This window comes from Massilia pinisoli (genome assembly GCF_024753285.1).
Classification (GTDB): domain Bacteria; phylum Pseudomonadota; class Gammaproteobacteria; order Burkholderiales; family Burkholderiaceae_D; genus Telluria; species Telluria pinisoli.
Genome location: NZ_JANUGW010000011.1, coordinates 1 through 115,343 on the forward strand (window position 1 = coordinate 1; position 115,343 = coordinate 115,343).

General features: G+C 68.0%; 86 protein-coding genes and 1 pseudogene. 37 read left to right on the forward strand and 50 right to left on the reverse strand.

The window, feature by feature from the left end; all coding sequences use genetic code 11:
• Positions 1-119: 119 nt before the first annotated feature.
• The 4 genes from NX784_RS15855 to NX784_RS15870 are packed head-to-tail and all read right to left on the reverse strand — an operon-like array spanning position 120 to position 4,854.
• Positions 120-1,370, reverse strand: a complete 1,251-nt coding sequence (locus tag NX784_RS15855) for a M20 family metallopeptidase (RefSeq protein WP_258817654.1) — start codon at positions 1,368-1,370, stop codon at positions 120-122.
• Position 1,371: 1 nt separating this feature from the next.
• Positions 1,372-3,144 carry a 2-oxo-4-hydroxy-4-carboxy-5-ureidoimidazoline decarboxylase gene (gene uraD / locus NX784_RS15860; RefSeq protein WP_258817655.1) on the reverse strand — a complete coding sequence of 591 codons (1,773 nt, stop codon included), beginning with the start codon at positions 3,142-3,144 and terminating at the stop codon, positions 1,372-1,374.
• A gap of 7 nt (positions 3,145-3,151) precedes the next feature.
• Positions 3,152-4,096: an allantoinase PuuE gene (puuE, locus tag NX784_RS15865; RefSeq protein WP_258817801.1), complete on the reverse strand. Its 945-nt coding sequence runs from the start codon at positions 4,094-4,096 to the stop codon at positions 3,152-3,154.
• Between the two features lie 17 nt (positions 4,097-4,113).
• Complete coding sequence (locus tag NX784_RS15870; RefSeq protein WP_258817656.1) at positions 4,114-4,854, reverse strand: GntR family transcriptional regulator; 741 nt, start codon at positions 4,852-4,854, stop codon at positions 4,114-4,116.
• A gap of 108 nt (positions 4,855-4,962) precedes the next feature.
• Between NX784_RS15870 and uraH the strand changes: the two genes are divergently transcribed.
• The 9 genes from uraH to NX784_RS15915 all read left to right on the forward strand — a co-directional run bounded on the left by uraH (position 4,963) and on the right by NX784_RS15915 (position 15,071).
• The gene (gene uraH, locus NX784_RS15875; RefSeq protein ID WP_258817657.1) at positions 4,963-5,322 is read left to right on the forward strand and encodes a hydroxyisourate hydrolase; all 360 of its coding nucleotides are present in this window, start codon (positions 4,963-4,965) and stop codon (positions 5,320-5,322) included.
• Positions 5,323-5,527: 205 nt separating this feature from the next.
• Positions 5,528-6,790, forward strand: coding sequence for a urate hydroxylase PuuD (locus NX784_RS15880; RefSeq protein ID WP_258817658.1), 1,263 nt, complete (start codon positions 5,528-5,530; stop codon positions 6,788-6,790).
• Between the two features lie 155 nt (positions 6,791-6,945).
• Positions 6,946-8,475, forward strand: coding sequence for a nucleobase:cation symporter-2 family protein (locus NX784_RS15885; RefSeq protein WP_258817659.1), 1,530 nt, complete (start codon positions 6,946-6,948; stop codon positions 8,473-8,475).
• Positions 8,472-9,314 carry an outer envelope protein gene (locus NX784_RS15890; protein ID WP_258817660.1) on the forward strand — a complete coding sequence of 281 codons (843 nt, stop codon included), beginning with the start codon at positions 8,472-8,474 and terminating at the stop codon, positions 9,312-9,314. The genes NX784_RS15885 and NX784_RS15890 overlap by 4 nt, the downstream gene beginning before the upstream one ends.
• Before the next feature lie 237 nt (positions 9,315-9,551).
• Positions 9,552-9,938, forward strand: a complete 387-nt coding sequence (locus NX784_RS15895; protein WP_258817661.1) for a hypothetical protein — start codon at positions 9,552-9,554, stop codon at positions 9,936-9,938.
• Positions 9,939-9,987: 49 nt separating this feature from the next.
• On the forward strand, positions 9,988-10,710 hold the full coding sequence (locus tag NX784_RS15900) for a hypothetical protein (RefSeq protein WP_258817662.1): 723 nt from the start codon (positions 9,988-9,990) through the stop codon (positions 10,708-10,710).
• A gap of 49 nt (positions 10,711-10,759) precedes the next feature.
• Positions 10,760-12,205 (forward strand): FAD-dependent monooxygenase, encoded by a 1,446-nt coding sequence (locus NX784_RS15905; protein WP_258817663.1) that lies wholly within the window; start codon positions 10,760-10,762, stop codon positions 12,203-12,205.
• A 291-nt stretch (positions 12,206-12,496) separates the two neighbouring features.
• A complete protein-coding gene (locus NX784_RS15910; protein ID WP_258817664.1) occupies positions 12,497-13,309 on the forward strand; it encodes a formate/nitrite transporter family protein in 813 nt (270 codons plus the stop codon).
• Positions 13,310-13,337: 28 nt separating this feature from the next.
• A complete protein-coding gene (locus NX784_RS15915; RefSeq protein WP_258817665.1) occupies positions 13,338-15,071 on the forward strand; it encodes a bifunctional protein-serine/threonine kinase/phosphatase in 1,734 nt (577 codons plus the stop codon).
• Here NX784_RS15915 and NX784_RS15920 read toward each other — a convergent pair.
• Positions 15,068-15,529, reverse strand: coding sequence for a MerR family transcriptional regulator (locus NX784_RS15920; protein WP_258817666.1), 462 nt, complete (start codon positions 15,527-15,529; stop codon positions 15,068-15,070). The two genes, NX784_RS15915 and NX784_RS15920, sit on opposite strands and share 4 nt — an antisense overlap.
• A gap of 115 nt (positions 15,530-15,644) precedes the next feature.
• On the opposite strand from NX784_RS15920, the gene NX784_RS15925 reads away from it, so the two are divergent.
• Complete coding sequence (locus NX784_RS15925) at positions 15,645-16,877, forward strand: NADH:flavin oxidoreductase/NADH oxidase family protein (protein ID WP_258817667.1); 1,233 nt, start codon at positions 15,645-15,647, stop codon at positions 16,875-16,877.
• Between the two features lie 10 nt (positions 16,878-16,887).
• Here NX784_RS15925 and NX784_RS15930 read toward each other — a convergent pair whose 3' ends face one another.
• Positions 16,888-17,514, reverse strand: a complete 627-nt coding sequence (locus tag NX784_RS15930; protein WP_258817668.1) for a M17 family peptidase N-terminal domain-containing protein — start codon at positions 17,512-17,514, stop codon at positions 16,888-16,890.
• A 105-nt stretch (positions 17,515-17,619) separates the two neighbouring features.
• On the opposite strand from NX784_RS15930, the gene NX784_RS15935 reads away from it, so the two are divergent.
• Positions 17,620-18,546 carry a bile acid:sodium symporter family protein gene (locus NX784_RS15935; RefSeq protein ID WP_258817669.1) on the forward strand — a complete coding sequence of 309 codons (927 nt, stop codon included), beginning with the start codon at positions 17,620-17,622 and terminating at the stop codon, positions 18,544-18,546.
• Positions 18,547-18,569: 23 nt separating this feature from the next.
• Here NX784_RS15935 and NX784_RS15940 read toward each other — a convergent pair whose 3' ends face one another.
• The 9 genes from NX784_RS15940 to NX784_RS15980 form a co-directional block, all read right to left on the reverse strand.
• On the reverse strand, positions 18,570-19,571 hold the full coding sequence (locus NX784_RS15940; protein WP_258817670.1) for an aldo/keto reductase: 1,002 nt from the start codon (positions 19,569-19,571) through the stop codon (positions 18,570-18,572).
• Positions 19,568-20,731: a galactokinase gene (gene galK / locus NX784_RS15945; RefSeq protein ID WP_258817671.1), complete on the reverse strand. Its 1,164-nt coding sequence runs from the start codon at positions 20,729-20,731 to the stop codon at positions 19,568-19,570. The genes NX784_RS15940 and galK overlap by 4 nt, the downstream gene beginning before the upstream one ends.
• Before the next feature lies 1 nt (position 20,732).
• On the reverse strand, positions 20,733-21,791 hold the full coding sequence (locus NX784_RS15950; RefSeq protein WP_258817672.1) for a UDP-glucose--hexose-1-phosphate uridylyltransferase: 1,059 nt from the start codon (positions 21,789-21,791) through the stop codon (positions 20,733-20,735).
• A 293-nt stretch (positions 21,792-22,084) separates the two neighbouring features.
• Positions 22,085-24,022, reverse strand: a complete 1,938-nt coding sequence (locus NX784_RS15955) for a glycoside hydrolase family 28 protein (protein WP_370662944.1) — start codon at positions 24,020-24,022, stop codon at positions 22,085-22,087.
• Positions 23,961-26,585 (reverse strand): pectinesterase family protein, encoded by a 2,625-nt coding sequence (locus NX784_RS15960; protein ID WP_258817674.1) that lies wholly within the window; start codon positions 26,583-26,585, stop codon positions 23,961-23,963. Before NX784_RS15960 ends, NX784_RS15955 begins: the two co-directional genes overlap by 62 nt.
• Entirely contained in the window at positions 26,582-27,358 is a 777-nt protein-coding gene (locus NX784_RS15965) for a rhamnogalacturonan acetylesterase (protein ID WP_258817675.1), read from the reverse strand. The genes NX784_RS15960 and NX784_RS15965 overlap by 4 nt, the downstream gene beginning before the upstream one ends.
• A gap of 25 nt (positions 27,359-27,383) precedes the next feature.
• Positions 27,384-30,110 (reverse strand): TonB-dependent receptor plug domain-containing protein, encoded by a 2,727-nt coding sequence (locus NX784_RS15970; RefSeq protein ID WP_258817676.1) that lies wholly within the window; start codon positions 30,108-30,110, stop codon positions 27,384-27,386.
• Positions 30,111-30,343: 233 nt separating this feature from the next.
• Positions 30,344-31,561, reverse strand: coding sequence for a DUF4861 family protein (locus tag NX784_RS15975; protein ID WP_258817677.1), 1,218 nt, complete (start codon positions 31,559-31,561; stop codon positions 30,344-30,346).
• Between the two features lie 23 nt (positions 31,562-31,584).
• Positions 31,585-32,991: a glycoside hydrolase family 88/105 protein gene (locus NX784_RS15980; protein WP_258817678.1), complete on the reverse strand. Its 1,407-nt coding sequence runs from the start codon at positions 32,989-32,991 to the stop codon at positions 31,585-31,587.
• 172 nt (positions 32,992-33,163) lie between these two features.
• Between NX784_RS15980 and NX784_RS15985 the strand changes: the two genes are divergently transcribed.
• Complete coding sequence (locus NX784_RS15985; RefSeq protein WP_258817679.1) at positions 33,164-34,192, forward strand: alpha/beta hydrolase; 1,029 nt, start codon at positions 33,164-33,166, stop codon at positions 34,190-34,192.
• Here NX784_RS15985 and NX784_RS15990 read toward each other — a convergent pair.
• From NX784_RS15990 to NX784_RS16010, 5 genes are read right to left on the reverse strand one after another with little or no spacing between them, the layout of a single operon-like run.
• On the reverse strand, positions 34,146-35,366 hold the full coding sequence (locus NX784_RS15990) for a M24 family metallopeptidase (protein ID WP_258817680.1): 1,221 nt from the start codon (positions 35,364-35,366) through the stop codon (positions 34,146-34,148). The two genes, NX784_RS15985 and NX784_RS15990, sit on opposite strands and share 47 nt — an antisense overlap.
• A 13-nt stretch (positions 35,367-35,379) precedes the next feature.
• Positions 35,380-36,633 (reverse strand): FAD-dependent oxidoreductase, encoded by a 1,254-nt coding sequence (locus NX784_RS15995; RefSeq protein ID WP_258817681.1) that lies wholly within the window; start codon positions 36,631-36,633, stop codon positions 35,380-35,382.
• On the reverse strand, positions 36,630-36,893 hold the full coding sequence (locus NX784_RS16000) for a 2Fe-2S iron-sulfur cluster-binding protein (protein WP_258817682.1): 264 nt from the start codon (positions 36,891-36,893) through the stop codon (positions 36,630-36,632). Before NX784_RS16000 ends, NX784_RS15995 begins: the two co-directional genes overlap by 4 nt.
• Entirely contained in the window at positions 36,880-37,995 is a 1,116-nt protein-coding gene (locus NX784_RS16005; RefSeq protein WP_258817802.1) for an NAD(P)/FAD-dependent oxidoreductase, read from the reverse strand. Before NX784_RS16005 ends, NX784_RS16000 begins: the two co-directional genes overlap by 14 nt.
• A complete protein-coding gene (locus NX784_RS16010; RefSeq protein ID WP_258817683.1) occupies positions 37,995-38,900 on the reverse strand; it encodes a dihydrodipicolinate synthase family protein in 906 nt (301 codons plus the stop codon). Before NX784_RS16010 ends, NX784_RS16005 begins: the two co-directional genes overlap by 1 nt.
• Before the next feature lie 164 nt (positions 38,901-39,064).
• Between NX784_RS16010 and NX784_RS16015 the strand changes: the two genes are divergently transcribed.
• Positions 39,065-39,814, forward strand: a complete 750-nt coding sequence (locus tag NX784_RS16015) for an AraC family transcriptional regulator (RefSeq protein WP_258817684.1) — start codon at positions 39,065-39,067, stop codon at positions 39,812-39,814.
• On the opposite strand, the gene NX784_RS16020 is transcribed toward NX784_RS16015, so the two are convergent.
• The 3 genes from NX784_RS16020 to NX784_RS16030 all read right to left on the reverse strand — a co-directional run bounded on the left by NX784_RS16020 (position 39,811) and on the right by NX784_RS16030 (position 42,289).
• Positions 39,811-40,749 carry a 4-hydroxyproline epimerase gene (locus tag NX784_RS16020; RefSeq protein ID WP_307736008.1) on the reverse strand — a complete coding sequence of 313 codons (939 nt, stop codon included), beginning with the start codon at positions 40,747-40,749 and terminating at the stop codon, positions 39,811-39,813. The two genes, NX784_RS16015 and NX784_RS16020, sit on opposite strands and share 4 nt — an antisense overlap.
• A gap of 99 nt (positions 40,750-40,848) precedes the next feature.
• Positions 40,849-41,550 (reverse strand): DUF6683 family protein, encoded by a 702-nt coding sequence (locus tag NX784_RS16025; protein ID WP_258817685.1) that lies wholly within the window; start codon positions 41,548-41,550, stop codon positions 40,849-40,851.
• 109 nt (positions 41,551-41,659) lie between these two features.
• Positions 41,660-42,289 carry a hypothetical protein gene (locus NX784_RS16030; RefSeq protein WP_258817686.1) on the reverse strand — a complete coding sequence of 210 codons (630 nt, stop codon included), beginning with the start codon at positions 42,287-42,289 and terminating at the stop codon, positions 41,660-41,662.
• 347 nt (positions 42,290-42,636) lie between these two features.
• Between NX784_RS16030 and NX784_RS16035 the strand changes: the two genes are divergently transcribed.
• A complete protein-coding gene (locus NX784_RS16035; protein WP_258817687.1) occupies positions 42,637-43,002 on the forward strand; it encodes a hypothetical protein in 366 nt (121 codons plus the stop codon).
• 89 nt (positions 43,003-43,091) lie between these two features.
• Here NX784_RS16035 and NX784_RS16040 read toward each other — a convergent pair whose 3' ends face one another.
• The 3 genes from NX784_RS16040 to NX784_RS16050 all read right to left on the reverse strand — a co-directional run bounded on the left by NX784_RS16040 (position 43,092) and on the right by NX784_RS16050 (position 47,313).
• Complete coding sequence (locus NX784_RS16040; protein ID WP_258817688.1) at positions 43,092-45,956, reverse strand: TonB-dependent receptor; 2,865 nt, start codon at positions 45,954-45,956, stop codon at positions 43,092-43,094.
• 185 nt (positions 45,957-46,141) lie between these two features.
• Positions 46,142-46,603, reverse strand: coding sequence for a YaiI/YqxD family protein (locus NX784_RS16045; RefSeq protein WP_258817689.1), 462 nt, complete (start codon positions 46,601-46,603; stop codon positions 46,142-46,144).
• An 11-nt stretch (positions 46,604-46,614) separates the two neighbouring features.
• Positions 46,615-47,313 carry a FadR/GntR family transcriptional regulator gene (locus NX784_RS16050; RefSeq protein ID WP_258817690.1) on the reverse strand — a complete coding sequence of 233 codons (699 nt, stop codon included), beginning with the start codon at positions 47,311-47,313 and terminating at the stop codon, positions 46,615-46,617.
• 206 nt (positions 47,314-47,519) lie between these two features.
• Between NX784_RS16050 and NX784_RS16055 the strand changes: the two genes are divergently transcribed.
• The 5 genes from NX784_RS16055 (at position 47,520) to NX784_RS16075 (ending at position 53,709) form a co-directional block, all read left to right on the forward strand.
• Positions 47,520-48,836 (forward strand): DUF3422 family protein, encoded by a 1,317-nt coding sequence (locus tag NX784_RS16055; protein ID WP_258817804.1) that lies wholly within the window; start codon positions 47,520-47,522, stop codon positions 48,834-48,836.
• Between the two features lie 2 nt (positions 48,837-48,838).
• The gene (locus tag NX784_RS16060; protein WP_258817691.1) at positions 48,839-49,720 is read left to right on the forward strand and encodes a CPBP family intramembrane glutamic endopeptidase; all 882 of its coding nucleotides are present in this window, start codon (positions 48,839-48,841) and stop codon (positions 49,718-49,720) included.
• 92 nt (positions 49,721-49,812) lie between these two features.
• Positions 49,813-52,500 (forward strand): DUF6600 domain-containing protein, encoded by a 2,688-nt coding sequence (locus tag NX784_RS16065; RefSeq protein WP_258817692.1) that lies wholly within the window; start codon positions 49,813-49,815, stop codon positions 52,498-52,500.
• Between the two features lie 179 nt (positions 52,501-52,679).
• The gene (locus tag NX784_RS16070) at positions 52,680-53,420 is read left to right on the forward strand and encodes a sulfite exporter TauE/SafE family protein (RefSeq protein ID WP_258817805.1); all 741 of its coding nucleotides are present in this window, start codon (positions 52,680-52,682) and stop codon (positions 53,418-53,420) included.
• Between the two features lie 100 nt (positions 53,421-53,520).
• Positions 53,521-53,709 carry a hypothetical protein gene (locus NX784_RS16075; RefSeq protein ID WP_258817693.1) on the forward strand — a complete coding sequence of 63 codons (189 nt, stop codon included), beginning with the start codon at positions 53,521-53,523 and terminating at the stop codon, positions 53,707-53,709.
• A gap of 27 nt (positions 53,710-53,736) precedes the next feature.
• On the opposite strand, the gene NX784_RS16080 is transcribed toward NX784_RS16075, so the two are convergent.
• The 8 genes and pseudogenes from NX784_RS16080 to NX784_RS16115 all read right to left on the reverse strand — a co-directional run bounded on the left by NX784_RS16080 (position 53,737) and on the right by NX784_RS16115 (position 61,802).
• Complete coding sequence (locus NX784_RS16080; RefSeq protein WP_258817694.1) at positions 53,737-53,883, reverse strand: hypothetical protein; 147 nt, start codon at positions 53,881-53,883, stop codon at positions 53,737-53,739.
• Positions 53,884-53,931: 48 nt separating this feature from the next.
• A complete protein-coding gene (locus tag NX784_RS16085) occupies positions 53,932-54,393 on the reverse strand; it encodes a SixA phosphatase family protein (RefSeq protein ID WP_258817695.1) in 462 nt (153 codons plus the stop codon).
• A gap of 91 nt (positions 54,394-54,484) precedes the next feature.
• Positions 54,485-55,176, reverse strand: a pseudogene (locus NX784_RS16090) (type 1 glutamine amidotransferase domain-containing protein).
• Between the two features lie 98 nt (positions 55,177-55,274).
• The gene (locus NX784_RS16095) at positions 55,275-55,880 is read right to left on the reverse strand and encodes a TetR/AcrR family transcriptional regulator (RefSeq protein ID WP_258817696.1); all 606 of its coding nucleotides are present in this window, start codon (positions 55,878-55,880) and stop codon (positions 55,275-55,277) included.
• A 43-nt stretch (positions 55,881-55,923) separates the two neighbouring features.
• The gene (locus NX784_RS16100; RefSeq protein WP_258817697.1) at positions 55,924-57,030 is read right to left on the reverse strand and encodes an alpha/beta fold hydrolase; all 1,107 of its coding nucleotides are present in this window, start codon (positions 57,028-57,030) and stop codon (positions 55,924-55,926) included.
• A gap of 168 nt (positions 57,031-57,198) precedes the next feature.
• Positions 57,199-58,665 carry a glucose-6-phosphate dehydrogenase gene (zwf, locus tag NX784_RS16105; RefSeq protein WP_258817698.1) on the reverse strand — a complete coding sequence of 489 codons (1,467 nt, stop codon included), beginning with the start codon at positions 58,663-58,665 and terminating at the stop codon, positions 57,199-57,201.
• 368 nt (positions 58,666-59,033) lie between these two features.
• On the reverse strand, positions 59,034-60,653 hold the full coding sequence (locus NX784_RS16110) for an alpha-amylase family glycosyl hydrolase (protein ID WP_258817699.1): 1,620 nt from the start codon (positions 60,651-60,653) through the stop codon (positions 59,034-59,036).
• A 105-nt stretch (positions 60,654-60,758) separates the two neighbouring features.
• Positions 60,759-61,802, reverse strand: coding sequence for a LacI family DNA-binding transcriptional regulator (locus NX784_RS16115; protein ID WP_258817700.1), 1,044 nt, complete (start codon positions 61,800-61,802; stop codon positions 60,759-60,761).
• 940 nt (positions 61,803-62,742) lie between these two features.
• Between NX784_RS16115 and NX784_RS16120 the strand changes: the two genes are divergently transcribed.
• Positions 62,743-65,694 (forward strand): TonB-dependent receptor, encoded by a 2,952-nt coding sequence (locus NX784_RS16120; RefSeq protein ID WP_258817701.1) that lies wholly within the window; start codon positions 62,743-62,745, stop codon positions 65,692-65,694.
• Positions 65,695-65,887: 193 nt separating this feature from the next.
• Here NX784_RS16120 and NX784_RS16125 read toward each other — a convergent pair whose 3' ends face one another.
• From NX784_RS16125 to NX784_RS16135, 3 genes are read right to left on the reverse strand one after another with little or no spacing between them, the layout of a single operon-like run.
• Positions 65,888-66,931: a DUF4380 domain-containing protein gene (locus tag NX784_RS16125; RefSeq protein WP_258817702.1), complete on the reverse strand. Its 1,044-nt coding sequence runs from the start codon at positions 66,929-66,931 to the stop codon at positions 65,888-65,890.
• 51 nt (positions 66,932-66,982) lie between these two features.
• Complete coding sequence (locus NX784_RS16130) at positions 66,983-67,711, reverse strand: ABC transporter substrate-binding protein (RefSeq protein ID WP_258817703.1); 729 nt, start codon at positions 67,709-67,711, stop codon at positions 66,983-66,985.
• A 54-nt stretch (positions 67,712-67,765) separates the two neighbouring features.
• The gene (locus NX784_RS16135; RefSeq protein WP_258817704.1) at positions 67,766-69,967 is read right to left on the reverse strand and encodes an NADP-dependent malic enzyme; all 2,202 of its coding nucleotides are present in this window, start codon (positions 69,965-69,967) and stop codon (positions 67,766-67,768) included.
• A 406-nt stretch (positions 69,968-70,373) separates the two neighbouring features.
• On the opposite strand from NX784_RS16135, the gene NX784_RS16140 reads away from it, so the two are divergent.
• A complete protein-coding gene (locus NX784_RS16140) occupies positions 70,374-71,327 on the forward strand; it encodes an IS1595 family transposase (protein WP_258817705.1) in 954 nt (317 codons plus the stop codon).
• Between the two features lie 80 nt (positions 71,328-71,407).
• Here the strand turns inward: NX784_RS16140 and NX784_RS16145 are convergent, their stop codons facing one another.
• The 4 genes from NX784_RS16145 to kdgD all read right to left on the reverse strand — a co-directional run bounded on the left by NX784_RS16145 (position 71,408) and on the right by kdgD (position 76,324).
• Positions 71,408-72,295, reverse strand: a complete 888-nt coding sequence (locus tag NX784_RS16145) for an SMP-30/gluconolactonase/LRE family protein (RefSeq protein WP_258817706.1) — start codon at positions 72,293-72,295, stop codon at positions 71,408-71,410.
• On the reverse strand, positions 72,288-73,697 hold the full coding sequence (locus NX784_RS16150) for an MFS transporter (protein ID WP_258817707.1): 1,410 nt from the start codon (positions 73,695-73,697) through the stop codon (positions 72,288-72,290). The genes NX784_RS16145 and NX784_RS16150 overlap by 8 nt, the downstream gene beginning before the upstream one ends.
• 114 nt (positions 73,698-73,811) lie before the next feature.
• Positions 73,812-75,392, reverse strand: a complete 1,581-nt coding sequence (locus NX784_RS16155; protein WP_258817708.1) for an aldehyde dehydrogenase (NADP(+)) — start codon at positions 75,390-75,392, stop codon at positions 73,812-73,814.
• A gap of 20 nt (positions 75,393-75,412) precedes the next feature.
• A complete protein-coding gene (gene kdgD, locus NX784_RS16160; RefSeq protein WP_258817709.1) occupies positions 75,413-76,324 on the reverse strand; it encodes a 5-dehydro-4-deoxyglucarate dehydratase in 912 nt (303 codons plus the stop codon).
• 355 nt (positions 76,325-76,679) lie between these two features.
• Here kdgD and NX784_RS16165 point away from each other — a divergent pair, with 355 nt between their 5' ends.
• Together NX784_RS16165 and NX784_RS16170 are read left to right on the forward strand one after the other, a co-directional pair.
• On the forward strand, positions 76,680-79,619 hold the full coding sequence (locus NX784_RS16165; protein WP_258817710.1) for a TonB-dependent receptor plug domain-containing protein: 2,940 nt from the start codon (positions 76,680-76,682) through the stop codon (positions 79,617-79,619).
• Positions 79,620-79,756: 137 nt separating this feature from the next.
• On the forward strand, positions 79,757-81,496 hold the full coding sequence (locus NX784_RS16170; RefSeq protein ID WP_258817711.1) for a methyl-accepting chemotaxis protein: 1,740 nt from the start codon (positions 79,757-79,759) through the stop codon (positions 81,494-81,496).
• A gap of 27 nt (positions 81,497-81,523) precedes the next feature.
• Here NX784_RS16170 and NX784_RS16175 read toward each other — a convergent pair whose 3' ends face one another.
• Together NX784_RS16175 and NX784_RS16180 are read right to left on the reverse strand one after the other, a co-directional pair.
• Entirely contained in the window at positions 81,524-82,273 is a 750-nt protein-coding gene (locus NX784_RS16175) for a FadR/GntR family transcriptional regulator (protein ID WP_258817712.1), read from the reverse strand.
• 143 nt (positions 82,274-82,416) lie between these two features.
• Positions 82,417-83,226, reverse strand: a complete 810-nt coding sequence (locus NX784_RS16180) for an NAD-dependent epimerase/dehydratase family protein (RefSeq protein ID WP_258817713.1) — start codon at positions 83,224-83,226, stop codon at positions 82,417-82,419.
• A gap of 176 nt (positions 83,227-83,402) precedes the next feature.
• Here NX784_RS16180 and NX784_RS16185 point away from each other — a divergent pair, with 176 nt between their 5' ends.
• The gene (locus NX784_RS16185) at positions 83,403-86,327 is read left to right on the forward strand and encodes a glycoside hydrolase family 2 protein (RefSeq protein ID WP_258817714.1); all 2,925 of its coding nucleotides are present in this window, start codon (positions 83,403-83,405) and stop codon (positions 86,325-86,327) included.
• 4 nt (positions 86,328-86,331) lie between these two features.
• Here the strand turns inward: NX784_RS16185 and NX784_RS16190 are convergent, their stop codons facing one another.
• Positions 86,332-87,795, reverse strand: a complete 1,464-nt coding sequence (locus NX784_RS16190; protein WP_258817715.1) for a tetratricopeptide repeat protein — start codon at positions 87,793-87,795, stop codon at positions 86,332-86,334.
• Here NX784_RS16190 and NX784_RS16195 point away from each other — a divergent pair.
• The 6 genes from NX784_RS16195 to NX784_RS16220 all read left to right on the forward strand — a co-directional run bounded on the left by NX784_RS16195 (position 87,786) and on the right by NX784_RS16220 (position 97,908).
• A complete protein-coding gene (locus NX784_RS16195; protein ID WP_258817716.1) occupies positions 87,786-88,049 on the forward strand; it encodes a hypothetical protein in 264 nt (87 codons plus the stop codon). The two genes, NX784_RS16190 and NX784_RS16195, sit on opposite strands and share 10 nt — an antisense overlap.
• A gap of 129 nt (positions 88,050-88,178) precedes the next feature.
• Positions 88,179-91,898: a TonB-dependent receptor gene (locus NX784_RS16200; RefSeq protein ID WP_258817717.1), complete on the forward strand. Its 3,720-nt coding sequence runs from the start codon at positions 88,179-88,181 to the stop codon at positions 91,896-91,898.
• 2 nt (positions 91,899-91,900) lie between these two features.
• Positions 91,901-95,209: a DUF8487 domain-containing protein gene (locus tag NX784_RS16205; protein WP_258817718.1), complete on the forward strand. Its 3,309-nt coding sequence runs from the start codon at positions 91,901-91,903 to the stop codon at positions 95,207-95,209.
• 101 nt (positions 95,210-95,310) lie between these two features.
• A complete protein-coding gene (locus NX784_RS16210) occupies positions 95,311-96,348 on the forward strand; it encodes a family 43 glycosylhydrolase (protein ID WP_258817719.1) in 1,038 nt (345 codons plus the stop codon).
• A 15-nt stretch (positions 96,349-96,363) separates the two neighbouring features.
• Positions 96,364-97,386: a glycoside hydrolase family 43 protein gene (locus tag NX784_RS16215; protein WP_258817720.1), complete on the forward strand. Its 1,023-nt coding sequence runs from the start codon at positions 96,364-96,366 to the stop codon at positions 97,384-97,386.
• Positions 97,387-97,479: 93 nt separating this feature from the next.
• Positions 97,480-97,908, forward strand: coding sequence for a hypothetical protein (locus NX784_RS16220; RefSeq protein ID WP_258817721.1), 429 nt, complete (start codon positions 97,480-97,482; stop codon positions 97,906-97,908).
• Here the strand turns inward: NX784_RS16220 and NX784_RS16225 are convergent, their stop codons facing one another.
• Positions 97,909-98,400: a phage regulatory CII family protein gene (locus tag NX784_RS16225; RefSeq protein ID WP_258817722.1), complete on the reverse strand. Its 492-nt coding sequence runs from the start codon at positions 98,398-98,400 to the stop codon at positions 97,909-97,911.
• A gap of 82 nt (positions 98,401-98,482) precedes the next feature.
• On the opposite strand from NX784_RS16225, the gene NX784_RS16230 reads away from it, so the two are divergent.
• From NX784_RS16230 to NX784_RS16240, 3 genes are read left to right on the forward strand one after another with little or no spacing between them, the layout of a single operon-like run.
• The gene (locus NX784_RS16230; protein ID WP_258817723.1) at positions 98,483-99,226 is read left to right on the forward strand and encodes a hypothetical protein; all 744 of its coding nucleotides are present in this window, start codon (positions 98,483-98,485) and stop codon (positions 99,224-99,226) included.
• A gap of 5 nt (positions 99,227-99,231) precedes the next feature.
• Positions 99,232-100,017 carry a hypothetical protein gene (locus NX784_RS16235; RefSeq protein ID WP_258817724.1) on the forward strand — a complete coding sequence of 262 codons (786 nt, stop codon included), beginning with the start codon at positions 99,232-99,234 and terminating at the stop codon, positions 100,015-100,017.
• Positions 100,018-100,063: 46 nt separating this feature from the next.
• Positions 100,064-100,828 (forward strand): hypothetical protein, encoded by a 765-nt coding sequence (locus NX784_RS16240; RefSeq protein WP_258817725.1) that lies wholly within the window; start codon positions 100,064-100,066, stop codon positions 100,826-100,828.
• Positions 100,829-100,840: 12 nt separating this feature from the next.
• Here the strand turns inward: NX784_RS16240 and NX784_RS16245 are convergent, their stop codons facing one another.
• Both NX784_RS16245 and NX784_RS16250 read right to left on the reverse strand, forming a co-directional pair.
• On the reverse strand, positions 100,841-101,191 hold the full coding sequence (locus tag NX784_RS16245) for a TfoX/Sxy family protein (protein WP_258817726.1): 351 nt from the start codon (positions 101,189-101,191) through the stop codon (positions 100,841-100,843).
• A gap of 66 nt (positions 101,192-101,257) precedes the next feature.
• Positions 101,258-102,136: a PhzF family phenazine biosynthesis protein gene (locus tag NX784_RS16250; RefSeq protein WP_258817727.1), complete on the reverse strand. Its 879-nt coding sequence runs from the start codon at positions 102,134-102,136 to the stop codon at positions 101,258-101,260.
• A 222-nt stretch (positions 102,137-102,358) separates the two neighbouring features.
• Between NX784_RS16250 and NX784_RS16255 the strand changes: the two genes are divergently transcribed.
• Entirely contained in the window at positions 102,359-103,570 is a 1,212-nt protein-coding gene (locus NX784_RS16255; protein ID WP_258817728.1) for a glycosyltransferase family 9 protein, read from the forward strand.
• On the opposite strand, the gene NX784_RS16260 is transcribed toward NX784_RS16255, so the two are convergent.
• A complete protein-coding gene (locus NX784_RS16260) occupies positions 103,567-103,947 on the reverse strand; it encodes a glyoxalase superfamily protein (RefSeq protein ID WP_258817729.1) in 381 nt (126 codons plus the stop codon). The two genes, NX784_RS16255 and NX784_RS16260, sit on opposite strands and share 4 nt — an antisense overlap.
• A 101-nt stretch (positions 103,948-104,048) precedes the next feature.
• Positions 104,049-107,036: a TonB-dependent receptor gene (locus tag NX784_RS16265; RefSeq protein ID WP_258817730.1), complete on the reverse strand. Its 2,988-nt coding sequence runs from the start codon at positions 107,034-107,036 to the stop codon at positions 104,049-104,051.
• A gap of 210 nt (positions 107,037-107,246) precedes the next feature.
• On the opposite strand from NX784_RS16265, the gene NX784_RS16270 reads away from it, so the two are divergent.
• From NX784_RS16270 to NX784_RS16280, 3 genes are all read left to right on the forward strand, one after another.
• The gene (locus tag NX784_RS16270; RefSeq protein WP_258817731.1) at positions 107,247-108,671 is read left to right on the forward strand and encodes a glycoside hydrolase family 28 protein; all 1,425 of its coding nucleotides are present in this window, start codon (positions 107,247-107,249) and stop codon (positions 108,669-108,671) included.
• The gene (locus tag NX784_RS16275) at positions 108,668-112,399 is read left to right on the forward strand and encodes a beta-galactosidase (RefSeq protein ID WP_258817732.1); all 3,732 of its coding nucleotides are present in this window, start codon (positions 108,668-108,670) and stop codon (positions 112,397-112,399) included. The genes NX784_RS16270 and NX784_RS16275 overlap by 4 nt, the downstream gene beginning before the upstream one ends.
• A 133-nt stretch (positions 112,400-112,532) precedes the next feature.
• Positions 112,533-114,815, forward strand: coding sequence for a putative bifunctional diguanylate cyclase/phosphodiesterase (locus NX784_RS16280; protein ID WP_258817733.1), 2,283 nt, complete (start codon positions 112,533-112,535; stop codon positions 114,813-114,815).
• Positions 114,816-114,867: 52 nt separating this feature from the next.
• On the opposite strand, the gene NX784_RS16285 is transcribed toward NX784_RS16280, so the two are convergent.
• Positions 114,868-115,323, reverse strand: coding sequence for a YbaK/EbsC family protein (locus NX784_RS16285; RefSeq protein ID WP_258817734.1), 456 nt, complete (start codon positions 115,321-115,323; stop codon positions 114,868-114,870).
• Positions 115,324-115,343 lie beyond the last annotated feature (20 nt).

The following is a 115,343-nucleotide window of genomic DNA, read 5'->3' on the forward strand; positions in this document are numbered from 1 at the left end:
CACCCCGTGCCCACGCGAACGCCAGCAAACCGCAGACGTCACGCGTGGGCACGTTTCATTTGAGGCCCCCGGCCTCAACTGCCCACCCTACGATAGTGCGTACCGACCGGATGAAAAGGTCAATCGAGCAGATCGAACAGGGCGCGTGCAACGACCTTCGTCGCGCGGCGCAGGTCTTCCAGGTCGATGTGCTCGTCCGCGCGCTTGGCGTTGCTTTCGCCGACCGTGCGCGGGCCACAGCCGTACAGCACGGCCGGGACACCAGCTTCGCCGAACAGGCGCGCGTCCGTGTACAGCGGCGTGCCGGCCGCGCCGATCTCTTCACCGAACACGCTGGTCGCGTGACGAGACAGCGCATCGACCAGCGGCCGGTTGCCGTCCAGCGGTTGCAGCGCGTTCGCCAGCAGCATGCGCTTGATCTCGACGGTGATGCCTGGCTGGCCGGCGGCGGCGTCCTGGATCACCTTGCGGATCGTCGCCTCCACTTCCGCCGGATTCTCTTCCGGGATCATGCGGCGGTCGAGCTTCAGCACGACCTTGCCCGGCACGACGTTCGTGTTCGTGCCACCTTCGATCAGACCGACGTTCAGGTACGGGTGGTTGATGCCCTTCACCTGGCTCTTGACCTGCTTGTACTGCGTGTTCTGGTCGTACAGCGCGACGAGGATGCGGGTCGCGGCCTGCAGCGCGTCGACACCGGTCTCCGGCACGGCCGCGTGGCCCATCTTGCCGTTGACCGTCACTTCCATCTGCAGGCAGCCGTTGTGCGCCGTGATGACCTGGTAGCTGAAGCCCGCCGCGATCAAGAGGTCCGGCTTGACGAGGCCTTGCTGCAGCAGCCAGCCCGGACCGAGCTCGCCGCCGAATTCCTCGTCGTACGTGAAGTACAGTTCGACGCCGCCCTTCAGCGGGGCGCCCAGCGCTTCCAGCGCGCGCGTGGCGAACGTGAACGTGGCGAAGTCGCATTTGCTGACGGCGGCCGCGCGGCCGAACAACTTGCCGTCTTCGACCTCGCCGCCGTACGGATCGTGCGTCCAGCCTTCGCCCGGGGGCACGACGTCGCCGTGGGCGTTCAGTGCCACGGTGCGGCCCGGGCCGTACTTGCGGCGCACGACGAGGTTCGTGATCGTCTCCAGACCTGCAGCGTGCACGGTCGGCGCGGGCACCGCGTGCTTCTCGGCTTCGAAGCCGAATGCCTGCAGCAGGTCGGCGGCGCGCTCCGCGTGCGGCGCGTTGTTGCCCGGCGGGGTGTCGGTCGGCACGCGCACGAGCTCCTGCAGGAAGCGCACTTCCTCGTCGAAATGGGTGTCGATCCAGGCGTCGAGCGCCTCGTAAGGAGCGGCGGTATTGTTGTGAGAGGTCGTGGTCATGTCAGGATTCCGTGGCGAGTTGGTCGAGAAGAGTCTGGAAAGCGCGGACGCACAGGTCGGCGTCATCATTGGTGATGGATTCGAGCGGGTTGTGGCTGATGCCCGCGTTCAGCCCGCGCAGGAACAGCATCGCCTGCGGCAGGATGTCGTGGATCTTCATGGCGTCGTGGCCGGCGCCGCTGGGCATGCGGAACACCGGAAGACCCAGCGTTTCCACGGCGCGTTCCCAGCGCTGGCGCCATTCGGTCGCGCAGGGTGCGGCGGCGGCGCGCATCGTCTCTTCGAGCGAGAACTGAAGGCCGCGGCGCGCGCAGATCGCCGCGAGCTCGGCCTGGATGTCGGCGGCCGCCGCGTCGCGCACTTCGTTCGCCGTGGCACGGACGTCCAGCGAAAAGCGGCAGCGGCCCGGCACGACGTTGATGGAACCGTTCGGCACCTCCAGCATGCCGACGGTGGCGACGAGGTCGGGCACGGCGCCGCCGCGCCGTTCCGCGAACAGCACGAGTTCCGCGGCCGCTGCCGCGGCGTCGCGGCGCATCGTCATCGGCGTCGTACCTGCGTGGCTCGCGACGCCGACGATCTCGCCGACGAAACGCACGCTGCCGTTGATCGACGTGACGACACCCAGCGGCAGGTCGAGGTCGTTCAGCACGGGGCCCTGCTCGATGTGCGTCTCGACGAAGCCGAGGTATTTCGATGGGTCGCGCTTCAGCGCCGCGATGTCGTCCACGTTCAGGCCGGCGTTCGCCATCGCGGCGCGCATCGTGATGCCGTCCGCGTCCTTCTGGTCGAGCCAGGTCGTGTCGAATCCGCCGCACAGGGCGCCCGATCCGAGGAACACCGCTTTGTAGCGCTGGCCTTCCTCTTCCGCGAAGCCGACGACTTCGATGCCGTAGGCGAGGCGCTTGCCCTGGCGGTGCAGTTCGCGCACGCAGGCCATCGGCACGAGGATGCCCAGGCGGCCGTCGTACTTGCCGCCGTTGCGCACGGTGTCGTAGTGTGAGCCGGTCAGCAGGCGTTTCGCGGAAGGGTCGGCGCCGTGATAGATGCCGACCACGTTGCCGACGGCGTCGATGGTGACGTCGTCGAAGCCGCAGTCCTCGCGCATCCATCGTGCGAGCCGCGCGGCCGCCGCGCGGTGCGCGTCCGTCAGGTACGTGACGCACAGTTCGCCGCGCTCGGCGTACGCCCCTTCGCTGTGGACAGCCAGCTGCTCGTGCCAATCCCACACGAGGTTGCCGAGCACGGGCTCCTGGCCGAACTTGTCGTCCAGGCGGATCTCGGCGATGCGGTGGATGTTGCGCAGGGCTTCCGCGAATTCGAAGTCCGGGCCGTTCGCGAGGCGGCGCGCGAACGTGGCGATGATCTCCGCCTTCGGCAGGCCCAGGCCGCGCGGGCCGCGCACGGCGAGGATGAACGGGAAGCCGAACGTCGCGTTGTAGTCGGCGTTCAGCTTCTGGATGGTCGCGAATTCGTCCGGGGTGCAATTCGTCAGGCCGGCCTTGTTCTGTTCATTCGTCGATTCCGCCGTCAGCGATTTCGCGACCATCGCCTTGCCCGCGAGCTCCGGGTGGGCAAGGATCAGGCCCAGTTGTTCGTCGCGCGATGCGGCGCGCACGGCTTCCACGAGGCCGCGTTTCAGTTGCGCCAAGGTGGCGAACGGGCGCTTGGCCCACGCACGGGTTGCGATCCACGGCGAGTGTTCGTACACGCCGTCCAGAAGGGCGGTGAAGCCCGCCTCGTCGGCGGCGTTGAGTGTCTCCAAAGTCAGCATGTCTTGTTTACTCCCACGCGAATGCGGTGTCGGGGTTGTAGGGATGCACGGTCTTCCAGTGCCGCGCGATGTCGACGCGGCGCGCGACCCACACGCGGTCGTGCTGTTCGATATAGTCCAGGAAGCGCTGCAGTGCGCGGAAGCGCCCCGGGCGGCCCAGCAGGCGGCAGTGCATGCCGATGCTCATGATCGATGGACGGTCGCCGCCTTCCTGGTAGTGCACGTCGAACGCGTCGCGCAGGTACGCGAGGAACGGGTCGCCGTGCGAGAAGCCCTGCGGCAGGGCGAACCGCATGTCGTTCGCGTCCAGGGTGTACGGCACGACCAGTTGCGGCGCCTGCGTGCCGTCCGTCTTGCGCACCTTGAGCCAGAACGGCAGGTCGTCGCCGTAGTAGTCGCTGTCGTATTCGAAGCCGCCGTAGTCGGCCACGAGACGGCGCGTGTTCGGGCTGTCGCGGCCCGTGTACCAGCCCAGCGCCCGTTCGCCCGTCATGCGTTCGATCGCTTCCATGCCGCGCGCCATGTCGGCGCGCTCGGTCGCCTCGTCGACGTTCTGGTAGCTGATCCACCGGTGGCCGTGACAGGCGATCTCGTGGCCCAGTTCCTTGAATGCCGCCGTCACGTCGGGCGAGCGTTCCAGCGCCATGCCGACGCCGAAGATCGTCAGCGGCAGGCCACGCTTCTCGAATTCGCGCAGGATGCGCCACACGCCCACGCGCGAGCCGTATTCGTAGATGCTTTCCATCGATAGGTGGCGCGTCGGGAAAGCGGGTGGGCTGAACATCTCGGACAGGAATTGCTCGCTGCCGGCGTCGCCGTGCAGCACGCTGTTCTCGCCGCCTTCTTCATAGTTCAGGACGAACTGCACGGCGACGCGGGCGCGGCCCGGCCAGTCGGCGTACGGTTGCTCCCGGCCATAGCCGGCGAGATCGCGTGGATAGTGCTGGGTCATGATGGCTTTGTCTTTGTTCACGGGTGGAGGATGTCGGCCAGGTCGACGCGCTGCGGATCGAGGTGCAGGTTGTGCTGCACGTTGGCCAGGTGTTTCGAGACGAGGCGCACGGCTGTCTTGACGTCGCGCTTTTCGAAGGCGTCGACGATGGCCACGTGCTCGTCCAGCGATTCTTCGGCCGACTGCGACGACTGGCGCATCAGCGCGATCAGCGAGGAGCGCGTCAGGAGCTCCGACAGCATCTGCACGAGTACCTGATTGCCGAGCATCTGCGCCAGCACGAGGTGGAAGTCGCCCAGCAAACGGGTGCGCCCCGGCACTTCGGCGTTGTTGACGGCGGCGCGTTCCAGCTCGAGGTGGTCGCGTAACTGCCTGACTTGCGCGTCGGTGATCGTCGCGCACAACTGTTTCGTCACGGCCGTCTCCAGGATCGCCCGCACTTCGAACACGTCGTTCGCTTCCTCGGCCGTGGGCGTGGCGACGAACGCGCCTCGCGCCGGTTCCAGCACGACGAGGCGGTCGCGCGACAGCTGGTTGAACGCCTGCCGTACGACGGTGCGCGACACCTTGAAGATGTCGCCGATCTTCTGCTCGGACAGTTTCGTGCCTGGCATCAGGCGGCGTTCCGCGATCGCGGTCGTGATGGCGTCGACGATGCGCTGCGTGGCGCTGCCGGCCGGCGCGGCGCCGGGCGTATCATGGTTCTTGGCAGCGCTGGTCAGCGGGACGATCTGCAGGGGAGTACGGGCTCGGCTCATGGGGCGTTCACACAATAAGTGATTGACATCGTGCTTGGAGTGTATACACTTTTCCAAAAAAAGAAAACACAAAGTGTATGCAATTTCTCAACCGTGAAAGGAAAACAGATGGGACACCTCAGCACCCACGTGCTCGATACGATGAACGGCTGCCCGGCGGCCGGCATGCGCGTGACGCTCGAAGCGCTCGACGGCAACGGCGGCGCGCGCACGATCAAGACGCTCACCTTGAATAGCGACGGCCGCAACGACGGCGGCCCGCTGCTGAATGCGGAAACGATGGCCTCCGGCCGCTATCGTTTGACGTTCGCCGTGGCCGCCTACTTCCGCGAGAAGGGCGTCACCTTGCCGGAGCCCGCGTTCCTCGACGACGTGCCGCTCGAGTTCGGTATTGCCGATGCGAACGGCCACTACCACGTGCCGCTGCTCGTCAGCCCGTGGGCATATTCGACCTACCGTGGCTCGTAAGCACCAGTTCTTGTTCTTGTCATAAAAATCTTTCCCATTTTCGGAAAGATCGTATACAGTTGTAGATGTCGCCGCGGAGCACATCGGTATCGGGGTCGAACCCGGCGCTGGTGGTTGCGATGATTTGCCCCTCACAGAGCCCGCTGTGGTGATGGGACAGTATGGAGTGCCGTTCGCGCCATGCTTCCTTTGTCTTAGAGGCTCTATGGAATCCTATCTGCTCGACTGGGCCAACCTGCTGTTGCGCTGGACCCACGTCATCACGGCGATCGCCTGGATCGGCGCTTCGTTCTACTTCGTCTTCCTCGACAATTCGCTGACCAAGCCCACGTCTCCCGATCTCGTGGAGAAGGGCGTCGACGGCGAACTGTGGGCCGTCCACGGCGGCGGCTTCTACCACCCGCAAAAATACCTCGTGGCGCCGAAGTCCATGCCCGAAGGCCTGCACTGGTTCTATTGGGAGAGCTACGCCACGTGGCTGTCTGGCTTCGGCCTGTTCACCGTGCTATACCTGTTCAATGCCGGCACCTTCATGGTCGACAAGCAGGTGCACGACTGGACACCGGGCGCCGCCGTCGGCACGGCGCTCGGCTTCCTCGTCGCGTTCTGGCTCGTGTACGACACCATCTGCCGCACGTTCGGCCGCAAGAAGAACGGTGACGCCATCGTCGGCGGCATCATCTTCGTGTTCGTCGTCTTCGCCGCCTGGCTCGCGTGCCAGCTGTACGCAGGCCGCGCCGCCTTCCTGCTGGTGGGCGCGATGCTCGCGACGTCGATGAGCGCCAACGTGTTCTTCTGGATCATCCCGGGCCAGCGCAAGGTGGTCGCCCAGCTGAAGGCCGGCCAGCCGGTCGACCCGATCTACGGCTGGCGCGCCAAGCAGCGCAGCGTCCACAACACCTACTTCACGTTGCCCGTGCTGTTCGCCATGCTGTCGAACCACTACGGCTGGCTGTACTCCGGCGACAATAACTGGGTCGTGCTGGTCCTCATGATGCTGACGGGCGCCCTGATCCGCCAGAGCTTCGTCGCGCGCCACAAGGCCATGGTGCATGGCAAGCGAGTGCCGTGGGAATATGCGGGGTTCGGCGTCGCCGCCCTGATGGGTCTCATCGTGTACCTCGTCCCGAAACCCGAGATCGAGGCGCCGGCGATCGCGTCCGCCGCCCCCGCCCCCGCCAGCGCGCCCGCCAACAGTGCGGCCGCGGCCGGCGCCACCGCGCAGAACGTCAGCTTCGACCAGGTGAAAGGCGTCGTGGCCCAGCGCTGCTCGATGTGCCACTCGGCCGCGATGGCGAGCAAGGGCATCTCGTTCGATTCGCCCGAGTCGATCAAGCGCCACGCCCAGCAGATGTACCAGCAGGCCGTCGTGCTCAAGCTGATGCCGCTGAATAACGCCACGCAGATCACGCCCGACGAGCGCAACCTCATCAAGCGCTGGTACGAAGAGGGCGCCCCGACCAACTGACCCGTTGTACCCTGTCCGGCGGCCCGCACGGTGGCCGTCGGACACGCTCGCGCCCCGGCCCACGCGGCCGGCATGTGGCGGGCGGCATGCTTCTTTTGTTTCGAACGCAGTACCGCAGTACACGCAGTTCATAAAAACATATCAGGAGACTCAGCATGAACCAGCCGTCCCGCCACCCGGTGGACGAACGGTTGCCCCTCGCACGCCTCGGCGCGCTCGGGCTGCAACACGTCCTCGTCATGTACGCCGGCGCCATCGCCGTCCCGCTCATCGTGGGACGCGCCCTCAAACTGCCCCCTGAACAGGTCAGCATGCTGATCTCGGCCGACCTGTTCTGCTGCGGCATCGTGACACTGATCCAATCCCTTGGCCTCACCTCCTGGTTCGGCATCCGCCTGCCCGTGATGATGGGCGTGACGTTCGCGGCCGTCGGCCCGATGGTCGCCATCGCGAACGCCGTGCCCGGCGTGGACGGAGCACGCGCGATCTTCGGCGCCGGCATCGGCGCGGGCGCCGTCGCGCTGCTGATCGCACCTTTGATGAGCCGCCTGCTGCGCTATTTTCCGCCCGTCGTCACGGGCACCATCATCCTGATCATCGGCGTGACGTTGATGCGCGTGGGCGTGGGCTGGGCCATGGGCGGTCCGGACAACACGGCGCAGAGCGTCGACACGGTCAAGCTGGCCGCGATGGTCGACGCGGCGCGCGCCAGCGCAGCCCAGGCCGCGGCCGCGCTGCCGCCGGGAGCAGCAGCACCGGCACTGAAGCTGGCCGGCCCCGTGCCGATGACGCCGAACCCGAACTACGGCGCGCTCGATCACCTCGGCATCGCCGCGTTCGTGCTCGTCGTCGTGCTGTGCCTCGTGCGATTCTGTCGCGGCTTCCTCGCGAACATCTCCGTCCTGCTGGGCATCGTGGCCGGCTGCGTAGTCACGTTCGCGTTCGGTGAAATGAACTTCGACAAGGTCGGCAAGGCCGCATGGTTCCAGCTCGTGACGCCGCTGGCGTTCGGCGCGCCCACGTTCGACCTCGTCATGATCGTCACGTTCGCCGTCGTCATGATCGTCGTGATGATCGAGTCGGCCGGCATGTTCCTCGCGCTGTCCGAGCTGACGGGCAAGGACCTCGACCGCAAGCAGCTCGCGGCGGGCTTGCGCACGGACGGCCTGGGCACGCTGCTTGGCGGCCTGTTGAACACCTTCCCGCACACGAGTTTTTCGCAGAACGTCGGCCTCGTCGCCGTGACGGGCGTGAAGAGCCGCTGGGTGTGCGTGGCCGGGGGCTGCATCATGATCGTGCTGGGCATGCTGCCGAAGATGGCGGCGCTCGTGGAGGCGATTCCTCAATTCGTGCTGGGCGGCGCCGGCCTCGTGATGTTCGGTATGGTTGCCGCGGCAGGCATCCGCATCCTGACGCGTGTGGACTTCCGAAACAACCGCTACAACCTGTATATTGTCGCCCTGTCGATCGGCTTCGGCCTGATCCCGCTGGTGGCGCCGCGCTGGGCGCAGCAGATGACCCACAGCCTGCATGCGTTGCTGGAGTCGGGCATCCTGCTGACCGCCGTGGCGGCCGTCGCATTGAATCTCTTCTTCAACGGTACCCGCGACATCCCGGTAGAAAGCCATGGGGACGCAGGCGCCACCAGCAACCACCCAACTATCGTCCAAGGGAGCAAAGCATGAAAAAAACCGTCCTGACCATGGCGCTGTGCGCGTGCGCGGCAACGTCCGTCCAGGCCGCGGAATGGAGCGACACGTCGATCGGCTACCGCACCGGCAGCCGCTTCCGCGAGCCGTTCAACACCGACGAGATCCATAAAGACATCATCGACATCAACCACGTGAGCGGTTATGCCTACGGCACGAACTTCTTCAACCTGGACGTCCTGCTGTCGAACAAATCCGACCCGTCGGCCCCCGGCGCCAGCTCGGGTGCGCAGGAGTTCTACCTCGTGTACCGCAACACGGTCTCGCTGGGCAAGGTGAGCGGCAAGGAATTCGCGTACGGCCCCGTGAGCGACGTCGGCATGACCTTCGGCTTCGACGTCAATACGAAGGACGACGCGGGCTACAACTCGAAGAAGCGCATGCTGGTCGTCGGCCCGACGCTCGCCTTCAAGGTGCCGGGCCTGTTGAACGTGGGCGTGTACGGCCTGTGGGAAAGCAACGCGCCGACGAACCAGTTCACGGGCGTCTCCACGCCGCGCTACCGCTACGACACGCACCCGATGCTGGGCGCCGTGTGGGCGTTCCCGATCGGGACGACGGGCCTGTCGTGGGAAGGCTTCGCGAACTGGATCGCATCGAAGGGCAAGGACGAATTCGGCAACCAGACGGCGCCGGAGACGAACATCGACATGCAGCTGATGTACGACCTGGGCCCGCTGATGGGCGCCAAGGCCAAGACCTTCCGTGCCGGCGTCGCTTACCAGTACTGGCACAACAAGTTCGGCAACGACAGCAAGCACGTGCCGGGCGCCTCGGCCAGCACGCCGATGGTGAAGGCCGAATACCACTTCTGATCCACTTCCGATTTTCCGGACGGGGCAAGGCGGCACGGCGGTGTCGTCCTGCCGCTGCCAACGGCGCGCTTGCCCTCGGGCGGCGCGCCGTTTTTTTCGGTGTATCCTGACGGCCGACGCAGACAGCAGGAGTACACCGATGGCGACATACATCCTGGTGCCGGGCGGCTGGCACGGCGGCTGGGCGTTCGATGCGGTCGCGCGTCCGTTGACGGAGGCGGGCCACGACGTGCGCGCGTGGCCGCGCTCGCGTTCGTGGACGCATTCGTGCCGGCCGACGGCGATTCCGTATGGTCGCTCGCGAACCAGCGCTACCGCGACGTGTTCCTCGCCGGCGCGGCGGGCGATGGGCTCACCTGCCCACCACCGTCCCACCTCGACCCGCGCTGCCGCCCGCATCCGGTCGGCACGTTCCTGCAGGCGATCCGGCTGACAGGCGCGTGGCGCGCCGTGCGCACGAAGGCCCACGTCGCCGCGACCGGCTGGGAAGGCAGCCCGTTCATTGCGGCACACGAGCGCCTGCGCGCCGATCCCGCGTGGCGCACCCACCTCGTCGACTGCGCGCACGACGTGCCGCGTTTGGCGCCGGCGGCCCTTGCGGACATCTTGCTCGGTCTGGCATGATCGTCGCGGGCCACGCGCCCAACCAAACCGTCCGAAGGAGACTCGCGCCATGCGCAAGCGCCATGCCGCCGTGATCGGTGTACTGATGTTCGTGCTGCACGGCGGCGCGTCGGCCCGGCCCGGACGCTGGCAGGTCGACAGCACCGACGTGCCGAACGACCCCGCCTGCACCCGCTTGCGGAAGGTCGTCGAAGACTATTTCCGCCGTCACCCGGCTATGCCCGACGCGTGTGTCGAGGCTGCGCTGGGCGGTGCGTTCGAGATGCCGCCGTTACAGCGGCTCGCCAATCCCAGCGCCGATTTCATCGCACATATCGAAAAATATCTGCAGGTCGGTGCACAGTCGTACTTCGCCGACGTGGACCGGGGCGCCGCGCTCGAAGACATGTACGTCTACCGGGCGGAGATGTTCGTCAAGGGCAAAGACCAGTTGTTCGTGTGGCGCGGTAAGATGGCCGACCAGTTCTCGCCGTATGGAACGGTGCCGGGGGTAGTCAAGACGATCCTCCAACATCGCAGGCCAAAGTCCGGCGGCGGATGCGACGGCAAGCCCGACGAGGAAGACGTCGAGGCCCACATCCTGATGAAGGAGGATTTGTCGGGACCGCTGCGGTTGGAGCACGCCGTGATCGACAACCTGCTGGCGAACGCACGCCTGCGCCTCGACCATGGCACGCCCGTCTTCATCAGCGGGGGCAAGGTCTTCAAACAGGATCGGTATGGCCTGTCGCTGACGTGTTCGATCAAGCGCGAGCCGCCCCGCTCGCGCTAGGGATGCGATGGGATGTGTGCAGGATGTCGAGGCCGAACAGGAGGCGTCAATGCGGACATTGGAACATGAAGTGCTGATTGCCGGCGCCGGCCCCACGGGCCTGATGCTGGCCGCCGAACTGGCCCTCGCGGGCGTGGACGCCGCCATCGTCGAGCGCAAGCCGGCGCAGGCGCGCGTGGGCGGCCGCGCGGGCGGCCTGCACGCGCGCACGCTCGAAGTGCTTGACCAGCGCGGCATCGTCGACCGCTTCCTCGCCGCGGGCAAGACCCATCCCCGCGTCAGCTTCCACGTCCCGCTCGACATCGGCGATTTCCCGACCCGGCACAACTACCTGCTCGCGCTGGCGCAGGAAAAGACCGAACGGCTGCTGGTCGCATGGGCCGACGAACTGGACGTGCGCATCTATCGCGACCGCGAAGTCGCCGGCATCGCGTGCGGCGCGGACGGTGTCGACGTCACGACGACGCAGGGCGACACGTTGCGCGCCGCCTGGCTCGTCGGCTGCGACGGTGGCCGCAGCACCGTGCGCAAGCTGGCCGGCATCGGCTTCCCCGGCTGGGATGCGTCCACGAGCTGGATCATCGCGGAGGTCAGGATGACGGAGAAGCCCGTGCTCGGCTTCCACGAGGACGCATCCGGCCGCCACGCGATGTCGCTGATGGAGGATGGCGAAACGGTCGGCGTCGTGCTGGCGGGACGCGATCCGCGCGCGGCCGGCGAGCCGACCCTGGGCGAACTCGCGGCGGCCTTGACGTCCATCTACGGCACCGATTTCGGGGTCCACGCGCCCACGTGGCTGTCGCGCTTCTCCGACGCGACGCGCCAGGCGGACGCTTATCGCAAGGGGCGCGTCCTGCTGGCCGGCGACGCCGCGCACATCCACCCGCCGCTGGGCGGGCAGGGCTTGAACCTCGGCGTGCAGGATGCCGTCAATCTGGGCTGGAAGCTGGCGCAGGTCGTCAAGGGCGTCTCGCCCGTAGCGCTGCTCGATACTTACCAGTCCGAGCGTCATCCCGCCGCGGCGCGCGTGCTGCGCAATACCATCGCGCAGGGCGTCCTGCGCCGCCCGGACGATCGCACACCGGTGCTGGGCGAATTCGTCGCGGAGATGCTCGAGATGGACGAACCGCGCAAGCGCTTCGGCGCCATGATCGCGGGCCTCGATATCGCCTACGCCCCCGGCGCGGACCATCCGCTCGTCGGCAGGCGCATGCCCGACCTGGACATCGTGACGGCGGGCGGCCCGACCCGCGTCTACGCGCTGCTGCGCGAAGCGCGACCCGTGCTGCTCGACTTCACCGGGATGGCCGGCGTGGCCGGCGACCGCGTCCAGCGGATCGCCGCGACGTTCGCCGGGACGTGCGAGCTTCCCGTCATCGGCGCCGTCCCGTTGCCGGACGCGGTCCTGGTCCGGCCCGACGGGTACGTCGCGTGGGCCGGTGACGGCGGGGCGCAAGGCCTGCTCGGGGCAATGCACACCTGGTTCGGCGCCTGAGACGCACGCCGGCCCGTCCCGTTTTCGTGCAGCGCGCACGGGAAAGGCGCCGTGTCGGCGCGCGTGCGCCGTTCGCGTGCATGACGGGTGACAGTCGTTGCCGATCTGGTGCAGCCGTGCACCAGCACGCGGCAGGAGCACGCCGACGGTGCGCTGCGGGTCTGCCTGCGCCGGGCCGCCACCTCATTTCTCATCAGGCCCGCTTCTTGCGTCACTCCCTATGACGGCGCAACCGACGCCGGATCATCGTTCAATCAATGCCGCCCAGAGCGGCCCCGAGGGAGAAGTTTCATGGCGTACCTGGTGCCTTCAGAATTCGTGACCAAGATGGTCGACGCGGGCGAGTCCAAGATCTATATGTCCACGCGCGACGCGCTGATCCGCGCCTACATGGCCGGCGCCATCCTCGCCTTGTCGGCGGTGTTCGCCGTAAGCTGCTCGGTCGCCACTGGCGTGCCGCTGATCGGCGCGCTGCTGTTCCCGGTGGGCTTCTGCATGCTGTACCTGCTCGGCTTCGACCTGCTGACTGGCGTGTTCGTCCTCACGCCGCTCGCGCTGATCGACAAGCGTCCAGGCGTCACCTTGCCGCGCGTGATCAAGCACTGGGGCATCGTCTTCACGGGTAACTTCCTCGGCGCGCTCACGGTCGCCGTGCTGATGGCGTACATCTTCACGTTCGGCTTCCACACGGACGGTGGCGTGCTGGCGAAGACGATCGGCACGATCGGCGAAAAGCGCACGCTCGGCTATGCGGAATACGGTTTTGCAGGCATGGTCACGCTGTTCATCCGCGGCATGCTGTGCAACTGGATGGTGTCGACGGGCGTCGTGGGCGCCATGATCTCGACCACCGTCGGCGGCAAGGTCATCGCCATGTGGATGCCCGTGATGCTGTTCTTCGCGATGGCGTTCGAACACTCGGTCGTCAACATGTTCCTGTTCCCGTTCGGGATCCTGACGGGCGCGCACTTCACGTTCGTCGACTACCTGCTGTGGAACGAGATCCCGACCGTGCTGGGCAACCTCGTCGGCGGCCTCGCGTTCACGGGCCTGACCTTGTACTCGACGCACGTGAAGACGGCGCCGAAGCGTTCGTTCAACTGATCGCGCACAACGCGCGGACCGGCGCCTGATGTCGACACCACTGACCCTGTCCGTCGGCCAGCACACGGACCGGGGCCGCAAGCCCTCGAACCAGGATTGCCACGGGGCGGCGCTGCCGCGCGAATCGCTGCGTGCGACGAAGGGCGCGGCGCTCGCGCTGGCGGACGGCATCGGCAGCAGCGACGTGAGCCACGTCGCCAGCGCCACCGCGGTCGCGTCGTTCCTCGAGGATTACTACGCCACGTCGGACGCCTGGTCGGTCAGGACGTCCGCCGAGCGCGTGCTCGCCGCCGTCAACGCCTGGCTGTACGCGCAGACGCGCCAGAGCCAGGACCGCTACGACCAGGACCGCGGTTACGTCTGCACGTTCACGGCGCTCGTCATCAAGTCGAACACGGCGCACGTGTTCCACGTCGGCGACGCGCGCCTGTACCGGGTCCACGTGGGCGCGCAGAGCGCCAGCCTGGAACAGGTGACGACGGACCACCGCGTGTGGGTGTCGCCCGAGCGCAGCTACCTGAGCCGCGCGCTGGGCGTGCAGGACCGGATCGACATCGACTATCGCACCGTCGCCCTCGAAGCCGGCGACCTGTTCATGCTCGCGACGGACGGCGTCTACGAGCACGTGACGGGCGCAGACGTCCACGCCGCGCTGGAAGGCGCGCCCGACCTCGACGCGGCGGCATGCCGGCTCGTCGAGCGCGCGCTGGAGAAGGGCAGCCCGGACAACCTCACCGTGCAATTCGTGCGCATCGAATCGCTGCAGGCGCGCGAAGCGTCCGAGCTGCTGCGCCAGATGGCGGGCCTGCCGCTGCCACCGCAGCTGGAGCCGCGCGCGGAGCTCGACGGCTACCGCATCGTGCGCGAGGTCCACGGCAGCAGCCGCAGCCACGTCTACCTGGCGCTCGATCCGGACAGCGGCGCGCACGTGATCCTCAAGACTCCGTCGACCGACCTCGCGGGCGATCGCGCCCACATGGAACGCTTCGTGATGGAGGAGTGGGTCATGGGCCGCGTGCGCAGTCCGCATGTCGTCCGGCCGGCGCCTGCGCGACGGCGCAGCTGCGTGTATGTCGCCACGGAATACATCGACGGCGTGACGCTCGCGCAATGGCTGCGCGACCGGCCGCGTCCCGGCCTGGACGCCGTGCGCCGCATCGTCGACCAGGTGGCGAAAGGCCTGCGCGCCTTCCACCGTCTCGACATGCTGCACCAGGACGTGCGGCCGGAAAACGTCATGATCGACGCGGACGGCAACGCCCGCATCATCGACTTTGGCTCCGTGAGCGTGGCCGGCGTCGTCGAGATGGCACCGCATGCGGACGACTGGACCCTGCAAGGCGCCGCACTGTACGCCGCACCCGAATACTTCCTGGGCGAGCACGGAACGGTACGCTCCGACGTGTTCGCGCTCGGGGTCCTGACTTACCTGATGCTGACGGGCGAACTGCCGTACGGTGTCGAAATCCCGCGCGCGGCCGGGCGCGCGGCGCAGCGCAAGCTCGCGTACCGGTCCGCGCGCGACCACGATCCGGCCATCCCCGCCTGGGTCGACGCCGCATTGCGCCGCGCGTTGCAGATCGATCCGCGCCGGCGTTACGAGGACGTCTCCGAATTCGTGTACGACCTGCACCATCCGAATGGCGCCTTTCTCGAGCATCGGCGCGCGCCGCTGATCGAGCGCAGCCCGCTGCTGTTCTGGAAGGCGACGTCGTTCACGCTGGTGCTGGCGCTCGTGGCGGACCTGGCGCTGCGGCGCTAGCGGTCCTCCACGGTCCATTCATCCGCTTGCAGCCCCACGCAATCCATCACGCGCGCGGCGTTGTCGCCGCATGCCATGCCGTCCGGCTTGGACTCGATGAGGTCGATCAGCGACAGGAGATGGGCCTTGTTCATTGCCAGCCGCTGCTGCATCGCGTCGATGTCGGCGAGCTTCCGGTGAAGTGTCGCCATCAATTCGTCGTGGCGCCAGCCGGCAGCATCGGCGGGCAGGACGCCCTTGATTTCGTCGAGCGTGAAGCCGGTCTGCTGGGCATTGACGATGATGCCGAGGATCGTCGCCGCTTCGGGCGGATAGTCGCGGTAGCCGTTCGACAGCCGTTCGACCGATTTCAGCAGGCCCTTGGATTCGTAAAACCGGATGGCGGACGCCGCGAGTCCGGTGCGTTTTGCTAGTTCGCCAATTTTCATGTGCTGTTCACGGGAGACGTTGTCCGTCACTCTAACCTTAAAGTCCACTTGAATGTCAACGGCGCGAAAAAACCGCGCGACCCCTATTGACCTTCAAGTCGACTTCAAGCTTAGGATCTCATCCATCGATACGAAGGAGTGCCCGATGAGCCCATTCACCCCGTTGATCCTGCCGAACGGCACACAGGTGCGGAACCGCCTCGGCAAGGCCGCGATGGAAGAAAACCTGGCGGACGCCGACCATGCGCCGTCGCCCGAGTTGATTCGTCTGTACCGGACGTGGGCGGAGGGCGGTGCCGGGCTGCTGATCACCGGGAACGTCATGGTCGATCGCCGCGCCATGACGGGGCCGGGCGGCGTCGTGCTGGAGTCGACGCGGCACCGCGCGCGTTTCGAACAATGGGCGCAAGTGGCGCGAAGCCACGGCGCGCAGATCTGGATGCAGGTAAATCATCCCGGCCGCCAGATGCCCGCCGCGCTGGGCCAAGCCACGTTCGCGCCGTCGCCCGTGGCGCTCGACATGGGACGCTTCTCCAGGCAGTTCGCGGCGCCGAAGGAAATGACGGAGCGCGAGATCCTGGAGGTCAAACGGCGCTTCGTGGAGACCGCCGTACTGGCGCAGACGTTCGGCTTCGACGGTGTGCAGGTCCATGCCGCGCACGGTTACCTGATCAGCCAGTTCCTGTCGCCGCTGACGAACAAGCGGACGGACCGCTGGGGTGGTCCGATCGAGAATCGGGCTCGCCTGCTGCTCGACGTCGTGCGGGAAGTCCGGGCGCGTGTCGGCGCCGCATTCAGCGTGTCCGTGAAGCTGAACTCCGCCGACTTCCAGCGCGGCGGGTTCAGTGCCGACGACGCGAAGGCCGTCGTGGCCATGCTGAATCCGTTGGGCGTCGACCTGCTCGAGCTGTCCGGCGGGAGCTACGAAGCGCCCGCCATGCAGGGACAGGCGCGCGACGGACGCACCTTGGCGCGCGAAGCTTATTTCCTCGAATTCGCGCAAGACATCGCGTCCGTCGCGACGATGCCGCTCATGGTCACGGGCGGCATCCGCCGGCTGCCGATCGCCGAGCAGGTGCTGGACGGCGGCATCGACATGGTCGGCATCGGCACGGCGCTCGCGTTGAATCCGGCGCTGCCGCGCGAATGGCAAGCGGGGACGGCCAGCGCGCCCGTGCTGCGTCCGATCACGTGGAAGAGCAAGGTGCTGGCGTCGATCGCCCACATGGCGATGGTGAAGCACCAGCTGCGCAGGCTCAGTCGCGGACGGGGCGCGAATCCGGCCGTCACGCCGCTGCGCGCGTTCCTGGAACAGCAACTCGACACGACCATCAAGACGCGGCGCTACCGCCGCTGGATCGGCCAACAGGCGGCCTGACGGCGCGCGGTTACTGCGCGGCCACCAGCCGCGCAAACGCCGCCGCGAACGCGCGCCCGGCTGCTTGCAGGCGCGGTGGCCCCACGTCGAACGTGCAGTGCCGCAGTGCCGGCGCATGGGCCAGCCCGGCGTCCGCCAGCATGCGTTCGGCCCGCAAGGCGCCAAACACTCCGTCCAGCATGACGTCCTGCATGGCGAGGGCCGCGTTGTCGGTGTGGCCGGCGTCCAGCACGCTGGGGGCGAACGCCATCGAGACCGCGCCGAAGCGCACGGCCTCGTGCAGCGCGACGCGGCAGGCGCGGCGCAACACGTCGCCGTCCAGCGTCGCCGGATCGCCCATCCCGATCACCAGCACGGCGCGCGCCGCGACGCCCGGCGGCGGTGTCGTGACGAGCAGCGTCTCCATCGGCTGCGCGCGGAACGCGCCCGCCGCGCGCAGGCGCGCAAGCTGGCCGCCCAGCGCCTCGTCCAGCGCCAGCAGTCCACCCGTCATGCCTGCACCCAGTTCGTGTTCGAACATGCAGGCGACGCTGAAGTCGACGTCGGCGTGCGCCGGACCCCAGGCGACGACGTCGAACTCGACGTCATCGAAGGTGCCGATCGGCAGGCGGTTGGGTACGGGGACTGTAGTATTCATGGCATCGATGCTAGCGCATGCCGCGCCGCGCCGCACCTGTCGGAGGGCAGGGCGGCGGACATATAATGCGGAACGGATCAGCTATCGAACGAGGAGACCACCCGCGTGAACGCAGTCGAAAAAGCCAGCGCCTTCGTCGGCAAGACCTTTTCCTTATGGGTGCTGCTGTTCGCCGCCCTCGGGTTCTTCGCGCCGTCCCTGTTCATCGGCTACAAGACGTGGATCGCGCCGTTGCTGGGCATCGTCATGTTCGGCATGGGCCTGACCCTGTCCGCGGCCGACTTCCGCGACGTGTTCCGGCGGCCGAAAGATGTCGCGATCGGCGTCGTCGGCCACTACCTCATCATGCCCGGCATCGCCTACGTGCTGGCCGTCGGGCTGCGCCTGCCGCCGGAGATCGCCGTCGGCGTGATCCTCGTCGGCTGCTGCCCGAGCGGGACGGCGTCCAACGTGATGACGTTCCTGTCCAGGGGCGACGTGGCGCTCGGGGTCTCGATCGGCTCGGTGTCGACGTTGATCGCGCCGTTCGCGACACCGGCGCTCGTGTCGCTGCTGGCGGGACAGTGGATGACCATTAACACGGCCTCGCTGTTCAAGGACATCGTGCAGGTCGTGATCGTGCCGATCGCGCTGGGCGTCATCGTCAAGACGCTGTTCCGCAGGCAGGCCGCGGCCAGCGCGCAGGCGCTGCCGCTCGTGTCCACGGTGGCCATCGTGCTGATCATCGCGATCATCGTCGCGCTCAACCAGCCGAAGCTGCTGACGAACGGCGCGCTGATGTTCGCCGCCGTCATCCTGCACAACCTGCTGGGCTTCGCGCTCGGCTACGTCTTCGCCCGCGCGTTCGGCATGAACCTCGCCAAGCGCAAGGCGGTGATGTTCGAGACGGGCATGCAGAATTCCGGCCTCGGCGCCGCGCTGGCCGCCGCGCATTTCAGCCCGCTGGCCGCAGTGCCGAGCGCGCTGTTCAGCGTGTGGCACAACCTGTCCGGGTCGGCGCTGGCGACGTGGTTTGCGCGCAGGTCGGAGTAGCTTTGTGTTGCGGCAGGCTGCCGTTACGACTGCCCGCCCAGTATTGCCTCCACCGCCGCGATCTCGTCCCCGGCCAGCGGCGCCATCTGCACGGCCCGCACGGCATCGAGCACCTGCTGCGGTTTGCTGGCCCCGATCAGCACGGAAGCGATCGACGGCTGGCGCCGCACCCACGCGAGCGCCAGCTGCGCGAGCGTGCGCCCGCCCGTGCGCGCGATCTCGTTCAATGCCTCGATCGTGGCGAGGCGTTCCGGCGTGATGTGCTCCGGCTTCAGGAACCCGACGGAGCCCGCCGCGCGCGAATCGGCCGGCAGCGCGCCGCCGAGATAGCGGTCCGTGAGCAGGCCCTGCGCCAGCGGCGAAAAGGCGATGCCGCCGATGCCTTCCCGTTCCAGCACCGGCAGCAGGTCCGTCTCGGGCTGGCGCACGAGCATGTTGTAGCGCATCTGGTGGATCACGAACGGCGTGCCCAGGCGGCGCAGTTCCGCTGCGGCGGCCGCGGTACGTTCGCCGTTGTAGTTCGAAATGCCCGCGTACAGCGCGCGGCCGCTGCGCACGATGTGATCCAGCGCCGCCATCGTTTCCTCCAGGGGAGTCTCCGGATCGGGACGGTGGTGATAGAAGATGTCGACGTAGTCCAGGCCCATGCGTTTCAGGCTCTGGTCCAGGCTCGCGACGAGGTATTTGCGGCTGCCCCAGTCGCCGTACGGGCCGGGCCACATCGTGTAGCCGGCCTTCGTGCACACGACCATCTCGTCACGGTAGGGCTTCAGGTCGCGCGCGAGCAGGCGGCCGAAGTTTTCCTCGGCCGACCCGGGCGGCGGACCATAGTTGTTGGCGAGGTCGAAGCACGTGATGCCCTGGTCGAACGCGGTGCGCACGATCCAGCGCTGGCGGTCGAAATCGTCATTGCCGCCGAAGTTGTGCCACAACCCCAGCGACACGGCGGACAGCCGCAAGCCGCTGCGGCCGCAGTGCGGATACGGCATGCTCCCGTAGCGGTCGGCCGCCGCCTGGTACATCATGGCGTGACGCTGCCGGCGCCCGCCGCCGGTTTGCACACGTAGATCGTGGCCGGCTTGCCGTCCGGCGAGCGGTACTCGCGCTCGACGGCCGCGCGTGCCGCGTCGACCAGCGCATGCGGCACCACGGCAACCACGCAGCCGCCGAAGCCGCCGCCCGTCATGCGGACGCCGCCTTGCGTCCCGATCACGTTCTTGACCATGGCGACGAGGCTGTCGATGGCGGGCACGGTGATTTCGAAGTCGTCGCGCATCGACGCATGCGACGCGGCCATCAGCTCGCCCAGGCGTTCGAGGTCGCCGGCCGCCAGCGCGTCGGCCGCGGCCAGCACGCGGTCGTCTTCCGTCACGACGTGGCGCGCACGGCGCAGCACGACCGGGTCGAGCTCGGCGGCGCGCGCCTGCAGCGTCGCCATGTCGAGGTCGCGCAGGGCGGGGATGCCGAAGTGGCGGGCCGCCGTCTCGCACTGTTCGCGGCGCACGTTGTACGCGCTGTCGACGAGGCCGCGCGTGACGTTCGAGTTGAAGATCATGATGGCGGCGTTGTCCGGCATCGGTACGGGTTTCACGTCGAGCGAACGGCAGTCGATCAGCAGCGCGTGGCCGGCGACGCCGCACGCGGAGCTGATCTGGTCCATATTGCCGCACTTGGTGCCGACGAAGTCGTTTTCGGACGCCTGCGCGATCAGGGCGATGTCGATCGGCGACAGCGCTTCGAAGCCGGGCAGGGTGGCGAACAGGCGGCCGACGGCGACCGACAGCGACGCCGACGACGACAAGCCGGCGCCCTGCGGCACGTCGCCCGCGATGGCCATGTCCATGCCCTGCACGGGCAGGCCGCGTTTGACGAACTGGTCGACGACGCCACGCACGTAGTTGGCCCACATCGGCTGGCCGACGCGGTCGATCGGGGCGTCGAGGTCGTATTCGTCGAGTGCGTCGCCGTAGTCGGCCGCCACGACGCGCACCTTGCGGTCGCTGCGCGGTTTCGCGGCGATGGCGGTGCGGTAGTCGATGGCGCAGGGGAGCACGAGACCGTCGTTGTAGTCGGTGTGCTCGCCGATCAGGTTGACGCGGCCGGGGGCCTGGACGAACAGCGTCGGTGCGGCGCCGAAGGCGGTTTCGAAGGCGGCGGCGGTACGGGAAAGGCGTTGGTCGGTCATGTCAGGTATTGGCGGATGGGTCGGATTCAAGGTAGTGCACTTCGGATTGCGCGCGCAGGCGGTCGGCCGCCTGTTCCGGGGTCAGGTCGCGCTGGGCCTCGGCCAGCATCTCGAAGCCGACCATGAACTTGCGCACCGATGCGGAACGGAGCAGCGGCGGGTAGAAGTGAGCGTGCAGCTGCCAGCCTTCGGCGTCCGCGTCGGCGATGCCGTACGGTGCGCCGTGCCAGCCCATCGAATAGGGAAAAGACGTCTGGAACAGGTTGTCGTAGCGCGTGGTCAGGCGCTTCAGCAGGACGGCCAGGTCGGCGCGTTGCGCGGGCTGCAGTTCTTCCAGGCGGCGCACGGCGAAGCGGGGCAGCACGAGCGTCTCGAACGGCCAGGCGGCCCAGTACGGGACGATGGCGACCCAGTGCTCCGTCTGCACGACGACGCGTTCCGAGGCGGCGATCTCGCGCTCGGCCACGTCCAGCAGCAGGCGGCGGCCCTGTTCGGCGTGATACGCCTTCTGCTGGCGGTCTTCCGCCGCGGGCAGGTTCGGCACATAGCTCGTGGCCCAGATCTGGCCGTGCGGGTGCGGGTTCGAGCAGCCCATCACGGCGCCTTTGTTCTCGAAGACCTGGACCCAGCGGTACTTCGCGCCGAGTTCCGCGGCCTGTGCGCACCACGTGTCGATGACGCCTTCGATGGCAGGCAGCGTCAACTGCGGCAGCGATTTGGCGTGGTCCGGCGAGAAGCAGATCACGCGGCTCGTGCCGCGCGCGCTCATCGTCTGGAACAGCGGATCTTCGCCAGGCGCCGCTTCCGGCGTGTCGGGCATCAGGGCGGCGAAGTCGTTCTCGAACACATAGGTGCCCGTGTAGTCGGGGTTCTTTTCGCCGTTGACACGGGTATTGCCCGGGCACAGGTAGCAGGTCGGGTCGTGCGACGGCCTGGCCGAGCGGTCGATGGCTTCCTGCTGCCCCTGCCATGGCCGCTTGGCACGGTGCGGAGAGACGAGGACCCAGTCGCCCATGAGGGGGTTGTAACGGCGGTGCGGATGGTCGGATGGATTGAACATGGTCTTCTTCTGCGATTCGGAAATAGGATGCTCGGAATGCCGCAGGCGGTGCGGCGCGCGGACCGGTGGAAGCAGAGGCTCGTGCCGGTGTTTGCGGCCATTCTACCGTCGGCGGCGGCGCGCACGGCTGCCCTGGCGTGCGGGCTTTTCCTGAGGCAAGAAGCTTAGCGTGACGGCGGGAAACGAGTTATGCCCAATGCGGCCGAAAATATCTTGTTTTCATATGGTACGGCCGTGTTACGGACTGCCGCGGCCATTGCAGCCGCGGCAGGGAGCAGGGGAGGAGGCCGCGCTCAGGCGGACAGCGTCGTGTCGTAGCGCTTGCCGCCGATGACGACGTTGGCCAGTTTCAGGCCGCGAACGTGATAGGTGTACCACGGGTGCGTCGCGTTGGCGGGCGTGCCGAAGTCGCAGTCCGCGATCGTCACGTCGCGTACGGGCAGCACCGTGGGCGCCGGTGCCGGGCCGTTGTAGTCCGACGCGACGGGGCCGAGGATGACGAACGCCTGGTAGCACGATGCCGTGGCGCCGCTCTTCGTCTTGACGTTGCCGACCGTGACCTTCGAGATGTGCACGTTGCGTACCTCGGGCGGACGGACGCGCACGTTGTCCGCGCGCGGCGTGTAGTCGCAGTCGAACGTGACGACGGCGCCCGCCGCCGCGGCGACCGTCTTCGGCTCGATCGGCGACCCGGGCAGCGGCCCGTAGAACGAGGGACTCGTCTGCACGCCGTTCGGAATGCTCACGTTATGGACGTAGAAGTTGCGCAGGAAACCGCCGCGGTTCATGTTCGTCTTCAGGCGGATCGCCGTGTTCAGCGGGTTCGTCGCCCAGTTCATGTTCTCGAACACGAGGTCGCGCGCGTACACGTTCTCGATGCCGCCCGCCATCTCGCTGCCGAGAGTGACGGCGCCGTGGCCGCTCTGCATCGTGCACTTCTGGATGACGATGTTGCGCGACGGGCCGTATTGGGTATCGCGGTTCTTGCCGGCCTTGATGGCGATGCAGTCGTCGCCCGTGTTGAACTGGCAGCCTTCGACGAGCACCGTGTCGCAGCTTTCCGGATCGAAGCCGTCGCTGTTCGGCCCGAGGCTGTTCGCATGCACATTGCGGATCGCGACGTTGCGGCACGCGACGGGATGGTGCTGCCAGAACGGCGTATGCGTCACCTGGTAGCCCTGCAGCAGCACGTCCGTGCAGCCGATCAGCTGGATCATCGGCGGGCGCAGGTAGTGGCCGAGGCCGAAGACCCGCTGCGCGAGCGGCACGCCCGCTTCCGACAGCGCCGGCAGGTAGGCGTCGTCCGCACGCCATTTGTCGTCCGCGCCCTGGATCAGCACGCGCTGTGCGTCCGGCAGGCCCGGCGCGACATCGGCCAGCGACGTCGGATTCAGCGCGTTGACCTGGTTCTGTGCCAGCTTGCCGGGCACGTAGTTCGGCGACTTGTCCTGCGCGACCGAGTTGATCGTCGCGTTCTTGCCCTTCCACGTCCACCAGCAGTCGGCGCGGCCGGGGAACGGCACGCCGCCCTGGCCGTCGAGGATCGCCGTCCAGTCGTCGCCGGTCAGCGCGATATTGTGCTGCTCGCGCGCATAGATCATGGACGAGAAGTTCAGGCAGTCGTTGCTCTGCCAGCGCGACACGACGAGCTTGCCGTTCGGCCCGCAATCGACGTCGCCGTATTTTGCATAATCGGCGGGGTCGTTGCTGAAGTAGACGTGGGCGCCGGCGGCCAGGTGCACGTTCACGTTCGACACCAGCACGATCGGACCGGCGCAGAACCAGTCGCCGCGCGGGATGATTACGCGCCCGCCGCCCTCGGCGTGGCATTTTTCGATGGCGGCCTTGAAGGCCGCGTAGCAGTCCTGCGCACCCGGCGCCGGGGTCTGCAACGTGGCCTGGTCCTCGAACGACACCCATGCCTGCACGGGCACGAGCTTGCACGGCGCGGCGCCGAAGTCGGTGACGACGTAGTCCGCGTTGCGGAACTTGACGGGGTTGGCGAGCCGTTTGGCGATGGCATCCGCCTGGCGCCATGGGTCGCCCGCGACGGCCGCCTTGCGCGCGGTCGTCAGCGCATGCGCGGGCCCGGAGAGCGCGAGGCCGGTGACGGCCGCCGTTTTCAGGAAGCCGCGGCGGGCCGAGAATGCTTGCTTCATGGTGTCTCCGTCATTCCTGTGTGTTGTCGTATTCGCCGAGATAGATGTCGGCCGGGACCGGACGCGGGCCATCGCCCAGCGCCGTGGCGGGATCGAACGGCGTGCCCGCGAGATTGTCCCAATAGTCGTCCGAGCCGAACTGCGCCGGGCGGTGTGCCAGGGTGCCGTTGCGATTCCACTCCGACCACGGCGTCGCTCTTTCGAAATGCGGGCCGATGCGCGAGCGGAGGATCACGGCCTTGCCGACCGTTTCCAGCGTGCGCTTGCGGATCGTGCCGCGCGGCGCCTGGTAGACGTCCACGTCGCCCAGCTTGCAGGCGTAGCCGTCGACGGGAATGAAGCCGTATGGCGTGCAGCGCTCGTTGTGAAACCACTGGCGCGCGAAATAGTAGCGGGTGGCTGCGGTGCCCGGTAGGTCGCTCGTGAAGCGGCAGCCGTCGAACACGAAACCATATTTTGCACGGCGGTTCGTGTCCGGCGCCGCGACGTACGACGCCGAGCGGCCGCCGATCGCGTGGATGTCGCAGTCCTTGAAGACGGCGATCGTGTCGCCGAAGATGAAGTCGACGTCGCCCTCGATGTGCGTGTCGTGGAAGAACCTGCGCACCGTCGCGCTGCCGTCCTGCGAGTTGAGGAACAGCGTGTCCTGCAGGCCGAGCAGGCGCACGCGTTCGAACTGCGCCTTGTCCCCGCCATCCACGCGCAGCGCGACGGCCTGGTGGTGCACGCGGCTTCCGCCCGTCGTGTCGGGGCAGTTGTCGCCGCTGCACTCCGGATGCGTCGTGGTGCCGGTGCGGTTGTACGCGTTCTCGATCGTCAGGTTGCGGGCCTGGAAGCCGTCTGCCCGCACCCACACGGTCGCGGAACCCGTCGTCTGCAGTGCGGGCAGGCCTTTCAATGCGTCGTACATCGCGCGCACCGAAGCTGGAGCGTGCTCGAACTGCGCGGCGTAGCGGGAGCGGTACGCCGCGCCCGTCGTGGACGCGTCCAGCGCCGCGCGGATGCGTACGGCGCCCGGGTTGTCGCCGGCGCCATCCAGCGTGATCGGCGGTGCGCCGGGCGGCACGTAGACGAGTTCTTCGTACGTGCCGGGCGCGATCCGGATGACGACGCGCCGCGTGCCGCCGGCCGCCACGGCGCGGTCGACGGCCGCCTGCACGGTGGCGAAACGGGTCGCGCCGTCGGCCGCCGCGTGCGCGTCGACCGTGTAGTCGGCTTCCAGGGGGCCTGCCGCCGCCAGCGGATCAGCCAGCGGATCCCACGGCTCGACCCTTTCGTTGCCGACGGGGCCGACGTACTTCAGCACCTCTCGATAGTCGAACCCACGGGCCTGCGCGGCCGTCAGCTGCGGGCGCGGATCGCGAGTGGCCGGCGCGGGAAACGGCAGGAAGCGTGCCGCACAGTCCGCGCGCGCATCCCGCACGTCGAAGGTGCCCGTCACGCGCGCATGCTCTTCCTTCACGTCGGATGCCGGTGCGATGGCGACGTCCTGCAATGCCAGCGTGAGCGGATGCACGTCGTCGTAACCCTGCAGCAGGATGCGGCCCGGCGTCGTGCTGCGCACCCGTTCCATGCGGATGCCGGCATAGTCCGGAACGAGGTTGCCGGGCTGCGAGGGTTGTTCGTAATGCGTCGTGACCTCGATGGGGGAGCGGATGTCGCGCAGGCAGACGTCGCGGTAGACAATGCCGTCGACGCGGCCACCGCGCATGTCGTTGCTCTTGATGCGCAGGCCCGACGTCGTGCCATCCATCGTCAGATCCTCGACGAGCACGCGGTGTACGCCGCCGTTCGTCTCGCTGCCGATCGACATGCCGTGGCCGCTGTAGAAGCGGTTGTGCACGATCGAGACGTTTTCCGTGGGGCCGGCGCTGCCCGCCTTGATGGCGACGTTGTCGTCGCCCGTGCGGATGATGCTGTGCGCGATAGTGACGTTGCGCGACGAGATCGGATCGATGCCGTCCGTGTTGCGCGCGTCATGCGGCGTGTCGATGGTGACGCCCCACGCCGTGAAGCCGTCGACGCTGTTCAGCGTGACGTGGAAGTTCGGGGAATTCACGAGGCGGATGCGGTACAAGGTGACGTCGCGTGCCTTGTCGGCCTGGATCAGGCGCGGCACGTTCTGCCGGCTCTTCTCCTTTTGTGCGCGGCGGGCGATCTGCCACCACGTCTCCGTCTTGCCGAGGATCGTCTGCCCGCCCTGGCCGTCGATCGTGCCGCCGCCCATGATGCTGGCGCCGCGCACGCCGTCGAGCGTGATGAACGGGCGGCAGCCACGGCCCGACGCATCGTTCGTGCCGCACGTGCCCGCGCCGCGGTCGTACAGGCGCGGGTCGGTGCTCGCGTACAGCGTGGCGCCCGTATCGACGAGCAGGGTGACGCCGTCGCGCAGTTGCAACGGGCCGGACACGAAGTTGCGGCCGTCGTTGCTGGCCGCGAGCACGACGGCATGGCCGGGCGCGCATTTGTCGATGGCGGCCTGGATGCGCGCGGCGTCGTCGCGGCCGGACGTCGAGGCGGCGCCAGTCAACACGGCGCAGGCGGGCGGCAGGACGGGTTCGCGCACGGCGCGCCCGTCCTGCGCGTGCGCGTGCGCGGCCGCGAGCGCGCACGCGAGCAGGGCGGCACGCCTCAAGGCTTGCCTCCGTCCTTGAAGTACGCGGCCGTCTCGGGCCGCGCGGCCACCAGCTCGCGCTCGACCATGCGAGCGAAGAAATCCGCGCCCTTGGTGCCCAGGTGCGTGCGGTCGAATGCCGACTTGGCGGCGCCCGCGGGTTCGACCTTGCTCGGATCCGCAGGCAGGCCGTACCCCGGCGGGCGGGGCACGACGGCAAGCGTATCCGCCTCGTCCTGGCCCATCGCCTGGACGGCGGCGGCGCTGTCGCGGTTCAGGTCCAGCAACGTGGCGTGTTCCTGCGCCGCGGCGCGGCGCATGGCCGCGGCCCATGGCGCCAGGTCGTCCGCGAGATAGGCGCCCTTGAACGTGCGCCGCGTGAGCGGCGTGACGAGCACTGGTACGCCGCCCAGTGCCCGCGTCTCCCGCGCATAGCGCGCCATATTGGCGGGGAACTGGGTGACGAGGTCCGTCGAGCGGCCCGGCTTCCCCGGCTGGTCGTTGTGGCCGAACTGCACGAGGACGTACGTGGCCTTGAAGCCGGCGCCGTCCTTCAGCATCCGTTCGACCTCGTCCCAGCGGCCCTCGGCGCGGAAGCTGCCCGAGCTGCGGCCGCCACGCGCGAGGTTCACGCAGGTGACGTCTTGCGCGAACCTCGCGCACAGGGCGTCGCCGTAGCCGCTCTTCGTGGCCATCGTCGAATCGCCGACGAGGATCACGCGGATGGGCGCCTCGGCCGCTCCGGCGTGGCCGGCCAGGACGAGCGCGGCCAGTGCGATACGTTGAAGTAGCATCGTTGTCCTTTCGAAGGGCGTGCGATCAGTCGAAGTCGTAGCTGATGCGCAGGTTCATCGTGCGACCGATCGGATTCGCCACGCTGCTCAGGTAGCCGCTGCTGTAGATCGTGTTGTTGGTGATCGGCGGGGCCTTGTCGAACAGGTTCGTGACGCCGAGCGTGACGCGCAACTGCTGCTGCACGCGCACGGAACCGGTCAGGTTCCACGTCGAGTACGACGGGATGTCGCGGTAGTACTGCGACGTGACGGCCGTGTTGGCGTCGCGGTATGTGCTGTTGAAATTGTTCGTCAGCTGGGCCGAGTAATCGCCGCTCTGCCACGTGAGGCGCAGGTTGTGCTTCCAGCGGAACGTGATGATCGGGAAGCTGGACGTCGTGCCGTTGCTGGCCCAGCCGAACTGACCGACGTTCGACATCCACGGGCCGCCCGGAACCAGCTGGTTGTCGAAGCGGGTCAGGTAGGTGCCGTCGATGGCGGCGCCGAACGTGCCGAAGCGGTTGCGTGCGATTTCCCAGTTCGCCGACACGTCGACGCCGGCTGCGATCTGGCCGCCCAGGTTCATCGTCGTGTTGTTGATGTACGCGAGCGAGTTGTCCGGGTTACGCACGAACAGGTTCTTGTAGTCGGCGTAGTTCGTGAAGTAGACGTTTTCCGGCAGGTTGGCCAGCATGTCCTTCATGTTGACCTGCCAGTAGTCGAGCGACGCGGTGAAGGCGCGCGTCGGTTCGAACACGACGCCCAAGGTGCCGCCCTTCGAGCGTTCCGGCTGCAGCGTGTTGTTGGAGCCCGTCAGCTTGTTCAGCTTCGCGTTGCACACGTCGGCCGCGCTGGCGCCGGCGACGGCCGTGCCGGAGCCGGGGATCGCGGGCGTGGGGCCCGGGCACAGCACCGGGTCGTCCCAGCGGCCGGCCGTCGTCGTGTTGGCGACCGTCGTGCGGTAGCCGTAGCGGTCGAACAGCGTAGGCGCGCGGAAGCCCGTGTTGGCGGAGCCGCGGAACATGAGCGTCTTCGTCGGCTGCCAGCGGAAGCTGATCTTCGGCGTGACGGTCGAGCCCACGTCGCTGTACTTGTCGATGCGCGCGGCGGCGTTCAGGTCCAGCGTCTTGGTGACGGGGGCGTCGATCTCCGTGTAGATACCGGCCACGTTGCGCGCGCTTTCGCCGTGGGCGGGCACGCTCTTCGCGTACGTGATGTCGGCGGCCTGCGCCAGTTTGGTGTCTTCGTTCGTGTCGCGGTGCAGGTCGGCGCCCAGCGCGAGCGCGAGGTCGCCGCCGGCCAGTGCCATCAACGAGCGGCTGATCGTGCCGTCGACACCGTAGTAGGCGCTCTTCGAGCTGCGGTTCTGCATGCCGTCGGCCGCGATCGATTCGAGGTAGTCGCGGCCCGTCTGGTCCTGCAGGCCAAAGGGGTTGAGCACACCGTTCGCGAGGCCGTTGATCAGGCCGATGCCCGAGAAATAGCCGGATTTGTAGTAGCCCTTGCGCAGCGACAGGCCGTAGCTCATGCCGGCCTTGTAGTCCCAGTTGCCGAAATGGCCGTCGGCCGACAGCAGCAGGCGCTGGTTGATCTGGTTGTCGCGCGTGACGGCCGGGCCGAAGTCGGCGACGGCCCAGGAGACGGTCAACGGCTGGTTCGTGATGCCGGCGACGGCCGGCACGCCGCCGCTCTTGCCCGGATACCACTTGCTCGTCGCCGGCAGGATCGGCTTCGCGTTGCCGACGGCCAGTGCCTGCGTGGGGTTCTTGGACGCGAAGATCGATTCGTCGCCGCGCGTGTATTCCAGGGTGACGGTATTGTCGGCGTCGATCTTCTTCGTCGCCTTCGCGTACATCGACAGCTGCTTGTTCGGGTACAGGGCCGTGCCGTACGTGTCATTGTCCAGCACACAGGTGCTCTTCGCGCCCGGGATCGAGTACGGGGCCAGGCAGCCGCTTGCATAGTACGGGTTCGCCGCGTTCTTGTTGGCGGAGCTGGTGAAGTTCGCGGGCGTCGCATAGCCACCGCTGGCGGCGCCCGGCGGCAGGCCGATCGCCGTCATCGCCGCGGCGTCCGGCACGAAGCCGGCGCGGTCCGACAGCAGCAGGCGGCTGCGCTGGTGGTAATCGACGGTGCCGTAGACGTTCCAGCCGTCCCGCTCCAGGCTGCCCTTGCCGAACGTGGCCTGCAGTCGTTTCTCGTCGCCGCCGCCGTGGCGCTGCGGTTCGACGACCTGCACGGTGAAGTTGCCGCCCGTGACTTCGCGCTTCGTGATGAAGTTGACGACGCCACCGATGGCGTCCGAGCCGTAGATCGACGAGGCGCCGTCGCGCAGGATTTCCACGCGCTGCAGGGCGCTGATCGGGATCGTGTCGAGGTTGGCGTAGCCGTCGGCGATGGCCTCGTTGGCGAGCCGGCGGCCATTGAGCAGCACGAGGGTACGGTTCACGCCCAGGCCGCGCAGGTTGATGTTCGTGCCGGAGCCGGCGTTCGACGGCTGCAGCGACGCCGATTGCGGCAGCGCCATCATCACGTCGGCCAACGTGGTCATGCCTTGCTTGACCAGTTCATCGGCCTTGATCGTCGTGACGGGCAGGGCTTCCTCGGCGGCCAGGCGTTTGATGCTGGAGCCGGTGACTTCCACGCGCTGGATCGGCGCATCGCCCTGCTGGGCCTGGGCCTGCTGGGCGAGGGCGAGGACCGCGAGCGCGATCGACGACATGACGAATTGACGGGACGTGGTGCGGGGCTGGGTGCTGCGGGGGTGGTTCATGAAGCTGTCTCCTGTTGTTTTCAATGACATGTCGGAGCCGCCCGGGGGGGGGGCGGCGCCGATGGATGCTTCCTGCTAAACGGTGCCTGGCTAGGTAGGGATCCTCTTGAACAGCGCGGGATCCTGATTGGTTGGACCATTCTAAAGTGGTTTGACCACAATATCAATGTGGTCGGACCGCAATGCGTAAATAATATGTTGGGAAATCGACAGGGTGAGGGCGGCGGCCGGGCTCAGTGCGGGGCCGGCGCGAGCGTGATCCGCACGGGATGCGCAATGCGGCGTGCCTCCGCTGCCACGTACGCCTGCCACGCGGCCTTCGACGTGATGCGTCCGGCCCGGTCCCACGCGGCGCCGGCCCAGTAGCGCAGCGGCTTGCCCGATTCCACCTTGGCCAGCACGAGGTCGTTCAGCGCATCCTCCGCATAACCGGCCGACGCCGGCAGCAGAATGGCCGTGCCGAACGCGCCGTTGGTGGCCTGCTCGACCCATTGCAGCAGCGCGTGGTCCGCGTCGTCGCGTACGAGCGCGATCCGGGCCGCCTGCTTCTTGTCGGCGGGCGTCTTGTTCAGGCCCACGGCCACCGTCAGCGCGGCCGGCCCGGCGAAGGTGAACGTGCTGTCGATCCGGTCCAGTTGGTGGCCCGCATCGACGGTGAAGCGCTTCACTTCCGTGACCTTCGTGCCGGCCGCATCCCACGCGTCGTACGTCAGCTCGAACACGGCGCGCACGGGGCCGTTCGCGAGCACCTTCCACGTCGCGTAGTTGCCGCTCGTGGCGAGGTGCCCGCCGTCCCACACGCCCGTGCCGCCGGCCCCGCGCGAGCGGCCGACGTTGTACATGTCCATGCCTTCGCCCTCGTCCTTGTGGTAGTGGTCGTGGCCCTTGTTGTACCAGCGGTCGACGATGGGATAGTCCACGCGCTTGAACCAGATATCGAGGCCGCTCGTCTCCAGCACTTCCTTGCCGCTGCCGGGCGGCGCGGGCGCGGCGAGCGCGGGGCCGTACGTGCGGTGGCCGATGACGTCGTTCTCCCACGCGAAGTCGTCCAGCCGTTCCGGCACGTAGCGGGCGAACGCCTTCGGTGCGAACGGCGGTGTCAGCGCGTCGCTCCTTTCGACGACGAACGTTGCCGTCCGCTCGCCCGCTGCGAAGTCGTGCTGGAACAGCAGTTCGCCGTACGCGGCGCCCACGCCTTGCGGGTCTTTCGCCAGGGGCGCCACGTTCGTCACCTGATAGGGCAGCACGTGGCCCGCGCCATCCTTCACGACGAGGTGCTGGATCAGCGCGCCGGGCAGCGCGGCGTTCACGTCGCGCCACGGCACGACGATCGTCTCGGACGGGCGCGCCGCGTCGAGGTCGTGGGTGGCGGTGACGGTCAATCGGTCGGCCGCGGCGGCGTGCGCGGCCAGCAGGATGCCTGCCGCGCAGAACAGGAGGTTCGCTTGCATGGTCTGGCTTTCGTCGTGGCGGATCAGGGATGTTCGCGGTAGCTGGTCTGTCCGCCGTCCTTCGGCACGTAGTGGTACGTGCGGACGCGGTACTGGATGTCGATGGCCGGATTGTTCAGCAGGCGGATCATCTCGGCGCCCGCGAGCAGCATCGGGCCGTAGCCGTGCATCGCCGCCGTGCTGGTGGGGCGGTTGTAGTAATAGACCTGGTCGCCCGCGAACGTCGTCTGTACGCACGTCCCTTCCACGCGGCCTTGCGCATCGATGCGGGCGGACAGCGCATTCCACCCGGCTTGCGCGATCGAGCCGTACGTCGTCGGGCTGATCCACCCTTCGTTGACGGCATGCGCGAGCACGTAGACGAACATGGCGCTGGCCGACGTCTCGAGGTAGGAATCGTCGCGGTCGACCATCTGGTGCCACAGCCCCGCGCCGGACTGGCGTTCGGCGATGCCCCGCAGTGTTTTACGCAACTGCGCCAGCACCTTCGGATAGCCGGGATGGTCGTGCGGCAGCACGTCGAGCACGTCGGACATCGCGAGCACGGCCCAGCCGTTCGCGCGGCCCCAGTAGAAGCGCGGCGCGTCCGGGTTGTTTGCGTTCCAGCCGTGCGTGTACAGATTCGTCTGCGGATCGAACAGGTAGCCCGTCATCTGCAGCACGTTGTTCACGGCGTCGTCGAAGTAGGCACGCTCGCCCGTCATGCGTCCCAGTTCGGCCAGCGCGGGGATCCCCATGTACATATCGTCCGCCCACAGCGAGATGGCTTGCGGGCGCTGGCGCGCGAGGGTGCCGTCGGGCAGGCGGAACTGGCGCTTCGCCACCCAATTGCCGCACACGCGGATCTGGCTTGCGAGGTCCGGCCCGATGCCTGTGCTGCGCGCGCGTATCATCGCGGCGCACATCGAGCCGGCGTCGTCGAGGGCGCGCGGGTCGAGGAAGTGGGCGAAGCTGTTCGCGCGCTCGAGGTGGAAGCGCTGTTCCTGGGCGCGGAAATAGGGCAGGCGGTCGGCAAAGAACTGCAGGTGGCGCGCGGTCAGCGCCGTATAGCGCTTGTCGCCCGTGACGGCGGCGGCGTGGATGAGGCCCGCGTGCACGACGCCCATCTCGTACGCCTGCAGGCCGAAGCCGGCATCGCCTTCCTCGACCACGGCGTCTGCGACGGGTGTGCGGAAATCCGTGACGGGCGTGCCGCTTCCCTTGTGGACGATGCGCGTCGGCGTCTGGCTGTCGACGTAGCCACGGATGCGCTGCAGCGCCGCCGCGATCTCGGCCACGACGGGCTTCTTGTACGGTGCCGGGTACGTGCCCTCGGCCGGGTCGTTCTGGTTCTTGTTGTCGGGGTTGCGATAGGTGCCGTCTGCGTGCGCGGGGACGGCCAGGCACGCGAAAGCGGCCAGGATGGCAAGCAATCTGGTTGGCGGTTGCAACGTAGTCTCCAATCGTTTTTCGGAGTGACGGTCCTCGTGCCTGTGGCCGGGCCGTTCTATATCTGGTCGGACCATTCTAGGTTGGTCTAGCCACTTTGGCAAGGTGGACTAGCCGCGACTTGTTGTTCCATGGCATACTCGTCCCGACACAAGGCATCAGGACGGGAGCGGCATGGACGGATCGCGACGGGCAACGATGTGCGCGCTGGGTGCAGCCCTGGCACTGGCCGCCTGCGCTGCACGGCCGCCGGCGCAGCAGGCTCCGGCGCCGGAAAGCTATACGGCGGAGACGACGTACGCGAAGCTTGCGTCCACGTATCCGTTCATCCGCATCGCGAGCCGCGCCGTGCCGCCGACCGTGCGCGCCATCACGAACGTCACTTATGTGCGGCGCGCGGGCCACGACCTCCAGTTTGACCTGTACCTGCCTGCGGCCCCCGTCACGGCGCCGCGGCCCGCGATCGTGTTCGTGCACGGCGGCGGCTGGCGCGCGGGTGTGCGCGCGAACTTCGCGCCGATGGCGATCCGGATGGCCGAGCGGGGCTACGCAGCCGCCACGATCAGTTATCGGCTGGCGGGAGAAGCGCCGTATCCGGCCGCGATCCACGACGTCAAGGCGGCCGTCCGCTGGGTGCGCGCGCACGCGGGCGCGTACGGCATCGACGGCGACCGCATCGCCATCGCGGGCGGCTCGGCTGGCGGCCAGATCGCCGCGCTCACGGGCGTCACGAACGGGGAAAGCCGCTTCGATCCGGACGGCGGTCCCGGTGCCGTAGCCAGCAACGTGCAGGCGATCGTCAACATCGACGGTCTGTCGGACTTCACCTCGGAAGAAGCGCGCCGATACGAGGACGACCCGGCGAAGCAGCCGTCGTCGGCCGGCGCTTGGTTTGGCGGGCGTTATGCGGAGAAGGCGGCGTCGTGGCGCGACGCGTCGCCGCTATTCCACGTGGGGCAGGGCACGCCGCCCATGCTGTTCATCGGCAGCGCACAGCGCCGCTTCAGCCTCGGGCGCGACGCGATGGTCGCGCGCCTGCAGGCGCTCGGGGTGCCGCATCGCGTCGTGCTCGTGCCGGACACGCCGCACAGCTTCTGGTTGTTCGACCCGTGGCTCGCGCCGACGGTCGAAGCGACGGACGCGTTCCTGCGCGACGTCATCCCGCCCCGAACGGATCGTCCAGGCTCGCCGCCGGCTGCGTGAACCAGCGGGGGCCCGCCGCCGTCATGTAGAAATGGTCTTCCAGCCGGACACCGAATTCGCCCGGCACGCAGATCATCGGCTCGTTCGAGAAGCACATGCCGGGTTCGAGCGGACGCCGCTCTCCGCCGACGAGGTAGGGGCCTTCGTGGATGTCGAGGCCGATGCCGTGGCCCGTCCGGTGCGGCAGCCCGGGCAGCTTGTAGCCGGGCCCGAAGCCGTTCGCTTCGAGCGAGCGGCGTGCGGCCTTGTCCACGTCCTCGCACCGCACACCGATCTTGGCCGCATCGAACGCCGCTTGCTGCGCCGCCCGCTCCGCGTTCCACACGAAGCGCTGGCGGGCCGTCGGTTCGCCGAACACATAGGTGCGGGTGATGTCCGAGATGTAGTCGTGGACCTTGCAGCCCGTGTCGATCAGCACCACGTCGCCCCGCTTCATCGTCTGCACGTAGTTCACGCCATGCGGATACGCGGTCGCCTCGCCGAACAGCACGATGCAGAAGTACGACCCGCTGGCACCGACCCGGCGGTGCGCGAGGTGGATGAATTCCTGCACATCCGTCGTCGTGATGCCTTCGTGGAGGATGGCTGCCGCCGCCTTGTGCACGGCGAGGGTCATGTCCATCGCGCGCTGGATCAAGGCGATCTCCGCGTCGGACTTGCGGCTGCGGCACAGCGACGTCACGGCATGCGCGTTCTGCAGCGCATAACCTTCCGTCGCGGCGCGGATGGCATCGAACAGGAACAGCGGCGTGCTGTCGTCGATCGCGAGCACGGGCGCCGCCGCGTCGTTCGCAGCGATGCCCATCCCTTCGAGCACGTTGCGCAGCCGCAGTGCGGGGTTCTCGTGTTCGTCCCAGCAGGCGACGTCGCCTTCCACGCCCATGAAGCTGCGGATCGTGGCTTCCTCGAACGCTGGCGCGATGTACACGAGGTCGCCCGCCGCGGGCAGGACGGCGCCCACCATGCGTTCGCTGGGATGCCATTTCGTGCCCGTGAAGTAGGTGAGGTTGCTGCCCGCGTTCAGGTACAGCGCCGCGATGCCGGTGGCCGCCATCGCGCCTTGCGCGCGCGCGATGCGCGACCGGTATTCGGCCCGCGTGATGGGGGCGGCGCCCGCCGTCATGTCAGTCAGCGCGGCGAGTGCCGCCTGCTTGTCCGTTCCGCCGATGGTCATGATTCTCCTTGTGTCATTCGATCCGGGATAGCGCCCGCGCACTGGCGGGCATGATGGGCAGGCGGCTGTCGGGCGGCGTCCACCCGAACAGGAAGGCGCACCCCGGGCCGCACGTCTTGCCCTGGCACGGGCCCATGCCGACGCGCGTCGCGAGCTTCGCTTCGCGCCAATCGCGATGAGGCAGCAGTTGCGCTGCCGTGACGTCCTCGCAACGGCAGACGATCGTGTCGGGCCGGCACATCGTCTTCAATGCGTCGCCCGGTGCGAACGCGCGCGCCAGCAGCGCGGCGAATGCCCGCGATGCGCGCAGCCCCGGTATGTCGCGCGCGGACGGATGCAGCGCCAGTGCGGCGAGCGCGGCGAGCCGGCCTTCCGCGACGGCTTTGTCGACGCCGCCGATGCCGGTGCATTCGCCGGCGGCCCAGATGTCCTCGCGGCTCGTCTCTTGTGTCGCGTCGACGAGGATGGCGCCGTCCGCCGTCGCGCAGCCCAGCGCGCGCGCGAGGTCCGTGTTGGGCACGAGTCCGAAGCCCGCGCCGAGGAAATCGCAGGAATACGTGACTTCCTTGCCACCCGTCGTGATGGTCACGCCGCGCAGTATATCGTCATCGGTGGCCGCGACGATGCGTGCGCCCGTCACGTACGGCACGGCCCGCAATGCCGCGAACAGCGACGCGGCCTGCACGAACTTGCCGCGGTGCCGGGCCAGCAGCGCGAGCCCGAATCCCGTCAGGCGGGACCACGGTTGGTGCTCGACGATGGCCGCCACGCGCGCGCCGGCCCGCAGCGCGGTCGCCGCTGTCGCGAGGAGCAGCGGGCCCGTGCCGGCGACGACGACGGTGCGATCACGCACAGGCATGCCGCCCTTGATCAGCGCTTGCAGGCCGCCCGCACCCGTGACGCCGGGCAGCGTCCAGCCGGGGAAGGGCAGGCTCAGTTCGCGCGCACCGGTGCAGAGCACGAGGCGTTCGAACGGGATCGCCGCGCCGCCGTCCGCCGTCTCCACCAGCAAGGTGTTCGCGTCGGCGCAGCCGATGACCTGGGTGCCCGTCCGGTGCGTGAAGCGCGGGTGATCGTGCAGCGCGGTCCATATGCGCGTCGCGCGGGCATCCGTCCACCGGCCAGGGCCGCCGCGCCAGATCTGGCCGCCGGGGGCATGGTTGTCGTCGATGAGGCATACGCTGGCGCCGGCGTCCAGCGCGGCGTGTGCGGCGGCCAGGCCCGCTGGGCCGCTGCCGACGATGTGCAACAGCCGTTCGGACGTCACCAGTCGCCTCCCGTCTCGATGATCATGCCCGGCGTGCACACGGTGCGGCAGGCGAGCCGGTGGACGCGGCCGTCGATCGTCACGCGGCATTCCTGGCACTGGCCGATGCCGCAGAACGCGAAGCGCGGCCCGCCCGTGACGGCGCGGCGCGTGCACATCGACCCTGCGATGACGAGCGCTGCGACGACGCTCGCGCCGGCAGGTACGTCGACGGCGGCGCCGTCGATGATCACGCGGTTGGATGGGTTACGCGTGTTCATGCGCGAACCTCGCGGGGAAATACGGTGCGGCGTCGATGGCGGGCGTGCGGCCATGCATCAGGTCCGCCAGCAGTCGCGCCGTCCCGAACGCCGTCGTCACGCCGAGGCCTTCGTGGCCGCACGCGAGCCATACGCGATCCAGCGCAGGATGGCGTCCGATCAGGGGCCTGCCGTCGCGCGTCGCGGGCCGCAGCCCTGTCCAGCTGCGGATGATCGTCATGTCGGCGAGGCAGGGCAGCAGCGCGATGGCGGCGCGCAGCACGTGCGCGAGCACGCGCGGGTCGACGTCGTGGTCGACGATGCCATCCTGGCGGCACGAGCCGACCAGCCACTGGCCCGTGATGCGCGGCTGGACGTTGGCGGCGACGGCGAGGGCGTCGCTGCCGGCTTCCGTCTGGCCGTAGCCCATGCTGACGACCTGGTGCGACAGCCGGCGCGGATAGCGCGCGGTGATGGCGAGGTGGCCCTTGCGGGGGAAGACGGGGACGCCGGGCAGCAGATGCGGTACCTGGGTGCCCGTCGCGACGACGACGTCGCCGGCGACGATGCGCTCCCCGGTCGCCAGCGTGACGGACCCCGGCGCGACGCTCGCGACGGCCGCGCCGAACAGCGAGCGGCCGCCCAGCGCGACGAGGCGCTCGGCCAGGTCGCGCGCCACGGCGGGCGGATACACGACGCCGTCGCGCGCCACGCGCACGCCGCCCGCGAGGCCGGGGCGCAGCGCGGGTTCCACGCGCGCCAGGTGCGCGCCGGACAGAGCCTCCGCATCCCAGCCGCGCCGGCCCAGGCGCTCGGCGCGCGCCAACGCGTGGGCCAGCTGCGCGTCGTCCTCCGCCACCCACAGCGTGCCGCAACGGACGTGTTCCGCCTCGCGGGCCCGCGTGGACAGGTATTCGTCCCAACGCGCCAGCGACAGCAAACACAGATCGAGTTCGTCGTCCGTCTCGTCGAGGGCGACGAGGTGGCCCATGCCGGCCGACGTGACACCTGCGCCGGGATGGCGCGCGTCCACGAGGAGTACACGGTGGCCCGACGCCTGCAGCTCCGCCGCGCACGCCGCGCCCACGATGCCGGCGCCGACGACGATGACGTCCGGATGCATCACGGCAGCGCGGGCAGCGTCGGGAGCGCCGGCCGGCAGGCGATGGCCGTGCGGATCGTGCGTTCGACCTGCACGCGGCGCTCGCCCGCGAGCGGCAGCCGCGGTGCGCGCACGCGCTCGTTCGACCCGAAGGCGATCGCTTCCGCCAGCTTGATGTTCTGCACGAGGTAAGTCGACACGTCCAGGTCGAGCAGCGGCCGGAACCAGCGGTAGATGCGCAGCGCCTCGTCGTAGCGCTGCGCTTGCACGAGGCGCCAGATCGCCACCGTCTCGTGCGGGAAGGCGAGGCACAAGCCGGCCACCCAGCCCGTCGCGCCGGCCGTGAGGGCTTCGAACGCGTGGTTGTCGACGCCCGTCAGCAGGTCGAAGCGGTCGCCGAAGCGGTTGATGATCTCCGTGCCGCGGCGGACGTCGTCCGACGATTCCTTGACGGCGACGAAGCGCGCGTCGTCGGCCAGCTCCGCCATGATGTCCACCGTCACGTCGACGCGGTAGGCGAGGCGGTTCGAGTAGATCATGATCGGCAGGTCGCCCGCCGCGGCGATCGCCTTCAGCGTGGCGACGGTCTCGCGCGGGTCCGTGTGGTAGATCGTGCTTGGCACGACCATCAGGCCGTCGGCGCCGGCATCCCTGGCCTTGCGAGCGAGCGTACACGCGTCGCGCGTTGCCGCCTCGGCCACCGTCAGCAGAGCGGGCTTCGCGCCGCTGGCTTCCTTGCACAGCTTCAGGACGGCGATGCGCTCGTCGTGCGACAGCATCGGTCCTTCGCCGAGCGAACCGCAGGCGATGAGGCCGTCGACGCCGGCATCCATCTGGATCTGGAAGCAGCGGCGCATCTCGTCATGGTCGAGCGAGCCGTCCTCGTTGAATTTCGTCGTGACGGCCGGAAGAACACCTTTCCACATGCTGTTTGTCTCCTTGGTTCGGGCGATTGAAAGCGTCCATGGTAGGCCGGAACGGGCGTCTGGTCTTGCGCTTGGTGTCATGTTTGGACGCCGAAATCGGCACAGCGCCGCGTCCCCGTTTGCCATGACGGCACGATGCGCCTATAGTGGCGCCAGGAGGAGACATGATCGACGCTGCGACTGTGCGGGCCATTGACACCATCGGCGTGGAAGCCGTGGAAGCGGTGTTCGATGCGCTGGACGACATCGCGTTTTTCGTCAAGGACCGCGAAGGCCGCTATCTCAGCATCAACCGGACGATGGTGCGACGGTGCGGAGTTCGGCACAAGCGCGATGTGCTGGGGAAGACGGCGCTGGAGCTGTTCCCGCGCGCGCTGGCCGAAACGTATCTGGCGCAGGACCGCAAGGTGATAGCCCAGGGCGCGCCCATCGACAAGCAGCTGGAACTGCACATCTATCCGGGCCGCAGCCGCGGCTGGTGCATCACGAAGAAGGTGCCGTTGTTCGGCAAGGATGGCGCAGTCATCGGCCTGATCGGCACGTCGCAGGACCTGGGCCTGCTCGACGAGCTGCACCCCGCCTACCGCCAGATCGCGCGCATCGCCCAGCACATCAGCGAGAACTACCAGCAAAACGTGTCGCTCAAGGCACTGGCGGAAGAGGCGGGGCTGTCGCTGTCGCGGGTGGAGCGACTGTTCCAGAAGGTGTTCCAGCATTCGCCGCGCCAGTTCCTCGTGCAATGCCGGCTGGCCGCCGCGCGCACGCTCATCGAGCAAAAGCCGCAGGCGCGGATCGCGGAGATCGCGTACGAATGCGGCTACACGGACCACAGCGCGTTCAGCCGCCAGTTCAAGTCCTACGTCGGCATGAGCCCGACCGATTACGGGCTGCACATGCGCAAGGCCGCCGCCTAGCCGCCCGTCGGGATGCCCCATGCGAACGGGTCGTCGTCGTCGAACAGCAGCGTCGACGTGGCGCTGACCCATGCGCGGCCGCGGATCGTCGGCACGATACGGTCGCCTTCGCGCCGGTAGCTGCCTTCGAACACGCTGCCGATGATGCTCTCCTGGCGCCAGACGGCGCCTTCCGCCAGTTTGCCGTCGGCGGCCAGGCACGCGAGCTTCGCGCTCGTGCCAGTGCCGCACGGCGAGCGGTCGTACGCCTTGCCTGGGCACAGGACGAAGTTCCGGCTGTCGGCAGTCAGCGATGGCGCGAACAGTTCGACGTGGTCGATGGGGGCGCCGTCGGTGCCCGTCACGCCTTGCGCGTGCAAGGCCGCCATGACGGCCTCCGCGAACGCCGTCAGCGCCGCGATGTTGGCCGGAGCGACGTCCAGGTCGTGGTCCTCGACGAGGAAGAACCAGTTGCCGCCCCACGCGACGTCGCCCGTCACCGTGCCGTGGCCCGCGACGTCGACCGTCACGGCCTTGCGGGCGCGGTAGGCGGGCACGTTGTCGACGCCGACCGTGCCGTCCGCATGCAGTTCGGCCGTCACGACGCCAACGGGTGTGTCGATGCGGTGCCGGCCCGGCCCGACGCGCCCCATGTGCGCGAGCGACACGACGAGGCCGATCGTGCCGTGGCCGCACATGCCGAGGTAGCCGACGTTGTTGAAGAAGATGACGCCGGCCACGCAGTCCGGCGCATGCGGTTCGCACAGCAGTGCGCCCACGAGCACGTCGGAGCCGCGCGGCTCGCACACGGTGCCCGTGCGGACGCGGTCGTGCGCGTCGCGCATGCGCGCGAGGCGTATGGACAGCGGGCCGTCGCCCAGGTCAGGGCCGCCGTCGACGATGAGGCGGGTCGGCTCGCCGCCCGTGTGGGAATCGATGATCGTGATTGTCTTCATGGTCCCGCAAGGCTACGTGGCGAGAGCGCGCCGGTCTTGTCGTTTTTGGACGCAGGTACTGGGGAAAGCGGCACACCTTTGGACGGACGATATCCTTCGTTATGGCTGTACGGGACCGGTCACGCTGAAACCCGTGTCGCTGATCGACAGGCGTGCCGGGTTCATACGCAGCACTTCTTCCAGATTCGCCCGCGCGGTATCGCGGATGTGTGCTGCGGCGTCGGGGGACTGAGGGGTCTGTTGCTGCGACTTGTGCGCCAGCGCCATGAAGGTGCCCATCATCGCAGTCTGCTCGTACAGGTTGCGCAGTTGTGCGGCGTCGCCGCGCCGCAGCGAGGCTTGCATCGAAGCCTGGTCGCGCAACTGTCGTGCAACGGTCCGGAACGCGTTGTCGGATACGTCGACGTCGTTCAGCACCATATAGTTCCCGACGAGGAAGGCGGCGAGACTCCCGGCCATGTCGCGCTCCGGCAGCCCGAGCTTCTTCTCGAGCTGTGCGTAGATGTCCATACAGCGCCGGAAAGCTTGCTCCATGTGCGGACGCTGTGCGACCGGGAAGCGTGCCGCGAGCTCGCGCGCATTTTTTTCCACGGCCGAACGCGCCGGCGCCTTGAGCGGCGCATCGGCTTGTACATGCGGCGTGGAGGTCGCCGGTTTGGCGTGCCCGTGCTCGTTGGGTATCGGCACGCGCAGGTCCGGCTGCGGCCAGACCTGGAAGCAGCACCCGTAACCGGCCACCTGCGCGTGGGCGAATGGTACAACGCCAATCGACAAGGCTAGACTCAACAGCAATGTTCGCATGTGTACTCCTGCTATGACGGTGTAGTGTGTACGAACAAACCGCTTGAACGAGACCGATCGGATGAGCCCACGCATCACAGCCATCCTTATCGGTATCGACATGCGGTCATCAATGATCGCCAGCCGCTGCATCCGCGAGTCCGGGACATCGCGGTGGACCGAACTGGCTGTCCAGGAATTTCAGGTATTGAGGACGCAAGCGCGACAGCGCCGTACAATCGAATGGCGGCTGCTGAATATTCCCGAACAAATACAAGGTACCGGTCACTGCGAAGAATTCTTTGGCATTTTCAAGGAAGTGCGACGATCGGAAGCGGGCGGGAAACAGGTTCGAATGCTTAACTTGTTGAAACTCTTCCTCGATTTCCGGCCGATCCAGGTGTATCACGCGGAAGTGATAGGCATGGAGAAATTCGTGCAGCAGTATCGGTTTGTTCGGAGCAAATTCGACGGGCTGGACATAAACGGACGCGAGGCCATCGCGAACTGCGAATATACCTGGATTGCCCCGCAGGTCGGGGTCCACGACAATCGGGGTCTGTTTCATTGCGTCGAGCACCGCCGCAGGCAAGGCGGCAGATTCAATGATGTCGAGCTGCTTGAACAGTGACTCTCGCGCTTCAGACGACAGGCCACCCTTGGACTCGTCGATCTTGAAGCCATCGTATTCCGCTGCGATGGCGTGTGATGCCGCCAGGAGCACCGAGGCGCTCATCACAAAGTAACGACACAGGTTCATTGGATCCGGAAGTTGGGTTGTCAATCGATCGGTGCGCGTTCTACGTCAGTTGTGCCAACCTGCGTGGTCGAACTGGCCAATCTCGGACGTTCAACTGAGCTTAACAGGTTACCGAACTGGAAAATGTCACGAACTATCACGACCGGCGCAGTTGGCCGGTCCAGGCCATTACAATTCGTCCATGAAGAACGTCGCTGGTCCGCCGTAACACCGGTAACCCGGCCCGCCATCACAGGACGTCAGCGTGAGTATGCGAGAGATTTCATCCGCATTTTCGCCGTATGATCGAATGCCGGCCGACAAGGCAACCGTTGGCCGGGCGATCACCCCACCTCTACTATTGCTTCATGAAGAAAATCTCAACGCTAAGCCGCCTTGGCCTCATCGTCGGCACCACCGTCATCCTCGAATTGCTGACCTGGGCGCTGGGCGCCTTTTCGGTCCAGGGTGTCGTCCGGCTGCTGGTGCTGGCGGTATTGCTGGCGCAGCTGTTGAACGGTTCGCGGCTGGCTCGTTACGCATTGAGCGTGCTGTATTTCCTTGGCAGCCTGCTGATGCTGACCTCCGCGCTGCGTGCAGATACGGGACCGGTCTTCGCCGTCGTCCTGGGCGCGCTCGCCATCTTCGACCTCGTGTCGGCCGGTTTTTTCCTCCGCTCGCGCGCATTGCAGGCGATGATCGCAGCGAATTCGCCGGAACCGGTCCGGTCCTGACCAATCCCGGTACCGGCGACGACTAGCGGCGTCGCCGCACGGGATGCGGCCGCGGGCACGCTGCCCGGGCCGCATCCACGGTCGGGGCATCAGAACTTGTACGTCAACCCCACGTTGAAGAACCGTCCGACTGCGCCCGCCTGGTGCAGCGCGGGGTTATAGAACGTCGACGCGGAGCTGCCATAGGTCTGGAAATCCAGCGGCGGTTCCTTGTCGAACAGGTTCAGGATCGACGCGTGCAGGCTCAGCTGCTTCGAGAAGCGGTACTCGCCGAACAGGTCGACCGACGTGAACGAGCGCACGCGGCAGAACTGCGCCGGCGGCGTGTTCGCGTACACGAACGAGATCGCGTCCGCGCACGTGGCGGCCGACGACGACGACGGGTCGACGACGGAGAAGCCGCCGACCCAGTTCACGGTCGTCGAGACGGTGAGCGGGCCCTGGTCCCAGCCGAGCTTCAGCTGGGCGCGGTCTTTCGGGTTGCCCGTGTCGCCCGACACGCCGGACGGGCCGTGTGTGCCTGCCAGTTCGACGGCCGTGCCGCCGGCCGTGCCCTGCTTGTACGTGATCAGGTGCGTTTCCGTCAGCTCGGCGCTGAATTTGCCGCCCGCGAAGGGCCACGTCATGCGCGCGTCCAGGTCGATGCCGCTCGTCTGCGTGTATTGCGCGTTCTCGTACGGATACGGTGCGAACAGCGCGTTGCCGACGGCCGGCGTCTGCGTCGAGAGCGAGCCGTCGGGATTCACGAACGGCTGCGCCGTCGGCGTGCCGCGCACGAGGAAGGGCGTCGGATCGTAGGTCGGATCGTTCAGCGCGCTGATGATCTGGTTGTTGATGCGGATGCGGTAGTAGTCGATCGACACGTTGAGGTTGCGCGTCGGCTCGATGATCGTGCCGAGCGTGTAGGAGCGCGACCGTTCCGGCTTCAGGCCCTTGCCCGGAGCCTGGACACCCGCGATCGACACGTTGCACTGCTGCGGGTAGTTGCCCGGGACCGTCGTCGGATCGTCGCCCGGATTCGCGCACAGTACGGGGTCGGGCTGCGTATTGGCGAAGAAGTAGTTGCCCGTGTTGCCGACTTCCGCGGGGTTCGGCGCGCGGAAACCTTCCGTGTACGTGCCGCGCAGCGTGAACTGGCTGATGGGCGACCATTTGAAGCCGGCTTTCGGTGTCGTGGCCTGGCCGATCGTCATGACCTTGTCGTGGCGGATGGAGGCGTCCAGTTCCAGGTTCTTCAGCACGGGTGCCACGATCTCGCCATACACGGCCGCGATGTTTTGCGTGCCGATCGCCCATGCGTTGTTGCCGGCCTGGTCGCCATTGGCCACCGACGGCGGCGCCTGGGCGTCGAGGTCACGGTGCGTATATTCGGCGCCCAGGTTCAGCGCGAGCGAGCCGCCCGCCAGCGGCATCAGCTCGCGTCCGGCCGAGAAGCGCACGAACTGCAGCTTGTCCGTCGCCTTCGCATGCTGCAGCGGCACGATGGCATCGCGCATGGCTTGCGTGTTGCCGCTGGCCGCCGGGCCGACGAGGTAAGGGTGCACGGGATCGTTGAACGCGGCCTGCAGGTTGAGGATGTTGAAGCCGTTCGTGATCTCCTGCTTCACCGTGTTCTGCGATGCGCCCACGGCCGCCGTCAGGTCCCATGCGCCCATGGTGCCGGCAACGTCGGCGCCCAGGCGGAACGTGTCGGACTTGACGCCCGTGCGGCTGCCTCCCAGCTCGGGGAAGTTGTATTGTAGGATCTGCGTCGTACCCGTCGTGTTGCCGGGGTAGGTGGCCGGCACCGTGATCACGATGGGCGCGCCCGGCGGCGTGGCCTGCGGCGGGATGCCGGGGCCGTATGCGAGTGCGGACAGGCCGCTCGTGCCGAGCGTATTCGCGTAGCGGGCCAGCTGCTCTGCCTCGGAGCGGAAATACGAGCCCTTCAGGTTCAACTGCCAGTCGCCGCCCAGCTTCTGCACGAACGAGCCGAGCAGGTTGATGTTCTTCGTCGTCGGCTGCAGCTCGAGGTCGCGGTCGCGGTAGGCGCACTGGCCGGCGTTGAATTGCGCCGTCGTGCAGCCCGGCAGCAACGTGGTGGCGCCCGTGTCCGGGTCGATCAGGTAGCCCGTGATGCTGGCGGGCTGGAAACCGTTGGCGGCCGTCGGGACGCCGCGCGTGAGGTTCTTGCCGCCCCACGCGGTCCAGTCCGTATTCGTGAACAGGCCGTGGCGGCTGGAGACGAGGATCTTGCCCTGGCGCCGGTATTCGAGCGCGAGGTAGGCGTTGTGACCGTCCGCGTCCAGGTCGCCCCAGCCGTAGATGCCGGACACGTGCGCCGTCCTGCCGTCGCCATGGCCGCTCGCGCCGGCGTCGGCCGTCGCCTCGGCGCCGTTGTAGCGCTTCTTGAGGATCACGTTGACGACGCCCGCGACGGCGTCGGAGCCGTAGATCGACGAGGCGCCGTCCTTCAGCACGTCGATGCGCTCGACGGCCTCCATCGGGATCTGGCTGATGTCGACGAAGCTGCGCTGGCCGTCGTCCGACAGCGCGTACGGGGCCATGCGCTGGCCATCGATCAGGACGAGGGTCGCGCCCACCGTCAGGCCGCGCAGCGAGATGCCCGAGGCGCCGACGGCAAACGCGCCGGGGAACGCCTGCGACAAGGTGCCCTGGCCGTTGGCGGTGATGTTGCGCAGCACTTCGGACACGGACGTGTAGCCGGACTCTTTCAGATCCTTGGCCGTGATGACCTGGACCGGGCTCGGGGTTTCCATGTCCGTGCGGCGGATGCGCGAGCCGGTGATCTCGACGCGGTTCATGGGGGCAGCGTTGGTGGTGGTATCGGTCGTCGTGGACGTGGCCGCATCCTGGGCGGTGGCCGCGATCGGCAGGGCGAGGGAAGCGAGGGCGAGCTGGACGGCGACGACGAGGGGACTACGGATCAGCGTGACGCGTGGCTTGGAAATCACTGGCACTCTCCTGGTAAAAGAATAGGTGATGTGTTTCACTTCACACAACTATGGCGATCTGACCATTCCCTGACACAAAGGTCAAATTACAACTAATTACAAACCAGATTTAATGTCTATACGAGTTCGACACACACAAAAGTGTTGTATTTTTGCTTCGGGGCGGCTTACAGGATGGGAAGTGCTTAAGACGGGTCGCGCCGGCCGCGCTTGGCCAGTTCGCGGTCGAGCGCATTGGCGAACCGCTGGCGGTCGGCCTGGCTGAAGGCGGCCGGGCCGCCCGTGTCGACGCCGCTGCCGCGCAACTCTTCCATGAACGCGCGCATCGTCAGCTGCTGGGCGATGGTGTCTTTCGTGAACCAGTCGCCGCGCGGGTTCAGCGGGAGTCCGCCCTTGTCGAGCACGAGGGCGGCGAGAGGGATGTCGGCCGTCACGACGATATCGCCCGGCTGCACGCGCGCGACGATTTCGGCATCGGCCGCGTCCGCGCCGGCCGGCACCTGCAGTGCGCGGATGAAGCGCGAGCCGGGCACGCGGATCAACTGGTTCGCCACGAGCGTGACGTCGATCTGCACGCGGTCGGCCACGCGGAACAGGATGTCCTTGACGACGGCGGGGCAGGCGTCGGCATCGACCCAGATGGTCATGGCGTCGCCCTTCAGCCGCGCGAGAACGTGCGCGTGACGCGATCGAGGTGCGCCCGCATCGCCGTGCGCGCGCCGGCCACGTCCTGCGACGCGATGGCCGTGAGGATGGCGCGGTGGTCGAGGAGGGTCTGCTGGCGCAGTTCCTCGGTCTGGAAGTGCTCCGTCAGCTTGTGCCACAGGCTGCCGCGCTGGTTCCACAGGTATTCGATGACGCCGACCAGCGCACTGTTGCCGGCCGCGCGCGCGATCGCGAGGTGGAAGTCGCGGTCGGCCGATTCGTTCTCGCCGAGGTTGTCCTGGTTCTGTTCCATCTGTTCGACGGCGACGAGGATCGCGTCGACGGCGGCCGGCGTCGCATTCTTCGCCGCGAGGGCAGCCACCTCGACTTCGACCATGCGGCGCGCGGCCAGCACTTCGAACGGCCCGGGGCCGGCGGCCGGCCGCGCCGACTTCTGCGCGGCCTGTTCGCTGACGTACACGCCGGACCCGCCGCGCACTTCGACGACGCCACCGAGTTCCAGCGCGATCAGCGCTTCGCGCAACGACGTGCGCGACACGCCCAGCTTCGCCGCGAGGTCGCGTTCGGCCGGCAGGCGTTCGCCCGGCTTGATGTCCTCTTCCCGGATCAGCGCTTCGATCCGGCTCGACACCACGCGATACAGTCGCGGTTCCGTCGCAATCGCATCGTGTGGCGCGGGCGTTTTTCTCATTGTGTGCAGTCCAGGAAAAGGTGAAGACGATTGCCAAGGTCGCATCTTAGTTTGGCCCGGATGATGTTGCAAGTGGTCGGACCAAATTGCATGTCGGGCCGAGGAATGTCGACCGCTGCCCGGTCTCGTGCATACGCATGTACAATGGAAATATTGCCCGGTCGCTCACATGCCCGGCACGACCCCGACAGCCGATGAACCGAACCATGACGACCGCCTACCCGAGCCTGAGCCACGCCCAGCGCATTCCGCTGGCCGCGGAAATCCATTCGCGTCCCTTCCTCCGGCTGGAAGCGCCCGAAGCCATCACCCACCTGGCCGTGTACCGCGCCAGCGAATCCGGGTCGCGCAGCACGCACGGCCCCAACCAGCATGCGCTGCTGGCCGCGCTGTGCGGCCATTTCGGCGTCGCGGCACCGAACGTGACGGCGAACCACTTCTATCACGACTTCGGCCGCTTCCGCCTCAAGTGGGAATGCCACACGGAGTTCGCGACGTACACCTTCACGGAAAAGATCGCACCCGGGCTGCCCCTGGCCGAGGCGTTCGCCCGCATGCCGCTGGCGCACCTGCCGCAGGCATGGATCATCAGCCTGCACGGCCGGTTGATGTCCGCCGCGCACGTGCTGCTGGAGCGCGGCGCCGCCGACCCGGCTGCGCTGCAGGACGGCTTCGCGGGCAGCAATCTGGTGGGCTCGCGCGTCATGCAGGGCGGCGAACTGTGGACGGATTTCGCGATCCAGTCCGACGGCTTTTCGCGCTTCGTGCTGCGCGACGTCGAGATGCGCGCGCAGCAGGCGGGCCGCCTCGCGCAGCGCGTGCTGGAGATCGACACGTACCGCATGATGGCGCTCCTCGGCCTGCCCGCCGCGCGCGCCGTGTCCGCCGCGCTGGACGACATCGAGGCCGAACTGGCCACGCTCGCGGAGCGCATGGTCTCGGGCGAGGCCGTCGCCGGCGACCAGGACCTGCTGCAGCAGATCACGCGCCTGGCCGCGCAGCTGGAGAAGCTTTCGCTCGACAACGGCTACCGCTTCTCGGCATCGAAGGCGTATTACCGGCTCGTGAAGGCGCGCATCGAGGAACTGCGCGAAGCGCGCATCGAAGGCGTGCCGACCGTCGAGGAATTCATGGACCGCCGCCTGACGCCCGCGATGAACACGTGCGAGGCGACGGCCGCGCGCCAGGACGCGCTCGCGCGCCGCATCGCCAACGTCAACGACCTGCTGCGCACGCGCGTGTCGATCGTCCAGGAAAACCAGAACCGCCAGATCCTGCAGTCGATGGACCGGCGCGCGGCCCAGCAGCTGCGCCTGCAGCAGGCCGTCGAGGGCTTGTCCGTCGCGGCGATCTCGTACTACGTCGTCGGGTTGCTCGGCTATGCGGGCAAAGGTTTGAAGAGCCTCGGCGTGCCCGTCAACCCGGACATGCTGACGGGCGCGCTGGTGCCCGTGGTGGCCGGCATCGTGTGGCTGGCACTGCGCCGCATGCACAAGCAGATGCACAAGCGCGGGCACGGTTGACGATGCTGCTCGCTCCCCACCTCGTGCCGGCGTTCGGCGCGCTGGCGCTGGCCGTGTTGCTGCTGTGGGTGCCGGCGCCCGCCGTGCGCGGGAACCGCGACTGGGCCTGGTGCGCCGGCCTCGCCGTGGCCTGCGCGGCCGGTCTCGCGTCCGGTGTGCTGGACTGGCGCGGCGTCGTCGCCACCGCCGGCTACGCCGCGCTCGCATTCGCAGCGCGCGCGAGCACCCGCGCGTGGCTGCGCATCCCGTTGCTGGTGCTGACGGGCCTCGCCGCCTTCCTGTTCGCGCTGCACCGCTTCCCCGGTTTCCACAATCCCGTGCTGGCCGACGCCGTGCGCGTGTCGGCCGGTGCCGCGCCGTTCACCTTGCACGCGAACTTCGACACGGCCGTCGCCGGCATCGTCCTGATGGGCGTGTTCTGCGCCCCGATCCGCGAGCGCGGCGCGTGGCTGCCGATGCTGCGCTGCACGGCGCCCGTGCTGTTTGCGACGCTTGTCGTCGTCTTCGGCGCCGGCACGGCGCTCGGCTACGTGCGGCCCGACGTCAAGTGGACGCCGCTGACGCCCTGGTTCCTCGCGCTGAACCTGCTGTTCACGTGCGTGACGGAGGAGGCGTTCTTCCGCGGTTTCATTCTCGGCGGCCTGGCGCGCGGCCTGGCGCGCCGGCGCTACGGCACGGGCGTCGCCGTCGTCGTGTCGACGGTGTTGTTCGGCCTCGCGCACGCGCGCGGCGGCCCGGCCCTCGTCGTGCTGGCCGGGCTGGCGGGCCTGGGCTACGCGGCCGCCTACCTGCGCAGCGGGCGTATCGAAGGCGCGATCCTCACGCACTTCGCGCTGAACGCCGTCCACTTCGTCGCCTTCACGTATCCGGCGCTGCTGCACTAGGATGCAACTTCTGTAACACCGTGTGACAGCGAACCGTGCGCTGCGCGCGCGGGGGCTATGATCGGCCATCATCCCAAGCTTCATCGACGATCATGACCGCACGTAAAATCACCCTGACGGCGGGGCTCGGCCTCGCGCTTGCCGCCGCGCACGCGCTCGCGCAGGACCCGCCCGCGCGCGTGGGCCGCATCGCCTACGTCACCGGCCCTGTCAGCTTTTCGCCCGCCGGCGCCGCCGACTGGGCCCAGGCGCCGCTGAACCGCCCGCTCGTCGCCGGCGACCGCCTGTGGACGGACGCCGGCGCGCGCGACGAAGCGCAGTTCGGCCCCGCCATCGCGCGCATGGACGCGGGCACGTTGCTGACCGTGCTCGCGGCGGACGACCGCACGACGCAGCTACAGGTATCGCAAGGCCGCGTCGACCTGCACGTGCGCCGCCTCGCGCCGGGCGAGACGGTGGAAGTGGACACCCCGAACCTCGCGTTCGTCGCGCGCCAGCCGGGCGACTACCGGCTCGCCGTCGCGCCGGACGGCGGCACGACGGCCGTCACGGTGCTGCGCGGTGCGGGGGACGCTTACGGCGACGGCACCTCGCTTGCGCTCGCGCCGGGGCAGGGCTACCGCTTCGGCGGCCAGGACCTGAACAACTACGTGCTGCTGCAGCCCGTGCCGCCGGACGACTTCGACCGCTGGTCGATGGGCCGCGACCAGCGCTACGAGCGTGCCGTCGCGCGCCGCTACGTGCCGCAGGGCGTCGTCGGCGCAGAAGACCTGGACGACTACGGCAGCTGGCGCCAGGTGCCCGACTACGGCACCGTGTGGGTGCCCGACCGCGCGCCGCAAGGCTGGGCACCGTACCACGCGGGCCACTGGGCGTGGATCGATCCGTGGGGCTGGACGTGGATCGACGACCAGCCGTACGGCTATGCCGTATCGCACTACGGCCGCTGGGTGCGCACGCCCGACACGTGGGCCTGGGTGCCCGCGCCCGTCGAGGCGCGGCCCGTGTACGCACCTGCACTGGTGGCGTTCGTCGGTGCCGTGCTGGCGGTCGGCGGCCGTTCGGACCCGGGCGTGGGCTGGTTCCCGCTCGCCCCGCACGAACCTTACCGGCCGTCTTACCGCGCCAGCCCGACGTACATCACGAACGTCAACGTGTCAAACACCGTCATCCGCCAGACGAACATCGTCAACAACGTCACCAACATCCGCTACGTGAACCGCACGGTACCGGGTGCGATCGTCGCGATGCCCGCGCGGCAGTTCGCCCAGGCCGTGCCGACGGCGCGCGCCGGCCTGCTGCTGCCGCCCGGCGTGGCGCGCGCCGCGCCCGTGGTGGCGGGCCCGCAGGCGCGGCCGCTGCCGCAGAGCCGTCTCGGGATGCCGGCGGCCGGGCGGCTGCCGCCCGCGCCCGTGCAGCAGCGCGTGGCCGTGACGCGTGCGTTGCCGCGGGCGGCGTTCGTGTCGGGCGCAGCGCTCGCTGGTGCCGCCGCGATGCATGCGGCCGCGCCGGCGCGCCACGGTGCGCCACTGGCTGTCCACGGACCCGTGCCGCCGCTGCGCGTACTGCGGCCGGCCATCGGCAAGCCCTTGGTGCAGCAGCCGGCGCGCGGGCCCGTGCCGGGTGTGGACGCCTCCGGACACCAGTTCGTGCAGGGCGGACGTCCCGGCATGCCGCCCGGTGCCGGGCCGACGGCGGCGCACGGGCCGCAGGGCCTGGTCGGCATGCCGGCGCCTGCCGGCCGCGGACCCGTTCCCGTGGCGGGGCCGCACGGACAGCAGTTTGCCGGCCCGATGCCGGCTGCGGGGCGCCCTGGGCCGGTCGTCGCAGCGGGGCCGCATGGACGGCCTGCAGCGCCCGTGCCGGTTGATGTGCGCCCCGGGTCGATCGTCGCGGCGGGCCCGCATGGACCACAGCCGGCGGCCGGTATGCCGGTGGCAGCGGGCCGTGGACCCGTCCCTGCTGCGGCGCCATACGGACCGCAGCCCGCATCAGGCGGGCGGCCGGCAGCCGGGCCGGAACCCGCCGGCGTACACGGCCCGCACGGCCCGCAGTCCGCGACCGGCACACAGTATGCCGCGGGTCCGCGCGGACCCGCGTACGGCGCGTCTTCGGTGGGCGCAACGATGGCCGGACAGCAGGACGTGCGGCCGGGCCATCCGGGCGGCGCGCCGGTCGCGGGGCGTCCCGGCGCGATGAGCGACGCGCCCGCGCACGGTGCGCGCGCAGCGGCTGCGGCCGCGGCGCGTGGGGGCCTGGCGCCCCTGGCACCGGCAAGCAGGCCCGACGCACTGCATGCATCGGCGGCGCAACCGCCGGGACGCGAGACGCAAGGTCCGGCGCATGGCGTGCCGCTGCGCGCCGCCGACCGGCACGAACCGCCGCCGCCTCGTGCGGCAGCGGCGCCGGGTCCGCGCGAAGCGCCCCGCGCACCTGCACCGCAGCGCGTCGCGGCGCATGCGCGTCCGACGTCCGAGCCCGTGCCGCATCCGCAGGCTGCGCCGCACGGGTCACCGCCCGCGCCGCACGAGGCGTCTCGTGCGCCTGCGCCCGAGCGCATCGCCATGCAGGCGCCGCATGCCGCGCCCCAGTCCGGGCCGCATCCACAGCCTGCGCCGCATGCACCCCCTCCCGCGCCGCGCGAGCCGCCGCGTCCTGCCGCGCAGCCGCCGCACGAGCCGCCGCACACGCATCCGGCGCCTGCCCAGCCGGCGCCCGCCCACGGCGGCGAGAAGGCCGCGGATCACGGCCACAAGCACGGCGAGCAGGGCGGCCACTGATCCGGCTGCGTGTGCGGGCGGCATGCGCACGCCGCCGGCCCGAGCGCGCGCCGCCGGTGTAAGATGAGCTTCCCAGTTCATCGCCGGCCCGTGCGCGCCGGCCGCGCCATGCCGACTTTCGACCGACCCGCCATCGACCCATCGCGTCTTCGTCTTCATCCCCGCGGAGCGGCATCGTGATGCTGCTGCTCGTCTTCCTGGCCGGCCTGTGGGCCGGCGTGCAGAACGCCCTGGCCGGCGGTGGATCGTTCGTCACCTTGCCCGCGCTGATCGTCTCCGGCATGTCGCCCCTCGCCGCGAACATCACGTCGACCGTCGCGCTGTTTCCCGCGCAGGTCACCTCCGGATTCGCCGGACGCAAGCTGGTCAGCGGGGCGGGCGGGTTGCCGTTCTGGGCGCTGTTCGTGCTGAGCATCGCCGGCGGCGCGGCCGGTGGCCTGCTGTTGCTGCACACGTCACCGGCCGTGTTCGCGCGCCTCGTGCCGTGGCTCGTCCTGTTCGCGACCGCCGTGTTCACCTGGGGAAGTTTCTTCCGCAAGCCCCGCGCCGACGGCACCGTCCACCTGGGCAAGGTCGGGACGGCGATCGCCCAATTCCTGATCGCCGTCTACGGCGGCTATTTCGGCGGCGGCATCGGCATCCTGATGCTGGCCGCGCTGACGATGGCCGGCCTGTCGGCGCGCAACGCCGGCGCCACGAAGAACGTGCTGGCCGGCGTGATGAATGCGTCGGCAGTCGTGCTGTTCCTCACGTCGCCGCAACTGCACTGGCTCCAGTGCGGCGTGCTCGCGTCCGGTGCCATCATCGGCGGCCTGCTGGGTGCGTGGGCGCTGCATCGCGTGAACGAGCGGGCACTGCGCGTGGCCATCGTTTGCATCGGCATCGCGCTGACCGTCGGCCTGTTCCTGAAGCCTTTCTGACACACACCGCAGCCGTGCGCTGGACACTGCTACCCGCTTGATCTACAGTGGAATCGTGCGGTGTCGCCATCAATGATGCCGCCAGGAAGGTAGGTGTGCCATGCTGGATTTTCTCTACGGCCTCGAACCGGATCTGTCGTTGCACGCGGTCGTGCTCGCGGCCGGCTTTGCGACGTTTTTCGTGATCCTGCTGTGGCGGCGTTGCCCCAACTGCAGCTGGCAGGAGTGGTCCAGCGAGTTGCTGGGCCGCGACGACAAGGACGACAAGGACGACGCGGCCCAGGAGTGACCCCCGCCGTCCGGGCCGCCGCGGCCATCAATCCGTGCCGTCGGCGTGGTAGTGGTCGGCCTGCACCTTCCGGTCCTGCTGGCCGATGCAGCCGGTGGCGCGGTCGGCGCGCAGGTCGGTGTAATAGCCGACCTTGTGCGCGGGGACCTCGCCTTCGTACATGTCCTCGGGCACGTCGGGCCCGACGCCGGGCTTGTGCGTGAAATAGTCGCGGGCAGATCGTCAACGCTGCTTCAGCATGGCCGGCACCATCGCGGCCTTGAGGATGACGCCCCGTTCGTCGTCGCGCGTACCGGTGCTCAGCCACCACGCGCCGGCTTTGCACAGCGACATCGGAAACGGCTTGCCCGCCAGCAGCCGGGTGGCCAACTCGCTGATCGCGGGATTGTGTCCAACGAGCAGGACGACGCCATCGCCCCTGGGCCAGCCCGTGGCTTTCAGCAGATCGTCGGCGGCGGCGCCCGGTGCGATGTCGTTGCGGATGTCGTAGGAGAGCCCGAGGGCATCCGCCGTCTGCCGCGTGCGGTTGGCCGGGCTGCACACGATGCGCACCTGCGCAGGGAGATAGCCGCGCAACCACTGCGCCATGTTATGCGCCTGCTGGCGGCCCTTGTCGGTCAGGTTGCGTGTCAGGTCCGGCTCGGTGTCTTCGGCCTCGGCGTGACGCCACAGAATCAGGTCCATGTCCGTTTCCTCGTCGGGTGAGATGAGCGACGCGTGCAGCCCGATTGTAGTCTGTGGCGTCATCGAATCAAAGCGATGCGCCGTGTCGTGGTCAAGCCGTCGCCTGCTGCCGCAACTGCGCCAGAACGACGGCAGCCGTCTCGCCGGACGATCCCGGATTCTGCCCCGTGATCAGGAGGCCGTCGCGGACGACGTAGGAACTCCAGTCCGCACCGCGTGAAAAGACGGCGCCTTTCGCCTTCAACTCGTCCTCGACGAGGAAGGGGACCACGTCCGTCAGGCCGACGGCGGCTTCCTCCGTGTTGGTGAAGCCCGTGACTCGTTTGCCTTCACCAGCGGCCGGCCGGCGGCCGTACGGACGTGACGCAGGACGCCGGGCGCGTGGCACACCAGCGCGACCGGTTTGCCGGCGCCCACGAACGCTTCGATCAATGCAATCGAGGCGCGGTCTTCCGCGAGGTCCCACAGAGGGCCGTGGCCGCCGGGATAAAACACGGTGTCGAAGTCGGCCTGGGACACCTGATCGAGGGGGACGGTGGCCGCAAGCCGCGCCATCGCATCCGCGTCGGCTTCGAAGCGGCGGGTCAGATCGGTCTGGAAATCCGGCTCGTTGCTCTTGGGGTCCAGCGGCGGACGTACGCCCTTCGGCGAGGCCAGCACGATATTGGCGCCGGCATCCTTGAACGCGTAATAGGGGGCGGCCAGCTCTTCGAGCCAGAAGCCAGTCTTGCGGCCCGTGTTGCCGAGTTGGTCGTGCGAAGTGAGTACGATGAGGACGTTCATGATGGGTTTCCTTTGTCGAGGTTGCCAGTAGACCAGTCGTCTAGGCTGGATTCAAAAAAATGCACTCTCCGTGAGAGTGCAATCGCTGCCTGCCCGGTTCAACGGGCAAGATGAAGCATCTGTCGGGTCGCCGCGAGCGCCGTCCCGAAGGGGCGGGTCGTGCGCTCGATCTTGGCCATGATGCTGGCGCCGACCCACAATTGGTACAAACTTTCGGCCACGCCGTCCGGATCGCCATCGACGGTCAGCGAGCGGTCCGCGATGCCCGCCGCAAGGGCCTCCGCAAGCCGGCCCACGATCTGCGCCGTGCCGCGGCGCAGGACGAGCCGCATGGCTTCGGAAAGGTCGGCCACTTCCGCGCCCAGCTTCACGGCCAGGCACTTGCCCTGGCAATTGTCGAACGACTGCGACACCTGCCAGGACGCCCAGTAATTCATCAGGCGTTGCGCCGCCGTCAGGCCGGGCTGTTGGAATATATGGTCGAGCTCGGACAGGTAATCGTCGAAATACCGCGTCAGCATCGCTTCGCCGTAGGCGTCCTTCGAACCGAAGTAGTGATAGAACGAGCCCTTCGGCACGCCCGCCGCCGTCAGGATCTCGTTCAAGCCCACCGCCGAGTAGCCTTTGCCGGACATGATACGTTGGCCGGTCGCGAGGATGTGCGAGCGTACGTCGTACGACTGCGTCGGGTTTTCCGTGTTCATGTGCTGCACTGTACTCGCAAACCGACCGGTCGTCTAGTGGATGCTACGCGGCGTGAACATCCTTTCCGTCGAGCCAGTCGAATATCCGCGGCCAGATGCGCGCATGCGCGTTGCGGCCCACGAGCACGCCCACGTGCTGCAGGTTGACACCGACGTCGCCCTCGTAATGCAGCACCCGCTTGCGCGGGCTTGCAGTGGCGTCGTGGAACGGCTCCAGCGCTTCCGGCGGAATCACCTTGCTGCGCGGGTCGACGACGGACAGCAGCGGTGAGCGCAAGTCGGCCGGGCCGATCGTGCGGGCGCCCACGACGAGCTTGCCCTGCATGAACGCATCGTTGCGGTACAGCGATTCGACGATCTCCGTGAACAACCGGCCCGGCAGCGGGAATTCGTCGTGCGTCCAGCGTTCCACGCGCATGTGCGTGGCCAGCGCATGCGGGTCCGTCAGCGACAGCCAGCGGTCCGTCCAGCGCTCCCACTGGAACGCCTGCGGCTCCGCCAGCGCGCTCATCATGTTGAGGAAGACACCCGGCACCTGGCGGAACGTTTCCGCGATGGGGCGCGCGTGCGGCGTCGCGTCGACGAGGCGCGCGAAGCAGTTCGACGCGGGCGAGAAGTGTAGCGGGGATTCCAGCAGAATCGTCGCGCGGACGGCGTCCGGGTACAGGCACGCGTGGATCGCGGCCAGGATGCCGCCCAGCGAATGGCCGGCCACGACGACCTGATCCGGTCCGCCGTCGGCCGCGATGGCGCGGCGGCAGGCGGCCAGCAGGTGGTCGCCGTAGTCGTCCAGGCCGAAGTGGTCGTGCGTGTCGGGCAGGGCGAGCCATTCGGCCAGGTAGACCCGGTAGCCGTGCTCGAGCCAGCGCCGCACGACGCTCACCTCGGGCGAGAGGTCCCAGATGTACGGGCGCTTGATGGGGGCCGGCACGATCAGCACGGCCGGGCCGCCGTTCGCGGTGATGTCGGCCGGCGCGCCGTAGCGGCGTAGGGCCAGGCCGGGTTCCGTGTGCAGCACCGTCGAGGGCGTCTGCTGCGGCCCGTAGCCGGCACGGTCCAGCATGTCGCCGCGGGCCTTGCGGCTGCGGTCCATGTGTTTCAGGGCCTGTGCGCCGAGGGCGCCCATCGCATTCCAGTTGCTTGCCTGCATGGCGTTCGTCCGATGTGAGTGGAAGACACCGCACTCTACGCCAACGGCCTGCCGCGTCCAACGGCGCACGGGAAGAACCTGGCCTGCGTTTGCGGCGCATTAAAGGCGCCGCGTGCACGATGCCTACGGGCTATTGTGCACGATTAAGGCAGGCCAGGGCGCGCGGCCTTACTCGACCCAGCTGTGGCCGTCGCGTGCGAGCAGCGCGAACGCTTCGGCAGGGCCCCACGAGCCGGCCGCGTACGGGTGCGGCTTCTCGTCGAGCGTCTGCCAGCCTTCGATGATCGGGTCGGCCCATTCCCATGCCGCTTCCAGCTCGTCGCGGCGCATGAAGTGGGTGAGGCGGCCGCGCACGACGTCGATCAGCAGGCGCTCGTAGGCCTCGGCGCGGCGCTGCTGGAACGCCGATTGCAGGTCGAGGTTCAGCGCCACCTGCTGCATCTCCATGCCGCTGCCGGGCTGCTTGGCCATGATCTGCAGCTTGATCGCTTCTTCCGGCTGCAGCTCGATGACGAGGCGGTTGGCGACGGCGCCTGCCGTCTGCGGGAACAGGGGGAACGGCGGGTTCGCGAATTCGACGACGATCTTCGACGAGCGGCGCGCCATGCGCTTGCCGGTGCGCAGGTAGAACGGGACCTTGGACCAGCGCCACGTGTCGATGAAGGCGCGCAGCGCGACGAACGTTTCCGTCTTGCTGTCGGCCGGGACGTTCTTCTCTTCGTGGTAGCCGGGCACTTCCTGGTTGCCGGAGACACCGTGGATGTACTGGCCGCGGATCGTGTCGCGCGCGATGTCGGCGAGCGACATGCGGCGCAGCGAGCGCAGGACTTTCAGTTTTTCGTCGCGCACGGCGTCCGGCGACAGCGACGTCGGCGGCTCCATCGCGACGATGCACAGCAGTTGCAGCAGGTGGTTCTGGACCATGTCGCGCATCGCGCCGGCGCCGTCGTAGAAGCCGGCGCGGCTGCCCACACCCACTTCCTCGGCGACGGTGATCTGCACGCTCGCGATGTTCGGCGCGCGCCACAGCGGTTCCAGGATCGAGTTACCGAAGCGCAGCACCATCAGGTTCTGCACGGTTTCCTTGCCGAGGTAGTGGTCGATGCGGTAGATCTGCGACTCGGCGAAATGGCGGCCGACGTCTTCGTTGATGGCGATCGCGGACGACAGGTCCGTGCCGAGCGGTTTTTCCAGCACGACGCGGGCGTTGGCGTCGACGAGGCCGCTGGCCGCGAGCTTGTCGCAGATCGTCGTGAACAGCGACGGTGCCGTCGACAGGTAGAACACGCGCTGGGCGCCGGCGCGCGATGCCTGCGCGAGCGCGGAGAAGTCGGGCGCGGCCTGCACGTCCAGGCGTACGTACTCGAGCAGCTTGAGGAAGCCGTCCCACGTCTTTTCGTTGAAGTTGCTGGCGGCGATGAACGAGCGCGAGTTCGCCTCGATGTGGGCGAGATAGGCCTCGCGGTCGAAGTCCTGGCGGCCGGTGGACAGGATGCGCGTCGTCGGCGCCAGGTTCCCGTGCAGGAAGGCCATGTACAGGGCCGGCAGCAGCTTGCGCATCGCAAGGTCGCCCATGCCGCCGAAGATGATCATGTCGAGGGGAAGGCCGTTGTCTGCTTCAGTCGAGTGGGTCATTGTTCTGGATCGTAGGAGTTGAGATGATCGTCCGCCAGGGCGTGACGGAAGCAACCCGCTGCAGACCCGTGTGTCGGGACGGCCAGCGTGCGGCGGCGGACGTTGCGGGCCGGCTTGTGGCCGGGCGGCGACGCCGCGGTCGGGCGGGATGGGTGCGCCTGTGTCCTGGAACAGGCGATTGTACACCGCGCCGGCGCCTGTGCCGGCACCGGGCTGCGCGGGCCGGCCGGGCCCGCGCAGGCTATATCAAAAACTGATAACAAATGGCGAATAAGTGATGGGCTGTGCATGCGGCGGGGCATTAACATGGTGGCTCGTGCGGTGGCGTGGTGGCCATCAGCACGGCCTCGACTTACTTACTCTCGATATCATTTCAGGGCGCCCTCGTGGCGCCCTTTTTTTATCGTGCCGATCAGCCAGCCGTAGGGCGCCAGCGTCGCGTCCGCAGCTTGCCAGCCCGACGCGTACAGCGGCTCGACGGCCGCCTGAACGGCCGCAAACGCACGTGTCGTCACCGACAGGTTGGCCAGCACGACGATGTCTTCGCGCCCATCGCTGCGCATGAAGCCGACGGCGCCCGGCGGCAACGCGTCCAGGAACGCCGTCGCGCCTTGGCGCAGCGCGGCGCGTCCGCGACGCAGTGCGATCAGTGTCCGGTAGTGTTCGTACAGATCGGGATCGCCCGCCTTCCAGTCGAGCTTCCAGCCGCCGGCCAGCACTTGCCAGCCGGTCCATGTCGGCTCGTCGAATTCCTGGCCCATCAGGATGTGCGGCACGCCGTCCATGGCCATGACGACCGCCGCCGCCGGGCGGTGGACGGCGCGGCCCAGGAAGGCCGACGCGCGTCCTTGCTCCTTGTCTTCCAGCCAGCGCATGCGCAATGCGCCGCGCGGAAAGCTGTACGTCGATTCGTTCCAGTAGCGCGCGAACGCGGCGCCGTCGGCTTCGCCGCGCGCACAACCGCGCAGCATCGCGCGCGTGCCGCCTTCGTACGTCAGGTCGCACGCCGCCAGGTGGTGGAATTCGTTGTATGACTGCGCGATCAGGGCGATGTCGGGCGCCACCGCCGCCAGCGCCGCGCGGATCTCGTCGAGGAAATCGCAGGGCGTGATGTCGGCGTCGTCGAAGCGCAGGCCGTCGATGCCGAACCGTTCGATCCAGCCGCGCATGCTGTCGATGAGCGTGCGGCGCAGCGCGCGGTCGCCGAAGTCGAAGCCGGCGAATGCCTCCCGGTTGGGGACGGCGTAGCAGATGCTCCCGTCGGCGCGCCGCGTGTACCAATGCGGACGCGTGCGCGTGAACGGGTGGGCGATGCTGCTGCGGTTCAGGGTCCAGTCGAGGAGCACGCGCATGCCGCGCGCGTGCGCCGCGTCCACGAGCGCGCGCAGGGAGGCCGCATCGCCCAGGCTCGGCTCGATGGCGTCGAAATCGCGCACGTCGTATGGGTCGCCCGACGCGCCGACGGGGTGGACGGGCATGATCCACAGCACGTCCACGCCCAGTTCGCCCAGATAGGGCAGCCTGGCGCACACGCCGGCGAAGCCGCCGCCGAAGGCCGGTACCGACAGCTGGTAGATCACGCCGTCGCGCAGCCAGGCGGGGCTCGCCAGCGCCTGACGCGCATGCAGGGGCCCGGGCGTATCGGCGGAGAGGCCGGCGTGGCGCATCAGTACGGCGCCCGTCTCGTCGACCGTCAGGCAGGAATTGTTCTGGCCGTCTTCCGATATCCAGGGATTCGCGGGGTCAAGGATCCACGCCGTGCCGTCGACGACGAATTTGTACAGATGGCGTCCGGCCGGCACGGGCAGCACGGTCTGCCAGCGCGTGGGCGACACGCGTTCCAGCACGCAGGCGTCGCCTGCCCAGCTGTTGAACGTGCCCGCCAGCGCGACACTGCGCGTGCCCGGCGCGGCGTCGAACGTGAAGCGCACGCCGCCGGCCGCTGCATGGGGCAGCAGGGCGGGGTCGGCGCGGAATTGCACATCCATGGTTGTCCTTGTCGTTGATACGGCAAGGATGTAATTAAACTACGTAATTGCGATGAAGTAAAGCCGAGATTCCGGACGGCGATTGGCAATGCCTCAGTAATTTAGCTACGCGCTGTCCCGCTCGACGATCGTGAAGCCGATGTCGCGCACGACCTCCGGGATGTGCTTGCCCGCGATCCGGTCGATGAGGAAGTTCGCGGCAATGGTGCCCATCGCGCGGCCGTCCAGGTGTACGGTCGTGAGGGCAGGGTAGGTGTCCGCCGCGAACGCCTGGTCGCCGAGGCCGACGACGGCCAGGCGGCCCGGCACATCGATGCCCAGCGCATGCGCCTCGGTCAGCACGCCCAGTGCGACCATGTCGGAGCTGCAGAACACGGCGTCGATGTCCGGATGGGCCGCCAGCAACGCGCGCAGGCCCGTGCGTCCGCCCGCCGCCGTGCCCGGCGCGGAGGTCGTATGGAACGGGATGCCGCCGTCCGGACCCTGCATGTCGAGCCGCACGGCCGCCTGCGCGAACGCGCGGTTGCGGCGCTGCGCCCGTTCATCGGAGGCGCTGATCACGGCGGCGCGCCGGCGTCCGCGCTGGTACAGGAATTCCGCGACCGCCTCGCCCACGCCTTCGTGCGAAAAGCCAACCAGCATGTCGGCCGGCGTCGGCGTGAAATCCCACGTCTCGACGACCGGAATGGCGCTGGCCTGCAGGCGGCGCCGGCCCAAAGCAGAGCGCATGATGCCGGCCAGGACGATGCCGTCCGGGCGCCGCCCGATGATCGCTTCCAGCAGTTCGTCTTCGCGCGAGTTCTCGTAGCCCGCCTGGCCGAGGATCAGCTGGTAGCCGGCGGCCGCGAGCGTCTCCGTCAGCGACTGGACCGTGTCGAGGAAGACGGAGCCGGCGATGGTCGGCAGGATCGCCGCGATCATCCGGCTGTGCGTCGACGCCAGGCTGCCGGCCAGCAGGTTCGGCACATACCCCGTCCGTTCGATCGCCGTACGCACCTTCTGCACTAGGTCGGGCGACACTTTTTCCGGCGAGTTCAGTACGCGCGACACGGTGATCGGCGCCACCCCGGCGACACGCGCCACGTCGACGAGCGTCAGGCCGCCTTTCGAGCGGCGCGTCCGCTTCGGCGGTTCGGCAGGCATATTCATGCACCGTCTCCGTGACGCGCGCCGCGCGCGGCGTGGCGCTTGCGATATTGGATTTTCTGAAAATCTACCATGTCTTTATTACGATCTCCTTTTCGAAATGGGACCGCGTATCGAATTAAATAGATCGGACTCTACGTCCTCTCATGGATAGCGGCAAGCGTCCGTTCAATTTCTTGCAGATTAATGAACGGTGCGGGAAACGTTCCCATTTGTCGGCGGATTTAACTGATTGCGCTACCATTCGATTTGCCGGATTAGCGTGTCGATTCAGTTTTCCGGTATTCCGGCTCGTGCATGTCGGTGATGATCGATTATCCAGTCGATAGCGCTACCATTTCAATCCGATTGTGACGTTCATGGGTTGTCTCGAACGCAGGCGAACGGTCGCCTTCTGGGGCCAATCGTGTCGTCCGGGCCGCGTATCCCCCGTCGGCGGCCATTGGCCGCGCGCGTCTCAGGCGGTGTCCGGGCCAATCGGGCGCCCGCCCGACGATGCTTCGGCGCCGCCGAGGCACGTCGATCCGGCGCAGGTTGACATTGAATTGCTGAGCTATCAATTTTCAGCATACTTCATTGCAAATAAAACATACCTACGATGTTAGCGCACAACAAGATGTTATCGCGTTTGACAAACCTCACGCATGATCACTACACTCATGAAAACGATTACATAACCATAAAGACTACAGCGACAACGCAATAAATACAGCGTGGAGACAAGTATGCCGGTACTGATTCTGCCATTCCCCATCGCCGCCGTTCGCGGCGCTTTCGCATTCGATTCCCATTGCCGTTCCGGCGTTGCGCTGCCAGCGCTACACGCCCAGGACCGGTACTGAGCGTTCCCGCGGCCGTCCCGCGGCGGTCGTTTTTTCTGCAGTTGAAACTCAGCCCCGCCATCGAAGCGGAGCGCATTATGCAAGATGCATAGGAGATTACAATGATTCGATTCAAGAGAACCGCGATCGCAGTCGCAGCCAGTCAGATCGCATTGCTTGCCGGCAGCGCGGCGCTGGCCCAGGAGGCGCCTCAAAACGCCTCTGGTGCTAACGTTGTCGTCGTGACGGGCCAGCGCGCCGCGCTGCAATCCGCGCAAAAGATCAAGCAAAATTCGGACGAGATCGTCGATTCGATCGTCGCGGACGACATCGGCAAACTGCCCGACCGCTCCGTCACCGAAGTGCTGCAGCGCGTGGTCGGCGTCACGATCGACCGCACGATGTCGAAGGGCGACCCGGAGCACTACTCGGTCGAAGGTTCGAGCGTGAACGTGCGCGGCCTGTCGTACGTGCGGTCGGAACTCAATGGCCGCGACTCGTTCTCCGCGAACGGCGGCCGCGCGCTGAACTTCGAAGACGTGCCGCCGGAACTGATGGCCGGCCTCGACGTTTATAAAAACCCGTCGGCGGAACAGATCGAAGGCGCCGTCGGCGGCCTCGTGAACCTGCGCACGTTCCTGCCGTTCGACTTCAAGGGCCGCAAGATGGCCGCGTCGGTGTCGGACACGTACTCGGAACTCAAGAAAGGCAAGACGTCGCCGTCCGGTTCCTTCATGTTCTCGGACCGCTGGAAGACGGGCTTCGGCGAGATCGGCGCGCTCGTCGACCTCGCGTATTCGGAAAGCGGCACCCGCACCGATGCCTTCCAGGTCGAGCCGTACTATCCGCGCACCGACGTCGTGCCGGGCAAGACCGTGTGGGTGCCGAAAGGCTCCCAGTGGCGCACGCTGGAATTCGACCGCAAGCGCACGGGTGCGTACGCCGCGCTGCAGTGGAAGAAGGATGCGTCGCTGAGCTCCCACATCACGTTCTTCAAGTCGCGCTACAAGATGCACTGGGACGAGCAGGCGATCTTCGCCCAGTCCAGCCCCTACAACATCCAGGTCAGCCCGGACGCGACGTTCGATTCGAAAGGCGCGCTGCTGACCGGCACCTTGACCGATCCGGCCGACAAGGGCATCAACTTCGGCGGCGACACGCGCTCGGCCGACCGCAAGTCCGACACGACGGACATCGCGTGGAACGTACGCTGGCGTCCGAACGACCGCTGGACCCTGACCACTGACCTGCAGCGCATCCGCGCGACGACGAGCAGCTTCGACTCGACCGTCGCCACCGGCGTGACGATGCCCAGCGAGACGATCGACCTGCGCGGCGACGTGCCGACCTTGTCGTTCACGCAGGCGGACCGCGCGTACCTCGCCGACCCGGCGAATTACTACTGGGCGTTCACGATGGAACACCAGGACCGCAGCAAGGCCGGCGAATGGGCATGGCGCACGGACGCGAAGTACGACTTCGACCATCCGGTTCTGCGCGACATCCGGTTCGGCGTGCGCCTGACCGACCGCGATTCGCGCAACGAGAACTCGAACCCGAGCTACAACTGGGCCGCCATCACGCAGCCATGGCAGGTGGGCGGCACGCTGACGGGCCTCGCGTACCTGGGCGATCCGCGCTTCAGCAACCAGGTCCAGATTCACTCGTTTAACAACTTCTTCAACAACAACACGTCCGTGCCGTCGCTCGTCTTCCCGGGTGTCGGCCTGACGACGGGCTATCCTGGCAGCTATGCGTTGCTGCACACGTACCCGAACATGTTGTGCAAGGACGGCACCAACAAGTGCACGTCGTGGAACCCGGCGACGTTCGGCACCGACCCTGCCGGCCTGAACGACCAGAAAGAGCGTACGGGCGCCTTGTATTCGCAGTTGCGCTTCGGCTTCGACGACCTGAAATACCCGGTCGACGGCAACGTGGGCATACGCTACGTGAAGACGAAGATGACGGCGCACGGCTACACGGTGTTCAACCCGAGCTCGTCGACCGGGCCGGGCATCCCGACGTTCACCGCGTTCTCGCAGAAGCAGGACTTCAGCAACGACTACGGTAACGTGCTGCCCAGCCTGAACCTGCGCATGAAGGCGACCGATAAACTGCAGTTCCGTGCCAGCCTGTCGACCGGCATTTCGCGTCCGGACTTCACCGACCTGCAAGGCTATACGACGCTGTCGCAGAACGTCGACAACGCGACGGGCCAGGTCACCTACACGGGCACCGGCACGGGCAATCCGAACCTGCGGCCCGTCCGTTCGCACCAGTTCGACGTGACGGCCGAGTGGTATTTCGCGCCGTCCGGCTCGGTGACCCTCGCGCTGTTCAACAAGCAGCTGAAGGACGTCATCATCAAGCAGTCGTACGGCTATAACGTCGCGGACACCACGGGCAAGCCGTACACGTTCACGGTGACGGGCCCGGTGAACGGCGCCGACGGCCATGCGCGCGGTGGCGAGATCACGTACCAGCAGTATTTCGACATGCTGCCGGGCTGGCTGTCGGGCTTCGGCGTGCAGGCGAACTTCACGTACGTCGACAGCAAGACGTCGCTGCACCAGCCGGTGCATTCCGTGTACTGCTCGGGTGGGAACTCGGCCACCAACTTCAACCTGAACCTGAACGGCTGCGACATCGACGGCAAGACGTTCGGCGACCTGCCGCTGATCGGCCTGTCGCGCCAGGCGTACAACCTCGCCCTCATGTACGACAAGGGCCCGTGGTCGGCGCGTATGGCGTGGAACTGGCGCTCGAAGAACCTGCAGAACGTGAACGTCAACGGCACGCAGGGCACCGACGGCACCGACACCAACCCGAACAGCGCGACGGTCGGCCAGCATAACGTGGCGTGGGCGCTGCCGGTGTGGTCCGACGGCTACGGCCAGCTGGACGCGTCGGTGATCTACAACATCACGGAGAACCTGTCGATCGGCCTGGAAGCGCAGAACCTCACGGACGCCAAGACCCGCCAGCTGATGCAGCAGGGGATCGGCTTCAAGGGCCGCGCGTGGTTCGTGTCGGGGCCGCGCTACACGGCGCAGATGCGGTACAGCTTCTGATCGTCGCGTTGAAGGAAGAACGCCCCGTTCGCGGGGCGTTTTTTTTCGGAGCCCTTGCAGCCGGGTAGGGTCGGCATTTGAGGCCGGGGGCCTCAAATGAAACGTACCCACGCGGACGCCGGCATGATGCACGCGTTACGCGTGGGCGAACAGGCCGCCCACCCTGCGTCGACCTGCCCGTCGGCTTACCGGGTTAGAGCCCTTGCAGGCCCAGTTCCTTCGCGTGCGCGCGCAGGAACGCCACGTGCGCGCGGCGCGTGTCCGGCCCATCGTACGGCAGCAGCGTCCACAGCTCGGACGCCTGCATGTGCCGTCCCGGCGCCAGCGTTTCGTACGGCGCATGCACTTCCATCTCCATCAGGCCCTTCTCGGGCGCGTCCGGCTGCCAGTCGTTGTACAGCTCGACCTGGCCCTGGTCCGGGTGGATCGCCGTGCGCGGCTGGTGCGCGAACTGGATCACGAGCACCTGGCGGTCGTGGAAGCCCGCCATCCAGCCGGCCGACGGCTGCAGCAATATCTTGCCGTTGCGGTGCGGCTTGCCCGCGCCGGCCGGGAAGGCGTCCAGCGAGAACAGGCCGTCCGCGAGGGTCCACGTCAGCGGCACCATGTCCGGCTTCGGTTCGATCGCCTGCTGGCGCACGTCCGCGCGGCGCGCGACGGGCACGTACACGCGCGTGGCCGCATGGGCGCGCGTGTTGAACCAGATGTCCCATGCCACCTGCGCGGTGCGGATGTTGGCCGCATCCACGTCCAGGCGCAGGCTGTGCGGCTTGCCCGGCACGAGGCTGTAACGCTTGACGAGCTGCAGGCCGTTCACTGGGCTGGCCGGGCTCGCGAGCGTGACGGCGTCGGCGCTCTTGTCCTCGACCTTGTAGCGGGCGAGGCTCAAGTAAGGATCGGGCGGCCAGGGCAAGCCGGCGCGCGCCGGATTCACGTCCTGGTGCGACCACCATTCCTTCTGCGGCCCGACCCAGATCTCGTGGCCGAGCCAGCCGACGTTGTCGGCCGTCGCATCGACGGGGGCGGACGGATCGCCCGCCGCCGTGTCCACCTTCAGGAAGTTGGCGTGGCCGGCCAGCCCGAACGACAGCAGCCGGCCGCCGATGGCGTCCGTGACGGTCGCGCGCACGCTGCCGTTGTCGAGGGTGTGGACGGGGAAGTCGGCCGCCGCGTGGGCGGCGGCCATGAGGGCGCAGGGCAGGGCCAGCGCGAGGGCAGTCTTGCGTGGTGTGGACATGGGCTGTCGGTTGGTTTGAAATCGGTTTCAGACCAACAGCTTAGCAAAGAATCAGCCGGCCGGGGCGACCGATGCGCCTTCGATGCCATGGCGCGCCAGCGCGGCGGCCACAAAGCCGTCCGCCTTCATCGCCTCGACGAAGTCCGCCAGGAAGGCGGCGGCCGCCTCGCCGCGGCGCTTGGGCACGCCCATCGCCTGGCGGATGACCATGAAGCGGCCGTCCAGCAGGCGCAGGCCGGGGCGCGTGCGCGCATCCGCTTCCAGTTGCTGGCGCACGCCGGCCGCCACGTCCGCGTCCCCGTCGAGGAACGTGGGCACGACGGCGGGCGACGAGGGCGCCCGTACGATCTCCGCGTGCCGCAGGTTGCGGGTCAGGTACAGGTCGTAGGCGCTGCCCTTGCCGACGACGACACGGTGGCCGTCCCGGTCGACATCGTCGTTGGTGCGGATGGGCGAGCCGTCGCGCACGAGATAGCTGCCTTCGATCAGCACATACGGCGCCGTGAACGCGATGTCGGCGCCGCGCGCCGGGTCGATGGCGAAGAAGCCGACGTCCGCCGCGTCGGCCACGACGGCGTCCACGGACTTGGCGGCCGTGTCCACGACGACGAGCGACAGGTCCACGCCGAGCCGGCGCGCCAGCTCGCGCGCGAGGTCGACGGAGACGCCCGCCGCGCCATCGGCCGTCGCACGCGCGAGGATCGGGTTGCCGAGGTTGATCGCGGCGCGCAGCACGACCGTCGGGGCAAGGGCGGCGCGCAGGGTGGAATCGGGAATCATCGTGATCCTTCGATGGGCGGTGCGCGCCGGGGGGGGCGGCGCGCACTCGGAGGCTTAGCGTGCTTCGGCCACCGCCAACGCCGTCATGTTGACGATCCGGCGCACCGTCGCGCTGGGGCTCAGGATGTGCACGGATTTCGCCGCGCCCAGCAGGATCGGGCCCACCGTCACGCCCTTGCCCGACGTGACCTTCAGCACGTTGAACAGGATGTTGGCGGCATCCAGCGACGGCATCACGAGCAGGTTGGCGCTGCCGCCGAAATCGTCCTTCGGCTGATAAATGCGGCGGATGTCTTCCGACAGCGCGGCGTCGCCGTGGACTTCGCCCAGCACCGGCAGTTCCGGTGCCGATTGCGCGAGCAGGGCGCGCGCGTCGCGCATGCGCTGCGCGGACGGGCGCTCGGACGAGCCGAAGATCGAGTGCGACACGAGCGCCGCCTTCGGCTCCAGGCCGAAGTGGCGCATCTCCGTCGCCGCGAGCTTCGTGATCGCGGCCAGTTCCTGCGCGGACGGGTTGTCGTTGACGTAGGTGTCCGTGATGAACAAGGTCATCTTGTCGAGCACGAGCGCGTTCATCGCGGCCAGTACGTCGGCGCCTGGCGCGAGGCCGATCTCGTTCTTCACGTGGGCCAGGTGCGTGTCGTAGCGGCCCTGCATGCCGCAGATCAGCGAGTCGACCTCGCCCGCGTTCAGCAGGCGCGCGCCCTGCAACGTGGTGTCGCCTTCCGCTTCCACGAGCGTGTAGTCGACGTCGCGTTTCAGGCGCAGGCCCGATTGCTTGATCGCCTGCTCGACGTCCGCCGCGCGGCCGATCAGCACGGGTTTCGCGATGCCCTCGTCGACGACGGTCTGCACGGCGCGCAGCACGCGCGGTTCGCTGCCGTCCGCGTAGGCGACGCGCTTCGGTGCGGCCTTGGCCTTCGCGAACACGGGCTTCATGAAGAAGCCGGTGTGGTAGATCATCTCGCCCAGCTTGTCGCGGTAGGCGTCCATGTCGGCGATGGGGCGCGTGGCGACGCCCGACGCTTCCGCGGCCTTGGCGACGGCCGGCGCGATGGCGGCGATCAGGCGCGGGTCGAACGGTTTCGGGATGATGTAGTCGGGGCCGAAATTCAAGTCCTGGCCGGCGTAGGCGGCGGCGACGGCGTCGTTGGCTTCCGCCTCGGCCAGGTCGGCGATCGCGCTCACGCAGGCGAGCTTCATCTCCGTCGTGATCCGGGTGGCGCCGCAATCGAGGGCGCCGCGGAAGATGTACGGGAAGCACAGCACGTTGTTGACCTGGTTCGGATAGTCCGAGCGGCCGGTCGCGATGATGCAGTCCGGGCGGGCCGCCTTCGCCACTTCCGGACGGATCTCCGGTTCCGGATTCGCAAGCGCAAGGATGACGGGGCGGTCGGCCATCGTCTTCACCATATCGCCCGTCAGGACGCCCGCCGTCGAGCAGCCGAGGAACACGTCCGCACCGGCGACGATGTCTGCCAGCGTGCGCGCGTCCGTGGCTTGTGCATAGCGGGCCTTGTTCGCTTCCATGTTCGCTTCGCGGCCCTGCCAGATCACGCCTTTCGAGTCGGTGACGAACACGTTCTCGCGCTTCACGCCCAGGCTCACCATCATGTCGAGGCAGGCGATGGCCGCGGCGCCGGCGCCGGACGCCACCAGCTTGACGGTGCCGATGTCCTTGCCGACGACTTTCAGTGCGTTCAGCAGCGCGGCGCTCGAGATGATGGCGGTGCCGTGCTGGTCGTCGTGGAAGACGGGGATGTTCATCCGCTCGGACAGCTTCTTCTCGATGTAGAAGCATTCCGGCGCCTTGATGTCCTCGAGGTTGATGCCGCCGACGGTCGGCTCGAGCATCGCGATCGCATCGATCAGTTTATCCGGGTCGTTTTCGGCCAGTTCCAGGTCGAACACGTCGACGCCGGCGAACTTCTTGAACAGGCAGCCCTTGCCTTCCATGACGGGCTTGGAGGCCAGCGGGCCGATATTGCCCAGGCCAAGGACGGCGGTGCCGTTCGAGATGACGGCGACCAGGTTGCCGCGCGACGTGTAGTCGGCCGCGGTGGCGGGATCGGCGGCGATTTCCTCGCAGGCGTACGCGACGCCCGGCGAATAGGCCAGCGACAGGTCGCGCTGGTTCGACAGGGGTTTCGTGGCGACGACCTCGATCTTGCCGCGCACGGGGCTGCGGTGGTATTCCAGCGCGTCGGCGCGCAACTGGGTGTCTTTGGCCTCGTTCAGGCTGCTCTCAGTACTCATGGTTTCTCCTTGCCGCTTTGCGCGGACGATGTTGTGAATTCTGTGCGGCGTCCGGCGCGCGGCAGGGACCGTGCGGGGACGCGTGCCGGGACACTCGCCGCGCTCGAGTCGGCGGCGGTGGTGGAGCGCCTCCGTTGCCCGCGCGGCGTGGTGGCCGGGGCTGTGCGCGCGCTCCTGGCGCGGGCGCGGACGGGGGCGCCGTGTACACGGCGATACGCGATCATACGTGATCGCGGCCGTTGTTGCCTACTAAGCCAGATATTGGGAATATCACGTAGGCCTGAACATCCGGAACAACTGGTCCGGTCCGGCTTCGAAATAATCGGCTGTGTTCGCGGTAATTATGTGAACCGAACCGCGTTGCAGCGGTCATACGCATCGTCGAGTTAACTCATGAGGAGTGACGATGCGCGCGGTGCCGTTCGATGACGTGTTCGCCCTGTTGACGACGGTCCAGTTCTCTGCCGGTGACTTGGCCCGATTGCGAGAATGGATCGCGGGCATCGCCCATCCGGCCGAGTGCATCGCGCTGATCGAGCAGGCCGCGCGAGGACGGCCGTGTCCGCGCTGCGGTTATCCCCGCGCCCACCGCTGCGGTCAGGCGAGCGGTTTGCAGCGCTTTCGTTGCCTCGGCTGCGGACGGAGTTACAACGCGCTGACGGGCACGCCGCTCGCAAGACTACGGAAGAAAGAACATTGGCTCGCATATTTGCAATGCGTGCTCGAGTCGCGCACCGTGCGCGAGGCGGCTCGCGTCGTCGGCGTGCACCGCACGACCAGTTTTCGCTGGCGCCATCGCTTCGTGCCGGGCGCCATGCGCGATCGGCCGGCAAGGTTGTCGGCCATTGTTGAGGCCGATGAGACGTATCGCCTGGAATCGCAGAAGGGTTCGCGCAACATGACGCGCAAGCCGAGGAAGCGCGGCGGCGTAGCGAAAAAGCGCGGCATCAGTAATGAACTCGACTGCCTGCTCGTCGCGCGTGACCGTAACGGGCAAACGCTTGATTTTCATACTGGCCGAGGACAGGTGACGGTGGCGCAACTGCAAAAATGCCTAAAGCCCGTGCTGCCGGACGACGTCCTGTTGATCAGCGATTCGGCGCTGTCTTACCGTCATTTCGCGCAGCAAGCGGGCATCTTGCACGAGAAGGTGAACACGAAGAAAGGCATTCGGGCACGCGGTGCAATCCACATTCAAAACGTGAACGCCTGGCATAGCCGCTTCAAGAGCTGGGTGGTGCGGTTTCGTGGCGTCGCCAGTCGCTACCTGATCAATTATTCGGGCTGGCAGCGGATGCTCGATGCGCGACGGCTAACCACACCGGCGCATCTGCTTCGTGCTGCTGTTCAGCTCGGCTAAACGGCCGAGTCACCGAATTAACGCGAACACAGCCAAATAATCTGCCGGGCGCGCTTGCGCGCAGGCCGTGGCCGGCCCGCTCAGCCGCCGAACGGGACTTCCTGCACGCCGCGCACGCCCGGGCGCACGAGCAGCACGGCCCCCGCGAGCGCATCGTCTTCCCGGCCCGGCTGCACGATCGAGGTGACGAGCAGGGTATCCAGATCGGGCCCGCCGAAGCAGGGCATCGACGGTTTGGCGACCGGCAGCGCGAGTTCGCGGTCCAGCTTCCCGGCCGGCGTGAAGCGCAGCAGGCTGGATCCGTCGTTGCCCGCGACCCAGTAGCAGCCGTCGCTGTCCATCGTCGCGCCGTCCGGGCGGCCCGCGTACACGGCCATGTCGACGAACAGGCGGCGGTCGCGCGGCACGCCCGTGTCGACGTCGTAGTCGAACGCCCAGACGCGGCGGCGCGTCGGGTGCGAATCGGACAGGTACATCGTGCGCCCATCGGGCGACCACGCGAGGCCGTTCTGCGTGACGAGACCGGTGACGACCGGCGCCGACAGACCCTGCGCGTCGTAGCAGTACAGGCATCCAACCGGCAGCGCGGCGGCCATGTCCATCCACATCGTGCCGCTCCAGAAGCGGCCCTGGCGGTCCGTGCGGCCGTCGTTGAAGCGCATGCCCGGCGCCAGCTCGGCCGGCGCGGCCAGGCGTTCGGCGCGTACGCTCCCGTCGGCGCCCAGGTCGACGGCGAAGATGCCCGTCTCCATGCCGGCGATCAGCCCGCCGTCCGCGCGCGGCGCGATGCACGCGACCATCTCTTCCGCCGTCCAGTGCCGCGCGGCGCCCGTCGCGTGGTCGAGGCGCCAGATGCGCCGCGCGGGGATGTCGACCCAGTACCACGCCAGTTCGCCCGCGTGCCACACGGGGCTTTCGCCCACGGCGCAGGCGACACCGGGCACCCGTTCCACGCTGGCCTCAAGCATGCGCCAGCTCCTCCGGCAGATGGGCCGTCGCCTGCGTGGGGACGAGCGCCTTCATGATGCCCCAGGCGAGCAGGTAGGCGAGGGCGCAGAACGCGAACATGATCATGTAGCCCGTCTGGATCTGGCCTTGGGCGCCGTAGTAGTCGAACAGCCGGCCGCCGATTTTCGTGACGAGCACGCCGCCGATGCCGCCCGCGAGGCCGCCGATGCCGACGACGGAGGCGACGCAGTGGCGCGGGAACAGGTCGGACGTGATCGTCAGCAGGTTGCACGACCACGCCTGGTGCGCGGAGGCGCCGATGCCGATCAGGATCACGGGCACCCAGAAGCCGAGGTGGCCCAGCGGCTGCGCGAGCAGCACGACGAGCGGGAAGAATGCGATCAGCAGCATGGCCTTCATGCGGCTGTCGTACGGCGCGCTGCCCGCGCGCATGAAGCGCGACGGCAGCGCACCGCCGCCGATGCTGCCCACCATCGTCATGCTGTACAGGACGGCCAGCGGCAGCACCAGATCGGACGTCGCCATGCCGTATTTGTCGGTCAGGTATTTCGGCAGCCAGAACAGGAAGAACCACCAGACGCCGTCCGTCAGGAATTTACCGACGACGAAGGCCCACGTCTGGCGCAGGCCCAGCAAGGTGCGCCAGCCGGGCGCCGGACCGGTCGCGGCGACGGGCGCGGCACCTGCATCGTCGCTGCGGATGTACGCCAGTTCGGCGGACGACAGCCGGCGCTGCCGGGCCGGCTCGTCGAACAGGAAGGCCCAGAACACGACCCACAGGAAGCCGATGGCGCCGATCCAGATGAACGCGGCCTGCCAGCCCCAGATCGCCGCAAGGATCGGCACCGTCAGCGGTGCCAGGATCGCGCCGATGTTGGCACCGGAATTGAAGATGCCGGTCGCGAACGAGCGCTCCGATTTCGGAAAATACTCGGCCGTCGCGCGGATCGCGGCCGGGAAGTTGCCCGCTTCGCCGATCGCGAGGATCGTGCGGGCGACGATGAAGCCGACGACGGACGCCGGCACCGCAAGGCCCAGCAGCGCCTTCACGCCGGCGCCCAGTTCGATCGAATAGGCGTGAGCGACGGCGCCGCCCGACCACACGACGATGGCAAGCAGGTACGCCGTCTTGGTGCCCAGGCGGTCGACGATGCGGCCGGCGAACAGCAGGGCGATCGCGTACACGAACTGGAACGCGGCGGCGATGTTCGCGTAGTCCGTGTTCGACCAGCCGAATTCCTTCGACAGCGACGGCGCCAGCAGGCTCAGGACCTGGCGGTCGAGGTAGTTGACGGTCGTGGCGAAGAACAGCAGGGCGCAGATGGTCCACCGGTAGTTGCCGCCGGCGGGACGGATGGCGGGGCTGGCGACGGAGGTGTCGCCCGTGCGGTTGCGTGTCATGGTCAGGCCTTGGTTTGATTATGCTGACGTGTGCGGCCGATGTCTCCCTCGGCCGTTGCGGGTGGCGGGCACATCGTACCAGCCACCCGATACCGCGATGCGTCTACATCGTGATTATTTCGCGACGCGCAGTTCGCCGTCCACCAGACGCGCGAGGTGGAGCGGGTTGTCGTCGCGCAGCGCGTCCGGCAGCAGGTCGGCCGGCACGTCCTGGTAGCACACGGGGCGCAGGAAGCGGTCGATGGCGGTGGCGCCGACGGACGTCGTGCGGCTGTCCGACGTGGCCGGGAACGGACCGCCGTGCACCATCGCGTGGCTCACTTCGACGCCGGTCGGGAAACCGTTGAACAGCACGCGGCCGGCCTTGCGTTCCAACGTGGGCAGCAAGCCGGCCGCCAGTTCGCGATCGGCGCCGGTGGCGTGCACGGTGGCCGTCAACTGGCCTTCCAGGTGGTGCGCCACCGCGAGCATCTCGGCCTCGTCGCGGCACGCAACGAGCAGCGATGCCGGGCCGAAGATTTCCTCATCGAGCGCGGGGCTCGCGAGATACGTGGCGGCGTCGCAGGCGTACAGCGCGGCCTGCGCGGCGCAGCCCGCGCCCTCGCTGCCGCCTTGCGCGACGAGCGCGACACCGTCGATGCCGGTGCGGCGGCCGACGGCGTCGACATAGGCCTTGTGGATGCCGGCCGTGAGCATCGTGCCCGCGCCTTTCGCGCCCATTGCTTCGGCGGCCGCGGCGCGGAACGCGTCGAGGTCGGGGCCGGCCAGGCCGATCACGAGGCCCGGGTTCGTGCAGAACTGGCCCACGCCCAGGGTGAGCGAATCGACGAAGCCCTGCGCCAGCTTGGCGCCGCCGGCGGCGAGGGCGCCCGGCAGCAGGAACACGGGGTTAATGCTGCTCATCTCCGCGTAGACGGGAATCGGCTGCTTGCGCGCGCTCGCCGTGTGCACGAGGGCGAGGCCGCCCTGGCGCGAGCCCGTGAAGCCGACGGCCTGGATGGCGGGGTGGGCGACCAGCGCCTGGCCGGCCACGCGGCCTTCGCCGATCAGCAGCGAGAACACGCCGTCCGGCATGCCACAGTCCTCGGCGGCCTGGCGCACCGCCTTGCCGACCAGTTCGGACGTGCCGAGGTGGGCACTGTGCGCCTTCACGACGACGGGACAGCCGGCGGCCAGCGCCGATGCCGTGTCGCCGCCGGCGACGGAGAACGCGAGCGGGAAGTTCGACGCGCCGAACACGGCGACGGGGCCCAGCGGGATCTTGCGCATGCGCAGGTCGGCACGGGGCGGCGTGCGCTGGGGCAGGGCGGAGTCCAGCGTGGCATCGAGGAAGTGCCCGTCGCGCACGACCTTCGCGAACAGACGCAGCTGGTTGCACGTGCGCGCGCGTTCGCCCTCGAGGCGCGCAAGCGGGAGGCCCGATTCGGCCGAGGCGCGTTCGATCAGGGCCGGACCGATGTCCATGATGCGGTCGGCGATGGTTTCCAAAAAGCGCGCGCGCTGCTCCAGCGGCAGGTTACGGTACGTGTCGAACGCGTCTTCCGCCAGCGCGCATGCGCTCGCGACGTCGTCTGCCGTCGCGAGGCCGAATGCCGGCTCCATCTCCGCGCGGGTGGCCGGGTTGAAGGCACGCGTGGTGCCGGCGCTGCCGCGCACGACGCGGCGGCCGATGATCATCTCGCCTTGGATCGTCATTTGTTCGTTCTCCTTCGATGTCATTGCGGGCCTTGGGCCACGATCAGCTTGTGCAGCATGTCGCATTCTTCGTCCGTCAGGTCCGTCAGCGGTGCTCGCACGGGGCCGCCATCGTGGCCGACGAGGCGGGCGCCCGCCTTCACGATCGACACGGCATAACCGGCCTTGCGGTTGCGGATCGCCAGGTACGGGAGGAAGAATTCGTCCAGCAGGCGGTTCGTCGTCGCGTAATCGTCCTTCGCGATCGCGCGATAGAAGTCCATCGCGAGCTTCGGCATGAAGTTGAAGACGGCGGACGAATACACCGGCACGCCCAGCGCCTTGTACGCGGCGGCATACACTTCCGCTGTCGGCAGGCCGCCCAGATAGCTGAAGCGGTCGCCCATGCGGCGCCAGATCGAGACCATCAGCTCGATGTCGCCGATGCCGTCCTTGAAGCCGATCAGGTTGGGGCAGCGGTCGGCCAGCTTTTCCAGCGACTCCGGCGTCAGGCGGCATTGCGCGCGGTTGTACACGACGACGCCGATGTTCACCGATTTGCAGACTTGCTCGACGTGCGCGACGAGGCCGTCCTGGCTCGCTTCGGTGAGATAATGCGGCAGCAGCAGCACGCCCTTGGCGCCGAGGCGCTCCGCTTCCTGCGCGAACGCGATGGCGCTGCGCGTGGGGCCGCCGGCGCCGGCGAGGATCGGCACCTTGCCGGCGCACGTGTCGACCGCCGTCTTGATCACTTGCGAATACTCGTCGTGCGTGAGCGAGAAGAACTCGCCGGTGCCGCCGGCCGCGAACAGGGCGGTCGCGCCGTACGGGGCGAGCCATTCGAGGCGCTCGACATACGTGCCGGGACGGAAGTTACCTTCGGCGTCGAAGTCGGTGATGGGGAAGGACAGCAGGCCCGAGGACATGACCTGTTTGAGTTCTTGCGGATTCATTCGCGCTCCAGGAAAGATGCAAAAAGATGGTTCGTCTACAATTGTCAGTCATCGTACAAGTGGCCCGGGAAAACCGCAAGAAGAAAATCTTACCCCGGCCGCGCCCGCGCCACTGATGCCGAATCGGATATCGACGGCGCGAAAAAAATGATTGGACAGGGTATTTACCAATTCGTAGGAAATGCGCTACTCTGCGATGATAGCGGTAACAGGTAGCGTTACCATCGCTATGGACGCCAGGCAACACGGCACAGCAGCAGAGGCAGCGATCCGGGACGAGGCGGGGCGACAACCGCCGGTCCCGGCATCGCGGTCCGCCACGCGGACCCAACACCATCACAAGAACGGAGACGATATGCCAACGCAGTTTCGCAAGACCCTGATCCATCTCGCCGTCGCCGGCGCCTGTGGCGCGCTCGCGCTGCCGGGGCACGCGCAGGACACGCAACCGGACCCCGTGCCCGGCGCCGCGCCGGCCGCGCCCGCACCCGCGCAGGCCGCCAACGACGGCGTGAATACCGTCGTCGTATCCGGCTCGCGCATCGCCGCGCGCGGCTTCAGCCAGCCGACGCCGACGACGACATTGACGGCGGACGACCTGGCGAAGGCCGCCAAGCCGAACCTGTTCGAGACCCTCACGGAACTGCCGGCACTGCAGGGCAGCACGGGTCGCACGACGTTCACGTACAGCACGTCGAGCGGCGTGCAGGGCCTGTCGTCGCTGTCGCTGCGCGGCCTCGGCACGATCCGCACCTTGACGCTGCTCGATGGCCAGCGCGTCGTCGGCGCCAACGTCACCGGTGTCACGGACGTGAGCCAATTCCCGCAACTGCTCGTCAAGCGGGTGGACGTCGTGACGGGCGGCGCGTCCGCATCGTACGGGTCGGACGCGGTGGGCGGCGTCGTCAACTTCATCACGGACAAGAAGTTCGACGGCTTCAAGTTCAATGCCGAAGGCGGCATGACGACGTACCACGACGACAAGAACGGCACGTTGCAGGCCGCCTGGGGCCGCGGTTTCATGAACGACCGGATGCACGTCGAGGTGAGCGGCGAATTCACGAAGGAAAACGGCATCGATTCGCCGGGCTTCGGCGAAGTGGGCGCGAACGGCCGCACGTGGTACATGAACCCGGCGCTGCAGGAGTCGACGAAGGCGATGCAGGCCGCGGGCTCGCCCCGCTACAAGAGCATCCTGCATGCACAGCACGTGCAGTACGCGAAATATGGCCTCATCACGAACGGGCCGCTGAAAGGCACGGCGTTCGGCGCGGGCGGCACGCCGTTCCCGTTCCAGTACGGGACCGATTGCGTCGGCAACTTCTGCGTCGGCGGCGACCTGTCGGGCAGCGTGGGCGCCGGCACCAATCTCGCGATGAACTTCAAGCGCCAGGTCGCGTACACGCGCGTGTCGTGGGACCTCGACGCCGACAACGAGATCTACGTGACCGGCAACTGGGCGCAGGTGAAATCCGTGTTCTCGCCGAACCCCGGCGCGGCCAAGCAGGCGAACCTCAACATCCGCTGCGACAACGCCTATCTGCCTGCATCCGTCGCGGCCGATTGTGCGTCCGGCTATCCGAGCGGCGTCATGCAGGTCGGCACGGCGAACGCGGAATTCCCCGCCAATATCACCGTGCACCCGACGCGCACGCAGCGCCGCTTCGTCGTGGGCGCGGACGGCCGCTTCGCCCTGTTCGGCAAGGACTGGTCGTACGACGCCTACGCGGAACATGGCGAGAACACGACCGTCATCCACGTGCAGGACATCACCTTGAACCGCCGCTACAACTACGCGATCGACGCCGTGCGCGACGCGAGCGGCAACATCGTCTGCCGCGATGCGGACGCGCGCGCGAACGGCTGCCAGCCCATCGACATCCTCGGCGCCGTGCCGATCAATATGGCCGGCTGGTCGTACATCGCGCCGCAGAACGGTCCGACGCAGCACACGGACTCGAGCCAGAACGTCGTCAGCGGGAACATCCACGGCGACGTGTTCGAAGGCTGGGCCGGCCCCGTCTCGATGGCGGCCGGTGCCGAATGGCGGCGCGAGGATTACTCGGTGTACGGCGATCCGTACGGCGCCGGCGTCAGCCTGCAGTCGCGCTACGGCCCCAGCTACCCGCTCGACACCACGTTGTCGACGGGCGGCGACAACTGGTTCGCGGGGAATTACCACAACGGCCGCGGCGCGTTCAACGTGAAGGAGGCCTATGTCGAATTCAACGTGCCTTTCCTGAAGTCCGCCACGTGGGGTGAGGCGAACCTGAACGTCGCCGACCGCCAGGAAAAATACAGCACGGCGGGCCATGCCAGCGCGTGGAAGATCGGCGCCACGTGGAAGACGCCGATCGACGGCCTGCGCCTGCGCGCCGTGAGCTCCAAGGACGTGCGCGCGCCGAACCTGTCCGAGCTGTTCGCCGCGATGACGGTCACGAACCAGGCCGTGAACAATGCGCAGGGCTCGTCGGTGCAGGTCCAGCAGCGCAACGTCGGCAACCCCGACCTGAAGCCGGAAGTCGCGCGCAACAACTCGTTCGGTATCGTGCTGAGCCAGCCGTCGTGGGCGCGCGGGTTCAATCTGGCCGTCGATTACTACGACATCAAGGTCAAGAACGTCATCAACTCGCTGGGCCCCCAGCAGGAAGTGGACCTGTGCTACGCCGGCTACCAGAACGTGTGCTCGGCCGTGTCGATCAACGGGCCGGCCGGCACGAACTATGTGCTGGCGCAGAGCTTCAACTTCGCGTCGCTGCACACGAAGGGCGTCGACATCGAGACCGCGTACCGCACGAACTTGCACGACTTCGGGCTGCCGGGCGCGTTCACGTTGCGCGGCATGGCCAGCCGCACGATCCACGCCCTGTCCGATCCGGGCCTGCCCGGCACGACGCCCAGCGAGGGCGCGGGCAATATGGCGGGCAGCACGCCGAAGTGGAAGGCGCTCGTGACGGAGACATGGGACAACGGCAAGTTGAGTCTCAGCCTGACGGAGCGCTGGGTCAGCGCGGGCGTGTTCAGCAACGAGTTCATCGAGTGCCAGACGAACTGCCCGCTGCCGACGGCCGCGCGTCCGACGATCTACGACAACCACTTGCCGGGCGCGACCTACGTCGACGTGGGCGCGACGTACCAGTTCGCGAAGGAGTCGACGTTGTACTTCAAGATCGACAACCTCGCTGACCACGGCCCGGCGCTCGTCCCGCAGACGAACCTGAGCATCGGCGTCAACCCGGCGATCTATGACGTGATTGGCCGTACTTACCGGGCGGGGGTGCGCATGCGCTTCTGACAAGGAAGAGTCTCCTCCTCGATTCCAAATCGATAATGAATGTTGCGCATAAAAAACATAACGTCTGTTTTTATGCGGTCCGGCGGTTTTCCTCGGATAGATTTGGATAGATTGTAGTTGTCGAGGAGGAGACAACCATGCGGCATCTTACGATCAAACAGACGTTCATCACCCTGCTGGCCCTGACCCTCGTCATGGCCGGCCTCATGCTGGTCGCGCTGCTGCGCGTCTCGTCCGCGCAAGGCCGCGCGACGGACGCGAGCAACGCGCGCTACCGTTCCTATCTGCTGGCGGACGAGCTGCGCCAGAGTTCCGACGACCTCACGCGGCTCGCCCGCACCTACGTCGTCACGGGCGACGCGCGCTACGAGCAGCAGTACCTGGACATCCTCGCCATCCGCAACGGCAGCAAACCGCGGCCGGACCACTACGAACGCATCTACTGGGACCTCGTGGCCGGCGGTGTGCCGGTGCCGCCGTCGAGTGGCGGGGCGGTCCCCCTGCAGCAGCTGATGCGCCAGGCGGGCTTCTCCGACCAGGAGTTCGCGAAGCTGAAGGAGGCGCAGAACGTGTCCGACGCCCTCGTCAAGACGGAGGTCATCGCCATGAATGCCGTGAAGGGCCTGTTCGACGACGGTCACGGCGGCTTCACGAAGAAGGCCGATCCGAATCCGGAATTCGCCCGCACGATCATGCACGACGCCGCGTACCATAAGAACAAGGCGCGCATCATGGTGCCGCTGAACGACTTCCTGCGCCTGCTGGACGAGCGCACCGGCACGGCCGTGGAGGCATCCCACCAGGCCACGGCGACGGCGATGACGGCCGCCATCGCGCTGATGATCGTGTCGCTCGTGCTGACGACGACGGCGCTGTACATGGTGTACCGCTACATCATGCGCAACCTGAACAAGGCCGTCGAGGCGGCCGGGCGCATCGCGGAAGGCGACTTGTCGGGTGCGGTGACCGTCGAATTCGACGACGAGGTCGGGCGGCTGATGGGCGCCATCGCCACCATCAACGGCAACCTGAACGACATGCTGGCGAAGATCCGCCTGAGCACGGAAAGCATGACGACGGCCACCGACGAAATCGCGACGGGCAATGCCGACCTGTCGGCACGCACGGAGGCGCAGGCCGGCTCGCTCGAGGAAAGCGCGAGCGCCATGGAAGCGCTGACGGACACCGTGAAGCGCAACGCCGCCAACGCGCAGAACGCCAACGAACTGGCGGCGCGCGCGTCGACCGTGGCCGGCAAGGGCGGCGACGTGATGGCGCAGGTCGTGTCGACGATGGGCCAGATCAAGGACGGCTCGGCGCGCATCAGCGACATCATCGGTGTGATCGACAGCATCGCGTTCCAGACGAATATCCTCGCGCTGAATGCGGCGGTGGAAGCGGCCCGCGCGGGCGAGCAGGGACGCGGCTTCGCCGTCGTGGCGCAGGAAGTGCGGGGCCTGGCCCAGCGCAGCGCGGCGGCGGCGCGCGAGATCAAGGTCCTGATCAACGACTCCGTGCAGAGCGTCGAGACGGGCAGCCGCCTCGTCGACACGGCGGGCGACACGATGGACGAGATCATGGGCGCCATCCGGCAGGTGTCCGGCATCCTTGGCGACATCGCCCGCGCCAGCGCGGAGCAGGGCAACGGCATTGCGGAAGTCAGCACGGCCGTGCACCAGATGGATGGCATCACGCAGCAGAACGCGGCCCTCGTGGAGCAGGCCGCGGCGGCGGCCGAGAGCCTGAAGGAACAGGCGCAGGCGCTGCTGCAGGCCGTCGGCATCTTCACTTTGGAGCAGGGCGAGACGCCCCGTGTGCCTGCGCGCCCCGCGCTTGTGGCAGGCCGGCCCGCATTGAAGCTCGTGCGGTCCGCGTAACCCCGATCCGGCTGACGTGCCGCGGGGTCAGGCCGTGGGCCGGTCCTGCAGGCGCTGCTGCGCCTCGCGCAGCCGCTCGCGGCTGTTGGACAGGTGGGTACGCATGGCGGCGCGCGCCGCTTCCGGGTCGCGCCGCAGGATCGCCTTGTAGATGTCCTCGTGCTCGCGGTTCACGCGCTCCAGGTAGTCGGTGGGCTTGTCCTCGCCGAGGCCCGGCGTGTTCAGGCGCGCGCGCGGGATGATCGCGCTGCCCAGCTGCCCGAGCAGCTCGACGAAATAGCGGTTGTCCGTCGCTTCCGCGATCAGCTGGTGGAAGCGCACGTCGGCTTCGACCGACGTGCGGCCGTTTTCGAGCGCGCGCTGCATCTCGCCCAGCGCCTCGCCCATCCGCGCCACCTGCTCGTCGGTGCGGCGCGACGCCGCGAGCCACGCGGCTTCCGTCTCCATGCTGATGCGCAGCTCGAGGATCGCGAGCACGTCACGCACCGTCACGACGCTGTCGGCGCCGATACCGAGCCCCGTGGCCGGCGGCTCCAGCACGAACGTGCCGATGCCGTGGCGCGTCTGCACGAGGCCCGCCGCCTGCAGCTGCGAGATCGCCTCGCGCACCACCGTACGCGACACGCCGTAGGTTTCCATGATGGCCGATTCCGGCGGCAGCTTGTCGCCCGGGGTGAACTCGGAGCGGCGGATGCGGCTGCTCAGCTCTTCCACGACACCCTGGGCGAGGTTGCGGTATTTTTTGCGGGCGGGCAGCAGCGTGGTCGGCGAGTTCATGCGGGCGTGGTAAACAGTGGGTCCAGGCCACGATTATAGCTGTGCGGACTCACTTGTCTGACAAGTTTGCAAAAAAATGGCTGCCAGCCTGAGATCGGACGTCAGACGACACTGAGCGTGCGCATGCCTGCCATCCGTCATCGTTACGGCTTGTACTTCGGCCCGTTGTGCAGGAACACGCCGCCCTGGTAGAACGTCGTGATGTCGTCGGCGGCCGGGTACGCGACCTCTTTCGGCAACTTGTCCGCGAACTGGCGCGAGCTGTCTTGCGGCTGGTAGCCGAGGAACGCGGCATGGCGGTCGTCCCACCAGCGGCCGTCGTTGTTGGAGATGCCGAACGCGATCGTGTGGCCCACGCGCGGCGTGACGAGTGCACGGTGCAGCAATCGCATCAGGTCGTCGAGCGAGAGCCACGTCGTCATCTGTCGGTAGTTCGTCGCCTCCGGCCAGCAGTAGCCGATGCGGATGCACACGGTCTCCACGCCGAACCGGTCCCAGTAATAGCGCGACAGCGTCTCGCCGAACACTTTCGACACGCCGTAATAGCCGTCGGCGCGCGGCGGCATCGACGCGTCGACGAGGTCCGTCGTCTTGTACATGCCCATCGTGTGGTTCGTGCTGGCGAAGACGACACGGCGGATGCCTAGCTTGTGCACGGCCTCGTACAGGTTGACCACGCCGAGGATGTTCGCCTGCATGATGGGCGCCCATTCCTCTTCGGTCGAGATGCCGCCGAAGTGCAGGATGGCGTCGACGCCTTCGCACATGCGCAGGACGGCGTCGCGGTCGCCCAGGTCGCACAAGTGGATTTCTTCGTGCGGCGCTGCCGGGCCGAAGTCGGCCACGTCGGACAGGCGCACGATGTCGGCGAATTCGTGCAGGCGCGCGCGCAGGCGCCGGCCCAGGTTACCGGCGGCGCCGGTGAACAGGATGCGTTTGAATGGTTTCGTCATCGGTTTGCGTTGATACGGAAAGGAAGCCCAATGCTAACAGCCTTCCCGTGCCGTTGACCAGTGCGTCCGCGCGCGCGGGGACCGCTCAGCCGCGTGAGTAATTGGTCCGTCGGCCGTAAGCCAGGAAGCGGCGCTGCTACCATCGCAGGCACCCGATGCCATCGAATGCCATGCCCATGCGTCCATGTCTTGTCCTCGCGGCGGCACTCGCCGCCGCCGTCCCCGCCCACGCCGCCCGCGCCGTGTACGACTTCAACCCCGGCTGGAAACTGGCCGTCGGCGACCCGGCCGGCGCGGAGCGTCCCGGCTTCGACGACGGCCCCTGGCGCGCCGTCAGCCTGCCGAACGCCTGGAACGAGGACGACGCGTTCCGCAAGGACATCGGCGACCTGTCGACGGGCGTCGCCTGGTATCGCAAGCATTTCCGCCTGCCCGCGCTGCGGTCCGGGCAGAAGGTGTTCCTCGAATTCGAGGGCGCGCGCCAGGCGGCGGAGGTGTTCGTGAACGGCCGCGCGGTGGCGTTGCACGAGAACGGCATCAATGCGTTCGGCGTCGAGATCGCGGGCGCCCTCGTCGCCGGCGACAATGTCGTGGCCGTCCGCACGGACAACCGCTGGGACTACCGCGAGCGCGCGACGGGCCAGCGCTTCCAGTGGAACGACCGGAATTTCTACGCGAACTACGGCGGCTTGCCGAAGAACGTCCGGCTGCACGTGACGGGGCCCGTGTACCAGACCTTGCCCCTGTACGCGAGCCTCGGCACGACGGGCGTGTACGTGTACGCGCGCGACTTCGACATCCCGCACGGCCGGGCCACGATCACGGCCGAATCGCAAGTGCGCAACGACTCGGCGAGGTCCTACCGGGTCGCGTACGACGTCGAGCTGCGCGACCGCGACGGCCGCCGCGTCGCGCACTTCGGCGCGCCGGCGCGGGCCGTCGCGCCAGGCACCACCGTCACGCTGCGCGCCGGCGCTCCCGTCGCCGGGCTGCACTTCTGGAGCTGGGGCTACGGCTATCTGTACGATGTGGTGACCACGCTGAAGGTGGATGGCCGCCCGCTCGACACGGTGACGACCCGCACGGGTTTTCGCAAGACCACGTTCGGCAACGGCATGATCGCGCTGAACGACCGCGTGTTCCAGGTGCATGGCTACGCGCAGCGCACGACGAACGAATGGCCCGCCGTCGGCAGCGCGGTGCCCGCGTGGCTGTCCGACTACGGCAACGGCCTCGCGCTCGAGAGCAACGCGAACCTGATCCGCTGGATGCACGTGACGCCTTGGAAGCAGGACGTCGAATCGCTCGACCGGCTCGGGCTGATGGAAGCGATGCCGGCCGGGGATTCGGAGGGCGACGTCAAGGACCGCCGCTGGGACCAGCGCCTGGAAGCCATGCGCGACGCCATCGTCTACAACCGCAACAACCCCAGCATCGTGTTCTACGAAAGCGGCAACAAGGGTGTCAGCGCGGACCATATGCGGGCGATGAAGGCGCTGCGCGACACGTACGATCCGCACGGCGGACGCGCGGCCGGCAGCCGCGAGATGCTGAGCCGCGACCTGCGGCAGGTGGCCGAATACGGCGGCGAAATGCTGTACATAAACAAGAGCGCGGGCATGCCCGTGTGGGCGATGGAATATGCGCGCGACGAGGCGCTGCGCAAGTACTGGGACGAACTGAGTCCGCCGTTCCACAAGGACGGCGACGGGCCGCCGCACAAGGGCCAGGACGCGAGCGCCTACAACCGCAACCAGGACAGCTTCGCCGTCGAGGACGTGCTGCGCTGGTACGACTACTGGCGCGAGCGGCCCGGCACGGGCACGCGCGTGTCCGGCGGCGGCGTGAACATCGTGTTCTCCGATTCGAACACGCACCACCGCGGCGCGGAAAACTACCGCCGCAGCGGCGAGGTGGACGCGATGCGCATCCCCAAGGACGCCTGGTACGCGCACCAGGTGATGTGGGACGGCTGGGTCGACGTCGAGCATCCGCGCGCCCACATCGTCGGGCACTGGAACTACCCGGCCGGCACCGTGAAGCCCGTGATCGTCGTGTCCAGCGCCGACAGCGTCCGGCTGTTCCTGAACGGGAAGGACGTCGGGGCGGCACGCCAGCGCGCACGCTTCCTGTTCACGTTCGACGGCGTGGCATGGGCGCCGGGCGAATTGAAGGCCGTGGGCTACGACGCGCATGGCAACGAGGTGTGCGCGGACGTCCTCGCGACGGCGGGCGCGCCGGCCGCGCTGCGCCTCACGCCCATCGTGTCGCCGCAGGGCCTGCGCGCGGACGGTGCCGACATGGCCCTCGTGCAGGTGGAAGTGGTCGACGCGGCCGGCCGGCGCCAGCCGCTCGCGGGCGACACCGTCGACTTCGACGTGGAGGGCCCGGCCGAATGGCGCGGCGGGATCGCGCAGGGGCCGGACAACCACATCCTCGCCCGTGCGCTGCCGGTGGAGGCGGGTGTCAACCGCGTGCTGCTGCGCACGACGCAGCAGGCGGGCCGCATCGTCGTGCGCGCCCGCGCGCAAGGCCTCGCGCCCGCCGAGCTGGCGCTGGACTCGGCGCCGGTCGCGGTGCGCGACGGCCTGGCCCCGCTGCCGCCCACGCCGCCGGCGCGCCTGGACCGCGGGCCGACGCCGCCCACGCCGTCGTTCACGGTATCGCGTGTTGCCGTGCCGGTGGCGGCCGTCGATGCGCCGGACGGTAACCTGTCCTTCGACGACGACGAGACGACCGCGTGGACGAGCCGGCCCGGCGCCGCGTCCGAGATCACGTACACGCTGGCGCGGCCCGCGCGCCTGTCGGAAGTGGTGCTGAAGCTGACGGGCTGGCGCGAGCGCAGCTATCCGCTGAAGATTTACGTGGATGGCCGGGAAGCGTGGAGCGGCCTCACGCCGACGAGCCTGGGCTACGTGACCTTGCCGCTGGCGCCCGTGCAGGGCCGCACCGTGCGCATCGTCCTGGCCGGCCGCGCGGAAGAGGGCGGCGGCATGCGCCTCACGGAAGTCGCGAACCAGGCGAATACGGCGACGGGCACGGCGGGCGTGCCGGCCGCCGCGCTGTCCATCGTCGAGGCGGAATTCTACGAACGGCCGTAGGCTGTCACTTGGCCGATGCGACGCGCGGGTGCAGCACGGCGTCCGCGCGCTTGCGCTCGTCCGGCGTCAATGTCGGCGCGAGCGCTTTCAATGCCGCCGCGGCGCCGTCATGGCCGGCCTGTTGCGCCAGCGTGAACAGGACGCAGGCCATCGCGGGGTCTTTTGCGCCGCCTTCGCCGGCCGCCGTCATGACACCGAGGTTGAACAGCGCGTCCGGCTGGCCCTGGCGCGCGGCCGCGCCGAACCACTGGCGTGCCGTCGCGAGGTTCTTGCCGACCACTTCGCCGCTGTAGAAATAGGTGCCCAGCGCGAAGCGGGCGTCGCGGTCGCCCTTCAGCGCGGCGTCCTTGTAGTAGACGATCGCCCGTGCGGGATCGGCCTTGACGCCTTCCCCCAGGTCCAGCATGCGGCCGGCCGCGAACATCGCCGCGGGCACGCCGGCACGGGCGGCCGCCTCGAAATACGCGCGCGCCGTGGCGAGGTCGCGGGGCACCGCGTCACCGTCGTAATAGGCGCGGGCGAGGTGGAATTGCGCGGCCGGATAGCCAGCGTCCGCCGCCTCCTTCAGCTGCGAGATGCCGCGCACGGGATCGCGCGGCCCGTCCGTGCCGGCCAGCGCGTGTTCGCCCAGGATGTCGAGGGCGGGCACGAAGCCGTAGCCCGCCGCCTTGTCGTACCACGTGCGCGCCCGCGCCGGATCGCGCGCGACGCCGATGCCGCGCTCGTACATCCGCGCCATCATGAACGCCGCCTCGATGCGCGGCGTCATCGCGTCGGGTTCGGCCGGATCGAAGCGCAGACGCTCGGCCGGTGCGTACGGCTTGTTGTCCACTTTTTCGAGCCACGCGACGGCCGCGGCGCCATCCTTCGGCGTGCCCAGGCCGTACAGGTGCTGGCGCGCGAGCATCAGCGCGGCCTCGTCGTAGCCGATCTTGTTCCATGCCGTCTCGAACAGCTGCAGCGCCCGCGCGTAGTTCCCGTTGTCGTACGCTTCGAAGCCGAGGGCGAGCGTCTTGTCGTTCCTGGCGATGTGGCTGCGGCCCGCCGCGAAGCGGATGTCGGCCACGGTGCAGCCGCGCGTCTTCGGCCCGGCGAGCGGCGCGGGCATGCCGCCGTTCTTGTCGATGCCGGACGAATCGACAATGTTCGACACGTCGCCGTCGGGCGCGAGGTCGGACAGGCGCACCACGTCGTCCGACAGCGGGACGTCGAGGCCGAAGTCGTTCCGGTACGCCAGCGTGACGGGGTCGTTGGCGCGGCGGTACGGGTCCATGAACGCGCATGACGACGCGGACTTGCCGTTGAGGATGCGGTCTTTCGCGGCGTCGATCGCGTGCGGATCGCCGGCGCGTCCACGTGCACCGTTCACGACGACGGTGCCGGGCGGTGGCGCGGCCGTCTGCGCGTGGGCGGCGCACAGCAGCACGGAGAGCAGGGCGGGAACGGTGCGGCGTGTGGATGGCTTCATCGGTGTCCTCGTGGGCGCAGTGCGGTGGTGGCCGCAAGGATAGCGCACGGCGCGCGGTCGGCACGCCGTCGCGCGATTCGATCACGGAATTGATCGTTCCGGCCGCGCGCCGGTGCGCCGAACGGCCCTGCGATAACCGCAGGCGCCGCAAATGTCACATCGCGCGCGAAAAAGGCATCGCAATCGCGGAATTGAGCGATCCAGGCGGCGTCTGTGCACACGCTTCGATCAAGCGGATGAGTATTTCCCGCTGATATATCACTGCCGGCACGAGCGACCCTACACTGTTCCCAAGTCGAAGCGTCGGTGATCGCGGCACAGACCCGCGGCACCACCACCAAAAAAGACAGACCGCTCACCACGGTCCACTAGGAGACAGAAAAATGCACGACATCCGCAAGGTCATCCGTCCCACACGCGTCGCCTCTGCCGTTTCGCTGGCACTGGCTTCACTGGTGGCCAGCCACGCCGCGCTGGCGCAGGACAATCCTCCACCGCAGGACGCGACGACCGCGCAGGCGCCGGCCGCCGGCACGCAACCTGCCACCGGTACCGCCGCCGCGCAGGGCAACCAGGAGATCGCGAGCGGTATCGCGACGGTTGTCGTGTCGACCCGCAAATCGCAGCAGTCGTCGATCGCCCGCAAGAAGAACGCGGCGACAGCGATCGATTCCATCGTCGCGGAGGACGTCGGCTCGCTGCCCGACCGGAACATCGGCGAGGCGATCTCGCGCATGGCCGGCATCGCGCTCGACCGCGGCGACTTCGGCGAAGGCGTCAGCGTCGCCGTGCGCGGCAACGGCCCGGACCTGACCCGCGTCGAAATCGACGGCCAGGCCGTGCAGTCGGCGAACAGCGTCGGCCCAGGCAGCAGTGGCCGCGGCAACGAATTCCGCCAGCTGTCGGCGGACCTGATCAAGAGCGTCGACATCGTCAAGGGCTCGACGGCCGATATGGTCGAAGGGTCGCTGGGCGGCGGCATCGTCATCAAGACGCGCTCCGCGCTGGACTTCAAGGAGCCGCTCGTCTCGGTGCGCGTGGCCGGCACGACGAACAACTTGAACAAGAAGTGGGAGCCCGACACCAACGTCATCCTGTCGCGCAAATTCCTCGACAACCGGCTCGGCGTCATCCTGAACGCGTCGAAGTCGACGACCGCCAACGAGCAGCACCAGATGCAGGTGGCGACGAGCGCCAACCAGGGCTATCTGCGCGCGATCGACTTCGACAACTCGCCGCAGAAAACCTTCACGTACAACCCGGCCACGTTGAACATGGCGGATCCTGCCTCGACGACGCCGGCGGGACCGGCAGCAGGATCCACGGGCATCTATCCGTACACGAACGGAACCGGCAACTACAATACCGCTTCGCCGTACGACATCCTCACGAAGTCGGCGGCCGCGCAGACGAAGGCCGACTGCTACACGGCGTTCCCGCAGATCGCGACGACGGACGCGACGCTGAAGAACCTGAGTTCGACGAACCGCACGAATGCGGTGAACGAGCGCCAGAACGAGTTGATCAGCTGCCTGAACCAGTGGAACGACTACACGCCTTCGCTGGTCCGCAACAAGATCCAGACCGAGATCGACCGCCGCCAGGACCTCGACCTGCGCGCCGACTTCCGGGTCAACCGTGAGATGACGGTGTACGCGAAGGGCAGTTATTCGACGCGGCGCACCGAGAACAACACGTCGTTCCTGAACCTGGGCGGCATGAACGTCAACCCGGCCAAGTCCTTCGTCGACACGAACGGCGTGCGCGCCGTCGCGCCCGGGGCGAACGGCGCAGGCTACTACCTGTACCCGACCACCGTCAGCTTCCTGAGCGGCCAGCCTGCGGTGAAGGGGGCCGTCACCAACATCGATCCTTCGACCGTCACCGTGGACGCCAGCCACCACGTGACGAGTTTCGGCATCAGCGACGGCGGCGCGAGCGTCGACCAGATCTACCAGAAGGCGAAGGTCACGACGAAGTATTTCCAGACCGGTGGCGAGTGGAAGCGCGACGGCATGACGGCCGAGTGGATGGTCGGCGATGCCAAGTCGAATTATGTGAGCGAGCAGTTCCGCACGACGTTCAGCTCGTACTACGGTGCGGCGCAGCTGTCGGTCACGCCGAATGGCCTCTGGACGTACAACTTCCCGCAGGGCTCGAGCTACGACCTGTACAACCCGGCCAATTATGCGCGCCTCGTGCAGCCGGCGGCTTCGGCGGCAGCGGCGGCGGGCAGCACGAACATCCGGGCCGTTCCCGCGTACACGGCCGCCCAGCAGCCGCTGCTGACCTATTCGCAACCGCAGCTGACGTACACGCCCGTCATCACGGACACGGAGGAGCGCACCGCGAAGGCCGACTTCACGTTCCGTACGCCGGAAGCCGTGCCGTTCTTCACGCGCTTCAAGACGGGCTTCAATTTCCGCGACACCCGCTACGATACGCACGGCAACGGCGGCTACCAGGTCAGCACGGTCCCGAATGTGTGGGCGAACACGGCGATCGTCCGGAGCACGCTCACGGGTTGCCAGGACACTCCGGGTTCGCTGGGCGCGGGCGGCAACAAGTGCCAGTACGGCTATGTCCCGAGCATCCGCTACGACAGCCAGAGCTCAGGCACCGTGACGCTGACGCCGCAGCAGTTCCAGGACCTCATCGGCCAGGCGATCGACGGCAACATGACGAAGACGCAGTTCTTCAACGGCGCCAGCGGCCAGTTCGGCGGCGCCGTGACCAACTGGCCCAACATCAATCCGGCGAAGGTGCTGCAGCTAGCCGGCATCACGAACGCCAACCTGGACTGCGTGTACAGCTGCACGGGTACGGACGGCAAGACGTACCAGCAGCCGCTGACCAAGATGAGCGAGCGCACGGAGGCGCTGTACGTGATGGGCGACTTCAACCTCGACCACATCCCGTTCACGAGCCGCACGCTGCCGTTCGGCTGGGACCTCGAAGGCAATATGGGGTACCGCTACGTCCGCACGAAGGTACACGGCGTCGGCTTGATGCAGTTCGAGTCGATCACGCGCACCGCGAGCTTCGACCCCGCGAACCCGAACGCTCCGGCCGGCATCAACGACGTCATCGTTGCTACCAACACGGCCGTCGACGCGACGACGCACGACTTCCTGCCCAGCTATAACCTGGCCATGTGGCTCGTGCCGGACCAGTTGGTGCTGCGCTACAACCGCGCCCGCACGGTCGCCCGTCCGCCGGTCGGCAACCTGCTGCCGTCGGGCCAGTGCCGCTACGACGAGCGCGTCGATGCGGAAGGCACGCAGACCTGCACGAAGACCGTCGGCAACCCGGCGCTGCTGGCGCAGAAGAACCTGAACCAGAACTGGAGCGCGGAGTACTACCCCAGCAAGGACACGATGTTCTCGCTGTCGTACTTCAACCAGCGCGGCATCGTCGGCCCGTCGATCGTGCGCAGCGTGACGGGCACGCTGGGACTGGCCCTGATTGACCCGACGACGGGCAAGAATCTCGCCGACCTGCCGTTCTCGTATCCGACCTGGGAGAATGGCGTGCCGACCACCCGCAAAGGCTGGGAGTTCAACACGAAGACGGCATTCACGTTCCTGCCGTGGCGCCTGCGCTACCTCGGCTTCGACGGCAACTACACGAAGCTGGCGTCGGTCACGTCGACGCAGAACATCGTCGACCTGTTGACGGGCAATCCGCTGCCGCCGCTGCGCGAATCGAAGTTCCAGTACAACTGGGCCTTCTGGTACGACGACGGCCGCCTGCTGGCGCGCGTCGCGGTGCAGGGCGTGTCGAGCTACTTCAACAATCTCGCGGGTTCCAGCGGCACGGCGCCGAACAACTACCCGAACGCAAGCGGCAACACGCGTCCGCCGGCGTACAACCCGGGCTCGCCGAACTTCCGCGACGCGACCCGCTTCGTGGACGCGAAGATCCAGTACCACATCACGCCGGAAATCGACGTGTTCATCGAAGGCCGCAACCTGGGCAACAAGGCGACGAGCTCCAGCCAGGGCGAGTACGTGCCGTTCTCCAGCGGCGCGCCGAGCATCCTGGACTACAGCTACGCCGGCCGCCGCATCATGGTGGGCGCGGACTTCCGCTTCGGCGGTTGACGATGGCGCGACCGTTCTTGGTCCGCTGCGCCGGCGCCGTCCTGGCGCTGGCCTGCGGCTTGCCGGCCGGCGCCGCCACGACAATGCCGCTTGGCGGCGACTGGCGCTTCGCCCTCGACCGCGACGACGCCGGCGTGGCCGCGCATTGGGAAGGCCGCACGCTGCCGGACCGCATCCGCGTCCCCGGCATCCTCAACGCGCAGGGTTATGGCGACGAGATCACGGCGCAGACGCCGTGGGTGCTGTCGCTGTACGACAAGCACTGGAACCTGCGCGACGAGTACAAGGCATTCACGACGCCGGGCCACGTGAAGGTGCCGTTCCTGAGCCAGCCGCCGCGCCACTATCTCGGCCCCGCGTGGTATCAGCGCGACGTGGACGTGCCCCGCGACTGGGCGGGGCGCCGCGTCGTGCTGCACCTGGAGCGGCCGCGCTGGGGCTCGTCCGCGTGGATCGACGGCCGCGTGCTGGGCTCGAACCTGAGCCTCGTCGCGCCGCACGACTACGACCTGGGCGTGCTCGCGCCGGGCCGGCACAAGGTGACGGTGCGCGTCGATTCGCGCGTGCTGATGGCCTATAGGCCCGATTCGCACAGCATCTCCGACTCGCTCGGCATGAGCTGGAACGGCATCGTCGGCGCCGTCGAACTGCGCGCGACGTCGCCCGTGTACATCGACGATGCGCAGGTGTTTCCGGACGTGGCGGACCGCAGCGTCGTCGTGAAAGTCAGCATCGGCAACGGCGGCGGCAACGCGGGGCAGGGAACGATCGCTGCGAACGGCCGGCGCTTTCCCGTGCGCTGGGGCGCGCGAGGCGGCAGTGCCGAGATCCGCGTCGCGTACCCGAAGGACGCGAAGACGTGGGACGAGTGGCACCCTGTGCTGCAGTCGCTGAAGCTGCGCCTGGCCGGCCCTGGCGCCGACGATGCGCGCGACGTGTCGTTCGGCTTCGTGCAGGTGGCGGCACGCGGCACCGACATCCTCGTCAACGGCCGTCCCGTGTTCCTGCGCGGGACGCATCATGGCGGCGACTTCCCGCTGACCGGCTATCCGCCGACGGACGTCGCGTACTGGAAGAAGATCTTCGCCATCAACAAGGCATGGGGCATCAACCACGTGCGCTTCCACTCGTTCACGCCGCCGGAAGCGGCATTCCAGGCCGCGGACGAAGTGGGGATCTATTTGCAGCCGGAACCGGGCATGTGGAACCGGTTCGAGCCCGGCTCGCCGATCGCCGCGATGCTGAACGACGAGACAGAGCGCCTGATCCGCGCCTATGGCAACCATCCGTCGTTCCTGCTGCTCAGTCCCAGCAATGAGCCGTCGGGCCGATGGAAGGAGGTGTTCGCGCAGTGGCGCGCGCGCTTCCGCGCGGAGGATCCACGCCGGCTGTACACGAACGGCACGGGCCACACGGAACCCGTCGTACCGGACCTCGACCAGGACACGGACTACCTGGCCGTGCAGCGCATCGGCCCGAAGCCGCTGCGTAACAAGACGGGCTGGTTTGGCCGCGACTACGCGGCGTCGCTCGAGGGCATCCACGTGCCCGTGATCGCGCACGAGATGGGGCAGTGGGTCGCCTACCCGGATTTCGGCGTCATCGACAAGTTCAAGGGTTATCTGCAACCGGGGAATTACGAGATCTTCCGCGAATCCGCGCGCCGGCACGGCGTCCTCGATCGCGACCACGACTTCGCGCTGGCGTCGGGCCGCTGGCAGCTGGCGTGCTACAAGGAAGAGATCGAGGCCGCGCTGCGCACGCGCGGCATGAGCGGCTATCAACTGCTGGACCTGCACGACTACCTGGGCCAAGGCACGGCGCTGGTCGGCCTGCTCGACACGTTCTGGGAAACCAAGGGCTATGCGACGCCGGACGTGTTCCGCCGTTTCAACGGCGAGACGGTGCCGCTGGCCCGCCTCACGCGCACCGTGCTTACGACGCGCGACACGTTCGATGTCCCCGTCGAGATCGCGCACTATGGCGAGAAGCCGCTGGCCGGCGCGCGGCCGTGGTGGCGCATCGAAGATGACGTCGGGCGCGCGGTCGCCGACGGGCGTTTCGCCGCCATCGATATCCCGATCGGCAAGAACATCCCGTTGGGCCGGGTGACGGCGGACCTCGCCGGGCTGCCCGCGCCCTCGCACTACAAGCTCGTCGTGGGCCTGGACGGCACCGCGGTCGTGAACGACTGGAATTTCTGGGTGTATCCGGCGGCCGTGGACGAGAGCGTCCCGGACGGCGTGCTCGTCACGCATGCGTGGGCCGAGGCGGAGCGCCGCCTCGCGGACGGCGGCAAGGTGTTGTACCTGCCACGGAAGGCGGACCTGGACTGGACGTCGCCGCCGCTCGCCGACGTGCCCGTGTTCTGGAACCGCTTGATGAACCCGGCCTGGAGCCGCATGCTGGGCCTATGGGTCGACCGCGCGCACCCTGCGCTGGCGGGCTTCCCCACGGCCGACCACATGGACTGGCAGTGGAGCGAACTGGTGGTGGGCGCCCGCGCGTTCAACCTCGAGCGCCTGCCGGCCGGGTTGAAGCCCATCGTCCAGCCCATCGACGACTGGAACCGCAACTACCGGCTGGGTGCCGTGTTCGAGGCGAACGTGGGACGCGGACGACTCGTCGTGTCGACGTTCGATCTGGAGAGCCGCCTGGATGAGCGGCCGGTCGCGCGCCAGTTGCGCCGCTCGCTGCTGGACTATATGGCAGGCGCGCGCTTCCGACCCGTGACGGACGTCGACCCGGCCGCGCTGCGCGCCAGCCTGTTCGACACGCGCGTGATGAAGAAGCTTGGCGCCGTGGCCAGCGGCTGGCCGGGCGCGGCGAACGTCGTCGACGGCGATCCGAACACGTACGCGCTCGTGGCGGTGAAAGGCGATGCGCCACGGCCGCAGCCGCCGTTGACGATCACGCTCGCGCACGCCGTGCCGTACGACGGCCTCGTGCTGATGCCCCGTCAGAACCACCGCGACCACGAAGGCGACGTGCACGAATGGCGCATCGAGGCGAGCGACGACGGCGAGCATTGGCGCGACGTGGCGCGGCCCGTGCTGGGCTCCACGTTCGATCCGCAGACGGTGCGATTCGGCAGTACCGTGACGGCGCGGTCGCTGCGCCTGACGCCATTGTCCGGATTCGGCGACGACCGCGCGAGCGCGCTGGCCGACGTCGCCGTGATATATGTGGGCCCCGCGTTGCCGGACGAGGCAGGCGAGCTGGAATACAAGCGCTCGCGCTCCACGTCAGCCGACATCGACGAGGCGGGCATGGACGACCGACCGCGGCGCCGCCGCAAGCCCATGCAATAATCGTATCGGTCGCGCGAAAAATGTCATTGGTCGGCGCTCGCGCGCCGGACTATCATCGCGGCGATTCGAGCGGACCCGAGCCGCCGGGAAGAGGAGACGAATTGCTGTCCACATTCAGGTCGTATGCGGCCCTGTCCGCGGTGCTGCTGGCGCTCGCCGGCTGCGCAGGCGTGCCCGCGACATCGCCCGCCGGCGCCATCGCCGCGAAGCCCCTGTTCCGCGATCCCGTGTATGACGGCGCAGCCGATCCCACGCTCGTGTGGAACCCGGCGCGCGGACGCTGGTGGATGTTCTACACGAACCGCCGCGCGACGGCGAACGGCCTGCCCGGCGTGACGTGGGTGCACGGCACACGCATCGGTATCGCGGAATCGCCCGACGGCGGCGCGCACTGGACCTATGTCGGCACCGCGGACATCGAACTGCCGCCCGATCTCGGCGGCGCCCGGACGACGCACTGGGCGCCGGACGTCGTGCGCGCGGACGACGGCACGTTCCACATGTTCGTCACCGTCGTGCCGGGCGTGTTCGAGGACTGGGGGCACCCGCGCGGGATCGTCCACCTGACGAGCACCGACCTGCGCACGTGGCGCCATCCCGCCGTCGTGCCGCTGGCGAACGACAAGGTCATCGACCCGTCGCTGGCCCGCCTGCCGGACGGCACCTGGCGCATGTGGTACAACAACGAGCGCGATAACAAGACGATCTATTACGCGGACAGCCCCGACCTCGAGCACTGGACGGATCGCGGGATCGCCGTTGCCGAGCGCGGCGAGGGCCCGAAGGTGTTCCGCTGGCATGGTGCGTGGTGGATGATCGTCGACCTTTGGCACGGCCTCGGCGTATTCCGCTCCGACGATGCGCGCACGTGGCGCAAGCAGGACGCGACCTTGCTCGAACAGCCGGGCCACGGCCTCGACGACGGCGTGATGGGCGGCCACGCGGACGTCGTCGTCAGCGGCGATCGCGCCTATCTCTTTTATTTCGTGCACCCCGGCAGGCGCGGGCCGGATGCGAAGGCGGACGGCGTCGAACAGCGCCGCAGTCTGATCCAGGTGACCGAATTGATCGAAGAGGGCGGTATCATCCATACGGACCGCGACGCGCCCGTGCGCATCCGGCTCGATCCGCCAGGCTAAACCAAAGGAGTCCCGATGTACCGCATGACCTTACGCGCCTTGCCGGCGCTGGCTTTGTGCCTCGCAGCCGCGTGCGCGCCCGCGCGCGCCGCCGACCCCGTGTTTCACAATCCGCTCGTGCAGCAGCGCGCCGACCCGCAGGTGAGCCTGCAGCCCGACGGCTGGTATTACTTCACGGCGACCGTGCCCGAATACGACCGCATCGAGATCCGCCGCGCCCGTTCGCTCGACGACCTGGGCGCGGCGCCGGCGAAAACCGTGTGGCGCAAGCACGCGACGGGCGTGATGGGCGCGCATATCTGGGCGCCGGAGATGCACCGCATCGGCGGCAAGTGGTATATCTATTTCACGGCGGGCAGCGCCGAGCATCCGTGGGAAATCCGCCTGTACGCGCTGGAGAACGCGTCCGCCGATCCGTTCCAGGGCGAGTGGGTCGAGCGCGGCCAGATCAAGACGGGCTGGGAATCGTTCTCGCTCGACGCCACGACGTTCGAACACCGCGGCCAGCGCTACCTCGTGTGGACGCAGACGGCGCCCGATGGCAGCAAAGGCACCAACATCTACCTGGCGAAGATGGATACGCCCGTGTCGGTCACAGGGCCGGCCGTGCTGCTGTCGAAGCCGGAATATGCATGGGAAAAGGTGAAGTTCGACGTGGACGAGGGCCCCGCGGTGCTGGTGAGCCACGGCCGCGTGTTCGTCACGTTCTCCGCGAGCGCGACGGACGAGAATTACTGCCTCGGCATGGTCAGCGCGCCGGCGGATGCCAACCTGCTCGATCCGACATCGTGGACCAAGCTGCCGCAGCCCGTATTCCGCAGCAGCGCGAAGAACGGCCAGTGGGGCCCGGGCCACAATGCGTTCACGACCACGCCGGACGGCAAGACCGACATCCTCGTCTACCATGCGCGCAACTATCGCGAGATCCCGGGCGATTCGCTGCACGACCCGAACCGCCACACGCGCGCCCAGGTCATCCACTGGCGCGCGGACGGCATGCCCGATTTCGGCGAGCCCGTGCCGGACCTGCCGCGGTAAAACGCCCGTTGCTTCACCGCCTGCGCCAGTAGCGGGGCCGCAGGCAAGTCTGGTATTGTTGTCGCCGTCATAACGATATCGATGGAGGGCGCCATGAACGGTGCGGGCGGTACCAGCGGAGGCATCGGCCAGTTTTTCCTGGGCCTCGTCATGATGTGCGGCGGGTTCTACCTGCTGCTGGAGAGTGTCGTCGTGAGTTCCGGCTTCGGCCTCGGCACACGGCTGTTCGGCGTGGGCGGCTACGGCATCACGGGTGGCATCGTGCTGATTCCCCTCGTGATCGGCGTCGCCATCATCTTCTACGACGCGAAGAGCGCCATCGGCTGGCTGCTGTCCATCTGCGCGTTCGCGGCGCTCGTGTTCGGGGTGATCGCGTCCGTGAACCTGTCGCTGCGCACGATGTCGGGGTTTGAGCTCATCTGCATCCTCGCGCTGGCGTTCGGCGGCCTCGGCCTGTTCCTGCGTTCGCTGCGCAGCGCCGCGCGCGACGAAGAGGCGGCCGCGCGCCGCCTGCGTTCCTGATCAGCGGATCCCGGCCTCGCCGTCCTGGCGCAGACGCGCGCGCCAGGCGCCGAGGGCGGACAGCGCGGCATGGAATTTTTTCTCGATCAGGTCCGCCTCGACCGAGGTGACGACGCCGTCGAGCAGGGCGGCCGCCACGGCCTCCGCGACGTCTCCCACGTCGCTCATCACGCGGCACACGGTCTGCGACAGGTCGTCCTGGCGCGCCGCCTCCGGCTGCGGCACGACGAACGCCGCCATCCCGTGCCGGACGAGCAGCGCGTGCAGCGGCAGGTGCGCATCCGCGACGCCCGCCTTGTGGCAGCACTCGACGATCAGCGACACCTCCTCGAACGACGGATAGTGCGATGCGATCGTGGGCGACAGCTTGTTGCGCAGCACGTTGGCCGACATGCCCAGCTCGCGCGCCAGGGCATCGATGCCGCCCGGGTATTTGCGCGCGACCGAGTACAGGGCATCGTGCTGGTTCATGTCGAGGTAACGTCGGGTCATGGTAATCCTTTGCTAATTTTACCGGTGCGTGTCAACATGCCGGTCGTTATCCTGATTTTAACTTTTGATCGCACACCTGACCATGTTGAAGACTTATCAAGTCGCCCTCGTGCTGTCGCTGCTGATGCCGCTGGCCCAGGCCGTCGACGCCAAGCCGTCCTCGTCGAGCGGTTTCAAGAGCGGATTTTCGTCGCAGCATACGTCGTCGACGTCGCGCAGTTCGCCGGCGCCCAGCCACAGCGGCGGCTTCGGCTCGTTCGGCAAGCGCGCGGCACCGCCCGATGCTGCGGCGCCCACCAAGCCATCCGGCGGCTTCGGCTCGTTCGGCGGCGGCCAGGCGGCGCCGCAGAAATCGGACTCCGCGCTGTCGCAAAAGCTGAACAAGAACGCGTCCGAGGCGAATGCGCTGCGCACCCTGGACGCGCGCCGCCAGGCGCAAGCCGACGCGGCGCGCGATACGCGGCCCGTGCCCGGCTACGAGCAGGGGCCGTCCGGCCAGCCGGCGCCCACGTACGCGCCGCCGCAGCAACAGGCACCCGTCATCGTGCGCCAGGACAGCGGTCTCGGTCACGTGCTCGCGGGCGCGATGATCGCGAACGCGGCGCGCGGCGCGCATGCGAGCAACAACGGTTATCCGGGCGCCTACCCGTCCAACGGTGGCGGTGGCGTGACGGCGCCTGCGCGCGGCGGCGGCACGTCGTTCATCGGTCTGTTCTTCACCTTGTGCGTGCTGGTGGCCATCGCCTGGGGCGTGTACTTCATGTGGCGCCGCGTGCAGCGTGCCCGCGCCGCAAAGAAGCCAAATTATTCGTTCGAAAGGAATTGACGAGAATGGCCTGGAAGGATGTCTTCAGCTATGTGCGGGCGGTGGCCGCCGACAAGGGCGTGACGCAGCGCGACGCGCACGCGGACGACGCGCTGCCGATGGGCGCGCGCATCGGCAGCGTCGTGCAGATGCAGTGCTCCCCGGTGATCCGCGCGCAGGCGAACGGTTCGCTGATCGCGATGCCGGAGGCGGGCGACACGCGCATCCTCGCCGTGTCGCAGGTGAAGCTCGAGCCGGACACGGAACTGTACCGCCTCTATCTCGACAAGGGAGACGCGGACGCGAAGGAAAAATTCCTGCAAGTGTTCTGCGGCGACGACGGCAAGGTGGCGGAAGTGTTGTATTGCACCCAGCTGGCGCGCATCGTCCCCGAGACGGCCGATGACCAGGACGCGTACACGGGCGCCGCCGGCTACGGCCTGGGCGACGCGGGCTATACGTTGTGGCGCGAACAGCTGGCCGATATGCTGGACGAGGCGGGCCTCGTGACCGTGTTCGGCACGGCCGACCGCCTCGACTACACGCGCGACGCTGGCGCGCCCGACGCGCAGTTCGTGACGCCATTCCGCGGCCGCGAGACACGCATCGACGATGCGGAAGGTGTGCACGGCCTGCGCCAGGAAATGTATTTCATGCCGTACGTGCGCAAGCTGGCGGACGGCGGCCGCGAATACCTCCTCATCACGACGGAGATCGTGGAGAGCGTGGACGGCGATGCGAGCAAGCGCGGGATCCATGTCGATTTCGTGATCGGCATCCCGCTGGAGCAGGAACGCATCGTCATTCAGTAACAGTAACCGTAAGCGTTTTCTTCACCGACGAAAGAAAGGAACAACAATGAGCAACGCTAGTGGATGGGGCCTGACCGCACGGCTGGTCACGAAGCATTTCGGCGCACTGGGCAACCGCATCGCAGAAACCATCGCCAACTTCGACCCCGAGACCGCGACCGAGGCCGATCGCGACCGTCTCGTCGGCACCTTGCGCGAGACGGCGCAGCTGCTGGCCACGTCGCGCGCGTCGTTCGACAAGGAACACGGCGACGTCGTCAATCTGCAGACCCTGATTGCCAACGACGAGCGCGCGGCCGAGAAGCTGGCCGAGCGCCTGGCCGCCGGCTCGATCTCGGAAGCGACCGTCACCATGTTCTGCGACGAGCTGGAAGCGAACAAGGCGCGCCTGCCGCAGGAAATCCAGGAAGAGGCGGATGCGAAGGCCTACATGGACGAACTGCAGAAGATCGTCGACGCCCTGAGCAAGCAGCTGGCCGAATTCGACGCGCAGGCGAAGAAAGCAATGCAGTCGCTGGCCGCCGCGAAGGCGCAGAAGGATTTGCAGGAACTGCGCATCGAGCGCCAGGAACAGCTGGCGGGCCTGTCCAGCATGCACGGCAGCTCGACGGCGCTGTCCGCGCTGACGCGCCGAGCGCAATCCGTGACGAACGAAGCGTCCGGCCTGCGCATCGTCGCCGACATCGGCCAGAAGCCGCTGGACCAGCAGGCCGAACTCGACGCGATCCGCAAGTCCGTGAGCCAGCCGGAGACGGCCGGCGAGAGCGCATTGGAGCGCCTGAAGCGCCTGTCGGGCAAGACGGCCGCTTAAGGCGGCCTTGGATCAGCCGGCCGGCCGCTTCGCGCGCGGGGCGGCCGGCTTCTTCGGTTTCGGCGGCGGCATCAGCGCCGCCGTCTCGAGCAGCAGCCGGCGCAACGCGTCCGGTTCGTCGAGCAATTCGTCGGCGACCGGATAATCCTTCGCGCCGGGATACGGCGGGCCTTGCGGCAGGTCGGGCGCGAGTCGCGCGGCGGCCTCCGACGGCTTCACGAACAGGCTGCCGTCGCAGGCGAAGGCGACCACCTTGTCATCCACGTACAGCGCGTATTCGCCGAACATCTTCCGGTGTGTCAGCCGCGCACCCAATCCCACGACCTCCGCGACGTAGTCGATGAAGCTGCGTTCCGTTGCCATGTCCGTCCTTTGCGTGCCGTGATCGAAGGCGCCAGCGTAGCGGGAACGCCGCGCGCGGGCAAGTCCTCAGAACGACAGGTGTCCGTCGACGCAGGTGACGGCGTTGCCGCCGACCTTGATCCCGGTCGCGTCGATGGACAGCTTCAGGAAGCCGGCGCGCCCCAACGCGGCGCCCTGGCTCGCCACGTAGTCGCGGCCGAAGGTGTCGAGCTGGCCCGTGTGGCGCAAGTACGCCGCGACGGCGCCGTTGCCGCCGCCGCATACGGGGTCCTCGGCGATGCCGTGCGCGGGTGCGAAAGCGCGCACCTCGATGCGCGCCTCGTGTCCGCCGGCATGCGGTCCGAACACGAGCACACCAGTGCGGCCATCGCGCAGGTCGCGCGCCTTCATGCGCTGCAGGTCGGGCGTAACGGTCGACACGGCCGCGGCGTCCGGCAGTTGCGCGACGACCCAGCGCGCGCCCACGTCGACGAGGCACGGCTGCGTGCCCTGGGCCAGCGGCGTACCGAGGATCTGCGCGACGTCGTCGGCATCCGCTGCATCCAGCGGCGTGATCGCGGGGGCGGGCAGCTCGAACGACAGCCAGCGCGCGCCGTCGTCCGCGTGGCACACGGCCAGCGCCACCAGTCCCGCCGCGCATTCCTGCACGAGGGCACCGTCACGGGGCGCGATCCTGCCCGCTTCCAGCAGCGCGTGCGCGGTTCCGATCGTCGGGTGGCCGGCGAACGGCAGTTCGGCGCCGGGCGTGAAGATGCGCACGCGGTAGTCCGCGCCGGCCTGCGTGGCGCGCAGCACGAACGTCGTTTCCGACAGATTCGTCCAGTTGGCGATGCGCTGCATCTGCGCGGTCGAGAGGTCGTCGGCGTCGAGGACGACGGCGAGCGGATTGCCCATGAACGGGACGGCGGTGAATACGTCGACGGTCTTGAAAGGAAGGCGTGCCATGTGGGGTCTCGCGTTGTGGTGATGAGGCGAGTCTAGGCGCGGGCCGCGCGCGCGGACAGGCACAGTCGGCGAAATGCGACCGGCACTGTATCGGCCCTTTGCCGCGCGGTGTATAGGTAAGGAAGTGTTAAGAAGTATTAAAAAGTGTACATATTGGCCACTGCGCGCGACTTGCTGTGCATAATCCCGTTACGTAATCGATCACTCAGACGGAAAAGGACGATGGAAAACACAGCGCGCGCACGCGCCGCAACGATGCCGGTGCGCTCCGCCAGACAGGCACCCGCCGCCATGCCGCAGGGCGTGCCCCTCGTGCCGCCGGCCTTGCTGGCGCGGGCCGACCGCATCCTGCTCGTCACGCACCTCGCCATCGGCGACTTCACCTACCTGCAGGCCTGCCTGCGCGCGTTCGCCCGCGCCCACCCGCACGCGCGCATCCACCTGTGGGTCGACGAGCGGCGGCGCACGGCCGATCCCGAGGCGTGGCCTCATTTGCGCAAGTACGCGCTGTACGACTGGCTCGCAGCCTGCCCGTGGATCGACAAGGTGTACGACAGCACGTACAGCCCGGCCGCGCTGGCGCAGTCGATCGACGAGGCGCGCGCGGCGCGCTACCCTGTCGTCGCGTCGCTGGCCGTCGTCGACTGCCACCGCTACGCGCACCTGGCGCGCCGCATCAGCCCCGATGGCTTCGTCGTGGGCCTCAAGAAGCCGGCCGAGCGGCTGCTGCACGTGGTGTCGCGCTGGTCGGGCTACCGCAAGCTCGATGCCGCGCTGGCCGTGTACCGCCCGGAGGATTGCGCGCACCAGCACATCAGCGACATCTACGCGGGCTGGTTCGCCCGCTGCTTCGGCGTACACGTCCCGCCCGCCGCCCGTATGGCGCAGCTGGACGCGCCGGAGCGGTGGGCGCAGGCGGCGCAGGCGCAGTTCGCGGCCTGGGGCTTCGCGCCGGGGCAGGCCGTCGTGTTCGTGAACGCGTATTCGAAATCGCCGGACCGCACGTGGCCTCTCGAGCGCGTGGCCGCGCTCGCGCGTGGGCTGCGCGAGCGGGCCGAATGGCGGGATGCCGGCGTCGTCGTCAACGTCGTGCCGGAAGCGCTGGACGACGCGCGCCGGATGCTGACGCGCCGCGCCGACCCGGCGCTGGCGCACGTGCGCCTGTTCAGCGCGGAAGAGCATTTCTTCCAGCTGCCGGCCGTGATGGCGCTATGCCGCCAGGTGATCTCGGTGGAGACGGCCGTCATGCATCTGGCAAACGCCGTCGGCGTGCCCGTCATCGCGCTCATGCGCCGCAATCATCCGGAGTGGGCGCCGATCGACCGCGAGCGCAGCACCGTGCTCATGGTGCCGGAGATGGATGACTGGGTCACGCGGATCGGCGTGGACGACGTGCTCGCCGCGCTGGACGGCGGGCACCGACCGCCGCGTTAAGCCCGCGGCGGAATCGGTTCCTCGAACGACAGGCGGTTCGACGAAGGATCGCGGATCGTCATCTCGCGCGTCCCCCACGGCATCGTCTGGATGCCGGGCCGCGCATACTTGAATTCCTTGGCCAGCAAGGTGGCGTGGTAGGCGTCGATGTCGTGCACGGCGATCCGGATCGACGCGCCCGGGCTGCCGTCGCCGTAGTGCTCGGACAGGTGCAGCACGCAGTCGCCCAGCGATACCTGCATGTAGACGGGGAAGTCGCCGCCTTCGTAGCGGTGCTCCCAGTCGACCTTGAAGCCGAGGAAGTCGACGTAGAATTCACGTGCCTTCGCCTCGTCGAAGATGCGCAGGATGGGGGTGACGCGGGACAGGGTGTACATGGTGCCTCCTTGCTCGATTCTGTCGCCGCGATCCCGCCGCCGGGCGGGATCGTGGTCGAACCGGAAAGCATACCAGATCGGCGCGTGCTGCGGGTGCGCCGTCAATACTTGTAATTCAGCCCCAGCACGAAGGTGCGGCCCGAGTGCACGTACAGCAGCGTGTCGTTGCGTTGCGTGTCGCGGCCGTAGCGCAGCGGCGTGTCGTTCAGGTTCTGGCCCTCCAGCGACAGGCGCAGTTGCGGCGTGATGTTGTACGAGACGCTCATGTCGATATTGGTGGAGCCGTCGACCGTCGTGTAGTCATGGCCCGCCACGTCGCCCAGCACCGCGTACAGATAGCTGGACCGGTGCGCCGCCGACACCCGTGCGCTGAACTTCGCATCCTCGTAGTACAGGGTGAGGTTGTGCGTGCGCGGCGACAGGCCTGTGAAGTCGGCGACCTGCGTCAGCTGCTCGTTCTGCGGCGTGGCCGGGTTGTCGACACGGGTGATGTAGGTGATGCGCGACTTCACGCGCGTCGCGTTCGCGAGCAGGCCGAAATTGCTCCAGAAGCCCGGCAGGAAGCTGAACGGCGCCTGCAGGTTGAATTCCCAGCCTTTCAAAGGGCCGCCCGCCGTGTTGACCTTGCGGCTCACGTTGACTTCCGTCGTGGGCAAGGTCTGGCAGATCGGCGCGCCCGTCAGCGAGCAGCCGTTCAGGATCAGCAGTTCGTTCGGCAGGCCCAGCGTGTTGTACGGCACGCGCTCGTTCACGCTCTGGATGAAGCTCTTGATGTCCTTGCGGAAGTGCCCGAGCGAGATCATCGCGTTCTTCGCGTAATACCACTCGGCCTGCAGGTCGTACGTGTTGGCGCGGATCGGGTCCAGGTTCGGATTCCCGATCGAGACGGATTGCGCGATCGGCGACACGGTGGCATTCGGCGCGAGGTCCGTGTACTCAGGGCGCGACAAGGTCTTGCCGGCCGAGAAGCGCAGGAACACGTCCTTCGGCAGCTGGGCCGTGAGGTTCAACGCGGGCAGCCAGTCGCGGTATTTTTTCGTCCCCGTGTTCGGCTGCAGCTGGCCCTGCACGTTGATCATCGCCGTCGACGTCGCGGTCGTCTCGGCGCCGCGCACGCCGGCGTTGCCGCGCCACGTGAGGCCGAACAGGTCGTAGTTGAAGTCGACCATGCCGTACAACGCGTCGATCTTTTCTTCCACGCGCCGGTTGGTCTGGTTCAGGTAGTTGTATTGCGAGCCCGGCACCGCGTCGCAATGGCATTCCGTGTTGACGACACCGAGGAATTTGTTCAGGTCGACGGCCGTCCACGACGACGGCACGCCCGTGCCGCCGAGGCCCGAGCCGAAGCCGCCGATCTGGCGCGTGATGTCGCCCATCGTCACGCCGGCCGGCAGACTCACCGCGTTGGCGCTGTCGCCGATCTCGTAATTGGTCCAGATGTTCTTGCGGCTGGAGATGCCGACGTGGCTCGTGAGGTGGTCGTTGATTTCCCAGTGCAGGTTGGCGGCCTGCGTCTGCAGCTTGTTCGTCGTGTCGAGGTAGCGGCCGACGAACATGCCGCGCACATTGCCGGCGGCGTCCTGCGGGGCGAACTGGAAGTTGGCGGGGTTGGCGACGTCGATGCCGAAGTTCAGGGTGGGTACGTTGCGGTTGTTGCGGAAGTCCCACGAGAAGCCGTTCACGTTCGGCGCGTCGAACTGCACGGTCGCGCGCATCGGCTCGTTCAGGTTCGAGTTCGAGTTACCGGCCATGAAGTCCGCCTTCACGGTGTCGCTGAAGCGGTGGCTGCCGGACAGTACGTGCTGGCGGAACTTGGTCGTGTAGACGTCCAGCAGGCCTTCCGTGCGCACGTCCACGCCGTTGAACTTGCCGTAGTCCCAGCTGCCGTTCGGGTCGAAGTGCGCGTCCAGGATCGACGTCTGCGGCTTGCCGTTGGAACCGAGGTTGCGGCCGAACGAGACCGCCTCGATGTAGTTGTCGTAGCGTTTATTGGCGAACTTCCCGTACATGAGGTCCAGATTCAGCTCGCTGTCCGCGTTGCGCCATTGGTACGAGTTCGTGATACCGGTGCGCTCGTAATCCGTCTGCGAGCGGCGGTAGCGGGGGATGCGCGGCGCGAACGCACCCGAGCCTGCGGCCGGGTTGGCGACGGTGCCGCCGTAATTGTCCTTGCGGCCCATGACGTCGTTGTACGCTGTGGGATCCGCCGCGCGCGGCATGCCGGTACCGCACGTCGTCGCCGTGATGCCCTTGATCGCGTCGTTGGCCGGGTTCTGCGGCGTCACGCCGACCGGGGAGCAGAAGCCGCCGTCGTTGCTGGCGCTGAGCAGTTCGACGGCCTCGTAGCCTTCTTCCGTCGCGCGTCGCTTCGAATACGCGGCGGACAGCAGGGCGCCGACCTTGCCGTAGCCCGTGTCCCAGCGGTCGGACAGCAGCGCCGTCACGCGCGGCTGTGTCTTGCGCGACAGCGAGTTGTGCATTTCCTGGCCGCCGATGCTGAACGTGCGGCCCTTGAAGTCGAACGGACGCGCCGTGCGCAGGTCGACGGTGGCGCCCAGCGATCCTTCCTCGATGTCCGCTTCCGACGTCTTGCGCACTTCGAGGCTGTTGAACAGCTCCGATGCGAACACGGAAAAGTCGAAGCCGCGGCCGCGGTTCGTGCTGCCGTTGATGTCGGAGGCGCCCGTCGCCGCGACGCCTTCGATGCCGTTGATGCGCACGCGCGTGAAGCCGGCGTTGAGGCCGCGCACGGTGATCTGCTTGCCTTCGCCGCCGTCGCCGCGCGCCAGCGCGACACCCGGCACGCGCTGCAGCGATTCCGCCAGGTTCGCGTCGGGGAATTTGGCGATGTCCTCGGCCTTGATCACATCGACGATACCGTCGCTGTTCTTCTTCGTGTTCAGCGCGCTGTTCAGGCTCGCGCGAAAGCCCGTCACGACGACGACGCTGTCCTGCGACTTGGCGTCGGCCGCGGCGGCAGTTTCCTGCCCGTGCGCGTGCAGCGATGCGAGCATGGCCAGCACGCCGATGCTGATGCGGCTGCGGCGCGTGCGTGGATGAACGTTCCTTGGGATTGCGATGTGGCGCATCGTTGTAGTCTCCATGTAGTTATCGATGACTGGCAAGGTCATATTGACGGCGATGGTAGCGCCAAGCATCGCGCCGCGAGCGGCCGTTCCGGCGCGAACGCCGTAAAAATCACGTTGTTGAGCGCTTGCGGGTCGCGGCGACAACGGCGCTCACGCAAAGGGCACAATACGTGCTGTCCGTGCGCGGTGCGCAATCAAAGGAGACGTTCAGTGCCAAGCTTTCTCTCACGGCGCGCGCTGCTGCGCGCCGGTCTCGCCGTGCCCATGCTGGCCGGCTGCCAGTCCCTCATGCCGAAGACGGCCGGCACGCCGCCGCGGACGGACGTAAGCGTGACCGCGCCGTTTGCGATGCCCGCGATCGCCGTGCCCGATTTCTCGGCCTGCCCGCGATTTGCCATTACCGCGTTCGGCGCCGCCCAGGGCGGCCAGGCCGCGACGAGCGCCGCGCTGGCGCGCGCGATCGCCGCCGCGCATGCAGCCGGTGGCGGCGTCGTCGTCGTCCCGCCGGGCACGTGGCCGACGGGCCCCATTCATTTGAAGAGTCACGTGGGGCTGCACGTGGAAGAGGGGGCGACGTTGCTGTTCTCGCCGGACCCGCGCGACTACCTGCCGCCCGTCCCGACGAGCTGGGAAGGACTGGAGTGCATGAATTACTCGCCACTCGTCTACGCGCATGAGTGCGAGAACGTGGCGTTGACGGGCCGCGGCACGTTGCGCGCGCGGCTCGACGTGTGGCGGTCGTGGTATGCGCGGCCGAAGGCGCACATGGATGCGCTGGTCGCGTTGTACGAGATGGCCTGCCGCGACGGCGTGCCCGTCGAGCGGCGCGACATGACCACTAGCCAGGCGAACCTGCGGCCGCACTTCATCCAGTTCAACCGCTGCCGCCACGTGCTCGTCGAGGACGTCCACATCGTCGACAGCCCGTTCTGGGTGCTGCATCCCTATCTGTGCCGCGACGTCGTGATCCGCCGCGTCGACATCGCCGCGCACGGGCACAACAACGACGGCGTCGATCCGGAAATGAGCCAGAACGTGCTGATCGACGGGTGCACGTTCGACCAGGGCGACGATGCCGTGTCCGTGAAATCGGGACGCGACCGCGACGCCTGGCGTATCGGCGTCCCGTCCCGCAACATCGTCATGCGTCGCTGCCGCATCAAGAACGGCCACCAGCTGATGGCCATCGGCAGTGAGCTGTCGGGCGGCGTGGAAAACGTGTTCGTCGAAGACTGTCACTTCGATCATGCGGATTCGTCGGTGCCCAGCACCATCAACAACTTATTGTACGTGAAGACGAACGAGCGCCGCGGCGGCTATGTCCGCAACATCCACATGACGAACGTGAGCGCCACGCGCATCAAGGGCGGCGTGCTGGCCGTGGAGACGGACGTGCTGTACCAGTGGAAGACGCTCATGCCCACGCTCGAGCGGCGGTTGACGCCCATCGAAGGGTTGTTCGTGTCCGGCGTCCGGGTCGACGACGCAGGTTTCGTCTGCCTCGTGAAGGGCGAGGCGGAACTCCCCGTGTGCGACGTGCACCTGCGCGACGTCGCGGTGCGCAAGGTGCGGGGCACGCCCGTCGTCACGGAACACGTGGCCGGCTTCGACAACCGCGCGGACGTCCCGGCATGAACGCCGGCCGGTTGTTCGTGGCATTCGGTGCCGTACTCATGCTCGCTTGTGCGGCCGCGCAGGCGTCCGATACGACGTGGCTGATGGCTGCCGCGGCGCCGGGCCTGCCGGACCGCCTGAGCATCCATCGCTCGGAAGACGGCACGACGTTCGTCACGCAGGCGTCGGAGGCCTACACGCCGCCGCATGGCGTGCTGCGCGACCCGGCCATCGTGCGCTCGGGCGGCGGGTACCGCGTCGCGTACGTGGCCGGCGCCGGCAACGAAATCGGCCTCGCGCGCTCGTCCGACCTGAAACACTGGACGTTCGAGCGCACGGTGCCGCTGCCGGGCCCCGTGAGCGCGCCGCGCTGGGTGCGCGCGCGCGACGGCGCCATGCAGCTCGTCGTGGCCATGCCGCGCGGGCCGGCAGTGCTGTCGCCCGACGCCGCCTCCGCGCCGCGCCCGCTGGCGGGCCTGCAGGACGCCTTCGAGGATGCGTCCATCGTCCAGGACGGCGACGGCTATGTGGCGCTCGCGCGCCGGCGCGCCGACGGCATCCTCGCGCTGGCGCACGCACGCGACGTGGCGGGGCCGTGGACGGTCGAGCGTTCCCTGGATGCGTTGGGACGGACGGCCGCCGGCGTCGGCCTCGCGCTTGGCCCCGACGGCGGCTGGCGCGCCGTGTTCACGGACGCGGCGGGCCATGCATGGCAGGCGGAGAGCCGCGACGGCATGACGACGTGGACGGCCAAGCGCCCGCTCGCCGGCGTGGCTGCGCGCGTGGCCGCGCCGGACGTGCTGGCCGAACCTGCGCGCGACGTCGCCGCGGCCGCAAGGCCGCCCGGCGTACCGACGACCGTCGCGTGGGACGCTTATTCGCTGATCGTCGGCGGCAAGCGGGTCGTCGTGTGGTCGGGCGAGATCCACCCGTTCCGGCTGCCCGATCCCGCGCGCTGGCGCGACGTGATCGAGAAGATGAAGGCGCTCGGCTTCAACGGCGTGTCGTTCTACTTCGACTGGGCGTATCACTCGCCGGCGCCCGGCGTGTACGATTTCTCGGGCGTGCGCAACGTGGAGCGGGCCCTCGAGATCGCGGAACAGGAGGGCATGTACGTGATCGCGCGCACGGGGCCGTACATCAATGCCGAGCTGTCCGGCGGCGGCTTCCCCGGCTGGATGTTCCGCAACCGGGCGGAGGCGCGCACGGACGATCCGGCCTACCTGGCGGCCGTTGACGAATGGATGACGCAGATCGATGCCATCGTCGCGCGCCACCAGGTGACGACGGGCGGCGGCACCGTCGTCGCCTACCAGCTCGAGAACGAACTGGGCAAGGTGGAACCGAAACACGCGCGCCAGATGGCGCACCTTGCCGCGAAGGCGCGTGCGGACGGCATCACGGTGCCGTTCTTCCACAACGCGGCAGGACGCCTGCCCGACTGGACACCGCGGAACTCCAGCGCGCCCTGGGCGAACCCTGGACCGACGGATCTGTATGCGTTCGACGGCTACCCGGGCGGCAGCTGCGACGTGCACGCGAGCCCCGCAGGTCCGAACAAGGCGCCCGACTGGGGCATCTACGCGGCGCCGGGGCCGAAGGCGGGCGCGCAGAGCTCCCCAGGTACCCCCGGCTTCGCGGCCGAAGTGGGCGCCGGCTGGTTCGACTACTGGGGCTCGAACGGCACGTACGCTTGCACCGCGGCGCGCCAGGGCAAGGGCTACGAGCGTGTGTTCTACGGCACGAACCTCATCAACCGCATCACGATCCACAACCTCTACATGGCGTTCGGCGGCACGTCGTGGGGCTGGCTGCCGGGGCCCATCGTCTACGCCTCGTACGACTATGGCGCGCCGATCGCGGAAGACCGCGGCCTGCGTCCGAAGGCGCTGGCGCTGAAGCAGCAGGGCATGTTCGTGCAGGCGGCAGGGCACGTGCTGGCGCACATGGACAAGGGCCCCGAGATCCGGACGACGAATCCCCGGGTGCGGGTCTACCACAACGTGAATGCGGAACTCGGCACGCACGTGTTGTTCGCCGTGCACGCGCCCTCCGACCTGTTGACGGACGATGCGTTCGCGGTCGACCTGGCCACGCGCGACGGCGCGTACACGATCGCGGCACGGGTCGACGGCCAGGACGCGAAGATGCTCCTGGCCGACTATGCGCTGGAGCGCCAGCACCTCGTGTATTCGACGTCCGAGCTGCAGGCGCAGCTGCGCGACGGCGAACGCGACGTCGTCCTGATGCACGGCCGCACCGGCGAAACGGGCGAGACGGTGCTGCGCTACGCGTCCGCGCCGCATGTGGAGGTGCTGGCGGGCGACGTGCGCCACGCGTTCGACGCGACGCGAGGCGACCTGCGGCTCGCGTACACGCACGCGGGCCTCGCGCGCGTGCGCGTGACGGGCGGCGGGCGGGCGCCGCTGCTGCTGCTCATCGCGGACGAGGCCACGTCGCAGCGCTTCTGGACACAGGACATGGGCACCGGCCGCCTCCTCGAACTGACGCCGGCGCTCGTCCGCTCGGCCCGCATCGACGCGGGAGCGCTGCATCTCACCGGCGACACGGAGGCCGACAGTCCGCTGGAAATCTGGGGCGCGAACGTGACGGCGGCCACGTTCAACGGCGTGCCGCTGCGGTTGGCGCGGCAGCCGGACGGCAGCTCGCGCGTCGCAGAGCCCCTCGCGGGACCGGCGCACGTGACGGTGCCGGACCTCGGTAAGCTTGCATGGACGCGCCGCATGGACAGCCCGGAAGCGCAGCCGGGCTTCGACGACAGTGGCTGGGCCCACGCGGACGGCCGCGCGTCGGCCGCGCAGACGTGGACCTTGCCGGAGCGGGGGCAGCCCACATTGGCGATGAGCGACTACGGCTTCCACCATGGCGACGTGTGGTACCGCGGCCGCTTCGACACGAGCGACCCGGCAGCACGGCGACTGGAACTGTTTTACGGCGGTGGCGGCGCGGGCATGCTGCAGGCGTGGATCGACGGGCGCTTCCTGGGCCAGCACGAACTGGACACCGGACGCGCGTTCCCCGAGACGACGGACACGGCGCGCTTCGACCTCGGCACCCTGGCGCCGGGTCCGCACCTCGTTGCCGTCATGGTGCGCAACGGTGCGCACAACTGGGACCTGATGGCGGATGACGCCCATCGCGAGGCGCGCGGCCTGATTGCGGCGTCGCTGGCGCCCAAGGGCGGGCGGCGCTTCGCGGTTCCGATCGACTGGCGCATCCAGGGCAATCGCGGCGGCGAGGGCGGCGCGGACCCCGTACGCGGCCCACTGAACGACGGCGGCTTGTACGGCGAGCGTGCCGGCTGGCACCTGCCCGGCGCGTCCGCGCAAGGCTGGATGCCCGCGCATCCGGGCGACGCGCCGCCCGCACCGGGGACGTATTGGCTGCGCACCCATGTACCGCTGGACCTGCCGCGCGGCCATGACGTGCAGCTGGGCCTCGCGTTCGGGGCCACGGACACGCCGCGCTCCGACCGCGAGAACCGCGCGCTGATCTTCGTGAACGGCTGGAACATGGGGCAGTTCATCGCCCACGTGGGACCGCAGCGCGTGTTCGTGATCCCGCCCGGCATCCTCGATCCGCACGGCGACAACACGATCGCGCTTGCCGTGACGACGGATGGCCAGCCGGGGAACGCGTTGGAGCCCGTGCGGCTCGTCGTGTTGCGCGCGGTCCGCGGCGGCGTGGCCGACGATGTGGGAAGCGCGCCGGTTGGCCTGAGTTATTGAACTATCAGTCACTCCGCCACAACACCTCGCGGTAAACATGGTGACAGGCCGGGGTCCGCCACTTACAATGTTGCCTCACGAGAACATTGGTCGCGCCGGATCCGCATCCGGGCGCGCCGCGAGGATACAGTGGATGCTAGGGTTTGACGATATCGCACAATGGCGCGCGCGGATTTTCTCGCGCCTGTTGTCGGTAGTGCTCGTCCTGGGCACGATCGCCGCCATCCCCAGCGTGTTTGTCGTCGTCCGCCATGGCGTCTGGACCGTGGCCGTGATGGACGGCGCCGCGCTGGCGTGGCTGTTCGCCTTGTGGCGCCTGGAGCGCGTGCCGTACACGTTCCGCGTGCTGAACTTCCTTGCGATTATCTACATGGTCGCGATCTGCCTGATGCTGAAGGTCGGGCCGGTCAGTCAGAACTACCTGATGGCGCCGCCCGTGATGGCGGCGATCCTGCTCGGCACCGTACCCGGCCTGCTGGCGCTCGCGGCCAGCGCCGTGATCCTCGTCTTCGGGATCACCCAGTTCCCGTCCACGCTGGTGGGCGTGGGTCATGAGCCGCTCGTGACGGCGCTCCTCGTCACGCTGAACTTTTCCTGCGTGGGCGCGCTGCTCACGCTGTCGTGCGGCGCCTTGCTGAAGGGGTTGTCGCGGTCGCTGGACGATGTGCGCGGTTTCGCGAAGTCGCTGGAGAGCGGGCAGGACGCGCTGCACGCCGTGAACGCGGAACTGCGCCTGACGTCGGCCGCGCTGGCGCGCCTGAACGACATGGTGCTGATTGCGCGCGCCGTCGATACGCCCGATCGCGACCAACCCATCATCTTTTCCAACGAAGCGTTCCAGCGCCGCACCGGCTATACCGATGCCGACATCGTCGGCCGCAGCATGCGCGTGCTGCATGGCCCGGGCACGGATCCGGCCGTGGTGAAACGGATCATCGAGTCCATGCACCAGGGCAGGCCGGCGACGGCGGAACTGGTCAACTACACGAAGTCCGGCGATCCGTACTGGGTCGAGATGGAACTGATGCCGTTCACGGACGACGCGGGCCACATCAGCCACTGGGTCGTTGTGGGCCGCGACATCACGGAGCGCCGCCACTCGGCCGACGCGATCCACCGCCTCGCATACTATGACGTGTTGACGGGGCTGCCGAATCGGCGCCTGATGACGGAGCGCCTGGACGCGATGGTGGCGGCCGCGAACGCGGGCCGCGGGCTCGGCGCCGTGCTGTACATCGACCTGGACAACTTCAAGCACGTGAACGACGGGCGCGGCCATGCGACCGGCGATGCGCTGCTCAAGCACACGGCGAAGAGCCTCGCCAATGTCGTGCGCAAGGGCGATACGGTGGCGCGCCTGGGCGGCGACGAATTCGTCGTGCTGCTCGACGGCCTCGGCACCGACGTCGCGGGCGCCACCGGTGCCGCGCTGGTCGTGTCGGACAAGATCCGCGCCGCGCTCGCGGAGGACGTGACGATCGACGACCAGGACTACAGCTCGACGGCCAGCATCGGCGTGGCGCTGCCCACGCGTCCCGGCCAGTCCGTCGCCGACCTGCTGCGCGACGCCGACCTGGCCATGTACCACGCCAAGGCGGCGGGCCGCAACGGCGTGGCCATGTTCGAGACGTCGATGCTGGACGCGGCCGAACGCCAGCTGACCCTGGGCCGCGACTTGTCGGCGGCACTGGACAACGGCGAGCTGTCGATGCACCTGCAGCTGCAGGTCGATCACGCCGGTACGCCGGTCGGCGCCGAGATGCTGATGCGCTGGCGCCGCGGCGACGGCACGTTCGTCCCGCCCGACGTCTTCATTCCCATCGCGGAAACGACGGGCATGATCGTGCCGCTGGGCCAGTGGGTGCTGCGCCAGGCCTGCCTGGCACGCCTGGCGCTGGAAGCGGCCGGCCATCCGCTGCAGCTGTCGATCAACGTGAGTCCGCGCCAGTTCCGCCAGCCGGAATTCGTCGCACAGGTGCGCGCCGCGTTCGACGAATCGGGCGTGGCGCCGCACGCGTTCGTGTTCGAGGTGACGGAGGGCTTGCTCGTCGAGGACTTCGACATGATCACGGCGAAGATGCGCGAGCTGGCCGCACTGGGCATCCGCTTCTCGATCGACGATTTCGGCACCGGCTATTCGAGCCTGGGCTACCTGAAGAAGATGCCGCTGTACGAACTGAAGATCGACAAGAGCTTCATGCGCGACACGCCGCACGACGCCAACGGTACGGCGATCGTGCAGACGATCCTCGCGATGGCGGACCACCTGGGCCTGCGCGTCGTCGCCGAAGGCATCGAGACCGAAGCGCAGGCGCGCTTCCTCGCCGATAACGGGAGGCCGTGCATGCAGGGCTATCTGTATTGCCGGCCGTTGCCGCTGCCCGACCTGATCGCCCGCCTGGACCGGGGCGTGTGATGCCTGCCGGTTGCGCGGGTTTGCCAGCGTCCGCGCGGCCGCAACACCCGCGTTATACGACGTCGACCCACTCCGCTTGCGTGAGCGCGGCGAGGCGGTCCGGCGTCATGCGCACGGCCGCATCCGGCGCACCCGCGGCCGGATACACGACGTCGAAATCCCGCAGCGACACGTCGCAGAACACGCGCAGCGGCCGCGCCAGCCCGAACGGGCATACGCCGCCGACGGGATGGCCCGTCTCCAGTTCGACGTCTTCCAGCCCAAGCATGCGGGCCTTCTGGCCGAAACGGTTCTTGTACTTGCGGTTGTCCAGCCGCGCATCGCCGCGCGCGACGATGAGCACGACCTCGTCGCCCTGGCGCAGCGACAGCGTCTTCGCGATCTGTCCCGGTTCGACACCGAGCGCCTCCGCGGCCAGGGCGACGGTCGCCGTGCTGTTGGCGTAGCGTTCGACGGCGATGTCGGGTGCGTGCGTGGCAAAGAAGGCGGTGACGGAATCGAGGCTCATGGTGGGTTCCCGTGCAGATG

Bases quoted from the DNA above. Each gene is read 5' to 3' on its own strand.
- NX784_RS16060 (WP_258817691.1), top strand. From the start codon at position 48,839: ATGCTGCTCGCTCCCCACCTCGTGCCGGCGTTCGGCGCGCTGGCGCTG.
- NX784_RS16195 (WP_258817716.1), top strand. From the start codon at position 87,786: ATGGCTTCATCGGTGTCCTCGTGGGCGCAGTGCGGTGGTGGCCGCAAG.
- NX784_RS15910 (WP_258817664.1), top strand. From the start codon at position 12,497: ATGGCGTACCTGGTGCCTTCAGAATTCGTGACCAAGATGGTCGACGCG.
- NX784_RS16065 (WP_258817692.1), top strand. From the start codon at position 49,813: ATGACCGCACGTAAAATCACCCTGACGGCGGGGCTCGGCCTCGCGCTT.
- NX784_RS16205 (WP_258817718.1), top strand. From the start codon at position 91,901: ATGGCGCGACCGTTCTTGGTCCGCTGCGCCGGCGCCGTCCTGGCGCTG.
- NX784_RS15950 (WP_258817672.1), bottom strand. From the start codon at position 21,791: ATGTTCAATCCATCCGACCATCCGCACCGCCGTTACAACCCCCTCATG.
- NX784_RS16100 (WP_258817697.1), bottom strand. From the start codon at position 57,030: ATGCAGGCAAGCAACTGGAATGCGATGGGCGCCCTCGGCGCACAGGCC.
- NX784_RS16275 (WP_258817732.1), top strand. From the start codon at position 108,668: ATGAACGCCGGCCGGTTGTTCGTGGCATTCGGTGCCGTACTCATGCTC.
- NX784_RS15990 (WP_258817680.1), bottom strand. From the start codon at position 35,366: ATGACCATCGGCGGAACGGACAAGCAGGCGGCACTCGCCGCGCTGACT.
- NX784_RS15905 (WP_258817663.1), top strand. From the start codon at position 10,760: ATGCGGACATTGGAACATGAAGTGCTGATTGCCGGCGCCGGCCCCACG.
- NX784_RS15890 (WP_258817660.1), top strand. From the start codon at position 8,472: ATGAAAAAAACCGTCCTGACCATGGCGCTGTGCGCGTGCGCGGCAACG.
- NX784_RS16155 (WP_258817708.1), bottom strand. From the start codon at position 75,392: ATGACGATCCAAGGCGAGATGATCATCGGCCGCCGCGTCGTGCGCGGC.
- kdgD (WP_258817709.1), bottom strand. From the start codon at position 76,324: ATGAATCCGCAAGAACTCAAACAGGTCATGTCCTCGGGCCTGCTGTCC.
- NX784_RS15915 (WP_258817665.1), top strand. From the start codon at position 13,338: ATGTCGACACCACTGACCCTGTCCGTCGGCCAGCACACGGACCGGGGC.
- NX784_RS16000 (WP_258817682.1), bottom strand. From the start codon at position 36,893: ATGAACACGCGTAACCCATCCAACCGCGTGATCATCGACGGCGCCGCC.
- NX784_RS16025 (WP_258817685.1), bottom strand. From the start codon at position 41,550: ATGCGAACATTGCTGTTGAGTCTAGCCTTGTCGATTGGCGTTGTACCA.
- NX784_RS16020 (WP_307736008.1), bottom strand. From the start codon at position 40,749: ATGAAGACAATCACGATCATCGATTCCCACACGGGCGGCGAGCCGACC.
- uraD (WP_258817655.1), bottom strand. From the start codon at position 3,144: ATGCTGACTTTGGAGACACTCAACGCCGCCGACGAGGCGGGCTTCACC.
- NX784_RS16050 (WP_258817690.1), bottom strand. From the start codon at position 47,313: ATGAGAAAAACGCCCGCGCCACACGATGCGATTGCGACGGAACCGCGA.
- NX784_RS16145 (WP_258817706.1), bottom strand. From the start codon at position 72,295: ATGCTTGAGGCCAGCGTGGAACGGGTGCCCGGTGTCGCCTGCGCCGTG.
- NX784_RS16190 (WP_258817715.1), bottom strand. From the start codon at position 87,795: ATGAAGCCATCCACACGCCGCACCGTTCCCGCCCTGCTCTCCGTGCTG.
- NX784_RS16265 (WP_258817730.1), bottom strand. From the start codon at position 107,036: ATGCGCCACATCGCAATCCCAAGGAACGTTCATCCACGCACGCGCCGC.
- puuE (WP_258817801.1), bottom strand. From the start codon at position 4,096: ATGACCCAGCACTATCCACGCGATCTCGCCGGCTATGGCCGGGAGCAA.
- NX784_RS16280 (WP_258817733.1), top strand. From the start codon at position 112,533: ATGCTAGGGTTTGACGATATCGCACAATGGCGCGCGCGGATTTTCTCG.
- NX784_RS16055 (WP_258817804.1), top strand. From the start codon at position 47,520: ATGACGACCGCCTACCCGAGCCTGAGCCACGCCCAGCGCATTCCGCTG.
- NX784_RS16095 (WP_258817696.1), bottom strand. From the start codon at position 55,880: ATGAACACGGAAAACCCGACGCAGTCGTACGACGTACGCTCGCACATC.
- NX784_RS15940 (WP_258817670.1), bottom strand. From the start codon at position 19,571: ATGATGTACCAGGCGGCGGCCGACCGCTACGGGAGCATGCCGTATCCG.
- NX784_RS16150 (WP_258817707.1), bottom strand. From the start codon at position 73,697: ATGACACGCAACCGCACGGGCGACACCTCCGTCGCCAGCCCCGCCATC.
- NX784_RS15955 (WP_370662944.1), bottom strand. From the start codon at position 24,022: ATGGCCCGCGTCCGGTCCCGGCCGACATCTATCTCGGCGAATACGACA.
- NX784_RS15885 (WP_258817659.1), top strand. From the start codon at position 6,946: ATGAACCAGCCGTCCCGCCACCCGGTGGACGAACGGTTGCCCCTCGCA.
- NX784_RS16255 (WP_258817728.1), top strand. From the start codon at position 102,359: ATGGAAAACACAGCGCGCGCACGCGCCGCAACGATGCCGGTGCGCTCC.
- NX784_RS16075 (WP_258817693.1), top strand. From the start codon at position 53,521: ATGCTGGATTTTCTCTACGGCCTCGAACCGGATCTGTCGTTGCACGCG.
- NX784_RS16085 (WP_258817695.1), bottom strand. From the start codon at position 54,393: ATGGACCTGATTCTGTGGCGTCACGCCGAGGCCGAAGACACCGAGCCG.
- NX784_RS16045 (WP_258817689.1), bottom strand. From the start codon at position 46,603: ATGACCATCTGGGTCGATGCCGACGCCTGCCCCGCCGTCGTCAAGGAC.
- uraH (WP_258817657.1), top strand. From the start codon at position 4,963: ATGGGACACCTCAGCACCCACGTGCTCGATACGATGAACGGCTGCCCG.
- NX784_RS16125 (WP_258817702.1), bottom strand. From the start codon at position 66,931: ATGTCCACACCACGCAAGACTGCCCTCGCGCTGGCCCTGCCCTGCGCC.
- NX784_RS16235 (WP_258817724.1), top strand. From the start codon at position 99,232: ATGGCCTGGAAGGATGTCTTCAGCTATGTGCGGGCGGTGGCCGCCGAC.
- NX784_RS15870 (WP_258817656.1), bottom strand. From the start codon at position 4,854: ATGAGCCGAGCCCGTACTCCCCTGCAGATCGTCCCGCTGACCAGCGCT.
- NX784_RS16230 (WP_258817723.1), top strand. From the start codon at position 98,483: ATGTTGAAGACTTATCAAGTCGCCCTCGTGCTGTCGCTGCTGATGCCG.
- galK (WP_258817671.1), bottom strand. From the start codon at position 20,731: ATGACCGACCAACGCCTTTCCCGTACCGCCGCCGCCTTCGAAACCGCC.
- NX784_RS16115 (WP_258817700.1), bottom strand. From the start codon at position 61,802: ATGAATATGCCTGCCGAACCGCCGAAGCGGACGCGCCGCTCGAAAGGC.
- NX784_RS16140 (WP_258817705.1), top strand. From the start codon at position 70,374: ATGCGCGCGGTGCCGTTCGATGACGTGTTCGCCCTGTTGACGACGGTC.
- NX784_RS16010 (WP_258817683.1), bottom strand. From the start codon at position 38,900: ATGTGGAAAGGTGTTCTTCCGGCCGTCACGACGAAATTCAACGAGGAC.
- NX784_RS16240 (WP_258817725.1), top strand. From the start codon at position 100,064: ATGAGCAACGCTAGTGGATGGGGCCTGACCGCACGGCTGGTCACGAAG.
- NX784_RS15975 (WP_258817677.1), bottom strand. From the start codon at position 31,561: ATGCAAGCGAACCTCCTGTTCTGCGCGGCAGGCATCCTGCTGGCCGCG.
- NX784_RS16245 (WP_258817726.1), bottom strand. From the start codon at position 101,191: ATGGCAACGGAACGCAGCTTCATCGACTACGTCGCGGAGGTCGTGGGA.
- NX784_RS16225 (WP_258817722.1), bottom strand. From the start codon at position 98,400: ATGACCCGACGTTACCTCGACATGAACCAGCACGATGCCCTGTACTCG.
- NX784_RS16070 (WP_258817805.1), top strand. From the start codon at position 52,680: ATGCTGCTGCTCGTCTTCCTGGCCGGCCTGTGGGCCGGCGTGCAGAAC.
- NX784_RS15965 (WP_258817675.1), bottom strand. From the start codon at position 27,358: ATGCTACTTCAACGTATCGCACTGGCCGCGCTCGTCCTGGCCGGCCAC.
- NX784_RS16030 (WP_258817686.1), bottom strand. From the start codon at position 42,289: ATGAACCTGTGTCGTTACTTTGTGATGAGCGCCTCGGTGCTCCTGGCG.
- NX784_RS15925 (WP_258817667.1), top strand. From the start codon at position 15,645: ATGAGCCCATTCACCCCGTTGATCCTGCCGAACGGCACACAGGTGCGG.
- NX784_RS16285 (WP_258817734.1), bottom strand. From the start codon at position 115,323: ATGAGCCTCGATTCCGTCACCGCCTTCTTTGCCACGCACGCACCCGAC.
- NX784_RS16220 (WP_258817721.1), top strand. From the start codon at position 97,480: ATGAACGGTGCGGGCGGTACCAGCGGAGGCATCGGCCAGTTTTTCCTG.
- NX784_RS16170 (WP_258817711.1), top strand. From the start codon at position 79,757: ATGCGGCATCTTACGATCAAACAGACGTTCATCACCCTGCTGGCCCTG.
- NX784_RS16175 (WP_258817712.1), bottom strand. From the start codon at position 82,273: ATGAACTCGCCGACCACGCTGCTGCCCGCCCGCAAAAAATACCGCAAC.
- NX784_RS16110 (WP_258817699.1), bottom strand. From the start codon at position 60,653: ATGGATGTGCAATTCCGCGCCGACCCCGCCCTGCTGCCCCATGCAGCG.
- NX784_RS16130 (WP_258817703.1), bottom strand. From the start codon at position 67,711: ATGATTCCCGATTCCACCCTGCGCGCCGCCCTTGCCCCGACGGTCGTG.
- NX784_RS15880 (WP_258817658.1), top strand. From the start codon at position 5,528: ATGGAATCCTATCTGCTCGACTGGGCCAACCTGCTGTTGCGCTGGACC.
- NX784_RS16185 (WP_258817714.1), top strand. From the start codon at position 83,403: ATGCGTCCATGTCTTGTCCTCGCGGCGGCACTCGCCGCCGCCGTCCCC.
- NX784_RS15985 (WP_258817679.1), top strand. From the start codon at position 33,164: ATGGACGGATCGCGACGGGCAACGATGTGCGCGCTGGGTGCAGCCCTG.
- zwf (WP_258817698.1), bottom strand. From the start codon at position 58,665: ATGACCCACTCGACTGAAGCAGACAACGGCCTTCCCCTCGACATGATC.
- NX784_RS15900 (WP_258817662.1), top strand. From the start codon at position 9,988: ATGCGCAAGCGCCATGCCGCCGTGATCGGTGTACTGATGTTCGTGCTG.
- NX784_RS16120 (WP_258817701.1), top strand. From the start codon at position 62,743: ATGATTCGATTCAAGAGAACCGCGATCGCAGTCGCAGCCAGTCAGATC.
- NX784_RS16165 (WP_258817710.1), top strand. From the start codon at position 76,680: ATGCCAACGCAGTTTCGCAAGACCCTGATCCATCTCGCCGTCGCCGGC.
- NX784_RS15930 (WP_258817668.1), bottom strand. From the start codon at position 17,514: ATGAATACTACAGTCCCCGTACCCAACCGCCTGCCGATCGGCACCTTC.
- NX784_RS15970 (WP_258817676.1), bottom strand. From the start codon at position 30,110: ATGAACCACCCCCGCAGCACCCAGCCCCGCACCACGTCCCGTCAATTC.
- NX784_RS16005 (WP_258817802.1), bottom strand. From the start codon at position 37,995: ATGCATCCGGACGTCATCGTCGTCGGCGCCGGCATCGTGGGCGCGGCG.
- NX784_RS16135 (WP_258817704.1), bottom strand. From the start codon at position 69,967: ATGAGTACTGAGAGCAGCCTGAACGAGGCCAAAGACACCCAGTTGCGC.
- NX784_RS15855 (WP_258817654.1), bottom strand. From the start codon at position 1,370: ATGACCACGACCTCTCACAACAATACCGCCGCTCCTTACGAGGCGCTC.
- NX784_RS16015 (WP_258817684.1), top strand. From the start codon at position 39,065: ATGATCGACGCTGCGACTGTGCGGGCCATTGACACCATCGGCGTGGAA.
- NX784_RS16200 (WP_258817717.1), top strand. From the start codon at position 88,179: ATGCACGACATCCGCAAGGTCATCCGTCCCACACGCGTCGCCTCTGCC.
- NX784_RS16250 (WP_258817727.1), bottom strand. From the start codon at position 102,136: ATGGCACGCCTTCCTTTCAAGACCGTCGACGTATTCACCGCCGTCCCG.
- NX784_RS16035 (WP_258817687.1), top strand. From the start codon at position 42,637: ATGAAGAAAATCTCAACGCTAAGCCGCCTTGGCCTCATCGTCGGCACC.
- NX784_RS16260 (WP_258817729.1), bottom strand. From the start codon at position 103,947: ATGTACACCCTGTCCCGCGTCACCCCCATCCTGCGCATCTTCGACGAG.
- NX784_RS16215 (WP_258817720.1), top strand. From the start codon at position 96,364: ATGTACCGCATGACCTTACGCGCCTTGCCGGCGCTGGCTTTGTGCCTC.
- NX784_RS16180 (WP_258817713.1), bottom strand. From the start codon at position 83,226: ATGACGAAACCATTCAAACGCATCCTGTTCACCGGCGCCGCCGGTAAC.